At 60.9% G+C, this 111524-nt stretch carries 112 protein-coding genes (1 of these 112 running past the window's edge); 55 read left to right on the top strand and 57 right to left on the bottom strand.

The features are described from left to right. From norR to HU762_RS14805, 6 genes are all read left to right on the top strand, one after another. Positions 1–794, top strand: partial view of a nitric oxide reductase transcriptional regulator NorR gene (gene norR / locus HU762_RS14830; protein WP_186638203.1) — the 3' portion only. The gene continues 760 nt to the left of window position 1, outside the view; only the last 794 of its 1554 coding nucleotides appear in the window; the start codon falls outside the window, past its left edge; the stop codon is at positions 792–794. Positions 795–952: 158 nt separating this feature from the next. Continuing rightward, positions 953–1855: a chemotaxis protein gene (locus HU762_RS14825; protein ID WP_039591605.1), complete on the top strand. Its 903-nt coding sequence runs from the start codon at positions 953–955 to the stop codon at positions 1853–1855. Positions 1856–1952: 97 nt separating this feature from the next. Then, positions 1953–2279, top strand: coding sequence for a hypothetical protein (locus HU762_RS14820; protein WP_186638202.1), 327 nt, complete (start codon positions 1953–1955; stop codon positions 2277–2279). Positions 2280–2361: 82 nt separating this feature from the next. Continuing rightward, positions 2362–3111, top strand: a complete 750-nt coding sequence (locus HU762_RS14815) for a YkgJ family cysteine cluster protein (protein WP_186638200.1) — start codon at positions 2362–2364, stop codon at positions 3109–3111. Between the two features lie 102 nt (positions 3112–3213). Further along, the gene (locus tag HU762_RS14810; protein ID WP_186638197.1) at positions 3214–4191 is read left to right on the top strand and encodes a D-glycerate dehydrogenase; all 978 of its coding nucleotides are present in this window, start codon (positions 3214–3216) and stop codon (positions 4189–4191) included. 108 nt (positions 4192–4299) lie between these two features. Next, a complete protein-coding gene (locus HU762_RS14805; RefSeq protein WP_186638195.1) occupies positions 4300–4809 on the top strand; it encodes a DUF2165 domain-containing protein in 510 nt (169 codons plus the stop codon). Here HU762_RS14805 and HU762_RS14800 read toward each other — a convergent pair. Continuing rightward, positions 4806–5711: a DMT family transporter gene (locus HU762_RS14800; protein WP_186638193.1), complete on the bottom strand. Its 906-nt coding sequence runs from the start codon at positions 5709–5711 to the stop codon at positions 4806–4808. The two genes, HU762_RS14805 and HU762_RS14800, sit on opposite strands and share 4 nt — an antisense overlap. Before the next feature lie 138 nt (positions 5712–5849). Here HU762_RS14800 and HU762_RS14795 point away from each other — a divergent pair, with 138 nt between their 5' ends. The 4 genes from HU762_RS14795 (at position 5850) to fecA (ending at position 10786) form a co-directional block, all read left to right on the top strand. Continuing rightward, the gene (locus tag HU762_RS14795) at positions 5850–6725 is read left to right on the top strand and encodes an AraC family transcriptional regulator (RefSeq protein WP_186638190.1); all 876 of its coding nucleotides are present in this window, start codon (positions 5850–5852) and stop codon (positions 6723–6725) included. A 127-nt stretch (positions 6726–6852) separates the two neighbouring features. Further along, positions 6853–7341 carry a sigma-70 family RNA polymerase sigma factor gene (locus HU762_RS14790; RefSeq protein ID WP_186638187.1) on the top strand — a complete coding sequence of 163 codons (489 nt, stop codon included), beginning with the start codon at positions 6853–6855 and terminating at the stop codon, positions 7339–7341. A gap of 7 nt (positions 7342–7348) precedes the next feature. Then, positions 7349–8296, top strand: coding sequence for a FecR domain-containing protein (locus tag HU762_RS14785; RefSeq protein WP_186638185.1), 948 nt, complete (start codon positions 7349–7351; stop codon positions 8294–8296). A gap of 150 nt (positions 8297–8446) precedes the next feature. Further along, entirely contained in the window at positions 8447–10786 is a 2340-nt protein-coding gene (gene fecA / locus HU762_RS14780; RefSeq protein WP_186638183.1) for a TonB-dependent Fe(3+) dicitrate receptor FecA, read from the top strand. Positions 10787–10868: 82 nt separating this feature from the next. On the opposite strand, the gene HU762_RS14775 is transcribed toward fecA, so the two are convergent. Then, positions 10869–11279 (bottom strand): HPF/RaiA family ribosome-associated protein, encoded by a 411-nt coding sequence (locus tag HU762_RS14775; protein ID WP_186611033.1) that lies wholly within the window; start codon positions 11277–11279, stop codon positions 10869–10871. A gap of 503 nt (positions 11280–11782) precedes the next feature. Here HU762_RS14775 and HU762_RS14770 point away from each other — a divergent pair. Next, on the top strand, positions 11783–12100 hold the full coding sequence (locus HU762_RS14770; RefSeq protein ID WP_186638181.1) for a DUF3509 domain-containing protein: 318 nt from the start codon (positions 11783–11785) through the stop codon (positions 12098–12100). Here the strand turns inward: HU762_RS14770 and HU762_RS14765 are convergent. Then, complete coding sequence (locus tag HU762_RS14765) at positions 12097–12597, bottom strand: phosphate-starvation-inducible PsiE family protein (protein ID WP_186611035.1); 501 nt, start codon at positions 12595–12597, stop codon at positions 12097–12099. The genes HU762_RS14770 and HU762_RS14765 overlap by 4 nt on opposite strands. A gap of 292 nt (positions 12598–12889) precedes the next feature. Here HU762_RS14765 and HU762_RS14760 point away from each other — a divergent pair, with 292 nt between their 5' ends. Beyond that, the gene (locus tag HU762_RS14760; RefSeq protein ID WP_014340121.1) at positions 12890–13150 is read left to right on the top strand and encodes a YebG family protein; all 261 of its coding nucleotides are present in this window, start codon (positions 12890–12892) and stop codon (positions 13148–13150) included. Positions 13151–13226: 76 nt separating this feature from the next. On the opposite strand, the gene HU762_RS14755 is transcribed toward HU762_RS14760, so the two are convergent. Then, entirely contained in the window at positions 13227–14246 is a 1020-nt protein-coding gene (locus HU762_RS14755) for a Glu/Leu/Phe/Val dehydrogenase (RefSeq protein ID WP_186638179.1), read from the bottom strand. Positions 14247–14431: 185 nt separating this feature from the next. On the opposite strand from HU762_RS14755, the gene HU762_RS14750 reads away from it, so the two are divergent. Then, on the top strand, positions 14432–15235 hold the full coding sequence (locus HU762_RS14750; RefSeq protein WP_186638177.1) for a transglutaminase family protein: 804 nt from the start codon (positions 14432–14434) through the stop codon (positions 15233–15235). 24 nt (positions 15236–15259) lie between these two features. Here HU762_RS14750 and maiA read toward each other — a convergent pair whose 3' ends face one another. Genes maiA through hmgA form a run of 3 tightly spaced genes read right to left on the bottom strand, consistent with a single transcriptional unit; the run spans position 15260 to position 18517 of the window. Next, positions 15260–15895 carry a maleylacetoacetate isomerase gene (maiA, locus tag HU762_RS14745; protein ID WP_186638173.1) on the bottom strand — a complete coding sequence of 212 codons (636 nt, stop codon included), beginning with the start codon at positions 15893–15895 and terminating at the stop codon, positions 15260–15262. A gap of 9 nt (positions 15896–15904) precedes the next feature. Then, positions 15905–17209: a fumarylacetoacetase gene (fahA, locus tag HU762_RS14740; protein WP_186638170.1), complete on the bottom strand. Its 1305-nt coding sequence runs from the start codon at positions 17207–17209 to the stop codon at positions 15905–15907. A 3-nt stretch (positions 17210–17212) separates the two neighbouring features. After that, positions 17213–18517, bottom strand: a complete 1305-nt coding sequence (gene hmgA, locus HU762_RS14735; protein ID WP_186638167.1) for a homogentisate 1,2-dioxygenase — start codon at positions 18515–18517, stop codon at positions 17213–17215. Between the two features lie 151 nt (positions 18518–18668). Between hmgA and HU762_RS14730 the strand changes: the two genes are divergently transcribed. Further along, complete coding sequence (locus tag HU762_RS14730) at positions 18669–19490, top strand: IclR family transcriptional regulator (protein ID WP_186638164.1); 822 nt, start codon at positions 18669–18671, stop codon at positions 19488–19490. Here HU762_RS14730 and HU762_RS14725 read toward each other — a convergent pair. The 4 genes from HU762_RS14725 to HU762_RS14710 all read right to left on the bottom strand — a co-directional run bounded on the left by HU762_RS14725 (position 19455) and on the right by HU762_RS14710 (position 26191). Next, positions 19455–20156: a hypothetical protein gene (locus tag HU762_RS14725; protein WP_186638157.1), complete on the bottom strand. Its 702-nt coding sequence runs from the start codon at positions 20154–20156 to the stop codon at positions 19455–19457. The two genes, HU762_RS14730 and HU762_RS14725, sit on opposite strands and share 36 nt — an antisense overlap. Before the next feature lie 124 nt (positions 20157–20280). Continuing rightward, positions 20281–22836, bottom strand: coding sequence for a LuxR C-terminal-related transcriptional regulator (locus HU762_RS14720; protein WP_186638154.1), 2556 nt, complete (start codon positions 22834–22836; stop codon positions 20281–20283). A gap of 171 nt (positions 22837–23007) precedes the next feature. Next, a complete protein-coding gene (locus HU762_RS14715; RefSeq protein ID WP_186638141.1) occupies positions 23008–24375 on the bottom strand; it encodes a DUF1329 domain-containing protein in 1368 nt (455 codons plus the stop codon). Positions 24376–24397: 22 nt separating this feature from the next. After that, positions 24398–26191 carry a DUF1302 domain-containing protein gene (locus HU762_RS14710; protein ID WP_186638138.1) on the bottom strand — a complete coding sequence of 598 codons (1794 nt, stop codon included), beginning with the start codon at positions 26189–26191 and terminating at the stop codon, positions 24398–24400. Positions 26192–26839: 648 nt separating this feature from the next. Here HU762_RS14710 and HU762_RS14705 point away from each other — a divergent pair. Then, on the top strand, positions 26840–27604 hold the full coding sequence (locus tag HU762_RS14705; RefSeq protein WP_186638416.1) for an N-acetylmuramoyl-L-alanine amidase: 765 nt from the start codon (positions 26840–26842) through the stop codon (positions 27602–27604). 40 nt (positions 27605–27644) lie between these two features. On the opposite strand, the gene HU762_RS14700 is transcribed toward HU762_RS14705, so the two are convergent. The 4 genes from HU762_RS14700 to HU762_RS14685 form a co-directional block, all read right to left on the bottom strand. Beyond that, a complete protein-coding gene (locus tag HU762_RS14700) occupies positions 27645–28556 on the bottom strand; it encodes an SDR family oxidoreductase (protein WP_186638134.1) in 912 nt (303 codons plus the stop codon). 125 nt (positions 28557–28681) lie between these two features. Then, positions 28682–29584: an alpha/beta hydrolase gene (locus HU762_RS14695; protein ID WP_186638131.1), complete on the bottom strand. Its 903-nt coding sequence runs from the start codon at positions 29582–29584 to the stop codon at positions 28682–28684. Continuing rightward, positions 29584–30366 carry a class II aldolase/adducin family protein gene (locus HU762_RS14690; protein ID WP_186638129.1) on the bottom strand — a complete coding sequence of 261 codons (783 nt, stop codon included), beginning with the start codon at positions 30364–30366 and terminating at the stop codon, positions 29584–29586. The genes HU762_RS14695 and HU762_RS14690 overlap by 1 nt, the downstream gene beginning before the upstream one ends. Before the next feature lie 164 nt (positions 30367–30530). Beyond that, positions 30531–30986 (bottom strand): flavodoxin, encoded by a 456-nt coding sequence (locus HU762_RS14685; protein ID WP_186638126.1) that lies wholly within the window; start codon positions 30984–30986, stop codon positions 30531–30533. 154 nt (positions 30987–31140) lie between these two features. On the opposite strand from HU762_RS14685, the gene HU762_RS14680 reads away from it, so the two are divergent. Both HU762_RS14680 and HU762_RS14675 read left to right on the top strand, forming a co-directional pair. Continuing rightward, on the top strand, positions 31141–31617 hold the full coding sequence (locus HU762_RS14680) for a PAS domain-containing protein (protein ID WP_186638123.1): 477 nt from the start codon (positions 31141–31143) through the stop codon (positions 31615–31617). A gap of 48 nt (positions 31618–31665) precedes the next feature. Continuing rightward, positions 31666–32271, top strand: a complete 606-nt coding sequence (locus HU762_RS14675; RefSeq protein WP_186638121.1) for a hypothetical protein — start codon at positions 31666–31668, stop codon at positions 32269–32271. A gap of 7 nt (positions 32272–32278) precedes the next feature. Here the strand turns inward: HU762_RS14675 and HU762_RS14670 are convergent, their stop codons facing one another. Then, positions 32279–33238 carry a MerR family transcriptional regulator gene (locus HU762_RS14670; protein ID WP_186638119.1) on the bottom strand — a complete coding sequence of 320 codons (960 nt, stop codon included), beginning with the start codon at positions 33236–33238 and terminating at the stop codon, positions 32279–32281. 220 nt (positions 33239–33458) lie between these two features. Between HU762_RS14670 and HU762_RS14665 the strand changes: the two genes are divergently transcribed. The 11 genes from HU762_RS14665 to HU762_RS14615 all read left to right on the top strand — a co-directional run bounded on the left by HU762_RS14665 (position 33459) and on the right by HU762_RS14615 (position 42174). After that, positions 33459–34028, top strand: coding sequence for an antibiotic biosynthesis monooxygenase (locus HU762_RS14665; RefSeq protein ID WP_186638117.1), 570 nt, complete (start codon positions 33459–33461; stop codon positions 34026–34028). 96 nt (positions 34029–34124) lie between these two features. Then, positions 34125–34838, top strand: coding sequence for a dihydromonapterin reductase (gene folM / locus HU762_RS14660; protein WP_186638115.1), 714 nt, complete (start codon positions 34125–34127; stop codon positions 34836–34838). Positions 34839–34858: 20 nt separating this feature from the next. Then, positions 34859–35416, top strand: coding sequence for a GTP cyclohydrolase I FolE (gene folE / locus HU762_RS14655; protein ID WP_186638113.1), 558 nt, complete (start codon positions 34859–34861; stop codon positions 35414–35416). Continuing rightward, a complete protein-coding gene (gene folX / locus HU762_RS14650) occupies positions 35417–35797 on the top strand; it encodes a dihydroneopterin triphosphate 2'-epimerase (protein ID WP_186638111.1) in 381 nt (126 codons plus the stop codon). It abuts the gene before it with no gap. 94 nt (positions 35798–35891) lie between these two features. After that, complete coding sequence (locus HU762_RS14645) at positions 35892–36188, top strand: DUF1244 domain-containing protein (RefSeq protein ID WP_181287618.1); 297 nt, start codon at positions 35892–35894, stop codon at positions 36186–36188. After that, positions 36181–36519 carry a HopJ type III effector protein gene (locus HU762_RS14640; RefSeq protein ID WP_186638109.1) on the top strand — a complete coding sequence of 113 codons (339 nt, stop codon included), beginning with the start codon at positions 36181–36183 and terminating at the stop codon, positions 36517–36519. Before HU762_RS14645 ends, HU762_RS14640 begins: the two co-directional genes overlap by 8 nt. A 280-nt stretch (positions 36520–36799) precedes the next feature. After that, on the top strand, positions 36800–38050 hold the full coding sequence (locus HU762_RS14635; protein ID WP_186638106.1) for an aspartate aminotransferase family protein: 1251 nt from the start codon (positions 36800–36802) through the stop codon (positions 38048–38050). Between the two features lie 132 nt (positions 38051–38182). Further along, complete coding sequence (locus tag HU762_RS14630; protein WP_186638103.1) at positions 38183–39157, top strand: amino acid ABC transporter permease; 975 nt, start codon at positions 38183–38185, stop codon at positions 39155–39157. A 69-nt stretch (positions 39158–39226) separates the two neighbouring features. Further along, on the top strand, positions 39227–39955 hold the full coding sequence (locus HU762_RS14625; RefSeq protein ID WP_186638415.1) for an amino acid ABC transporter ATP-binding protein: 729 nt from the start codon (positions 39227–39229) through the stop codon (positions 39953–39955). Positions 39956–40000: 45 nt separating this feature from the next. Next, positions 40001–40834 carry a transporter substrate-binding domain-containing protein gene (locus HU762_RS14620; protein ID WP_186638101.1) on the top strand — a complete coding sequence of 278 codons (834 nt, stop codon included), beginning with the start codon at positions 40001–40003 and terminating at the stop codon, positions 40832–40834. A gap of 56 nt (positions 40835–40890) precedes the next feature. Further along, on the top strand, positions 40891–42174 hold the full coding sequence (locus HU762_RS14615) for an FAD-binding oxidoreductase (RefSeq protein ID WP_186638100.1): 1284 nt from the start codon (positions 40891–40893) through the stop codon (positions 42172–42174). A gap of 69 nt (positions 42175–42243) precedes the next feature. Here HU762_RS14615 and trxB read toward each other — a convergent pair whose 3' ends face one another. Next, positions 42244–43206 carry a thioredoxin-disulfide reductase gene (gene trxB, locus HU762_RS14610; protein WP_186638099.1) on the bottom strand — a complete coding sequence of 321 codons (963 nt, stop codon included), beginning with the start codon at positions 43204–43206 and terminating at the stop codon, positions 42244–42246. 311 nt (positions 43207–43517) lie between these two features. Between trxB and cysZ the strand changes: the two genes are divergently transcribed. Together cysZ and HU762_RS14600 are read left to right on the top strand one after the other, a co-directional pair. Then, positions 43518–44273, top strand: coding sequence for a sulfate transporter CysZ (gene cysZ / locus HU762_RS14605; RefSeq protein WP_186638098.1), 756 nt, complete (start codon positions 43518–43520; stop codon positions 44271–44273). Between the two features lie 40 nt (positions 44274–44313). Then, complete coding sequence (locus HU762_RS14600; RefSeq protein WP_186638097.1) at positions 44314–45513, top strand: glycosyltransferase family 1 protein; 1200 nt, start codon at positions 44314–44316, stop codon at positions 45511–45513. A gap of 28 nt (positions 45514–45541) precedes the next feature. Here the strand turns inward: HU762_RS14600 and HU762_RS14595 are convergent, their stop codons facing one another. The 3 genes from HU762_RS14595 to HU762_RS14585 all read right to left on the bottom strand — a co-directional run bounded on the left by HU762_RS14595 (position 45542) and on the right by HU762_RS14585 (position 47895). Further along, a complete protein-coding gene (locus tag HU762_RS14595; protein WP_186638096.1) occupies positions 45542–46645 on the bottom strand; it encodes an NADH:flavin oxidoreductase in 1104 nt (367 codons plus the stop codon). A 168-nt stretch (positions 46646–46813) separates the two neighbouring features. After that, positions 46814–47296 (bottom strand): glutathione peroxidase, encoded by a 483-nt coding sequence (locus tag HU762_RS14590; protein ID WP_186638095.1) that lies wholly within the window; start codon positions 47294–47296, stop codon positions 46814–46816. A gap of 113 nt (positions 47297–47409) precedes the next feature. After that, complete coding sequence (locus HU762_RS14585; RefSeq protein ID WP_186638093.1) at positions 47410–47895, bottom strand: peptidylprolyl isomerase; 486 nt, start codon at positions 47893–47895, stop codon at positions 47410–47412. Between HU762_RS14585 and HU762_RS14580 the strand changes: the two genes are divergently transcribed. The 3 genes from HU762_RS14580 to HU762_RS14570 are packed head-to-tail and all read left to right on the top strand — an operon-like array spanning position 47864 to position 51260. Then, positions 47864–48202 carry a DUF3565 domain-containing protein gene (locus HU762_RS14580; RefSeq protein WP_186638091.1) on the top strand — a complete coding sequence of 113 codons (339 nt, stop codon included), beginning with the start codon at positions 47864–47866 and terminating at the stop codon, positions 48200–48202. The genes HU762_RS14585 and HU762_RS14580 overlap by 32 nt on opposite strands. Before the next feature lie 49 nt (positions 48203–48251). Beyond that, positions 48252–50351 (top strand): phosphate acetyltransferase, encoded by a 2100-nt coding sequence (gene pta, locus HU762_RS14575; RefSeq protein WP_186638089.1) that lies wholly within the window; start codon positions 48252–48254, stop codon positions 50349–50351. Next, complete coding sequence (locus HU762_RS14570) at positions 50352–51260, top strand: acyltransferase (protein WP_186638088.1); 909 nt, start codon at positions 50352–50354, stop codon at positions 51258–51260. A gap of 81 nt (positions 51261–51341) precedes the next feature. On the opposite strand, the gene cysN is transcribed toward HU762_RS14570, so the two are convergent. The 3 genes from cysN to HU762_RS14555 all read right to left on the bottom strand — a co-directional run bounded on the left by cysN (position 51342) and on the right by HU762_RS14555 (position 55071). Beyond that, entirely contained in the window at positions 51342–53240 is a 1899-nt protein-coding gene (cysN, locus tag HU762_RS14565; protein WP_186638086.1) for a sulfate adenylyltransferase subunit CysN, read from the bottom strand. A 9-nt stretch (positions 53241–53249) separates the two neighbouring features. Continuing rightward, positions 53250–54167, bottom strand: coding sequence for a sulfate adenylyltransferase subunit CysD (gene cysD / locus HU762_RS14560; RefSeq protein ID WP_030139871.1), 918 nt, complete (start codon positions 54165–54167; stop codon positions 53250–53252). Between the two features lie 145 nt (positions 54168–54312). Then, a complete protein-coding gene (locus tag HU762_RS14555; protein ID WP_186638085.1) occupies positions 54313–55071 on the bottom strand; it encodes a Nif3-like dinuclear metal center hexameric protein in 759 nt (252 codons plus the stop codon). Positions 55072–55176: 105 nt separating this feature from the next. Between HU762_RS14555 and algW the strand changes: the two genes are divergently transcribed. The 3 genes from algW (at position 55177) to HU762_RS14540 (ending at position 59319) form a co-directional block, all read left to right on the top strand. Further along, positions 55177–56337 (top strand): Do family serine endopeptidase AlgW, encoded by a 1161-nt coding sequence (algW, locus tag HU762_RS14550; protein WP_186638075.1) that lies wholly within the window; start codon positions 55177–55179, stop codon positions 56335–56337. Between the two features lie 147 nt (positions 56338–56484). After that, the gene (locus HU762_RS14545) at positions 56485–58587 is read left to right on the top strand and encodes a TonB-dependent siderophore receptor (protein ID WP_186638067.1); all 2103 of its coding nucleotides are present in this window, start codon (positions 56485–56487) and stop codon (positions 58585–58587) included. A 12-nt stretch (positions 58588–58599) separates the two neighbouring features. Continuing rightward, positions 58600–59319 carry a DUF4198 domain-containing protein gene (locus HU762_RS14540; protein WP_186638065.1) on the top strand — a complete coding sequence of 240 codons (720 nt, stop codon included), beginning with the start codon at positions 58600–58602 and terminating at the stop codon, positions 59317–59319. A 50-nt stretch (positions 59320–59369) separates the two neighbouring features. Here the strand turns inward: HU762_RS14540 and hisC are convergent, their stop codons facing one another. The 10 genes from hisC to HU762_RS14490 form a co-directional block, all read right to left on the bottom strand. Further along, positions 59370–60422: a histidinol-phosphate transaminase gene (gene hisC / locus HU762_RS14535; protein WP_186638063.1), complete on the bottom strand. Its 1053-nt coding sequence runs from the start codon at positions 60420–60422 to the stop codon at positions 59370–59372. A gap of 1 nt (position 60423) precedes the next feature. After that, entirely contained in the window at positions 60424–61761 is a 1338-nt protein-coding gene (gene hisD, locus HU762_RS14530; RefSeq protein ID WP_186638061.1) for a histidinol dehydrogenase, read from the bottom strand. A 124-nt stretch (positions 61762–61885) separates the two neighbouring features. Next, on the bottom strand, positions 61886–62521 hold the full coding sequence (gene hisG / locus HU762_RS14525) for an ATP phosphoribosyltransferase (protein ID WP_053178222.1): 636 nt from the start codon (positions 62519–62521) through the stop codon (positions 61886–61888). Positions 62522–62648: 127 nt separating this feature from the next. After that, positions 62649–63914 carry a UDP-N-acetylglucosamine 1-carboxyvinyltransferase gene (gene murA / locus HU762_RS14520; protein ID WP_186613432.1) on the bottom strand — a complete coding sequence of 422 codons (1266 nt, stop codon included), beginning with the start codon at positions 63912–63914 and terminating at the stop codon, positions 62649–62651. Between the two features lie 22 nt (positions 63915–63936). Next, positions 63937–64176 (bottom strand): BolA family protein, encoded by a 240-nt coding sequence (locus HU762_RS14515; protein WP_007953556.1) that lies wholly within the window; start codon positions 64174–64176, stop codon positions 63937–63939. A gap of 115 nt (positions 64177–64291) precedes the next feature. Then, positions 64292–64597 carry an STAS domain-containing protein gene (locus tag HU762_RS14510; RefSeq protein ID WP_186638059.1) on the bottom strand — a complete coding sequence of 102 codons (306 nt, stop codon included), beginning with the start codon at positions 64595–64597 and terminating at the stop codon, positions 64292–64294. An 8-nt stretch (positions 64598–64605) separates the two neighbouring features. Continuing rightward, positions 64606–65259 (bottom strand): ABC transporter substrate-binding protein, encoded by a 654-nt coding sequence (locus HU762_RS14505; protein WP_186613431.1) that lies wholly within the window; start codon positions 65257–65259, stop codon positions 64606–64608. An 11-nt stretch (positions 65260–65270) separates the two neighbouring features. Beyond that, positions 65271–65738 carry an outer membrane lipid asymmetry maintenance protein MlaD gene (gene mlaD / locus HU762_RS14500; RefSeq protein ID WP_186613429.1) on the bottom strand — a complete coding sequence of 156 codons (468 nt, stop codon included), beginning with the start codon at positions 65736–65738 and terminating at the stop codon, positions 65271–65273. Further along, positions 65738–66535, bottom strand: a complete 798-nt coding sequence (gene mlaE, locus HU762_RS14495; RefSeq protein ID WP_186638057.1) for a lipid asymmetry maintenance ABC transporter permease subunit MlaE — start codon at positions 66533–66535, stop codon at positions 65738–65740. Before mlaE ends, mlaD begins: the two co-directional genes overlap by 1 nt. After that, on the bottom strand, positions 66535–67344 hold the full coding sequence (locus HU762_RS14490) for an ATP-binding cassette domain-containing protein (RefSeq protein ID WP_186613426.1): 810 nt from the start codon (positions 67342–67344) through the stop codon (positions 66535–66537). The genes mlaE and HU762_RS14490 overlap by 1 nt, the downstream gene beginning before the upstream one ends. Before the next feature lie 273 nt (positions 67345–67617). On the opposite strand from HU762_RS14490, the gene HU762_RS14485 reads away from it, so the two are divergent. From HU762_RS14485 to HU762_RS14440, 10 genes are all read left to right on the top strand, one after another. Next, positions 67618–68592, top strand: coding sequence for a KpsF/GutQ family sugar-phosphate isomerase (locus HU762_RS14485; RefSeq protein ID WP_186638055.1), 975 nt, complete (start codon positions 67618–67620; stop codon positions 68590–68592). Then, positions 68592–69116, top strand: a complete 525-nt coding sequence (locus tag HU762_RS14480; protein WP_186638053.1) for an HAD family hydrolase — start codon at positions 68592–68594, stop codon at positions 69114–69116. Before HU762_RS14485 ends, HU762_RS14480 begins: the two co-directional genes overlap by 1 nt. 7 nt (positions 69117–69123) lie before the next feature. Next, positions 69124–69693: an LPS export ABC transporter periplasmic protein LptC gene (gene lptC / locus HU762_RS14475; RefSeq protein WP_186613420.1), complete on the top strand. Its 570-nt coding sequence runs from the start codon at positions 69124–69126 to the stop codon at positions 69691–69693. Continuing rightward, positions 69680–70228, top strand: coding sequence for a lipopolysaccharide transport periplasmic protein LptA (lptA, locus tag HU762_RS14470; RefSeq protein WP_186638051.1), 549 nt, complete (start codon positions 69680–69682; stop codon positions 70226–70228). The genes lptC and lptA overlap by 14 nt, the downstream gene beginning before the upstream one ends. Next, entirely contained in the window at positions 70228–70953 is a 726-nt protein-coding gene (gene lptB / locus HU762_RS14465) for an LPS export ABC transporter ATP-binding protein (RefSeq protein WP_047228667.1), read from the top strand. The genes lptA and lptB overlap by 1 nt, the downstream gene beginning before the upstream one ends. 196 nt (positions 70954–71149) lie before the next feature. Next, positions 71150–72643, top strand: a complete 1494-nt coding sequence (locus HU762_RS14460; protein ID WP_186638042.1) for an RNA polymerase factor sigma-54 — start codon at positions 71150–71152, stop codon at positions 72641–72643. A 76-nt stretch (positions 72644–72719) separates the two neighbouring features. After that, positions 72720–73028 carry a ribosome-associated translation inhibitor RaiA gene (gene raiA, locus HU762_RS14455; RefSeq protein ID WP_039592236.1) on the top strand — a complete coding sequence of 103 codons (309 nt, stop codon included), beginning with the start codon at positions 72720–72722 and terminating at the stop codon, positions 73026–73028. A gap of 12 nt (positions 73029–73040) precedes the next feature. Continuing rightward, the gene (gene ptsN, locus HU762_RS14450; RefSeq protein ID WP_186638040.1) at positions 73041–73505 is read left to right on the top strand and encodes a PTS IIA-like nitrogen regulatory protein PtsN; all 465 of its coding nucleotides are present in this window, start codon (positions 73041–73043) and stop codon (positions 73503–73505) included. 2 nt (positions 73506–73507) lie between these two features. After that, positions 73508–74365, top strand: coding sequence for an RNase adapter RapZ (rapZ, locus tag HU762_RS14445; protein WP_186638038.1), 858 nt, complete (start codon positions 73508–73510; stop codon positions 74363–74365). 15 nt (positions 74366–74380) lie between these two features. Further along, complete coding sequence (locus tag HU762_RS14440; protein WP_186638036.1) at positions 74381–74656, top strand: HPr family phosphocarrier protein; 276 nt, start codon at positions 74381–74383, stop codon at positions 74654–74656. A 36-nt stretch (positions 74657–74692) separates the two neighbouring features. On the opposite strand, the gene HU762_RS14435 is transcribed toward HU762_RS14440, so the two are convergent. From HU762_RS14435 to pmbA, 6 genes are all read right to left on the bottom strand, one after another. Next, complete coding sequence (locus HU762_RS14435) at positions 74693–75583, bottom strand: ZIP family metal transporter (RefSeq protein ID WP_186638033.1); 891 nt, start codon at positions 75581–75583, stop codon at positions 74693–74695. Positions 75584–75612: 29 nt separating this feature from the next. Further along, positions 75613–76224, bottom strand: a complete 612-nt coding sequence (locus HU762_RS14430; RefSeq protein ID WP_186638030.1) for a superoxide dismutase — start codon at positions 76222–76224, stop codon at positions 75613–75615. A 2-nt stretch (positions 76225–76226) separates the two neighbouring features. Beyond that, on the bottom strand, positions 76227–76667 hold the full coding sequence (locus tag HU762_RS14425; RefSeq protein ID WP_186638027.1) for a hypothetical protein: 441 nt from the start codon (positions 76665–76667) through the stop codon (positions 76227–76229). A gap of 27 nt (positions 76668–76694) precedes the next feature. Then, positions 76695–78071 carry a class II fumarate hydratase gene (locus HU762_RS14420; RefSeq protein ID WP_186638024.1) on the bottom strand — a complete coding sequence of 459 codons (1377 nt, stop codon included), beginning with the start codon at positions 78069–78071 and terminating at the stop codon, positions 76695–76697. After that, on the bottom strand, positions 78064–78459 hold the full coding sequence (locus HU762_RS14415) for a FagA protein (protein WP_186638021.1): 396 nt from the start codon (positions 78457–78459) through the stop codon (positions 78064–78066). Before HU762_RS14415 ends, HU762_RS14420 begins: the two co-directional genes overlap by 8 nt. A gap of 276 nt (positions 78460–78735) precedes the next feature. Beyond that, positions 78736–80082: a metalloprotease PmbA gene (gene pmbA, locus HU762_RS14410; protein WP_186638018.1), complete on the bottom strand. Its 1347-nt coding sequence runs from the start codon at positions 80080–80082 to the stop codon at positions 78736–78738. A gap of 108 nt (positions 80083–80190) precedes the next feature. On the opposite strand from pmbA, the gene yjgA reads away from it, so the two are divergent. Beyond that, a complete protein-coding gene (gene yjgA, locus HU762_RS14405; protein WP_186613398.1) occupies positions 80191–80715 on the top strand; it encodes a ribosome biogenesis factor YjgA in 525 nt (174 codons plus the stop codon). Positions 80716–80761: 46 nt separating this feature from the next. Here the strand turns inward: yjgA and tldD are convergent, their stop codons facing one another. The 8 genes from tldD to mreB all read right to left on the bottom strand — a co-directional run bounded on the left by tldD (position 80762) and on the right by mreB (position 91923). Then, the gene (gene tldD / locus HU762_RS14400) at positions 80762–82204 is read right to left on the bottom strand and encodes a metalloprotease TldD (RefSeq protein WP_003197828.1); all 1443 of its coding nucleotides are present in this window, start codon (positions 82202–82204) and stop codon (positions 80762–80764) included. A gap of 5 nt (positions 82205–82209) precedes the next feature. Then, a complete protein-coding gene (locus tag HU762_RS14395) occupies positions 82210–83073 on the bottom strand; it encodes a carbon-nitrogen hydrolase family protein (RefSeq protein WP_186638015.1) in 864 nt (287 codons plus the stop codon). Positions 83074–83121: 48 nt separating this feature from the next. Beyond that, the gene (locus HU762_RS14390; RefSeq protein WP_186638012.1) at positions 83122–86925 is read right to left on the bottom strand and encodes a YhdP family protein; all 3804 of its coding nucleotides are present in this window, start codon (positions 86923–86925) and stop codon (positions 83122–83124) included. 58 nt (positions 86926–86983) lie between these two features. Then, the gene (rng, locus tag HU762_RS14385) at positions 86984–88441 is read right to left on the bottom strand and encodes a ribonuclease G (protein ID WP_186613392.1); all 1458 of its coding nucleotides are present in this window, start codon (positions 88439–88441) and stop codon (positions 86984–86986) included. Positions 88442–88497: 56 nt separating this feature from the next. Next, a complete protein-coding gene (locus HU762_RS14380; protein WP_186638008.1) occupies positions 88498–89094 on the bottom strand; it encodes a Maf family protein in 597 nt (198 codons plus the stop codon). Positions 89095–89137: 43 nt separating this feature from the next. Next, positions 89138–89626 carry a rod shape-determining protein MreD gene (mreD, locus tag HU762_RS14375; RefSeq protein WP_186638006.1) on the bottom strand — a complete coding sequence of 163 codons (489 nt, stop codon included), beginning with the start codon at positions 89624–89626 and terminating at the stop codon, positions 89138–89140. Then, a complete protein-coding gene (gene mreC / locus HU762_RS14370) occupies positions 89623–90744 on the bottom strand; it encodes a rod shape-determining protein MreC (RefSeq protein WP_186638414.1) in 1122 nt (373 codons plus the stop codon). The genes mreD and mreC overlap by 4 nt, the downstream gene beginning before the upstream one ends. Before the next feature lie 141 nt (positions 90745–90885). Next, complete coding sequence (mreB, locus tag HU762_RS14365; RefSeq protein WP_002555108.1) at positions 90886–91923, bottom strand: rod shape-determining protein MreB; 1038 nt, start codon at positions 91921–91923, stop codon at positions 90886–90888. 214 nt (positions 91924–92137) lie between these two features. On the opposite strand from mreB, the gene gatC reads away from it, so the two are divergent. The 6 genes from gatC (at position 92138) to HU762_RS14335 (ending at position 97349) form a co-directional block, all read left to right on the top strand. Next, positions 92138–92425 carry an Asp-tRNA(Asn)/Glu-tRNA(Gln) amidotransferase subunit GatC gene (gene gatC / locus HU762_RS14360; protein ID WP_186613387.1) on the top strand — a complete coding sequence of 96 codons (288 nt, stop codon included), beginning with the start codon at positions 92138–92140 and terminating at the stop codon, positions 92423–92425. A 16-nt stretch (positions 92426–92441) separates the two neighbouring features. Next, a complete protein-coding gene (gene gatA, locus HU762_RS14355; protein WP_186638003.1) occupies positions 92442–93893 on the top strand; it encodes an Asp-tRNA(Asn)/Glu-tRNA(Gln) amidotransferase subunit GatA in 1452 nt (483 codons plus the stop codon). 10 nt (positions 93894–93903) lie between these two features. Then, positions 93904–95349, top strand: coding sequence for an Asp-tRNA(Asn)/Glu-tRNA(Gln) amidotransferase subunit GatB (gene gatB / locus HU762_RS14350; RefSeq protein ID WP_186638000.1), 1446 nt, complete (start codon positions 93904–93906; stop codon positions 95347–95349). Between the two features lie 134 nt (positions 95350–95483). Then, a complete protein-coding gene (locus HU762_RS14345; protein WP_186637997.1) occupies positions 95484–95861 on the top strand; it encodes a septal ring lytic transglycosylase RlpA family protein in 378 nt (125 codons plus the stop codon). A 49-nt stretch (positions 95862–95910) separates the two neighbouring features. Continuing rightward, a complete protein-coding gene (locus tag HU762_RS14340; RefSeq protein WP_186638412.1) occupies positions 95911–96972 on the top strand; it encodes a calcium/sodium antiporter in 1062 nt (353 codons plus the stop codon). Then, positions 96969–97349 carry a carboxymuconolactone decarboxylase family protein gene (locus HU762_RS14335; protein WP_003177973.1) on the top strand — a complete coding sequence of 127 codons (381 nt, stop codon included), beginning with the start codon at positions 96969–96971 and terminating at the stop codon, positions 97347–97349. The genes HU762_RS14340 and HU762_RS14335 overlap by 4 nt, the downstream gene beginning before the upstream one ends. 14 nt (positions 97350–97363) lie before the next feature. On the opposite strand, the gene HU762_RS14330 is transcribed toward HU762_RS14335, so the two are convergent. The 5 genes from HU762_RS14330 to kdgD form a co-directional block, all read right to left on the bottom strand. Next, the gene (locus tag HU762_RS14330; protein ID WP_186637995.1) at positions 97364–98305 is read right to left on the bottom strand and encodes an AEC family transporter; all 942 of its coding nucleotides are present in this window, start codon (positions 98303–98305) and stop codon (positions 97364–97366) included. A 148-nt stretch (positions 98306–98453) separates the two neighbouring features. Beyond that, a complete protein-coding gene (gene garD, locus HU762_RS14325; protein WP_186637993.1) occupies positions 98454–100007 on the bottom strand; it encodes a galactarate dehydratase in 1554 nt (517 codons plus the stop codon). A gap of 12 nt (positions 100008–100019) precedes the next feature. After that, positions 100020–101384, bottom strand: coding sequence for an MFS transporter (locus HU762_RS14320; RefSeq protein WP_186637990.1), 1365 nt, complete (start codon positions 101382–101384; stop codon positions 100020–100022). Positions 101385–101469: 85 nt separating this feature from the next. Beyond that, positions 101470–102915 (bottom strand): aldehyde dehydrogenase family protein, encoded by a 1446-nt coding sequence (locus tag HU762_RS14315; protein WP_186637987.1) that lies wholly within the window; start codon positions 102913–102915, stop codon positions 101470–101472. Between the two features lie 129 nt (positions 102916–103044). Beyond that, positions 103045–103956: a 5-dehydro-4-deoxyglucarate dehydratase gene (kdgD, locus tag HU762_RS14310; protein ID WP_186637984.1), complete on the bottom strand. Its 912-nt coding sequence runs from the start codon at positions 103954–103956 to the stop codon at positions 103045–103047. 368 nt (positions 103957–104324) lie between these two features. Here kdgD and HU762_RS14305 point away from each other — a divergent pair, with 368 nt between their 5' ends. Then, positions 104325–104705, top strand: coding sequence for a hypothetical protein (locus HU762_RS14305; protein ID WP_189664395.1), 381 nt, complete (start codon positions 104325–104327; stop codon positions 104703–104705). 222 nt (positions 104706–104927) lie between these two features. Here HU762_RS14305 and HU762_RS14300 read toward each other — a convergent pair whose 3' ends face one another. The 4 genes from HU762_RS14300 to HU762_RS14285 all read right to left on the bottom strand — a co-directional run bounded on the left by HU762_RS14300 (position 104928) and on the right by HU762_RS14285 (position 109429). Next, positions 104928–105674 carry a FadR/GntR family transcriptional regulator gene (locus HU762_RS14300; RefSeq protein ID WP_186613367.1) on the bottom strand — a complete coding sequence of 249 codons (747 nt, stop codon included), beginning with the start codon at positions 105672–105674 and terminating at the stop codon, positions 104928–104930. A 119-nt stretch (positions 105675–105793) separates the two neighbouring features. Beyond that, positions 105794–107521, bottom strand: coding sequence for an ABC transporter ATP-binding protein/permease (locus tag HU762_RS14295; protein WP_186637983.1), 1728 nt, complete (start codon positions 107519–107521; stop codon positions 105794–105796). Positions 107522–107613: 92 nt separating this feature from the next. Then, on the bottom strand, positions 107614–108174 hold the full coding sequence (locus HU762_RS14290; RefSeq protein WP_003177957.1) for a response regulator transcription factor: 561 nt from the start codon (positions 108172–108174) through the stop codon (positions 107614–107616). Next, positions 108167–109429: an ATP-binding protein gene (locus HU762_RS14285; protein ID WP_186613364.1), complete on the bottom strand. Its 1263-nt coding sequence runs from the start codon at positions 109427–109429 to the stop codon at positions 108167–108169. Before HU762_RS14285 ends, HU762_RS14290 begins: the two co-directional genes overlap by 8 nt. Before the next feature lie 240 nt (positions 109430–109669). Between HU762_RS14285 and HU762_RS14280 the strand changes: the two genes are divergently transcribed. Next, entirely contained in the window at positions 109670–110386 is a 717-nt protein-coding gene (locus tag HU762_RS14280; RefSeq protein WP_186637981.1) for an SIMPL domain-containing protein, read from the top strand. Between the two features lie 144 nt (positions 110387–110530). Here the strand turns inward: HU762_RS14280 and HU762_RS14275 are convergent, their stop codons facing one another. Continuing rightward, on the bottom strand, positions 110531–110917 hold the full coding sequence (locus tag HU762_RS14275; RefSeq protein WP_186637975.1) for a DUF6124 family protein: 387 nt from the start codon (positions 110915–110917) through the stop codon (positions 110531–110533). Positions 110918–111524 lie beyond the last annotated feature (607 nt).

Genomic DNA, 111524 nt, shown 5'->3' with positions numbered 1-111524 from the left:
TGCCGGACACTCTGGTGGAAAGCGAGCTGTTCGGCCACGTACGCGGCGCCTTCACCGGGGCCACCAACGACCGACGCGGAAAGTTCGAACTGGCCGATGGCGGCACGTTGTTTCTCGATGAAGTCGGTGAACTGTCCCTGACCGTCCAGGCCAAGCTGTTGCGTGTGCTGCAGAGCGGGCAGTTGCAGCGGCTCGGCTCGGACAAGGAACACCGCGTCGATGTGCGCCTGATCGCGGCGACCAATCGCGACCTCGCCGAGGAGGTGCGCAATGGCCGTTATCGGGCCGATTTCTACCATCGGCTGAGCGTGTACCCGTTGCAGGTGCCACCGCTGCGTGAGCGCGGACGCGATGTGCTGTTACTCGCCGGGTTCTTCCTCGAACAGAATCGTTCGCGCATGGGCCTGGGCAGCCTTCGCCTGACCAGCGATGCCCAGGCCGCATTGCTGGCCTACGATTGGCCGGGCAACGTGCGTGAGCTGGAACACCTGATCGGTCGCAGCGCCTTGAAAGCACTGGGTAATTGCAAGGTACGACCGAAGATTCTCAGCTTGAGCGCCGGGGATCTCGACTTGCCCCATGCAGCGGCGGAAAAGCTCCCAACGATCAGCCTTGCGCCGGAGTCCATGGTGACGGTGTCCGGTGACTTGCGCCAGGCCACGGAAAATTATCAGCGACAAATGATCGGCGCCTGCTTGGAACGCCACCAGCACAACTGGGCCAGTGCCGCCCGGGAGCTGGGCCTGGACCGGGCGAACCTGGGGCGGATGGCGAAGCGGTTGGGCCTCAAGTAGTGGCCGAGGGCACCACCTTTCACCAGTGCCCGTTATAGCGGTCCTCGTTATTGACGGGTTTTCGTCCTAAAGCCTGCCCCCGACAAGTCGATAACCCATTATCAAAGCTGTCTTGGCGATGTTCACGCTCGCCTTACCTTTTTCCACAGAAGGTTTTTATGTCTTCAAACAAAGCCCGCGCAGATTCACTTTCGCTTCTGCTGTTTACCTTGCGCAGCGGCAAGCTGATGGCGATCAACCTGCTCAAGGTCAGTGAGATCATCCCCTGCCCGCCGCTGACCAAGCTGCCGGAGTCGCATCCGCACGTCAAAGGCATCGCCACGCTGCGCGGGGCATCGCTGTCGGTGATCGACCTGAGCCGCGCCATCGGCGAGCGGCCGCTGGAAGATCCGGACGGCGGCTGCCTGATCGTCACCGATGTCAGTCGCTCCAAGCAGGGCCTGCACGTACAGGCCGTGAGCAAGATTGTCCATTGCCTGACCACTGACATCAAACCGCCGCCCTACGGCTCCGGCGGTGTACGCGCGTTCATTACCGGCGTGACCTCGGTGGACGGTACGCTGGTGCAAGTGCTGGACATCGAGAAAGTGATCCACGGCATCGCCCCGGCGCAGATCGAGACAGCGCCGACCGAACTGAGCATGGAAGACGCCGAAGTGCTGGGCAACGCACGCATCCTCGTGGTCGATGACAGCCAGGTGGCGCTGCAACAATCGGTGCATACCCTGCGTAACCTCGGCCTGCAATGCCACACCGCCCGCAGCGCCAAGGAAGCCATCGACTGCCTGTTAGAGCTGCAGGGCACTGCACAAGAGATCAACCTGATCGTCTCCGATATCGAGATGTCGGAGATGGACGGCTACGCCCTCACCCGCACGCTGCGCGAGACGCCGGACTTCGCTCACCTCTACGTGCTGCTGCATACCTCGCTCGACAGCGCCATGAACAGCGAAAAGGCCAGGCTGGCCGGCGCCAACGGGGTACTCACCAAGTTCTCTTCCCCGGAATTGACCAAGTGCCTGATCACGGCGGCCAAGGCGGTTGCCGAACAGGGCCGCTGACCGCTGCCCGCCTCGAGGCTGCGGTGTTTGCAGCCTTCGAGCCGGGCCATCCTCAGGCATACTCCAGTCCTTGCCTTCGCGAACAAGGACTTCACTGATGAAAACCCCGGCCCTGATGCTCTTCGGCCTGACCGCCGCCCTGACTCTCCAGGCTCACGCTTCCAGCCCCGACGCCTGGGCTGCCTACGACAAAAAAGTGCTCGCCAGTTGCCTCAAGGCCAGCGGCCTGAAAAAACCCGAACCGATTGGCACCGCCGCGCAATTCGACGACCGGGTGGGCTACACCGCGCTGTTGCTGCAAGGCCAATACCCGCAGGCCCACATGAAAGGCGCGAGCGGCACAGAGCTGTGCCTCTACCGCAAGAAAACCAAGACCGCGTTCGTGACCGAATGGGACTCGATCCGCCCGGCTGGCAATCCATGACGACTGGCGCATAACTTGCTTCGCACGGCTCATCGCGGCGCTTTTCTGTCGCCGCTTTCAGCCTATTGCTTTCGGTCGATCAATGAACACAACGTTTTCCTGTGTAGGGTGCGGTAAATGCTGTACCGGCCATCACGTCCCCCTGACCCTCGACGAAGCCAGGATGTGGGCCAATGATGGCGGGCAGGTGATCGTCCTGGTCGAGGCCTTCCTGCCCAATGGCCTCGGCCTCCCAGTGGCGCAACGCGAGCACGCCGAACGGCGTTCGGCGGTGGTGCGCAGCGGCACGAGCGAAGCGCTCGTGGCGATCACGTTTGCCGCCTACAACACCGGCCGTTGCCATAATCTGGACGCCGACAACCTGTGCCGCATCTATGAGCGCCGCCCCTTGGTGTGCCGCATCTACCCGATGGAAATCAACCCGCACATCCCGCTCAACACCGCCACCAAGGATTGCCCGCCGGAGTCGTGGGAAACGGGGCCGCAATTGATTGTCGGCGGTGAATTGGTCGACCAGGAGCTCGCTCGGCTGATTGAGCGCTCACGCCAGGCCGATCGTCAGGAGATCGGCATGAAGGAACGCATTTGCGTGGCCCTGGGCATCCACACCACTGCGCTGAAAGGTGATGGGTTCACCGCGTACCTGCCGGACATGAGCGCGTTTGCCGCTGCCATCGATCAGGCCCGCTCGCAGCCGCTTGAGCAAGCGGCAGGAGAATGGCGGTTCCATCTGTCCGGCGATGACATCGCCAGCCAGGTCACTGCCGCCGGCGCATGCGTCGTCACTGAAGCGCCGGTGAACTACGCCTTTATTTCGCTGCGGGCGGCATAGCTTCCATAGGGACTTGCGGTGCACCAAAACACCGCCCCCTCTCGCCTAACCCGCGCCAGGAATGTTAGCGTGCTTGGTATTCCCTGCAGAGAGCCTTGCACGATGAAAAAAACCGTACTTGCCTTCAGCCGTATCACGCCGCCTATGATCGAGCGCCTGCGACAGGACTTCGACGTGATTGTGCCCAACCCATCGAACGGCGACATCAACGCGCAGTTCAATGAAGCCTTGCCCCACGTCCACGGGCTGATCGGTGTCGGCCGCAAGCTCGGCCGCGAGCAGCTGCAAAACGCCGCGAAGCTGCAAGTGGTGTCCAGCGTGTCGGTGGGCTACGACAACTATGACCTGGCGTACTTCAATGAACGCGGGATCATGCTCACCAACACCCCCGACGTGCTCACCGAAAGCACCGCCGACCTGGCATTCGCGCTGCTGATGAGCAGTGCCCGTCGCGTCGCTGAACTGGACGCCTGGACCAAGGCCGGACAGTGGCAAGCGACGGTCGGGCCACAGCTGTTCGGCAGCGATGTGCATGGCAAGACCCTGGGTATCGTCGGCATGGGTAATATCGGCGCAGCGATTGCCCGACGCGGCCGGCTGGGGTTCAACATGCCGATCCTGTACAGCGGCAACAGCCGCAAGACCGAACTGGAAACCCAGCTGGGTGCGCAATTTCGCGAACTGGACCAGTTGCTGGCCGAAGCCGACTTCGTCTGCCTCGTGGTGCCGTTGAGCGAGAAGACCCGTCATCTGATCGGCCAACGCGAGCTGGGCCTGATGAAACCCAGCGCCATCCTGGTCAACATCTCCCGTGGCCCGGTGGTGGACGAGCCGGCGCTGATCGAAGCACTACAAAACAACCGCATCCGCGGCGCCGGGCTGGATGTCTATGAGAAAGAGCCGCTGGCCGAGTCACCGCTGTTCCAGCTGAAAAACGCCGTGACCTTGCCGCACATCGGTTCCGCCACCCATGAGACTCGGGAAGCAATGGCCAACCTTGCCGTGGAGAATTTGCGAAGCGCCTTGGTGGGCGAACGACCGAAGAACCTGGTCAACCCGCAAGTATTCCCCGCCAAGTAAAAGCGTTGGCAGGGACATAACTTGATAATCAGTTTCCCTGCCAACTTAACCGGCAAACTATAACCTCCAGTGCAACTGTACTAAACCTACATCACTGGAGTTTTATATATGCACAGCCTCACCACAGCCCAACTTATTCGCAAGAGCAAGGCAATCCTCGTTTTAATAGCCGGCCTGTTTGGCGTTCTGGTCATGATCAGCAACCTGACCGATTACGCTAATAACTATGAGTATGTTGGCCACATCCTGAGCATGGATACGACCGTTGGAAATGAACGACTTATGTATCGTGCGGTGACGTCGCCAATTGCCCACCACCGGATTTATTGGATGATCATCACATTGGAGTCCATCTTTACAACCTGCTGCCTGTTGGGCGCCTATCAGATGTTGAGAAACTTGCATGCGCCACACAACGCCTTTCATGAAGCCAAAAAGTACGCGATTATTGGCTTAACCACAGCGTTGTTCGTTTATTACTTTTGTCTTCAAGTCATTGCCAACGAATGGTTTGAGATGGACACTTCCGAACAATGGAACATGATTCCGTGGACGAAAGTTGCTACCGATTTTCTCTTGCCGGCACTGATCTTCGTCAGCATCAAGAATGACCACTAACGGACTGTATCGATCATCGGTGCCAATACAACCGGCTTCGGCTTGCGGAACACCAGCACGTTGCCCAGCATCACCAGCACCAGCCCGACCAACGCTGGCGCGGTCCATTGATAACCCTCGGCAAACGCCGAGACGTTCAATGCCACCACCGGGAACAGGACCGTGCAATACGCTGCCCGCTCCGGGCCCATGCGTCCGACGAGCGTCAGGTAGGCGGTAAAGCCGATGACCGAACCCGGAATGACCAAGTACAACAGCGAGCCGACGTAACGCGTGTTCCATTCCATGTCGAACGGGATGCCCTGCAACAGACACCACACGGACAGCATCGCGGCCCCGTAGGCCATGCCCCAAGCGTTGGTCGTCAGCGGCTTGAGGCCGGCTTTCTGTTGCAGGCTCGACAACATATTGCCTGCCGAGAAACACAACGTTCCCAAGAGCGCCAATGCCAATCCGAGCAACGTTTGCGGGCTTGCGCTGTGACCGGCCAGCTCCGGCCAGAACAACAGCGCCAGCCCGAACAGCCCCAGCGCACCGCCCAGCAACACGTTACGGGCAATTCGCTGACCGAAGAAAACCCGCGCATTCAGGGCGTTCCAGAGGGTAGCCGTGGAGAACACCACGGCAATCAGGCCGCTGGGAATCCACTGACTGGCGGTCAGGAAACACATGAAGTTGATGCAGAACAGGCACAAGCCCTGGGCGACGCAAATCAGATGGCCGCGCCGATTCATCACCTGCAAGCGCCGGCTGAGCAAAAGCATCACGAACAGAATCAGCGCCGCGAGGCCAAAGCGATAAACGATCGACACCGGGATGGCGACCACGCCCAATTGCAGTTTCAGCGCAATCCACGTGGTGCCCCAGATGATCACGGTAAGCAGGTACAGCGAGAGGTTCATGACGGCGACTCCTGATAATGGTCCCAGTGTCACGCCGCCATTGACCTGGCGCTTGCGTAAACTTGCGGTTTTGTCGGCTGGCAGGCTGGCGCGGATAGGCCGAGGGAGTAGGATGCAAGGCGTTGGAGAGAGCCGATCATGTCCACACTGCAAACCTTGCAAGTCTTTCAAGCCCTCAACAGCTCGCCCAACGCTCGCCTTGAGCACAGCGCCGAGCTCGGGGACGGCTTGGCGGCCGCTTTGTGGAGCAATCACCACGACGCCCGTGACTACGAGGCGCCGACTCACCATACGCTGTCGTGCTACATCGCTGGCGGCACCGGCACGTTTCGCCGCGAACGACCCGACGCCACCGGGGCACCAGACAAACTCTGCGTGCTGCCGGCCGAGCATGAGTCGGCCTGGGTCATCAATGGTGATATTCGCCTCGCCCACCTGTATTTCAGCCCCGAACAGTTCGCTCTCGGTTGCGTCACGTTGCTGGATCGTGAACCCCGGCAAGTCCAATTGCACGAGGCAACGTTCCTTGACGACCCGCAACAGGCCCAGCGCTTTCGCCAGTTGATCGCGCTGAACTGGAACGAACCCGCCGAACGCCTGCTCTGCACCAGCCTGGCCCATGACCTGCTCAGTCATTTGCTGCTGAGTCAGGTCGGCCTGCGCCAGGGGCTTCGCCTCAAGGGCGGCCTGGCTGCCCATCAACGGCGGATGCTGGTGGACTACATCGACAGTCACCTGGCCGAGGCCATCAGCCTTGGGCAACTGGCGGCGCTTTGCGCCTTGTCCGAATACCACTTCGCCCGAATGTTCCGCGAGAGCTTCGGGCTGCCTCCCCACCAGTATGTGCTGGCACGACGCTTGTCACAGGCGCGACACTTGCTGCGCAGCACTTCGCAAGCGCTGGGCGATGTTGCGTTGGCCTGCGGGTTCGCCAGCGCCAGTCATTTCGCCAACCGTTTTCGCCAAATCGTGGGCGCCACGCCCGGGGAATATCGACAGGCGTTTCTGTGCTAGACGCCGTCGCGCTCCGACCCGACAAAGAAGCGGACACTCATCCCGATTGCCGTAGCCCCGGCCGCACCTCTACAATGCGAACAATTCTTGTTCTCTAGCGCAGCCGATCGCTGTCGGAGTGTTCCTGTTGCCGTCCGCCCCTACCGTCGAAGTGCTTTATATCGCCCATCACAACTGGCTCAACGGCTGGTTGCGACGCCGGCTCGGTTGCCCCGAAAGCGCCGCAGACCTGGCGCAAGACACGTTCATACGAGTAATGGCGGCACGCGATCCCCAGCCGATTCTCGAACCGCGGGCGTTCCTCACCACCATCGCCAAGCGTGTGTTGTTCAACCATTACCGCCGTCAGGACCTGGAGCGCGCCTACCTTGACGCGCTGGCCCAACTGCCCGGGCAGGTGGCGCCTTCGGAAGAGGAACGCGCGATCATCCTGCAAACGCTGCTGGAGCTCGATCAACTGCTCGATGGTCTGCCGCATGCGGTCAAGCGGGCATTTTTACTGGCCCAGGTCGACGGTTTGACCTACAACGAAATCGCTCGCGAATTGGGTATCTCGCTGGCAACGGTCAAGCGCCATTTGAACAAAGCGGCGATGCGCTGCTATTTCGCGCTGTAACCTGCCGATGAACACCGCACCGAATGTCAGCGCGCATGTTGCCGAGCAGGCTGTCCGCTGGCTGCTGGAAATGCAGCAAGGGCCGCTCGACCCACGCCAGCAACAGGCGTGGGAGCAATGGCTCAATGCCCACAGCGAACATCGCCGGGCATGGGAACACATCCAGCGGGTCAATCAACGGCTGCGCAATGTTTCTTCGCCCCTGGCCCACGCCGCACTCAACGCACCCAAACGCACCACGCGGCGCCAGGCACTCAAACTGCTGTTGATCCTGGGCGCCGGTTCCAGCCTGGCGTGGGGACTGCGCGAACGGCAATTATTGCCGCCGTTGATGGCCGACTATCGCAGCCCGGTGGGCGAGCGGCGTCGCCTGACACTCGATGACGGCAGTCAATTGCAGCTCAATACCGGCAGCGCCGTGGACGTTCGTTTTGACGCCCAACGTCGCTTGATCCGCCTGCTGGAAGGAGAACTGCAGATAACCGGCGCGCGGGATCCACGCCCCTTGCAAGTGGCGACCGCCCACGGGCTGCTGGAGAGTCAGTCTGCGCGGTTCAACGTGCGTGAATTTCCTGGTCACACCCAAGTGGCCGTGTTCGAAGGCCAGGTGCAAGGTCACGGGCATCAAGGCGCGCCATTTGTTCTGACAGCCTCGCGACAACTGGGCCTGGGCATCAACGGCGCCGGTCCACCCACGGCGCTGGATGCCAACAGCGGCGCCTGGACTGAGGGAATGCTGGTGGCGGCGCACATGCGCCTGACGGATTTCCTCGACGAACTCAGCCGCTACCGACGTGGCCAGTTGCACTGCGATGAAGCCGTCGCCAACCTGCTGATCTCAGGAAGCTACCCGCTGGACAACAGCGAACGGATCCTCGACCTGCTGGAAGTCAGCCTGCCGGTTACAGTGCGACGGTTCACCCGGTATTGGGTCAGCGTCGAGGCCCGTGCCTGAAACACGACCGTAGCGAGGACCGCAAGCGCCCACTTCAAACGGCAAGACACGACCTTCGCCAAAAAATTGCTTTTCCAGTGAGCTGTTTTCGACACCTCGGGTGACAGAGAAGGAAAGCCACTTTGATGCAACCTTCTCAGGACCCTCATCATGCTGCAATCCCCTACTCGCCTCACCCCGATCACCCGAGCCCTGCGCCAACTCCTGCTGGGCGCCAGCCTGAGTTGGGTTGCGTTACCGTCGGTGCAGGCAGCCGAGACCAGGGCTTACCACATCGCGCCGTCGTCGCTGGAGAACGCCCTCAATCAGTTCGGCCGTGAAGCCGGGGTGCTGATCTCCTTTGGTTCGCAAATGACCGGTGGCCTGCAAAGCCGTGGCCTGGAAGGCAACTACAGCTTGGAGCAGGGCCTTGGCGCGCTGCTCGAAGGCACCGGCCTGCAAGCCCGGTCCGAAGGTGATAACGCCTACAGCCTGCAACCGGCCGACAGCGCCTCACTGGATTTGAGCACCACCACCGTGGTCGGCGACTGGCTCGGCGACGCCGCGCAGACCAATGTGTTCGAACACCCGGGCGCCCGCGACGTCATCCGCCGTGAAGAATTCGAGCGCCAGGGCGCGACGCAGGCACGGGATGTGCTCAATCGCATTCCCGGCGTCAACGCCCCCGACAACAACGGAACTGGTAGCCATGACATGGCGCTGAATTTTGGCATTCGCGGCCTCAATCCGCGCCTGGCCTCGCGCTCCACGGTGCTGATGGACGGCATCCCGGTGCCCTTCGCCCCTTATGGCCAACCACAGCTGTCGTTCGCCCCGGTCAGCATGGGCAATATGGACGCGGTAGACGTCGTGCGCGGTGGTGGCGCGGTGCGCTACGGCCCGCAAAACGTCGGCGGCGTGGTGAACTTCGTGACCCGGGCGATTCCCGATGCGCCGACGGTCAAGGGCGGCTTGCAGACCGAGACGAGCCCGTCATCCAGCCACGACGGCTTCAAGACGACTTCCAATCTGCTGGCCGGTGGCACCGCCGACAACGGCTTGGGCGGTGCGCTGCTGTATTCCGGCACCCGTGGCGGGGATTGGCGCGAACACAGCGACACGCAAATCGACGACCTGATCCTGAAGGGCAATTACCAACTGGACGAAGCCAACAGTTTCAACGCAATGGCCCAATATTACGAAGGTGAGGCCGATATGCCCGGCGGCCTGAATGTCGCCGACTACGACGCCGACCCGTACCAGTCCACCCGTCCGAATGATCGGTTCTGGGGGCGTCGCACCCTGGTCAATTTCGGCTACCGCTACCAGCAGGACCGTCGGGAATTCACCGCCAGCACGTTCTTCACCAAGACCTTGCGCAGCGGTTATCTGGACCAGGGCTCTTTCCTGTCCCTGTCGCCTCGCGAATATTGGGTACGAGGCCTGGAGACCCGCTTCGCCCAAGGCTTCGACCTCGGCCCGACCCGCCACGAAGTCGGCGTCGGCTACCGTTACATCAACGAAGCCGGCCACGAGCTGCGTTATCGTACGCCCGTCGCCAGCAACGAACTGCCAACGACCTCCAGCCGCAACGACCGCGATACGCGTGGCGGCACTGAAGCCAACGCGTTTTTCATTGATGACCGGATCGACATTGGCAAATGGACCATCACGCCTGGCATTCGCTACGAAATGATCGAATCGCAGCAGACCAACAACCTGACGAATGTGAAGTACAAGGGCGACTACAACACCGCCCTGCCGGCGCTGAACGTGCTGTATCACCTGACCGACGAATGGAACCTGTACGCCAACACCGAAGGTTCATTCGGCAGCGTGCAGTACAGCCAGATGCCCAACCGCGTCAGCAGCGGTGAAGTGAAACCGGAGAAGGCCCGCACCTGGGAGCTTGGCACTCGCTACGACAATGGCGACCTTCGGGCGGAAATCGGCGCGTTCCTGATCAATTTCGATAACCAGTATGAAAGCAACCAGACCAATGACTCGGTGATCGCCCGGGGCGAGACCCGCCATCAAGGCATTGAAACCAGCATCAACTATGCCCTCGACGGCCTGAGCCCGGCGCTGGCTGGTTTCGACGTCTACGCCACCTACGCTTTCGTCGATGCCACCATCCGCGAGGACGGCCCGAACAAGGGCAACCGCGTGCCATTCTCCTCGAAACACAAAGGTACGCTGGGGATCGGTTATACCGAAGGCCCCTGGAAGCTCAACCTGGACAGCACCTACCAGAGCGCGCAGTTCGCCGACAACGCCAACACCCGCGCCGAAAGTGTGGACGGCAGCACCGGAAATATCCCTGGCTACATGCTATTCAGCAGCCGCGCCGCCTATGACTTCGGCCCGCAGTTGTCGGACCTGAACGTTGCGGTGGGTGTGAAGAACATTTTCAACACTCAGTATTTCACGCGCTCCTTCGACGACAACAATCGAGGCAAGTACGTCGGTGAACCTCGCACGGTGTATGTGCAGACCTCCGTAGCCTTCTGATTTCGGCGCTCGTGGATCGCTAAAACAGAACGGGCCTGCAATTGCAGGCCCGTTTTTTTGGGGTGAAAAAAGTGAGCCGGACTCAGCCGTTGAGTGCAGCCCGTTCGTTCTCCAGGAATTCTTCTTCCAGCATCGCATCGGCGAGGGCAATCGATTCGGTCGGGCCGTTGGTGGCGGCACGCTTGCCGCGCAGTTTGCCGAACAGATGCTCCAATGCATGCTCCAGCTTGGTGGCCGCGCCTTCGATCGCAAGTTCCAGCGATTCGGCCTTGTGGGTCACGGAAATGGGCTGGTGGCCCTTTGGCCGCGCTTCCAACTGGCACCGCAAATCATGGGGACCAGGCTTGTCGCCGTTCTCATCACCCAGATGAACTTCGATCCGTGTCAGGTCTTCTTCGTAGCGTTCGAGCGTGCTCTCAATGGTCGTACGTACCCACTCCTCCAGTCGGATGCTGCTTTGAATATGGTTATCGCTATTGACTTGGATTTGCATAGTTCATCCCTTATTTCGGCTAGCTCGCCAGGGGCCAATCGACGGTAGCGCAACGGCCCCTTGAATACAGAGTCGGGCTGGCGACAGAACAATTCAAGCCCTCAAAAAAGATAAATATTGATTTGCAAATAAAGCCGGACAACCGACAAAAGCGCTGTTAATGTCGGGAGTTGCCTCGCCTCGCTCCTCTCGCCAATTCCCCCCCAATCTTGCACCGCCAGCGAACATTCATCCGTTCCTGCCCCGAAACGGGCAGCGCCCAGACCTGCATCCCAGAGCCCCTGGTATCAAGGCGCCGCGATCATTGTCCGACAGTTTTTCCGGCATGCCCCTTGCAAAAGCCTTGGTAGAGCTGCCAAGGGCTGCGCCCCCCGGTCCGTCGCCCGCCAGCCCGCAATTTGATGGATGAATACGATCATGGAACAGCCGATGGTCCGGTGTTGCGAACTAATCCCGATCATGGCCGGTCAACAACTGCACGTTCAATCAGGCGGTGACGCATCATGGACAACCCTTTTCAGATCATTACGGACGCCTTCGCGCCGCAGTACCAAATCAACCTGAGCATCCAAGGCCTGGATGGCAGCATCATGCTGACCCTTTCCAAGAGCGGGCGCGTCGTCGCCAAGCGCATGATCAGTGCCCAGCAGCGCAACGACCCGGACCGGCTGCGGCGCCTGGTACAAAGCATTCAATTCGGGATTGCCATCGAACAAGGCCACAGCGCCGTGGCAATCCTCGAAGCCATGACCGGCGGCGACACCATCAAGGTGCCGCCACCGCAGGTCCAAGGCCAGGCCTGCAGCGCCGCCGGTCTCTAGATTTCGCCCTTCTCCACTTCGGCATGCTCGCTCGAACCCGCGCCGACCTTGCGGTGCGGGTGTTCGATCTTCACCGAGGGAAACTGCGACGAGGCATAGCGCACTACCAGGATCGCGAACGCCAGCAGCAGGATGCCGCCACACAAGTAGATAATTCCCAGGTCCGGCGGGCTGTGGTGGGAAACATTGGAAATCAGCAGGCGCGTCAGCGCGGTGATTGCCACGTAGATCAGGAACCGCACCGGCATGTGGTTGGTCTTGAAGTAAATCCCGACCATCGCCCCCAGCTCCAGGTAGATGAACAGCAGGAGGATGTCATCGATCTTGATGTGCCCCTCCTCGATCATCTGCAAAAACTCCATCACCGCCGCCCACGCGGTCACCGCTCCGATGGCGAACAGTGCCAGGTAATGGAACGTCTCGACGAACAGGTTGCCTAGGGATTCAGCCAGCTGGTGTACGTTCTGGCGCAGGTTCTCGGCCCAGTTGATTTTCACGATGTAGTTTCCTTAGGTCGGCTCGACCGGATGATGCGGGTTGGACGTGACGGTTGTTCTGCATGCAGAAAAAAGGCCAGCCACTGGGGTGAGATGGCGATGGGCTGGTACACGACACGTTGCGACATGAACCGGCCTCGCCGCAGACGCGATTTACCTGCGGGACAAACCTTGAAATCGGTCTACATTAAAAAGCCACTATCCAAAGCATCAGGATTCGCTTATTCTTTTGCCTGTATATAAATACAGTAGTCGAAAAGACAAACCAATGTGAAGGCATGTGAGGTGGTGAATGGCCGTCGAAGTGGTATACCGCAGCAGCCGAGATCTGGAGCGCTTGTTCATGGATAAAGCCGAAGCTGACCGTCATGACAAAATGCTGGAACTCGCCGAATTGCTGGCCGAGGTGTTGCAAAAAGCCGTCCCATCGCTGAGCGAGAAACAGGTGGAAGAAGCAGGGATCTACATGGCGAAGAACCGCGATGTATTCGCCAAGGCCTTCAAGAGCCAGCCGGACGCCTTGTCCGAACTGCTCAATCCGTCGGACGAATGAGCAAAAAGACCGCAGCCTGCGACAGCTGATACACGAGATGTAACGTGTATCAGCTGTCGCAGGCTGCGGTCTTTTTTTATCGGTACAACAAACGCTCCGCCAGCTCATCGGCTACCCGGGCTGGTGAACGCTTCTCCGCCTGGGCGTGGGCGAAGACTTCAGTGAGCCGGGCACCGATCTTCGACAGATGCGCGGTGATGGTCGGCAGTTCCTCACCCTGATGTTTCAGGGCGACGTAGATCAGCCCGCCCGAGTTGATCACGTAATCTGGCGCATAGAGTATCCCGCGTCTCTCCAACTGATCGGCTACTTGCAGATTGCTCAACTGGTTGTGGGCCGAGCCGGCAACCGCCGAGCAGCGCAATTGCGCCACGCTGTGGCTGTTGAGCACGCCGCCGAGGCCACAAGGCGCAAGAATGTCGCATGGAGTGCTTAGCAGCGCGTCGTTGGCGATCGGATGGGCGCCCAATTGCTCCATCGCCAGTTGCACCTTGCCAGGGTCGATGTCGCTGACCAGCAATTCCGCGCCCGCGGCGTGCAGCTGTTCGGCCAAGGCATAACCCACATTGCCCAGGCCCTGGATCGCCACCCGCAGGCTTTCCAGATTATCGCTGCCCAGGCGGGCCATGGCCGTTGCACGAATGCCGGCGAAGACGCCCATCGCCGCGTGAGGCGCCGGGTCTCCCGCGGCGGTGGTACTGGTGACATGACGGGTTTGCTGGGCGATGCAGTCCATGTCCGCCACCGATGTACCGCTGTCGATGGCGGTGATGTAGCGCCCGTCCAATTGTTCGATGCAACGACCAAAGGCTTCGAACAGCGCGGCCCGGCTGTCGACGTGCGCCGGGCGCATGATGACAGCCACGCCTCCGCCCACTGGCAAGCCGGCCAGGGCGGCCTTGTAGCTCATGCCCTGGGCCAGGCGCACGGCGTCGGCCACGGCAGTTTCATCGTCGGGGTAGGAAAGATAACGACAGCCACCCAGGGCAGGCCCAGGACGGCTGCAATGAATGGCAATCACCGCCTTCAACCCGGTCGCCGGGTCCACGCTCAAGTGCAGCGATTCAAGGCGGGAGCTTTGCATGAGAGCGAACATCGACAGGCTCCCGAATCACTTTTGTCTGTTTCGCCAGTATAGGCGTGCGGCCGAAAATTGCTGGAGCACGCCGGAATAAGCCTGGGCAGTTGTCAGCTTTTTAGGCATAACCTGTCACGGCGTATTAGTGAGACTGGACGAAAGCCCATGGCAGCGCTAAAACGAGACATAGTCTGGAGACTGTGATGAAGCCGCGCCAAGCCTTTTTTGAATGTCTGCACCGCTCGCCACCGGCGCTGTTCGAAGCCGCGCTGTGGATCGCCGCCGAACATGATCCTGAGGCGGACATACCGGCGTTGCTCAAGGATTTCAAGGATCTGCAGCAGTTGGTCAGCCATGGCCTGCCGATGTTACCCGTCAGCGAACTGGGCCAACCTCTGCTTCGACGCCTTAATGACCTGGGTTTCGCCCAGGACGACTTCACACCCCTACGCCCCCGCGCGGCATTGCTGGACAAAGTCCTGGCCCGTAAACGCGGCCAACCCCTGGCCCTTGGCCTGATTGCGCTGGAACTGGCCCGAGGGCTGGAAATCCCGATGGCCGGCGTCAATTTCCCCGGTCATTTTCTGCTGCGCGTGCCCGGCGCCGATCATCTGCTCGACCCATGCGGTGGCCGTCGGCTTTACCCCAATGACTGCCGGGAGCTACTGCAACGCCAATATGGCTCGAACGTGCCGCTCAAGGCCGAGCACCTGGTCAACGCCGAGCCGATGCAAATGCTGCAACGGCTGTCGCGCAACCTGCGGCAATTGCACCTGGCGAACGATGATTACATTGCGGCGCTGATCGACGCCGAACGGGTGCTGGAAATGGGCAACGCCAATGCCGCCGATTATCTGGCCCGCGCCAGCCTTTACCAGCGGCTGGACTGCCCCAACGCCGAACGTTTCGATCTTGAGCACGCCTTGATGCTCAGCGACGATCCGATCCAGCGAATCCGCTTGACCGAGCGACTGGGCCATCTGCCGCCGAACTCCATCGTGCATTGAGCTCCATGCCGTCGGCAGGCAACTCTAAGGCGTGTCAGGCTGATTCGCCGGATGCGCCTGCTGGAACGCAACATGCCCAGCCGCCAACGCCGCAACCCGACGGATCCGCGGGTACGCTTGCAACGAAACATTGAACCGCTCGGCGGCGTACAGCTGCGGGATCAGGTAAACATCAGCCACCCCTGGCGTAGCGCCGAAGCAATAGCCTTCGTTGCCAATCAACTGCTCCACCGCTGCCAGTCCTTGGCCGATCCAATGCCCGATCCACTCCGTCACCTGCGTTTCATCGTGACCCCACTGCCGCAGCTTGTTGAGCACGCTGACGTTATGCAGGGGATGAATGTCGCAACCGATCAGCGCGGCGACGCCACGTTCGTGAGCACGAAGCGCCAGGTCGCCGCTGAGTAGCGGCGTCTGGGGGTAACGCTCCTCCAGATATTCGATGATGGCCGGTGATTGCACCAGCAACGCCCCCTCCTCGGTGCGCAACGCCGGCACCCGCCCCTGGGGGTTGATTCCCAAGTAGGCCGGCTTGCGATGTTCGCCCCCCGGCGGTGCGATCAGGTTAACCGGCAGGGCCTGGTAATCCAGGCCCTTGAGTGCCAGGGCAATACGCACCCGGTAGGACGAGGTGGAACGGTAGTAGGTGTAGAGTTCCATGCCCGTTCCTCAACGCGCCGGCAGAATCTTGCCGCGGCACTCGCCGAAGCCTATGGACGCGCCAGCCTCGCCTCTGCAACGGGCGCGCAGGATGATTTCGTCGCCATCCTCCAGGAACTTGCGAACTTCACCGGAGGCCAATTCGATCGCTTTTTTGCCGCCCTCGGTGATCTCCAGCAAGCTCCCGAACTGACCGCTCTCAGGCCCCGACAACGTGCCCGAACCAAACAAGTCGCCGGCCTGCAATTGGCAGCCGTTGACGCTGTGGTGCGCAACCATCTGCGCCACGGTCCAATACATGTATTGGGTATTGCTCAACGTCAATCGATGGGCCGGCAGGTTCTGCTCGCGCATGGCCTCGGTCAGCAGCAGCACTTCCAGTTCGATGTCGAATGCACCGCCAGCCTGGTCGCGTTTGTCCAGCAGATACGGCAACGGTTGCGGATCGCCCTCGGGACGCGCCGGTTGAGGGCGTCGGAACGGTTCAAGGGCCTCGGCCGTCACTACCCATGGCGAGACGCTGGTCAGGAAGCTCTTCGACAGAAACGGCCCCAGCGGTTGGTATTCCCAGGCTTGGATATCCCGGGCCGACCAGTCATTGAGCAGGCAGAAACCGGCTATGTGTTCGGCGGCGTCGCCAACAGCGATGGGCTCGCCCAGTGCATTGCCTTTTCCGATCCAGATACCCAGCTCCAGCTCATAGTCCAGGCGCGCACAGGGGCCGAACGTCGGCTCGGTCTGGCCGGCCGGCAAGGTTTGGCCGTTCGGGCGACGCACATCGGTGCCAGACGGACGAACCGTCGAGGCACGACCGTGGTAGCCAATGGGGACGTATTTGTAGTTCGGAAGCAGCGGATTGTCAGGCCGGAACAATTTGCCGACATTTTGCGCGTGCTCGATACCCACATAGAAATCGGTGTAGTCGTTAATCTTCGCCGGCAGATGCATCTGGCAATCGGCCGCCAAGGGCAGCAGCGTTTCGCCCTGGGCCTGGATCTTGTCCTGCTGTGCACTGCCCTCGCGCAGCAGTTCCAGCAGCCGCTCACGCAAGGCAACCCGGGCGTTGCGGCCCAGGTCGAAGAACGCGTTCAACTGGCCGTTCTCCATCGCCGTGACGGCTTCGCCTGCGGCGCCATCGAACAAGCCGGCTTGCAGCGCCGCCTGTAAATCGAAAACCCGGTCGCCAATGGCAACACCGCTGCGTGGAGCGCCGCCAGCCATACTGAAAATGCCCAGCGGCAGATTCTGCAAGGGGAAGTCGGTATGGCCGTTGGCCGATTCGACCCAGCTACGGGTGAAGGAAACTTGGGACATGGGTTATCTCCGGGTCGGATCAAAATTGACCGGCAGCGAGGCCCAGCAGGCGTCGTAGTCAGTTTGCAATTGCGGGCAGTCCAAGGCGAAACGGCTCGGACGCAGCACTTGGCTGGTCTCGAACATGAAGGCCATGGTGTTGTCGATTTTTGCCGGCTTGAGCTCGGCATTGATCGCCTTGGTGCAGGTTTCGCCATCAGGACCATGGGCACTCATGCAACTGTGCAACGACGCGCCTCCCGGCAGGAAGCCCTCGGCCTTGGCATCGTAGGCGCCCTGGATCAGTCCCATGAACTCGTTCATCAGGTTGCGATGGAACCAAGGCGGACGGAAGGTGTTTTCCGCCACCATCCAGCGTGGTGGGAAGATCACGAAATCGAGATTCGCCAGGCCGTGAACACTGGTAGGCGATGTCAACACAGTGAAAATCGACGGGTCCGGGTGGTCGAAACTGACCGTGCCGATGGTGTTGAAACGGCGCAGGTCGTACTTGTAGGGGACGTTGTTGCCGTGCCAGGCCACGACGTCGAATGGCGAATGATCCAGCTCGCAGGCCCATAACTCCCCCAAGAACTTCTGCACAAGCGTGGTCGGTTGTGTGAGGTTTTCGTAATGGGCGACCGGCGTCAGGAAGTCGCGTGGATTGGCCAAGCCATTGCTTCCGATAGGCCCTAGGTCCGGCAGCCGCAATGGCGCACCGTGATTCTCGGCGATATAGCCGCGGGCTTGCGAGTCGAGCAATTCGACGCGAACTTTCAAACCCCGGGGCAACACGGCGATTTCCAGCGGCGCCACTTCCAGCACGCCCAATTCGGTGGTGATCCTCAGCCGCCCCAACTGAGGGACGATCAGCCATTCGCCATCGGCATTGAAGAACACCCGCTCCATGGAACGGTTGGCCCGGTAATGATAAATGCTGATGCCAGCCGGTTTGTCAGAGTTGGCATTGGCCGCCATGCGAACCAGCCCATCGATGAAATCGGTGGGCTCGGAAGGGATCTCCAAGGGGTTCCAGCGCAGGCGATTAGGCGTGACGTCACCCAGCGGACCACCCGCCAACTGAGCGCCGAGCTTGGCAAACGCCGGATGATGAGCCGATGGCCGGATGCGGTACATCCAGGTCCGGCGCGCTTCGCCGCGGGCCATGGTAAACGCAGTGCCGGAAAACAGTTCGGCATAAAGGCCATACGGTGCTTTTTGCGGGGAGTTCTGGCCGACAGGCAATGCGCCGGGCAGCGCTTCGCTGGCGAACTCATTACCAAAGCCGGACAGATAAGCCAGTTCCGACGCGGTGGAGTCGAGGTTCATGGAGCCTCCTGGGATGCGGCCCGTCATTCAACGAAAAGCTTGAGGCGCACCGGGTTATTTTTATCGTAATCAGATTACGCATAACGTAATTTGCTCGGCAGCGACCGTCAAGCTATAAAGACGCCCATTCGCCTCTCCGGACCTGCCTTCCATGGAAAACCCGCCCAGCAACGGTAAACAGAAAGTCCGCTCCGCTGAGGTCGGCACCGACATCCTTAAAGCGTTGGCCGAGCTGTCTCCCTCAACGTCGCTGTCGCGCTTGGCCGAACATGTGCAAATGCCGGCCAGCAAGGTCCACCGCTATTTGCAAGCGCTGATCGCCAGCGGATTTGCTGAACAAAACACAGCCACCAATCACTACGGCCTGGGCCGCGAAGCATTGCGGGTGGGCCTGGCGGCGTTGAATGGCATGGACGTACTGCAAGTGGCCGCCCTGCCCTTGGCCGAACTGCGCGATGACTTGAACGAAACCTGTTTTCTGGCGGTATGGGGTAATCACGGCGCAACGGTGGTGCGTATCGAACCTGCGGTGCGAGCCGTGACCGTGGTGACGCAACTGGGCTCGGTGCTGCCGTTGCTCAGCTCTTCCACGGGGCTGGTTTTCGCGGCTTATCTGCCAGAACGGGAAACCATCGGGCTGCGTGTGGATGAAGTAAAAAGTACCAGCGACCATGCACTGGCCGACGACCAGGCCTATACGCTCTTGTGCGAGCAGATTCGCAGCCGTGGCCTGCACCATGTGCATGGCTTGCTGATGCCCGGTGTGGATGCCCTGTCCGCCCCGGTATTCAACGCCGTCGGCCAGGTGACGGCGGTGATGACCATCGTCGGTCCGACTTCGCTGTTCCACGCCGACGAAAACGGCCCGGCGGCGCAGCGTCTGTTGGCAGCGACCCGGGCCGTGAGTTGGCGGATGGGGTATGAGGCAGCGCCCGGATCAGTCCAGGAAGTCCGGGACGATGCGTATCACTAGATCATTCAGATGATGGGTGCCCAACCGCGGATGCAGGTCGCGGTCTTCCCCACTGAAGGCAGCCGTATAAATACCTTGGTGATTGCCTTTGACGTGGTAGGGAATATCGTCGTTAATGAAATGGTCCAGTAAATATTCAACCAACGATTTAGATGAAGATATCACCTGTGTGTCGACGTCATGCGGCACAAAATCGGTGACATAAACTTCATTCAGATCAACCCCGGGCAAGTGAGCTTTCAATGCACCATGAACCTCCTCAGCGGATAAAGACCTGATAGGGCGCAGCGATAACTCCATGGATGGCTTTTCGGTAAGTTCCAGGACGATATCAGTAACGATCTTTTCAAACGCTATTATATCCAGCGCTTTGACACGGTCTTCATCGGCAAAGGAATAGCGCTTGTTGAAAATATTGCTGGTGCCTTGCGTGTAATGGGGAGGCAGCTGTTTTTCCACGCAAGCCAGCGTTTCATCGAACAGTGTCCTGGAAGTCGCCGAGCTGACGTCCGCCAAGTCGGTCATCGTGTTCAGATAAGTACTATGAGGGCTGAGATCCAGAACCTCCAAGCGATCACCCAACAACACCTGCACGGCAAAGTCCACGCGAGTGTTTTTTAGCGCTACAAGCCTTTCGGAATAAGAAGAAAATAATGGGGTATTCATAAGCGTCCTTGTCATGTTCATGATCTCGAACTTCCTGTTCGGTCGGTCACTTATACATAGTTCAACCTGCCATTGCAGGAAAACAAATGTAAGAATGCGTAAGGAGATCAGCGACCGCTTGTATTCAATTCATGACCCCCATGAGCTTTGCCTTCGCCACCGCTTGGGTACGCCGTTGTACACCCAACTTGCTGTGGATTCGACGCGAGTGTGTTTTTACAGTGTGCAATGAGATGAACAGTTGTTCGGCAATCTGCTGATTCGAATACCCCTGCGCAATCAGCTCGAGTACTTCCAGCTCGCGCTGGCTGAGCACGGTTTCTTCAGCCATGGTTATGGGGGGCGCGACCTGCTCTGGGGATTGGATCGCGCCGCGCACCAGATCAGGTTGGCGCAGACACAGTTCGCGCAGCGCTTGTTGCGCCCGCCAGCAGGCGACACGCTCGATACCTTCTTGCAGGAGCGCGCGCGCCTGGGGACGGTCAGCGGACAACCAGACCACTTCCGCCAACACCAGATGCAGTTCGGTTTCCAGGGCATGCATCTCACAGCGTTGCGCCTGGGCAATCATTTCCCTGAGGCGAGCCTGTGGGTCTTGTGCCCGACCCAGGTAGACCTCGGTCAGCACCAACAAGTATTCAAGACGCGGGATCAGTTCCAGGGTTGCAGGTGGCGCCTGCTTGGCCTGCGGCCCGCTAAAATGCCGCAACACACGGGTCAAGACTTCATGGGCCAATTCCGGTCGCCCCTGCTGCAACCAGAATTGACAGCTGGTTTGCAGCAATACGCCTCGATATACCGTGTCGGGAATATGCCGTTGCTGCATGATCCGCTCGGCATCACGTAGCTGCATGAACGCCTCGCCGTAGTCACCCTGGTTGGCTGCCAGGCAGGCCTTGCCGAGGAAGCCATAGAGCACTTGTTTGTCATGATTGCGCAGGCCCGCTTCGAGGCCCGCCTGGAAATGTTCGGCGGCCTGCTCGTCAAAGCCCATGCGTAACGCCAAGCGCCCTCGTCGCAAGGCAATCCGCCCCAGCAGCGCGGAAAAATCCTGCCCCGGCTTATCGAGCAATGCCTGGACGGCATCCAGCAAGTGGTCGGCCCGGTGGGGGGCACCGCGCTGCTCGAGAATCTGGGCGTGATCCAACTCCAGCAGCCCTTCAAACACCAGTGAACCTTGCGCGCGGGCCACGCATAACGCTTGGCGGTTGATCCATTGCGCAGACGTCAAGTCACCTGCCAGCAGCGCCTGTTGCGTCTGTCCGATCAGGCACAGCACTTTCAGGGCCCAGGCCTGCGGATCCAAGCCGATTTGGGCCTGGAGGAAATGTTCACGTGCAGGCAAGCCATCGCCGCGCAGGTGCAACAACCAACCGCGCAAGACCTGCCATCGGGCGACCAGTTGGCGCTGCTGGCAAGCCAAGGGTTGCGGCACGAACCGGGCCAGCTGTTCGATGCAAGCCTGCGCCTGGTCGAAGCGTCCGGCAAACAGCAAGGCGGTGGTGACCAATCCCACCGACTGTGGCGTCCCGAGTGACAGCGCTTCACCCTGCTGGTCATGCAAGGCCAGCAATAGCTGGGCGTTACTGCCCTGTAGCACATGTTCGAAGTTCAGGTGCTGCAACGAACTGACGGCGGCCTCGAACTCACCGGCCTGCATGGCCTGCGCGAACGCCATTGGCCAATCCTGCTCGGCGGCGAACCACTGGCAGGCCCGTCGATGCCAGGAACGGCCCTGCGGCCAGGGCTCGTCCCGCACCAGCCGGGCCAGGGGCGGAAAAATCTGCAGCCAGTCCGAGGATTGCTCCCAGGGCTCGATAAAACACCCCAGGTCCAGCAGCAATGGCAGGCATTCAGCGCCCACCGTGTCGCCGAACAAATGCGCGCAGAGGCGAGCGTTGAAGCGCGGCAGATGCGCCAGCACGCGCCAGGCTTGAGCCAGCTCTGGAGTCAACGTGCCAAACAGTTCGTATTCGAGGTAATCGAGCAATGTGCCGGCCCGCCCCGGCGCAGCATGCCGACGCGCCCATTCACAGCGTTCAAGCAATGTGATGCGTACCCCGGCACACCAGCCACCGCTGCGCTGGATCACTTCACGGGCCGTACGCGCCGCCAACGGATCGGGCAAGTGACTGAGCAATTGCCGGACATCAATATCGGTAAACACCAGGGCCTGGGCATCGAACTCGTACAATTCGTCATCGAGCAACAAGCGCGGCCAATTGCAGTGAGGACGACGGCGGCCATTCAACCACAAGTGCAGCAACGGACTGCTGGCGTTCAACAAACGGTCGAGCAGTTGGTCGAGTTCCGGATTGGGCACCCGGCAATAGTCATCCAGGAACAGCCAGGTAGGCGTCTGCAAACGCGCCAGGTGGGCCAACAGGCTCGACTCATCCGTGACCGGTAATCCGAGGGCCTGCGCGAGGCATTCACACAGTTGCGCCGTATCCATGGCGGCACCCGCCAACGGCAGCCAATGCAACCGGCACTCCGCTGGCGCCTGCAGGAAACATTCGGCGAACAAGGCGCTCTTGCCACTGCCAGCCGGTGCGCAAAGCAGCTTTACGCGGGCCTCGGAAGCCAGCAAAGGTTCGCTCAACGACTTGCGCGGCACATGCGTCGAAGACAGCCGCGGCAGCAGCCCAGGACGGTCCGGACACGGGGTCATGGCAGTCATTGTGCGAGGTCCCTTTTATTGTTGTTCCTTCACCCTAGCCTGTGTCGACCACCTTAGGAGAAGTATTCAGCGCGCTGATTGGCGCCCATAAAAAAATGACCGGCAGGAGGCGCTGCCGGTCATTCACAACTATCTCAAGTCAGCCACAGTTATCTTTCCAACAGTCGGACCTTAGCGCACGCCACTCGAACGCAACGCCGCCGGGGTGTAGTCGGCTGCCCGTGCCTCGAAACCGTACTCGTAGGCGTGTTTCTCTTCGTTCTTCATGCCCAGCGCGATGTAGCGACCGGCAATGATGTCGTAGAGCGCCTCGAGCGTGTAGCCCGGGTTCTGGTGGTCGTAGTAGAACTGGGCATGACCTTCCGCCACGCGCCACAACTGGCCGCGACCGTCATAGTGGTCCACCAGCGCCGCTTGCCAGCTGTCTTCGTCGAAGTACATGTGGCGCTTGGCATAGATGTGCCGTTCGCTGGGCTTGACCGTACCCACCACTTCCCAGACCCGGTGCAATTCGTAGCGGGTCAGGTCCTGGTTGATGTGGCCGGCCTTGATCACGTCATCGTACTTGAGGCTCGGGGAATCAAGTTTGTAGCTGTTGTACGGGATGTACATTTCCTTCTTGCCGACCAGTTTCCAGTCGTAGCGATCCGGCGCGCCGGAGAACAGGTCGAAGTTGTCGGAAGTGCGCAAGCCGTCCGCAGCGGTGCCTGGGCCGTCGTACGCCACTTGTGGGGCGCGACGCACGCGGCGCTGGCCGGCGTTGTAGATCCACGCCAGGCGCGGTTCCTTCACCTGGTCGAGGGTTTCATGCACCAGCAACACGTTACCGGCCAGTCGCGCCGGGGCCGTTACCGACTGTTTGAAATAGGTCAGCACGTTGCTGGCCTTTTCCGGGTCGGCGTCCTTGATCAGGAACGGCACGGCGATTTCTTCTTCGAAGCGGATCGGCGTGAAGCTGCCGTTGGTCTGCGGCGTGGCCTGGGTGATGATGCGCCGCACGTTGCCGCCGTGATAACGGGTGACGTGGTTCCAGAGCACTTCCACGCCGTTCTTGGGAATCGGGAACGCGTAGTAACGGTTGCCAGTGAAATTGGCCAGGCCGTTGCCCTCGTTGATGGCGTTCACATTGAGCGCACTGCGCTTGGCCGACTCGTAGATTTGCGGCGGCAGGCCAACGCTGCGATGGGTCGGGTAGACCGGAATTTTGTAGGTTTGCGGATAGCGCTTGAACATCGCGATCTGGCCTTCGGACAGCTTGTCCTTGTATTTGTCCACGGTCGCGGCAGTGATGGTAAACAGCGGCTTTTCATTGGCGAACGGGTCGGCCAAGAAACCTTTGCCGTCCACGGCACCGGCGTTTTTCGGGATGCCGCCGGTCCAGGCCGGAATCGAGCCATCGGCGTTGCCAGCCTTCTCGGCGCCCAGCGGCGTGAGGCTGGTGCCCAGTTTGTTCGCTTCCTCCGGCGAAACCGCCGCCATCACATTCGCTGCCAGCAGGCTCAGGGCCAGGGCACCGCATTGCAGGATCATCTTGCGCATTGGGTTTTCCTTGTCAGCCAGATCAGAAGTTCACGCCGAAGCTCAGCGCGAGGAAGTCGCGGTCTTCGAGAACGTTGTAATCGCCGCCGAAGAAATCGGTGTAGCTCAGGCTGGCGGTGTAGGTGTTGCGGTAATCGGCATCGACACCCACGCTGACCGCCTTGGCGCCTTCGTTGAACAAGCCGTTGGGGCCATAGCCGGCCACGTCGTGGGACCAGGACACGTTGGGCTTGAAGTTCACCCCGCCGATGACGTTGGAGTAATCGAGAATCGCCCGGGCGCGATAACCCCAGGACGTAGAAGTGACGAAACCGTCGGTGTCGCCTTGGAAGCCATATTGGCCATAGACCGAATCACGGCCATAACGCAGCGTGTCCTTGGACTCCAGGCCACCGACATGCACCACCGCAGCTTCGCCGACCAGGGTCAGGCGATCAGCCCCCAGTACCTGATCGAAGAAGTGGGTCAGGGTGCTCTGGACCTGGGTGACTTCCTTGCGGCGGTAGCCGGTGTTATCGGCACCCGGCGAAGTGGCAATGGGTGACGCGGCGCCACCGGCAATCGGATTCACCAATGCGAGGGTCAGGTCGTTGGTGCTGAGCTGCACCGGTGCGTTGGGGCGATAGCTGATTTCGCCGGTCCACGCGGTACCGGTGGGCAGCGTGGTGGAGAAACTGGCGCCGTAGAGGCGGATGTCTTCAGGGTATTCAAGATAATACCCACCGCGCCCCAGCATCACGCTTTGGGCCAAGCCCGCGCCGCTGCCGGGCGCAATCCCCTCGGCAATCGCAATCATGCCAGGCAACGCGGACAGCGTGGACAGTCCCGCCGTGGTGGTGCCAACGGTCGGCGTGCGGCTGTGATAGTTCATGAAGTACAGGCCGTACTCGGTGTCATCGCCGAGCCAACGCAACGCCGTGCCCCACTGGCCGGAATCCCGTGCATCGCGGTCACCGCCGCGAGGAATGACAACCCCTTCGCTGGTCACCTGGATGCCCTGCCCGAATGCCTCGGTCAACGGCACGAATGGCGCAATCGCCGGGCTGCCCACGGTGTAGCCGCTGGTGCAACCGTCCGCCACTACGTCGTTACCAAAGAACGTGCCGCAGTTGTCGACAACCGTCTGGTCCCACTCCAACTGGTAGAAGCCTTCGATGGTCAGTTTGTCAGTCAAGCCCTGGGAGGCGAACAGCATGTTCACCGGGATCAGGCCTTCCTTGATCTCCGCGCCCGGACGACGGAACGCCGACACGTCCACCGGATTGATGCTGTTGATGGAGTTGCCGATGAAAGTACTCTCACCCCAACTGACCACCTGCCTGCCGGCGCGCACCGTGCCTGGCAAATCGGCAATGGAATAGTTGTGATAGACGAAGGCATCGAGAATCTGTGCCCCCGAGGACTTGGCGCCTTCCTTGCGATTGCTGTCGCTGATGTCCTTGAACTCGCGGCCTTCATCCTTGAGTTCGAAGTCGTACCAGTACTTGCCCCGCACGAAGACGCCAGTGTCGCCGTACTTGAGTTCGAGGTCATGCAGGCCCTTGAAGATTTTCGAAAAGGTCTCGCCTTTCTTGAAGTTCAGTCGCCCATCGTCACCGGTGGAGGACTGGCCCCGACCGCCATTGACCGTGCCGACAAGGTCACTGTCGGCATCGCGCATGCCCCAGCTCGCGCCCACGGACAGCGATGAATCGAACTGACCCTCGATCTCGCCAATGTTGAATGAAACGGCCTGCGCCTGGGCACAGCAGCCCAAAGCCACCGCGGCGGCCAGCGCCTGCGGCTTGAAGATGGCGCGCATTGTTATTGTTGTCATGCGTCTTCCCCGGTGAGTGACAGAGGCTTCACCCTACTGCTGCACGCCATGGGCGATAAGCGCACCAAGGAGGTATTCGCGCTGTACCTAAAAAGGATGACAGCCCATGCGGGACCGGCGTCTGCGCGGCGCATGAACGGAACGGATGATGGGTTATCAGCGCTGCGCATAACTGTCGTGGTGCTTGCTACTGTTGCGCGCACTGCAACAGTGCATGTCAGGATCCGAGCTGTTTCCCCAGGCGCCCGATCCTTATGCTGGCCGGGCTTGCAGGACAACGGGCCAGCAAGCACCAAGTCGTCGTGGCGTCCCTCGCGCCCGGCGCACCGTCATTCGGATGGATTGCGCATCAATCCATCAGCCCCGTGTTCACTGACGTTGATTTGTAGCTCCTTTACAACGTCATGCTTAGGCCGCTGCTTATTTGCAGCGGCTTTTTTTATGTGCGGGTTATTTAACGCGGGGAACTCTTCTTTCCTACACCATCGCCGGAAACGTCCACCGCGTCTGCTACAGCGAAACCTATAGCCTGTTGTATCTTCCTACAACAAAGCCGGAAGCCAACTACGTATGCTTTTAAAACCCACTGTTACGCTGAAATCGTTCGCAGCACTTCGCTTCGATTTACTTACCAGTGAGTTATTACCAATGCAGATAAACAGCCAAAGCTATCGTTCAAAAAAAGGTTATAACAATCGCGTTCGTTTTTTGGTCTTTCATTACACTGCAGGCAACTTCGCGTCGTCCATCAATGCATTAACCGGCCCTTCCGTCAGTGCCCATTACCTCATCCCGGACTTTGCCGATCCCACTTATCTGAAGGCCTGCTTCAAAGAACCACAAATCTTCAACCTGGTAGACGAGAACCAGCGAGCCTGGCACGCCGGCGTGAGCAGTTGGGGTAATCGCAACAATCTGAACGACACCTCGATCGGCGTGGAGATTGTGAACCTGGCAACCGATAACCAAGGTCAATTTACTTTTCCGCCCTACAAGGCACAGCAAATAGAGGCGATCGAATACTTGGCGGCGGACATTCTCAAGCGATATCCGGATATCGGTCCGGTCAATGTGGTGGGCCACTCCGACATCGCCGCCGGGCGAAAGAGTGACCCTGGCCCGATGTTTCCGTGGCACGCACTGTATCTCAAGGGTATCGGCGCTTGGTTCGATGACACGACTCAGAAGTCTTTTGAGCAGGCGTACCTGGCCAACGGAATCCCCCTCCGGGAACAATTGCTCGGCCTATTCAAGAGGTATGGCTATGACACTTCGGCTGCCACGACAGGTGTCGGCTTCCAGCGTTTGGTACGAGCTTTCCAGCTGCACTTTCGCCCGGCCAAGTATGACGGTGTGATGGACATCGAGACGGCCGCGAACCTGGCAGCCCTGGTGAAAAAGTACTTTCCATGAGCCGGTTGCCGCTGACAGCAACCGTCCCGGGCGATAAGACTTAGAGGGCGTGACGCTGCAGGTTCGCCATCATCTCTTTCAAGGCTTCCAGATTGTCGTTCGGGTGTACCGCATCCTGGAAATCGCAAATCTGCTGCCAATGGGCGGCGACGTCTTCAGGGGAAAAACCTTCGCGCGGATCGAACCCCGCGCCCAGGCTGCGCTCCCAGCGCACCTTGCCCATCCAGCCGCCGCCCACTTCGAATAGCCCGGACGTTTCCTGGCAGGCCTCACTGGCGAGGTACACCACCAGCGGACTGACAAGTTCAGGCTTGAGTTGCTCGAACACCTGCGGCGGGATCAAGCCTTCGGTCATGCGCGTGCCGCCCGTTGGCGCGATGGCGTTGACGAGGATGTTGTTCTTGCGGCCTTCGATGGCCAGGGTACGGGTCAGGCCATAAAGGCCAAGCTTGGCCATGCCGTAGTTGGACTGGCCGAAGTTGCCGTAGATGCCGGAGGTGGACGCGGTGAAAATCACTCGTCCGTAGTTCTGCTCGCGCAAATGTGGCCAGGCGGCACGGGTGACTTTATAGGCCCCTTCGACATGAACGCGGTAAACCAGGTCCCAGTCGGCATCGTCCATCTTGTGGAAAGTCTTGTCCCGCAGGATACCAGCGTTGTTGACGACCACATCAACCCGACCGAACGCATCCAGCGCGTTCTGCACAAGCTTGTCACCGTCGGTGACGGAGTCGTGGTTGGCCTCGGCGATGCCGCCGGCCTCGCGGATTTCTGAAACCACGCGATCGGCTGCCGAAGCGTTGGCGCCCTCCCCTTGAGCCGAGCCGCCAAGGTCGTTTACCAGCACTTTTGCGCCATGCCTTGCGAACAGCAACGCGTGGGCACGCCCCAGGCCACCACCGGCTCCCGTAACGATTACGACTTTATCCTCGAAGCGCACAGACTCATTCATGGAAGAACTCCAGCAGGCCAGTAAGACGATGAACAGGAGTGTCCGGTACAAACCCGCCGGTCACAATCAACTCGGCTGAGAGTGAATAGCGCGCGATAAGGTGAGGGGATGATGCAGGCGATACGTCACGAGCAAGCCATTTGCCTGCAAGACGCGGCAATGACTTCGCGAAACGCCAGGTAATGCTTGAGGACCTGTACCGGTGCCTCGGTGTGCGGATAGTGACCGATGTCGGGCAGCAGCACCGTGTCGGCATTCGGGATCAGGGCGCGGTAGCGCTCGACCATATGCGCGCCGGAAATCGGGTCGAACGCGCCATCGATGACCCGCATGGGCACACCGCTTCTCTGCATCGCTTGGACCCAGCGATCACGCTGCACGCGACGTTCCGGAATATACGTGATGAGCCTGTGCATGATCCGCGGTCCGCGATGGGTTTCGACCAGGCTCCAGTAATCATCCAACTCGCTTTCGGAGGGGCCGGTCCTGGGGCCGAAGATCTGCCGGAAGCTTTTAACCAGGCCGTCCCGTGAGAACGCCCGGCCAATCAGCCAACCCAAAGGGCTGAGCAACAGTCTTTGCATCAGCACGGGACGATGGGTCTCCGGGAACAGGCCACCGTTGAGAAACACACAACTGGCGACATCGATGCGCGCCTCGTCATGTCGGGCGATCAACTCTTGGGCCACGCTGTCGCCATAATCATGGGCCAGCACGTGGACCCCTTGTGTCACCTTCAGGTGCGCGAGCAAAGCCTGCTGCAAATCTGCCTGTTCCAGCAGGCTGTAGGCGTGACCTGCCGGTTTGGCGGAATCACCAAAACCGAGCATGTCGCAGGCAATCACCTGGTAACGCTGTGCCAGCGGCTGCCACAGGTAATGCCAATCCCAACTGGCGGTGGGAAAGCCGTGAATCAGCAATAGCGGCTCGCCGTGCCCCGCCGTCCAGTAACGGATGGCGTGGCCGCGAAACATGAACGTCTGGCCGCGCTGACGCCAGATACGCAGGGGAATCTGGACCATGGGCATCAGCTTTTATAACCCGTGTCTTGCTGATCGAGCTTACGCAGCAACGCCGGCCAGGCCAGCGCGCCGCCCATTCCCTGCGCGCTTTTGGTCACCCCGGCGACCATCGCTCGGGCCCCGGCCAGCACCTGTGGCTCGATGGCGATCAACTCGGTACCGCCCGTCTGGGCCAGGACCTGGATATCGCAGGCTCGCTGAAAAATGAACATCATCAGAAAAGTATCGGCGATGGTGCCGCCGCAGGTCAGCAGGCCATGGTTATGCAGCATGAGGAAGTTCTTGTCGCCCAGGTCTGCTTGCAGACGAACCTTTTCTTCAGGATCAAGGGCAACCCCTTCATAGGGGTGATACGCCAGGCTCGACAGCACGAACAGCGACTGTTGGCTGATCGGCAGCACCCCTTGCTTCTGTGCCGAGACCGCGACGCCGGCTGCGGTGTGGGTATGCAGCACGCACACCACATCGTGCCGCACCTCGTGCACCGCGCTGTGGATGGTAAAACCGGCAGGGTTGATCTCGTAGGGACTGTCCAGCAGCTTGTTGCCGGCCTGGTCGATCTTGACCAGGCTCGACGCAGTGATTTCATGGAACATCAAGCCGTACGGGTTGATCAGGAATTCTTCCGTGCCAGGAACTTTGGCGGAGATATGGGTGAAGATCAGATCGTCCCAGCCGTGCATCGCGACCAGCCGATAACACGCGGCCAGATCGACCCGTGTTTGCCACTCCGCCGCACTGACCTGATCCTTGATGCCGGGTGTCGATTGAATGGGGGTTACGCTCACGACTGTGACCTCTGGCTTCTTTTTATGGAAAAGATATCCACGATTTTCATGAACAAGAAAATCAGTCTAGTCAGCTCCAGCCAGGTCGGTAGTTGCATTTGCAGCCAGCTTACTGGCCGAGCGAGTCAGCCCGAGCCTCTTTCAGAGGCGCAGGCCATGTCCTTTCAACCGCGCAACGCATCGACCAACTCGCCCAGCCAGGGCTCGGCATCGGTTTCCGGCGTGACGCTTTCGCTGGCATCCAGGCGCAACATTGGCAGCACTTCGCGTACCCCCAACTCGGCGAACAATTCGCTCATCTGCTCGCCACCACCGCAAAACGTATCGCCATAACTGGCGTCTCCCAGGCCGATGACGGCGCCGGGCAGATCGCGAAACGAAGCGGGCAATTGGTCGCGAATCGTCGAATACAGTGGCATCAGGTTGTCAGGCAGTTCACCCATGCCCGTCGTCGATGTCACCGCCAACAGGGCTTGCGGTTCGAACGCCTGAATATCCGCCAGTGTCGCCCGAGGGTTGTGGAATGTTTCGAAACCGGCATCACCCAGCATTTTGGCAGCATGCCGGGCAACTTCTTCGGCCGTGCCGTATACGGAGCCGGAAAGGATGGCGACTTTCATCAATGTGATCCTGAAGCAGAATATATAGAGCCGGAATAGTAACAGGGCGGCGTGCTTAAGTTGCGATTGGCTCTCAACAACCAATAATGGCAAGTGGATATCACACAGGATTCTTCTAGAATGCAACGCACACGGATGTTTTAAGGGGAATTCCATGATTAACGCGCACCTGATGCAACTCGTGATCAACGCTTCCAATGACGGCATTGTCATTGCCGAAAAGGAAGGCGATGAAGACAACATCCTGATTTACGTCAATCCGGCATTCGAGCGGCTGACGGGCTACTGCCGCGACGAAATTCTCTATCAGGACTGCCGCTTCCTGCAGTCGGGCGACCGCGACCAGCCTTCCTTGGAACAGATCCGCAGGGTTCTGAAGCAAGGAGGCTCATGCCGGCACATACTGCGAAACTACCGTAAGGACGGCACGCCGTTCTGGAATGATTTGTCGCTGTCCACTGTCAAAAACGAGGCGGATGGCCACACGTATTTCGTTGGCGTACAGAAAGACGTAACGGCCCAAGTAAAGGCTCAACAGCGCGTCGCACAGCTGGAAGCAGAGTTGGCCGAAGCCCGGGAGACCATCGCACGACTCCATGCGACGAATGGTGCAAACAAAACGGCGAATTAACGGTCAGTCACTACAATCACCCGTGAAAGTATAATTTTCGAGCCCCTTATGCAGCGCGACGCCCTTCTGACCAAGGATGAGCTGGACTTCATCCGGACCATGCAGCACAACCCGCAGCTCAACGAGCGGGATGTCACGTCGAGCTTGCTGGTGAACGGCGGGGCGCAGATACGTGATCTATTGACGCGCCTGGCGGCGAATGAACAAGTCACTTTGCAGGCGAATTTCGAAAACCAGCAGATGACCTTTCCGTTGCATCTGGTTGAAGATGAATTCCACGCCATGCACCTTCGCCTGGGTGTGCCGAGCATCTACGAGGACGGACCGAAAATCCGCCCATGGCGCCTCACGCTCGACGAGCCGGTGGCCTTGGAAAATGCCAAGGGGCAGACGGGGCCTTTATGGGTGCACGAAGTGTCTTGCAAGGGCGTACTGCTGGAAATTCGCAACCGTACCAAACCACCCAGACAATTCGTCTCGTGGTTCAGCCCGTCAGGCTACGAGAGGATTTCACTGCGCGGTACGTTCGAGCGAGAAACAGACCAAGGAATGTTTGCCTACCATCTGAGCCAGCATGACCAGGACGAAACCGAGCGCCTGCGTCAGTACATACTCCAGCAGCACCGCCTGACTCATCCGGCGATGCACCTCTAGCGACGGTTCAAGTGTCCAGGTTGCCGGCCAGAAATTGGCGCAAACGCTGGCGCATCACCGTACCTTCATTTCCCAGACAAGCGATTGCTGACCCCGCCAGGCTTTCCTGCGCCAGGTCGGACGCATCGCCGGCCAGCATGACGGGGCAATCCAGGCTCATCGCCAAGCGGTTAAGGCGTTTGGGCAGCTCGGCAACGGGCGCATGGTTGGAAACCAGTACCAGCGCCAAAGGCTGCATTTTCTGACAAACCAGGGTCAGCTCGTCAAAAGGTTGGCCGACCGTCATGACCCTGACGCCGACCTCAGCCTTGGACACATACAGCGCCGTTACCAGCAGCTCCAACTCACGACATTGGCCCGCAATGGCGCTGACCAGCACACGTCTCGATGAGAAATCTCGCTTGAGCAGCAATCGCTGCGTTACGCGCGAACGCAGGAAGCCATCGAAAAACAACCATTCGCTGGTCTGCCCGAACTCATGCTGACGTTGCAGCAGTTCTCGCCAAAGGGGCATCAGGATATCTTGGAAAACGATGGGAACGGCGTAGCCGGAAAACACCTGTCCGTAGACGCGATCGAGTTCCACGTCGTCAAAGTTACCGACTGCGTGCAACACCTGTTGCTGCCACTGGCTGTAATCGGCACGTACCAGATCGGAGGAAATAAGATTGGAAACCGGCTGCACCGATTCCGCCTTGGCTAGAATCTTTCCCACCTTGCTCACGGCTACCCCACGCTCGATCCAGGCGAGAATGCTGCGCACCTTTTCGATATCGCTCAGGGCATACAGACGGTGTCCGCTTTCGGTGCGAGTGGGTTGAATCAGACCGTAGCGCCGCTCCCATGCACGCAAGGTCACTGGATTAACACCAGTCAACCGCGCCACCTCACGGATAGGAACCAGATCTTCGCGCGTCAAGGCGTCGGACACCTGGAACGCAATGTTATCCTCGGTGTTTACGCTCATTCGCATGCTTTCCCGACTGGAAAATTGGATCCCATTTTATCTCCTCCCAAGCATGTCATGACAAGGGCATAACGCGATCAACGCGCGCAATTGTTGTTTTTTACTCGACAAGGAATAATCCTTGCCGACGTATTGCAACCAGACGCTGCCCATTACCCATGGGGCGTTTCCCCGCGAACCTCTTATCCGGAGCGCCGCGCTTGTAACATGGAGATACAAAATGTCTACCTCTCCCGTCACGCTAATGGTCGCCCGTCGCGTTGCCAAGGGGCGCTACCAGGATTTGATTGCATGGTTGCGTGAAGGCGAGCAATTGGCCACCGATTTCGCCGGTTACTTGGGTTCGGGCGTGCTCGCTCCACCGCCCGACGGCGACGAATTCCAGATCATTTTCCGTTTCGCCGACGAGCAGACTCTGCATGCCTGGGAGTACTCTGCCTCGCGCACGGCCTGGCTGGAACGAGGGAGCGAGCTGTTTGCCCAGCCGTCCGAACATAGGGTGCGAGGCATGGATGGCTGGTTCGGCGCGATCGGCCAACGTCCGCCACGCTGGAAACAAGCAGTAGCTATCTGGCTCGCGTTCTTTCCTGTTTCGTTATTGTTCAATTTCCTCTTGGGACCATTGCTCAACGAACTGGGTTTGCCGAGCCGTGTCTTCATCAGCACCCTTATACTGACGCCGCTGATGGTCTATCTGTTTATTCCCATGTCGACTCATATATTGGCGAGCTGGCTCACTGGCGCACCGCAACGGCCCTTGCCAGCGAAGCCCTCCACGCAGAATCATTGAAGCGACACTAAACCGGTGGGAGCCACCGTGCTCCCGCGGACTCGTCGCGGCGCCTTGCGTGAAGACTCCAGCCGCTCGTCATAAAGGAACGTATTCGTGAAACAGGGCACAACCGCTCCGATCCTGATCACCGGCGCAGCCCAGCGCGTCGGCCTGCATTGTGCCCGGCGGCTGCTGGAAGACGGGCACCCGGTGATCGCGACGTATCGCACCGAACGTTCAGGCATACAGGCGCTGCGAGATTTGGGCGCCACGGTTCTGTTTGCCGATTTCGCCAGTGAATCGGGGATTCTCGCCTTTATCGATCAGCTCAAGCAGCATACCAACCAACTGCGCGCCATTGTGCACAACGCCTCGGCCTGGCTGGCCGAAGCCCCGGGCAGTGAAGCGGACGCCTTCCACACCATGTTCAGCGTGCACATGCTCGCGCCTTACTTGATCAATCTGCATTGCGCCCAGTTGTTGGAACGTTCGGTACCGGCGGACATCGTGCACATCAGTGACGACGTGACGCGCAAGGGTAGCAGCAAGCACATCGCCTATTGCGCCACCAAGGCCGGCCTCGAAAGCCTGACCCTGTCCTTTGCAGCCAAGTACGCGCCTGCAATCAAGGTCAACGGTATCGCCCCGGCCCTGCTACTGTTCAATCCCGACGATGATGCGGCCTACCGTGCCAAGGCGTTGGCCAAGTCCGCGCTGGGCTTCGAACCCGGCAGCGAAGTGGTTTACCAGAGCCTGCGTTATCTGCTGGATAACCCTTACGTTACCGGCACGACGCTCACCGTGAACGGCGGGCGGCACATCAAATAGTCCTGTTTCGAGGAAGCACCATGGCGTTATCGCCCCAGCATTACCGTGAGATCCTGATCGGTCTGGGCGAAGACCCGGAGCGCGAAGGCCTGCTGGACACACCGGTGCGCGCAGCCAAGGCCATGCAGTATCTTTGCCACGGCTATGAACAGAGCGTCGAGCAGGTGGTCAATGGCGCTTTGTTTGCCTCCGACAACGATGAAATGGTGATCGTTGCCAATATCGAGCTCTACTCATTGTGCGAACATCACCTGCTGCCCTTCATCGGCAAGGCCCATGTGGCTTATATTCCTACGGGCAAGGTCCTGGGATTGTCGAAGATCGCCCGGCTGGTGGACATGTTCGCCCGCCGCCTGCAGATCCAGGAAAACCTCACCCGGCAAATCGCTGACGCGGTGCAACACGTCACCCAGGCGGCCGGTGTGGCGGTGGTGATCGAAGCCCAGCACATGTGCATGATGATGCGCGGTGTCGAAAAACAGAATTCGACCATGAACACCTCAGTGATGCTCGGCGCCTTTCGCGAGTCCAGCAACAGCCGCCAGGAGTTCCTGCAATTGATTCGACGGAGCCAATAAATGCCACAACTTCAGCCCGCCATGGCGCGCATCAAGGTCAAGGACCTGCGCCTGCGTACGTTCATCGGCATCAATGAGGACGAGATCCTCAACAAGCAGGATGTGTTGATCAACCTGACCATTCTCTACGCCGCCCAGGATGCGGTGCGCGACAACGATATCGAGCATGCGCTGAACTACCGAACCATCACCAAGGCGATCATTGCTCACGTGGAAGGCAACCGTTTCGCCCTGCTCGAACGCCTCACCCAGGAGCTGCTTGACCTGGTCATGGCCAACGAGTCGGTGCTGTACGCCGAAGTCGAAGTGGACAAGCCGCATGCCTTGCGATTTGCCGAGTCGGTGTCGATTACCCTTGCGGCAAGCCGGGCTGCTTCGTAGCAGCCAAAAGCTCCAGGCTGTAAGCTTCAAGCCTGACCGCAAACCAACTTGTAGCTTGAAGCTTGCCGCTTGAAGCCAACTCGCAGAGACCTCCATGAACGACCAACAACGCCTCGAACTCGAAGCCGCCGCTTTCCGTCGGCTGGTTGCCCATCTGGACAGCCGCAAGGATGTGCAGAACATCGACCTGATGAACCTCGCTGGCTTCTGCCGCAACTGCTTGTCCAAGTGGTACAAGGCCGCTGCCGACGAGCGTCAGATCGAGGTCAGCCTCGACGATGCGCGTGAAGTCGTCTACGGCATGCCATACGCCGAGTGGAAAGCCCAATACCAGAAAGAAGCCAGCGCCGAACAGCAGGCGGCGTTTGCCAAAGGAAACCCCAATGCCTGACCTGAATACCTTCCGCGCCAGCCTCAAAAGTGGCGAACATGTTTTTGCCAATACCCTGGCCTTTGTCGCCGAAGGCTACGAGTACCAGCCCCAAGCTTTCAACAACGGTGGCGTCGAGAACGCCGCCGGGCAGAACGAAGGTTCCTGCAAGACCTTGGGCCTGGCGCTGCTGGAAGGCTTGAGCGATGAAGAGGCGCTCCTGGCGTTTGGCGAACATTACCGCTCGGTGCTGGCCACGCCCGAAGGCAGTGACCATGGCAATATCCGCGCGCTGATGGTCCACGGATTGGCCGGCGTGACGTTCGAGGCGCAGCCACTGCAACGGCGCTGATCGACCCGCTTTTTGTGGCAAGGAGCTTGCTCCCGCTGGGCTGCGCAGCAGACCCAAGCAGTCAGATTCAATTTGCCTGACACACCGGGTTGTGAGGTTTCGGGGCCGCTTCGCGCCCCAGCGGGAGCAAGCTCCCTCGCCAGAGAAGCGGTTCTGGCAAGCTTCGCACTTATCCACATCCCGACTTTTAAGATTGACCCGGCAACTTTATTTCGTTTGCCGGTTCTCTCTGCTCACGGCTTAGATAAAGGACATCTTTCCTTCCTCCGAGCCGTCCTCCATGAGCAGCGAAACCATCAGCCAATCGATTTCCTTCGTCCACCCCGTCAGCCTCAGCCACGGCAGGAACGCCGAAGTCTGGGACGTTGAAGGCAAGCGCTACATCGATTTCGTGGGTGGCATCGGCGTGTTGAACCTCGGCCATTGCCACCCACGCATCGTCGAGGCCATTCGCGAGCAAGCCACCCGCCTGACCCACTACGCCTTTAACGCCGCGCCTCATGTGCCTTACGTGCAGTTGATGGAACGCTTGGCCGCATTCATCCCGGTGGATTACCCGATCAGCGGCATGCTCACCAACAGCGGGGCGGAGGCTGCGGAAAACGCCTTGAAAATCGTCCGCGGCGCCACGGGGCGCACCGCAGTGATCGCTTTTGACGGCGGTTTCCACGGCCGAACCCTCGCCACGCTGAACCTCAATGGCAAGGTCGCTCCGTACAAACAAAAAGTCGGCGTACTGCCCGGGCCGGTTTATCACCTGCCCTACCCCAGCCAGGACAACGGCGTGACTTGCGCCGAGGCGTTGAAAGCCATGGACAGGCTGTTCAGCGTCGAGATCGACGTGAACGACGTGGCCTGCTTCATCGTTGAACCGGTGCAGGGCGAAGCCGGGTTCCTGGCGATGGACGTGAGCTTCGCCCAGGCGCTGCGGCAGTTCTGCGATGACAAGGGCATCGTGCTGATCGTCGATGAGATCCAGTCCGGCTTCGGCCGCACCGGCCAGCGCTTTGCATTCCCTCGACTGGGCATCGAGCCTGACCTGATCCTGCTCGGTAAAAGCATTGCCGGTGGCGTCCCGCTGGGGGCGGTGGTGGGACGTAAATCACTGCTGGACACCTTGCCCAAGGGCGGGCTCGGCGGCACTTATTCGGGCAACCCCATCGCCTGCGCCGCAGCCCTGGCGACCCTGGACGAAATGACCGATGCGAACCTGCGGGCTTGGGGCGCCCAGCAGGAAGAAGCGATTGTCAGCCGTTACCAGTCATGGCGCGACCGTAGCCTGTCACCGTACCTGGGCCGATTGACCGGCGTCGGCGCGATGCGCGGCATCGAGCTGGCCAACGCCGACGGCACGCCGGCCACAGCACAACTGACCCAACTGCTGGCCCTGGCCCGGGCCTCGGGTTTGCTATTGATGCCCAGCGGTAAATCACGGCACATCATTCGTCTTCTGGCGCCATTGACGACTGAGCCGACGGTGATGAAAGAGGGGTTGGATATTCTGGAAGCCTGCCTGGCGAAGCTGTCCTGAAATCCAGGATGCGCTGAGGGACTGACATAACGAATTATGTTCGCTTGTGGTAGCCGATTGCGGCTGGCAATACTGGCCGACTGTCCTTTTTGCCTGAAGAGATCGCTGCCACCCCACACGCCCGAGGCATCCATGTATCACGACAATATAATTTATAAGAAAAAGTCAAATGATCCTCGATTCCTGCTGGGTGTAGCCGTGGTGCTGTTCCTGGGTTCATACGTGATGAACCTTGGCAACAGCGCCCTCAGCCACTTTCTGCAACCGCTGCTGGGGAGCGCACCGGACAGCCTCGGCGCGCGCAACATAGCCATCGGCCTGGGGATCGCCCTGCTGGGCACGCTGAATTTCCATGTCCTCGGTCGGCTGAAGTTCAAGGTGCAGACCACCGTGGTCTGGGTCGAGTTGCTGGTACTGTTCCTGGCGTTCTTCGACACCTTCAACCTCTCCTACAGTTTCATCCTCGACAAGGTCGGTTTCCTGATCATTCAGGGCGCGGCCACCACGCTCTATATCTCGGCCATCGCCATTGTGATTGCCTTTGTCCTGGCCCTGGTCGGCGCAGTCGCCAAGCTGTCCAACAACGGTCTGGCCAATGCCTTGGCCTCGTTCTATACCTCATTCTTTCGTGGCGTGCCGCTGCTGATCCAGATCTACCTGATCTACCTGGGCCTGCCGCAACTGGGTTATGTGGTCGATGCGGTGCCCGCCGGCATCCTGGCCCTGGCCCTGTGCTACGGCGCCTACATGACGGAGATTTTCCGCGCCGGTATCCAGAGCATCCCGGTGGGCCAATGGGAGGCTTCGCGGGCACTGGGCATCAGCCCGTTCAAGACGCTGAGCCGGGTGATCATGCCCCAGGCCCTGCGCGTCATCATCCCGCCTACCGGCAACCAGTTCATCGCGATGCTCAAGGACAGCTCCCTGGTGTCGGTGATTGGCGTCTGGGAACTGATGTACCTGGCCAAGACCCAGGGTCGCGCGGACTTCCGCCACCTGGAAATGCTGATCACCGCCGCGATGATCTACTGGGCCCTGTCGTTCATCCTGGAACGGGTGCAGGCGCGGATTGAAAAACGGGTCAATCGATCCACTGCAAGGGGTTGATGCGTGATGACTCGAACCGATACCGCCCGGCATCTCGACCCGACAACCACTGCCCAGGCCGGCGCACCGATGATTGCCATCAAAGGGCTGAACAAGTGGTATGGCAACTTCCATGCGTTGCGTGACGTCGACCTGAATGTCGCACCTGGCGAAATCCTGGTGGTCTGCGGCCCGTCGGGCTCGGGCAAGTCGACGATGATCCGCTGCATCAATCACCTGGAAAATTTCCAGAAAGGCCAGATCCAGGTCAACGGCATCGTCCTCACCAGCGAGGCCGAGAGCGTCAGCGCCGTGCGCCGCGAAATCGGCATGGTGTTCCAGAGCTTCAATCTTTTCCCGCACCTGAGCGTCATCGACAACCTGACCCTGGCCCCGCAACTGGTCCAGGGCGTGTCCAGCGCCGAAGCGAAAAAACGCGCCCGGGTCTACCTGGAGCGGGTGCGCATCGCCGAGCACGCCGACAAATACCCCTCGCAACTGTCCGGCGGCCAGCAGCAGCGCGTGGCGATTGCCCGGGCGTTGTGCATGAACCCGAAAGTCATGCTCTTCGACGAGCCCACCTCGGCCCTCGACCCGGAAATGGTCCACGAAGTGCTGGACGTCATGGGCGAGCTGGCCGGCGATGGCATGACCATGATCTGCGTGACCCACGAAATGGGCTTCGCCAGCAAGGTTGCCGACCGGGTGCTGTTCATGGACCAGGGCCAGGTGATCGAACAAGCCACGCCCGCCGATTTTTTCAACAACCCGCAGACCGAACGCGCGCAAAAATTCCTGTCGCAGATCATCGGTCACTGAGAACCGCTTTACCCCGCATAACAATAACGAAAAGTGGAGATGCACATGCTCAGTCAAAAACGCGCGATCACCCTGGCAGCCGCCCTGTCCCTGCTGTTCGTCGGCGCCGCCAACGCCGGGGCGGTCCTGGACAAGATCCAGAGCAGCAAGCAAATGACCGTCGCCACCTCGGCAACATGGCCGCCCCAAGGCTTTATCAACGACAAGAACGAAATCGACGGTTTCGACATCGACGTGTCCAAAGAAATCGCCAAGCGCCTGGGCGTCGCGGTCAAGTTCGTCACGCCGGATTGGGACGTCATCACCGCCGGCAAGTGGAACGGGCGCTGGGACATGTCCGTGGGGTCGATGACCGCCACCACCAGCCGTGCGCGCATCCTCGACTTCCCCGCCACGTACTACTACGTGCCCTATGTGTTCGCGGTCCACAACGACTCGACCTTGACCAACCGCCAGGCGCTCAACGGCAAGACCATCGGTGTCGAGGGCGGCACAACGTCCGAAGACTACCTGAACCAGCAACTGGCAATCGAAGCGACCGATATGCCGCCGGTCGACTATGACGTGAAGGCCGGAAAGATGAAGACCTACGCCGGCTCCCTTGGCCCGCTGGATGACCTGCGCCTGGGTAACGGCGTGCGCCTGGACGCAATCCTTACCCAGCGCAGCACCCTGGAAGCGGCCATCAAGAAGAACTACCCGTTGCGGGCCGTCGATGCGACGGCGGTGTTCTACGAACCGCTGGCCATCGCGACCGACAAGGGCGACCCGGAGCTGAAAGCCAAGCTTGCCGAAATCATTGGGCAGATGCACAAGGACGGCACGCTGACCCAGTTGTCGACCAAGTGGTACGGCGTCGATTATTCGGTCGTCAAATAACACCTCGTGCGGGAGCGGGTGTGCTCGCTCCCACTCAATGACTTCAAGGATCGATCATGTCCTTTCCCGCCACCTGGTACTCCCAAACCTCGCTGCCCCGTACAGCCAGGCCCGGACTCGGCAGCGCCGAAGCCTGCGACGTCTGCATCATCGGCGCCGGCATCGCCGGCCTCACGGCGGCGCTGGAACTGACGCAGCGCGGCAAACGCGTGATGCTGCTGGAAACCCATCAAGTCGGCTGGGGCGCGTCGGGGCGCAACGGGGGCGTGGTGTCGCCGGGCTGGGCCGAAGGCTCGGCGGCCATTCGTAAAAAAGTCGGGCTGGAGCAGGCCAAGGCACTGTTTCAAATGTCGGTGGAAGGCGTGGAGATCGTGCGCCATAACATGACTAGCCTGGCATTGACCGGCTGCGATCCGTCCGCCGGCACGATCCGGGTCAAGCGCTACGATGACAGCGCCGGTGTAAAAGCCCATATCGAAAACATGCGCCGGGATTTCGGTTACGAACTCAATTTTCTCGACGTCGCCCAAGTGCGTGAACGGGCCCACACCCGACGCTACTTCCAAGGCATCGAAGACCCCAACGCCCTGCACTTCCATCCCCTCAACTATTGCCTGGGGCTGGCTTCGGTCATCGAGGCGGCTGGCGGGCGGATCTATGAGAATACCAAGATGCTCGCCTGGCACCGCGAGGGGGCCGACAAGGTCATCCGCACCGCCCACGGCTCTGTGCGCTGCCAGGACCTGGTGTTCTGCGCAGGCGGCTACGGTGGCCCGGAACTGCAAAAGCTCAGCCGCGCCTACTTGCCTATCGCGACCTATGTGGTACTGACCGAGCCGCTGGGCGGATTGATCAAACAAGTCCTCAATTCCAGCGCCGCCTTTTCCGACGACCGTCGCGCCTCGGACTACTATCGCGTCGTCGACGGTGATCGCCTGCTCTGGGGCGGACGCATCACCACCCGCAACGAACAGAACGAAACGGCCCTGGCGACCATGCTCAAGGCCGACATGGTCTCGGTTTATCCGCAATTGGCGTCGGCAAAGATCGAGTTGGCCTGGTCCGGATTGATGGGCTATTCCACCAACAAGATGCCCAACCTGGGCATGCTGGAACCGGGCGTGTGGGCCTGCACATCATTTGGTGGACACGGCCTGAACACCGGCTCCATCGGCGCCCGGATCATCGCCGAAGCCGTGTGCGGGGAGAGCGAACGCTACAAGGCCTTCAGCCCTTACTGGCTCGACTGGAACGGCGGGCCGTTCGGGCGCGTCGCGGCGAACGCCATCTATCAATCGTTGAAGGTGATGGATTTTGTTCAGGAGCGGTTGCACGGGTGACGGGCCTCGCTCGGTTAACCACCGCCCATGAAAAAACCGGCCGAAGCCGGTTTTTTTGTGCCTGACGGATCAGAACGAAACGTTCTGCAGGCCGTCCAGGTAACGCTCGGTGTCCAGGGCCGCCATGCAACCGGCGCCGGCCGAGGTAATGGCCTGGCGATAGACGTGGTCGGCCACATCGCCGGCGGCGAAGATGCCTTCGACGCTGGTGGCGGTGGCGTTGCCGTCGCGGCCGCCCTTGACCACCAGGTAGCCATCCTTGAGTTCCAGCTGGCCTTCGAACAACGACGTGTTCGGGGTGTGGCCGATGGCGATGAACACGCCGTCGACTTTGATCTCGGCAAAGCTGCCGTCGTTGTTCTTCAGGCGAGCACCGGTCACGCCCATGTTGTCGCCCAGCACTTCGTCCAGGGTGGCGTTGAGCTTGAGGATGATCTTGCCTTCGGCGACGCGCGCGTTCAGCTTGTCGATCAGGATCTTCTCGGCGCGGAAGGTTTCGCGACGGTGGACCAGGGTCACGGTGCTGGCGATGTTGGCCAGGTACAGGGCTTCCTCGACCGCGGTGTTGCCGCCACCGACCACCGCCACGGGCTTGTTGCGGTAGAAGAAACCGTCGCAGGTGGCGCAGGCCGAAACGCCTTTACCCATGAACGTTTCTTCCGATGGCAGGCCCAGGTAGCGAGCGCTGGCGCCGGTGGCGATGATCAGGGCATCGCAGGTGTAGGTCGCGCTGTCACCGGTCAGTGTGTACGGCTTGGCGGCGAAATCGACGGCATTGATGTGATCGAAAACGATCTCTGTCTCGAAGCGCTCGGCGTGTTCTTTCATGCGCTCCATCAAGGCTGGGCCGGTCAAGCCGTGAACATCGCCCGGCCAGTTGTCGACTTCGGTGGTGGTGGTCAATTGACCGCCGGCCTGCATGCCGGTGATGAGCAACGGCTTGAGGTTGGCACGGGCCGCATAGACCGCGGCGCTGTAACCGGCAGGGCCGGAACCGAGAATAATCACTCGCGAATGACGGACTTCAGACATGACCTGCTCCTGTTGACCGGACCTTGCGGGCCGGAACGCCGGGTGAGCGGCGTGAATAAAAAAGGACCGTTGACGCACTTGGGGAAGGCTTGGGTTCGACAGTCCTGGAAAAGAATGGGTGCAGCGTATCGAGGGAGCGAAGATTAAGGAAATACGGTTTAACAATCCAGCTCATAGGTGAGCTCTATCTGCGGCAAGCCCCTCGATAGGCGTGTTCGCCTCGGGAAACGTTGTTACACGTCATGTCGCCGCTTTCCCGGGCGGGGCAAAGCCGGTAAGGTCGGCGCGTTCATCTTCGCTCGGAGTCACCTATGCCCGCCCCCGTCCTGTCCGGCCCGCAATATTTGCGAGAGGGCCTCAAGCTGGTCTTGAGCCCGGGCCTGCGCCTGTTCGTACTCCTGCCCTTGGCGATCAACCTGGTGCTGTTTGTCGGATTGATCTACCTGGCCGGCCATCAGTTCAGCCTGTGGGTCGATACGCTGATGCCGTCGCTGCCAGAGTGGCTGAGTTTCCTCAGCTATGTGCTCTGGCCACTGTTCGTGGTGCTCGTCGGGCTGATGGTGTTTTTCACCTTCACCATGCTCGCCAACATCATCGCCGCGCCGTTCAATGGTTTTCTCGCGGAAAAAGTCGAGGTGGTCATCCGCGGCACCGATGACTTCCCGGCTTTCAGTTGGGCCGAATTGATCGCCATGGTCCCCCGGACCCTCGGCCGGGAAGCGCGCAAGCTTGGCTATTTCCTGCCCCGCGCCCTGGGGCTGTTCGTGCTGTCGTTCATTCCCGTGGTCAATCTGGTGGCGGCGCCGCTGTGGCTGCTGTTCGGCGTGTGGATGATGGCGATCCAGTACATCGACTACCCGGCGGACAACCACAAGCTGGGCTGGAACGAAATGCTCGCCTGGCTGCGGGAAAAACGCTGGCAGAGCCTGGGCTTTGGCGGCAGCGTGTACCTGGTGCTGCTGATCCCGGTGGTCAACGTCCTGATGATGCCGGCGGCGGTCGCCGGGGCGACGTTGTTCTGGGTGCGCGAGCAAGGTGCCGAGACGGCGTTGGCCCGGCAGGGTTGAGTCCGTCACAAATCCGTCATCATGGCGTCACAACGACGAAATGGCCTCGGTCGACACTGGGGCCATGACCACACTCTTGCATGTCACCCTCGTCACTGAAACCTTTGCGCCGGAAATCAATGGCGTCGCCAATACCCTGGGGCGCCTTTACGACGGCTTGCGAGCCCGTGGGCACCGCGTGGAGCTGATCCGCCCCCGCCAGGCCGGAGATCAAGGCCACGCCAGCGACGAACAACTGCTGCTGTGCCGAGGCTGGCCTTTGCCGGGATATCCGGGTTTGCAGTGGGGGCAGGCTTCGATGCACAAGCTGCTCAGACGCTGGAAACGTCATCGCCCAGACGTCTTGTATATTGCCACCGAAGGCCCCTTGGGCTTGTCGGCGTTGCGGGCAGCGCGGCGCCTGGGTATCTCGGTGGTCAGCGGCTTCCACACCAACTTCCAGCAATACACCCAGCAATATGGCCTCGGCTTGTTGAGTCGGCTGTTGACCCATTACCTGCGCTGGTTTCACAACCGCTCGAGCCTGACCCTGGTGCCCAGTGTCAGCCAGCGCCTGGAGCTGGAACGCCGGCATTTTGAGCGCGTGGCCTTGTTGTCCCGCGGCGTGGACAGCCAACTGTTTCATCCGGCCAAACGCTCGGCCGCCCTGCGCGAAGCCTGGGGCCTGGACGAAGGTGATATCGCAGTGATCCATGTCGGACGCCTGGCGCCGGAGAAAAATTTGGGGCTGCTCAAGCGCAGTTTCGACACCCTGTGTAACGCTTTTGCGACACAGCGAATCAAACTGGTGATCATTGGTGACGGTCCGCAGCGGCCTGCCCTCGAACAGCAATTGCCCGGGGCGATCTTCTGTGGAGCCCAGCGTGGCGAAGCGTTGGCCGCCCATTACGCGTCTGGGGATGTATTCGTTTTTCCGAGCCTGACCGAAACCTTCGGTAACGTCGTGCTTGAAGCGCTGGCATCCGGGCTGGGCGTGGTGGCCTACGATCAGGCCGCGGCGGCGCAACACATCCGTCACGGTTACAACGGGGTGCTGGCGATGCCAGGGGATGAAGATGCATTCTGCGACGCGGCCCGCTGGCTGCTGGAAGAACGCGAGGCCTTGCGTTGCGTGAGGCTCAATGCGCGCCAGCATGCCAGTCGCCAGGGTTGGGCCTCGATCATCGAGCAGTTCGAGACGCTGCTGCGCGGCGTGTGTGTCGGCGAGCAGGGCCTGCCCGCTGCGCCGACGGTGCGCTAAGAATCGATGAGGTCGCTTCAGACGCTATTCAAACCAGCGTCATCAATGCCTCGCGGCTGAACGGCAGGATCTCTTGCTCGCGCCCTTCCCGGACTTTTTGCGCCCAGTCCGGATCCACCAGCAATGCGCGTCCCACTGCCACGAGGTCGAACTCTTCATTGTTCAAACGCTCCAGCAGGTTTTCCAGGCTGGCCGGCTGGGCAATTTTATCGGTGTTGACCATGAACTGGAGGAACTCGCCATCCAGGCCGACGCTGCCGACGGTGATGGTCGGTTTGCCGGTGAGCTTGCGGGTCCAGCCAGCCAGGTTCAGCTCCGAGCCTTCGAACTCCGGCTCCCAGAACCGGCGTGTCGAACAGTGGAAAATATCCACGCCTGCGTCAGCCAATGGCTTGAGGAATTCTCCCAGCGCATCGGGCGTCAGTACCAGACGCGCTGCGTAATCCTGCTGCTTCCATTGGGAGAAGCGGAAAATGATCGGGAAGCCCTCGCCCACCGCGGCGCGCACCGCACGAATCAGCTCGATCGCAAAGCGGGAACGGTTGGCCAGGCTGCCGCCGTAGCCGTCGGTGCGCTGGTTACTGCCTTCCCAGAAGAACTGGTCCACCAGGTAGCCATGGGCACCGTGGATTTCCACGCCGTCCATGCCGATGCTCTGGGCGTCTTTTGCCGCTTGGGCAAAGGCGGCGATGACTTCATCGATGTCCGCCTGGGTCATGCCGTGGACCACGACTTGGCCGTCCTTGAGTTTTTCAGTTGGACCATAGCCCGGCACGGCGCCATCCGGCTCGGTACCGAGGCGGCGTACGTTACCCACATGCCACAGCTGGGGGACGATCTTGCCGCCTTCGGCGTGCACCGCATCGACTACTTTTTTCCAGCCGGCCAGCGCGGCATCGCCGTAGAAGTGCGGTACGTTCGGATAGCCGTTGGACGCCTTGTGGCCGACCGTGGTGCCCTCGGTGATGATCAGGCCGACCCCGGCCGCCGCACGGCGACGGTAGTATTCGATAACCTTGGAGTTCGGCACGCCACCCGGTGAAAACGAACGGGTCATCGGCGCCATCACCACCCGGGTCGGCAATTCGAGCGCGCCGAGATGGAAGGGTTTGAACAGGGCTTTTGCTGGCATGAGGCACTCCACGGAACGAGGTCACAGGTCGGATATGACGACGATAATATGGAGCAAGCCGTGAGCTGGGTAGCACTATTGATTTGAATGATTAAGGATAAGAAGGAAACGGGCTGACACAGCCTTTATGGCGAGGGAGCTTGCTCCCCTCGCCATAAAGGCTACGTGCTAGGACAGCGCTTTTTCGATCGCCTGGATCACCGCCGGATCATCCGGCGCGGTGCGCGGGGAAAACCGCGCCAGCACGCGGCCGTCCTTGCCGAGCAGGAATTTTTCGAAGTTCCAGGTGATGTCCCCGGGGAACTCCGCGCCTTCGCCCGCCAGCAGGCGATAAAGCTGGTGACGGTCGTGGCCGTTCACTTCCAGCTTGCTGGACAATGGAAACGTCACGCCATAGTTGAGGCTGCAGAAGTCCTGGATTTCCTGTTCGGTCCCAGGCTCTTGCCCGGCGAACTGGTTGCAGGGTAGACCCAGCACGCTGAAGCCCTTGTCCTTGTATTGCTGATAGAGATTTTCCAACGCCGCGTATTGAGGCGTCAGGCCACATTTGGAGGCAACATTGACCACCAGCACGACTTGCCCTTTGAAGGGCGCCAGAGGAAGCTCCTGACCATCCAGCGCTGTCAGTTTAAGGTCGTGGAAAGCACTCATGACGAACTCCAGGTTTGCGGATCTTTTCGAAACAGCCATGGCGATGCTAACAGCAAGCGACTAAAAAGGCGCCATAGGGCGCCTCTCCAGTCAATCTGAGCGTAGCGCAGAAATCAGTGGTGATGGCCGCCTTCGCCATGGACGTGGCCATGGGCGATTTCTTCCTGGCTGGCGTCACGGATGTCGATGATCTTGACTTGGAAGTTCAAGCGCTGGCCGGCCAATGGGTGGTTGCCGTCAACGGTGACGTCGTCGCCTTCCAGGTCGCGGATGGTCACGATCTGCATCTGGCCGTCCGGCGCCGATGCGTGGAACTGCATGCCCACTTCCAGCTCATCCACGCCTTCGAACATGCTGCGGCTGAGGGTGCTGACCAGTTCGGCGGAATATTCGCCATAGGCGTCTTCCGGCTCGACGGAGACGTTCAATTCGTCACCGGTGGTTTTGCCTTCCAGGGCTTTTTCCAAGCCCTGGATGATGTTGCCTGCGCCATGCAGGTAGACCAGCGGAGCGCCGCCGGCAGAGCTGTCGATGACCTCACCAGCGTCGTTGGTCAGGGTATAGTCGATGGAGACAGCCTTATTGGCGGCGATCAGCATGGGGCGAGACCTTTTGCATAAGAATGAAGAACGGACAAGTCTAAACAAGGATTTGCCCGAAAGCGAACGGAACCCGGACAAACGGGCTAGCTCGAACAGACCAACGGTCACAGGTTTTCATCAGGATGAGGACGGGCACTGGGTGGCCGAGCTGTCCTGTGGCCACACGCAGCACCTGCGCCATCAGCCACCCTGGCAATCCCGGGCCTGGGTGCTGGACCCTGCGCAACGTATTGAAAAAATAGGCCAGCCCTTTGATTGCGGCTGGTGCGCCCAAGGCCCGGTTAGCGATAACCTTGACGACTGAATTGATGGTAGACGGCCAGTCATAGGCCGCGCCTTGCTAGGGAAACCGCATGCAAACTTTTTTTATCGCGCCCACCGATTTTGGTGTGGGTCTGACCTCCATCAGCCTCGGGCTGGTGCGTACCCTCGAACGGGCCGGGCTGAAAGTCGGCTTTTTCAAACCCATCGCCCAGCCTCACCCCGGCGATACCGGGCCGGAACGCTCCACCGAACTGGTGGCCCGTACCCACGGCCTCAAGCCGCCACAACCCTTGGGCCTGGCCCATGTGGAGCGCATGCTGGGCGACGGCCAGCTCGATGAACTGCTGGAGGAAATCATCACCCTCTACCAGCAAGCCGCCATCGGCAAGGACGTGCTGGTCGTCGAAGGCATGGTCCCGACCCGCAGCGCCAGCTACGCCGCCCGGGTCAACCTGCACTTGGCCAAGAGCCTGGACGCCGAGGTCATCCTCGTGTCAGCCCCGGAAAACGAAGTGCTGACCGAGCTGTCCGGCCGCGTCGAGTTGCAGGCGCAACTGTTCGGCGGGCCGAAAGACCCGAAGGTGCTTGGCGTAATCCTTAACAAGGTCCGCACTGACGAAAGCATGGAAGCGTTCTCCGCGCGCCTCAAGGAGCACTCGCCCTTGCTGCGCAGCGGCGACTTCCGTCTGCTCGGTTGCATCCCGTTTCGCCCCGAACTCAACGCCCCGCGCACCCGCGACGTGGCCGACCTGATGGGCGCACAGGTGCTCAACGCCGGTGATTACGAGAGCCGGCGCATGAGCAACATCATTATCTGCGCTCGCACCATGCGCAACACCGTGGAACTGCTCAAGCCAGGCGTCCTGGTCGTCACGCCTGGCGACCGCGACGACATCATCCTCGCCGTGAGCCTCGCGGCGATCAACGGCGTGCCACTGGCCGGCCTGCTGCTGACCAGCGACACCCTGCCCGACCCACGCATCATGGATTTATGCCGGGGTGCGCTGCAGGCCGGGCTGCCGGTGCTGTCGGTGAGCACCGGCTCCTACGACACCGCCAACTTGCTTAACAACCTGAACAAGGAAATCCCGATCGACGACCGCGAGCGAGCGGAAATCATCACCGATTTCGTCGCCAGCCACCTGGACGCCAAATGGCTGCACCAGCGCTGCGGCACGCCTCGGGAAATGCGCCTGTCGCCGGCGGTGTTCCGCTATCAACTGATCCAGCGCGCTCAGGCGGCGAACAAACGCATCGTGCTGCCTGAAGGCAGCGAACCGCTGACCGTCCAGGCCGCCGCCATTTGCCAGGCCCGGGGCATCGCCCGTTGCGTGCTGCTGGCCAAGCCGGCCGACGTCGAGGCGGTGGCGCGCGCCCAGGGCATCGAACTGCCGCCGGGGCTGGAGATCCTCGACCCGGATGTGATTCGCGAGCGTTACGTCGAACCCATGGTGCAACTGCGCAAAAGCAAAAGCCTGAACGCGCCGATGGCCGAGCAACAGCTGGAAGACACCGTGGTGATCGGCACCATGATGCTGGCGCTGGACGAAGTGGACGGACTTGTCTCGGGTGTCATCCACTCCACCGCCAACACCATCCGCCCGGCGCTGCAACTGATCAAGACCGCACCAGGGTGCTCGCTGGTGTCCTCGGTATTCTTCATGCTGTTTCCGGAAGAAGTCCTGGTGTACGGCGACTGCGTGATGAACCCACACCCGAGCGCGACGGAACTGGCGGAAATTGCCCTGCAAAGCGCTGATTCCGCCGCGGCGTTCGGCATCACGCCACGGGTGGCGATGCTCAGCTATTCCAGCGGCGAGTCGGCCAGCGGCGAAGAAGTGGAGAAAGTCCGCGAGGCCACGCTGCTGGCCCACGAGGCGCAACATGGCCTGTTGATCGACGGCCCGCTGCAATACGACGCCGCCGCCAACGAAGCCGTGGCGCGGCAACTGGCGCCCAACAGCCAAGTCGCGGGTCGGGCGACGGTGTTTATCTTCCCGGACCTGAACACCGGCAATACCACCCACAAGGCCGTACAGCGCAGCGCCGACTGCGTCAGCCTCGGGCCGATGCTGCAAGGCTTGCGCAAACCGGTGAACGACTTGCCGCGCGGCGCCCAGGTCGACGACATCGTGTACACCATCGCCCTCACCGCGATCCAAGCCGCCAACCGACCTCTGGATATTTAAATGCTGGATTTCCTGCCTGCCCACCTGCGTGGCGTCATCGCTTCATTGCTGTTGGGGCTGAACACCATCGCCTGCTGCACACCGCTATTCGTCGTAGCGATTTTCAAGCTGTTGCTGCCCTTCCCCGCCGCCCAGCGCTTCACCGACTGGCTGATGAGCCACATCCACGAAGCCTGGATCAGCAACAACAAGGCCTGGATGAATCTGCTGCGCCGCACGCGCTGGCACCTCAGCGGCCTGGAGGGCCTCGACTACCAGCACTCATACCTGATCACCAGCAACCACCAGAGCTGGGTCGACATCATGGTATTGCAGTACGTGCTGAACCGGCGCATCCGACCGTTGAAGTTTTTTCTCAAGCAAGAGCTGATCTGGGTGCCGGTGATCGGCCTGGCCTGGTGGGCGTTGGGCTTTCCATTCATGAAGCGCTATTCCAAGGCGTACCTGGAAAAGCATCCGGAAAAGAAAGGCAAGGACTTGGAGACCACGCGCAAGACCTGCGCGAAATTTCGCAACAACCCGGTCGGCATCTTCAATTTCGTCGAAGGCACGCGCTTCACCGAAGGCAAGCATGCCCAGCAACAATCGCCGTTTCGCTACCTGCTCAAGCCCAAGGCCGGCGGCATCGCGTTTGTGCTCGACGCAATGGGCGAACAACTGGAATCGATCATCAACGTGACGATTCATTATCCCGGCGGGCGTCCCGGCTATTGGGACTTGCTCTGCGGCAAGGTCGATGAGGTGGTGGTGCATTTCCAGGAGCTGAAAATCCCAGCGCAATTCATCGGTAAGAACTACGACCAGGATGGCGCCTATCGCCTGGAATTCCAGGGCTGGATCAACCAGTTGTGGCAGGACAAGGACGCGCTGCTTGCGCAGATGCATCGCGAGTATCCAGACCGCCACTGATGCCCGTTGACGATTCTGTAGAAACAAAAAAGCCCGCCGATGATCACTCATCGGCGGGCTTTTGATTTGCAGCGGCTTTCTTTAGATCGCCCCGTGCTTGCGTAGCAGCTCCAGCACCTGCTTGACGCTTTCCTCCAACGTCAGCGACTGGGTGTCGATCACCAGGTCGGCGTCCAGCGGCACGTCGTACGGGAAGGACTCGCCCGGGATGTTATCGCCGGCAGCGGCGTACAGCCCTTGCGGATCGCGTTGGGCGCACACCGCTGGCGACGCCTGGACGTAGACCGTCAGCAGACGCTCCCTGCCGATCAGGTCCTTGGCCTGCTCACGCCCTTCGGCACTCGGCGCAACGAACGCGGCGAGGGTCAGCAGGCCGGCTTCGTTGAACTGACGTGCGACGTGAGCCGCACGACGCCAGTTCTCGGTACGCCCGGTACGATCCTGCGGCAGGCCTTTGTTCAGGTCATGACGCAGGTTCTGGCCATCGAGCACGAACACCGCACGGCCCAGGTCGAACAGCTTGCGCTCCACGGCGTAGGCCAGCGTGCTCTTGCCCGCGCCGGACAAGCCGCTGAACAACACCGTGGCCGGTTGCTGGCCGAAGCGCTGGGCGCGCTCTTCCACCGACACATGGGCCAGTTTGCCGTGATGCGTGCTGCTGCCATGGGCCAGTGGCTGGGCGACGATCATGCCCGCGCCAACGGTGCCGTTGGTCAGGCGATCGATGATGATGAAGGCGCCGGTGGTGCGGTTGCTCTCGTAGCCGTCCAGGGCAATCGGCGCGTCCAAGGCGATCTTCACCTTGCCGATTTCGTTGAGTTGCAGCGCGCTGGCCGGGCCTTCCTCGAGCGTGTTCACATCGACCTTGTTGACGATGCTGGCAATCGAGCCCGGCACATAACTGGTGGCGCGCTTGATGTCGTATTTCTTGCCGGGGAGCATTGGCTCTTCGGCCATCCACACGAGCATCGCTTCGAAGCTGTCGGTGACCGGCGGCACGTTATCGGCGTGCACCAGCAAGTCGCCACGGGAGATGTCGATCTCGTCTTCCATGGTCAGGGTTACGGCCTGACCTGGGCCTGCGTGCTCCAGTTCGCCTTCGAAAGTAACGATGGATTTCACGCGGCTGCTCTTGCCGGACGGCAGCACCACCACTTCGTCGCCCTTGTGCACGACGCCGCTGGCGAGGGTGCCGGCGAAACCGCGAAAGTTCAGGTTCGGACGGTTGACGTACTGCACGGGGAAACGCAGGTCGGTGAAGTTACGGTCGCCCGCCACTTCCACGGTCTCGAGGATTTCCATCAGCGACTGGCCGGTGTACCACGGCGAGCGCTCGGACTTGTTCACCACGTTGTCGCCCTTGAGGGCCGACATCGGCACGAAGTGCATGCTGGTGGGCTTCAACTTCAAGCCTTCGGCGAACTTCAGGTAGTCGGCCTTGATCGACTCGAACACGCCTTGGTCGAAGTCCTTGAGGTCCATCTTGTTGATGGCGACAACGATGTGCTTGATGCCCAGCAACGAGGCGATGAAGCTGTGGCGACGGGTCTGGGTCTGCACACCGTAGCGGGCGTCCACCAGGATGATCGCCAGGTCACAGGTGGAGGCACCGGTGGCCATGTTGCGGGTGTACTGCTCATGGCCGGGGGTATCGGCGATGATGAATTTGCGCTTGGCGGTGGAGAAATAGCGGTAGGCGACATCGATGGTGATGCCTTGCTCGCGCTCGGCCTGCAGGCCGTCGACCAGCAATGCCAGGTCGATGTCGTCACCGGTGGTGCCGACTTTCTTCGAATCGCGGGTGATTGCTTCCAGGTGATCTTCGTAGATCATCTTGGAGTCGTGCAGCAGGCGCCCGATCAGGGTGCTCTTGCCGTCATCGACGTTACCGCAGGTCAAGAAGCGCAGCAGTTCTTTACGCTCGTGCTGGCCCAGGTAAGCGAGGATGTCCTCGCTGATCAAATCAGATGCGTGCGACATGACAACCCCTTAGAAATAACCCTGACGTTTCTTATCTTCCATCGAGCCTGCGCCATCGTGGTCGATGACCCGGCCCTGGCGCTCGGAAGTTCGCGTCAGGAGCATTTCCTGAATGATGTCCGTGAGGCTTTCGGCCTCGGACTCCACCGCGCCCGTCAACGGGTAGCAGCCAAGGGTACGGAAACGCACTTTCTTCTTGACGATGCGGGCTTTGTCTTCGTCGGACAGGTGCTCGAGGATGCGCTCGTCGTCGATCATGATCAGTGTGCCGTTCTTCTCGATCACTTCGCGCTCGGCGGCGAAATACAGCGGCACGATCGGGATGCCTTCGAGGTAGATGTACTGCCAGATGTCCAGTTCGGTCCAGTTCGACAGCGGGAATACACGAATGGATTCGCCCTTGTTGACCTTGCCGTTGTAGACGTTCCACAGCTCCGGGCGCTGGTTCTTCGGGTCCCAGCGGTGCTTGCTGTCGCGAAACGAGTAGACGCGCTCCTTGGCGCGGGACTTCTCTTCATCGCGACGGGCGCCGCCGAAAGCTGCGTCGAAACCATGCTTGTCGAGCGCCTGTTTCAGGCCCTCGGTCTTCATGATGTCGGTGTGCTTGGCGCTGCCGTGGGTGAACGGGTTGATATTCTGCGCCACACCGTCCGGGTTGATATGGGTGATCAAGTCCAGGCCAAGCTCTTCAACCATGCGGTCGCGGAACTTGTACATTTCCTGGAATTTCCAGCGGGTGTCGACGTGCATCACCGGAAACGGCAGCTTGCCGGGGAAAAACGCCTTGCGTGCCAGGTGCAGCATCACGGCGGAGTCTTTACCGATGGAGTACAGCATCACCGGGTTGTCGAACTCGGCGGCCACCTCGCGGATGATGTGGATGCTTTCCGCCTCCAGCTGTTTCAGATGCGTCAGTTTGTCGACCATGGCTACTCACGAAAACATTCTTATGAACGGCCAGCGGGCCGTGTTCGAGCGGGGAATCCTAGCACAGCGACCTCTTCTAATCAGGGCGCCGGCTAGATCGAAACAGCATATGGATATGCCTGCGGGTTCGGGCGCCGAAGGCGTCTCAAATGGGGTTCGGGCAGTCGATAAAGATGTGTTCCAGTGCAAAACGTCGCGCCAGATAGTCGCCCAATGCCTGGACGCCGTAGCGTTCGGTCGCATGGTGACCGGCGGCGATGAAGCTGATGCCGTTTTCCCGGGCGCTGTGAAAAGTCTGCTCGGACGCCTCGCCACTGAGGTACAGATCAACTCCGGCCAGCACTGCCTGATCGATATAGCCCTGCCCCCCGCCAGTGCACCAGCCGACGCGACGGATCATTTGCTCGCTTTCGACCAACAACGGCTCGCGGCCCATGACCTCTTGGACCTTGCGGGCGAAATCCCGCGGCGTCATCGGCTCGGACAAGGAGCCGACCAAGCCGACGATTTTCGGATTATCCGGATCCAGCGGCCCTTCGACGGTGATATCCAACTGCCGGGCCAGTTGCACGTTATTGCCGACCTCGGGGTGCAAATCGAGTGGCAAGTGATAGGCCAGCAGGCTGATATCGTGCTTGAGCAACGTCTTGAGGCGACGCTGCTTCATGCCGGTAATACACGGATTTTCGCCCTTCCAGAAATAACCATGATGCACCAGCACCAAGTCGGCATCGGCCTCCACGGCGGCGTCGAGCAAGGCCTGGCTGGCGGTCACGCCGCTGACGATGCGCATCACCTGGGGCGCGCCTTCGACTTGCAATCCATTGGGGCAGTAATCGGCAATTCGGCTGCTTGCCAGGTAACGGTCCGCTTCTTCAACCAGGGTGTTCAGGGCGACGGCCATCAAAAAGACTCCTAAATATCCCGTTCAGAGGCGCGCGCGGCCTCGTATAATGCGCGACATTATGGGCGGTCTCATCCCGCCTGCAACCATCGTAGGACGTGCTTAATGCTCAAGGCGCTGCGTTTTTCCGGCTGGCCGCTATTGGCCGGCGTGCTTGTCGCTCTATTGATTATCCAGCGCTACCCGGAATGGGTCGGGCTGCCAAGCCTGGACGTCAACCTGCAACAGGCGCCGCAAACCAAGGCGCCGCAGCAGGGGCCGGTGTCCTATGCCGACGCAGTCACCCTGGCCGCGCCGGCGGTGGTCAACCTCTACACCACCAAGGTCATCAACAAACCCAACCACCCGCTCTTCGAAGATCCGCAATTCCGGCGTTTTTTCGGCGACAACTCGCCCAAGCAGAAACGCATGGAGTCGAGCCTGGGTTCGGGTGTGATCATGAGTCCGGAAGGCTATATCCTGACCAACAACCATGTCACCAGCGGTGCCGACCAGATCGTCGTGGCGCTCAAGGATGGCCGTGAGACCCTGGCGCGGGTGATCGGCAGCGATCCGGAAACCGACCTCGCCGTGCTCAAGATCGATCTGAAAAACCTGCCGGCGATCACCATCGGCCGTTCCGACAGTATCCGCATCGGCGACGTGACCCTGGCGATCGGTAACCCGTTCGGCGTCGGCCAGACAGTGACCATGGGCATCATCAGCGCCACCGGCCGTAACCAGTTGGGCCTGAACAACTACGAAGACTTCATCCAGACCGACGCCGCGATCAACCCCGGCAACTCCGGCGGCGCACTGGTGGATGCCAACGGCAACCTCACCGGGATCAACACCGCGATTTTCTCCAAGTCCGGCGGCAGCCAGGGCATCGGCTTCGCCATTCCGGTGAAACTGGCGATGGAGGTGATGAAGTCGATCATCGAACACGGCCAGGTGATTCGTGGCTGGCTGGGTATCGAAGTGCAACCGCTGACCCAGGAACTGGCGGAGTCTTTCGGCTTGTCCGGGCGCCCCGGGATCGTAGTGGCAGGGATCTTCCGCGACGGCCCGGCGCAGAAGGCCGGCTTGCAGCTGGGCGATGTGATCCTGAGCATCGATGGCGAACCGGCGGGCGATGGCCGCCGCTCGATGAACCAAGTGGCGCGGATCAAGCCCACCGACAAGGTGACTGTCCAGGTGATGCGCAACGGCAAGGAGCTCAAGCTCACGGCTGAAATCGGCCTGCGTCCACCGCCGGCACCGGTGGCGCTCAAGGAAGAACAGTAAGCGCCCTCCCTCCTTTGACCTGAATCCCCTGTGGCGAGGGGATTTAGCGAAACGTCGCACCGCCCGTTGGGATTGCAAATCAGGAATAGCATAAATTCTCATTAGTAGTGTTATGTTGTTTCAATACTAAAATTGGAACAACATAACATGTCATCTTTAAAACGGATTTCCCTCGCCAGCCTGGCCCTGGGCCTGCTGGGCGATCCGGTCTTCGCCGAAGAAACCCAGCCCCTGGAGCTGGACGCCATCAACGTCACGTCCAATTACCAATCCCCCACTGGCCCCGTCTCGGGCTACCGCGCCACCCGTTCCGCCAGCGCGACCAAAACCGACACGGCCCTGCGCGACGTCCCGCAATCCATCAGCGTGATCCCCGCCAGCGTTCTCAAGGATCTGGGCAGCACCAGCGTCGAGCGAGCGTTGGAATATGCCGGCGGCGTATCGAAACAGAACAGCTTCGGCGGGCTGACGCTGTACGAATACAGCGTGCGCGGCTTCACCACTTCAGAATTCTACAAGGATGGCTTCAGCGCCAACCGCGGCTATCCCAGCACGCCGGACGCCGCCAATATCGAGCGCATCGAGGTGCTCAAGGGGCCTGCGGCCAGCCTCTATGGGCGAGGCGATCCCGGTGGCACGGTGAACATTGTCACCAAGAAACCCCAGCCCGAAGCCTTCACCACGTTGCAGACCAGCGCCGGCAGTTGGGATCGCTACCGCACCGCGTTGGACGTCAACACGCCACTGGACGCTGAAGGCAACCTCCTGTCGCGGGTCAACCTGGCGGTGGAGGACAACCACAGCTTCCGCGATCACGTCGACAGCAAGCGCGTCTTCGTGGCGCCCTCGATCAGTTGGCAACTGAGCCCCGACACCCGACTGCTGGTGGAAAGCGAAATCGTGCGCCACAGCTCGACTTTCGACCGTGGCATCGTCGCGCCAAACAATCGCTGGAGCGGCGTCTCCCGTTCGACCTTCCTGGGCGAACCCAACGACGGCGACATCGATAACCACAACAACATGCTTCAGGCCGCCCTTGAGCATCAGCTCAACGATGACTGGCAACTGCGCCTCGCCAGCCACTACAAGCAGGGCGAACTCTGGGGATTCGCCTCCGAAGCGCGCCCGCTGAACGCCGACGGCCACACCGTGAACCGCCGCTACCGCGAGCGCGACAACAACTGGCACGACAGCATTACCCAGCTGGAACTGCGTGGCCGATTCGACCTCGGGCCTTGGCAGCATGAGCTGCTGATCGGCACGGAATACGAGGACTACCGCAAGAACGAGCGTGTGACCACCATCGCTGGCGCTTACCCCATCGACATCTACAACCCGATCTACGGCCAGCCAAAACCCAACGGCGTGCGCTCCGGCACGGACTTCTTCGAGCATGTCAAAAGCCGGGCCCTGAACCTTCAGGACCAGATCATCTTCACCGACAAGCTGCGTGGCCTGCTTGGTGTGCGCTATGAGCATTTCGAGCAGAGCGTCGACAACCACGTCAACGACGTGACCAGCCGCCAGCGCCACGACGCCCTGACCCAGCGCGCCGGGTTGCTGTATCAACTGACGCCTGAAGTCGGGCTGTTCGCCAACGCCTCTACCTCGTTCAAGCCCAACAACGGCCTGGACGCCAACGACAAGACCTTCGACCCCGAGGAAGGTGTCGGCTATGAAATCGGGGTCAAGAGCGAGCTGTTCGATGACCGGTTGAGCGCCACCCTGGCGGCGTTCCACATAGAAAAGGAAAACGTCCTGACTCAGGTTGCCGGAACCGATTTCAGCCGCGCCGTGGGCGAGGCCCGCAGCCAGGGCATCGATTTGCAGATCACCGGCCAGGTGACCGACGCGGTGCGCATCATCGGCGCCTTCGCCTACATCGATGCCGAAGTGACCCAAGGTGACGAGGAAATTCCCACGGGCAGCCGGATCCTCGGTGTCGCCAAGCGCAGCGGCAGCCTGCTGGGCGTCTACGAATTCCAGGACGGGCATCTGCGCGGTTCGGACCTCGGTGCAGCGTTCACTTATGTCGGTGATCGCTCGGGCGAAGCCGGCAAGGATTTCGAACTGCCGGCCTACCACACCGTGGACCTGCTGGCCCATTACAAGGCCAGCGATAACGTCACCGTCGGCCTGAACCTGAACAACGTGTTCGACGAAAAGTACTACGAACGCTCCTACAGCAATTACTGGGTCACACCCGGCGACCCGCGCAACTTCACTGTCAGCCTCACCCTCGATCTGTAAAAGGAAGTCAGCATGAAATACCCCAAGACCTTCGCCCTGCTCGGCCTGTTTCTCGCCACCCAGGCCTCGGCCCATGGCCTGTGGACCGAACAACGCCGCGGCAACATTGAAGTGATCTACGGCCACGGCGCCGAAGACAATGCCTTCAAGGCGAAGAAAATCAGCGGCGCCTGGGCCTACGACCTGGGCGGCAAGATGATCCCCGTCACGGTGGAGCGTCTGCCGGACCACGCGCGCCTGCAACCGCTCAAGCCACCGGCCGTGCTGGCCGTCGCCCTGGACAACGGGATGTGGTCGCAGACGGCTGACAAAAAGTGGATCAACGAAGGCCGCAGCAAAGTGCCCGGCGCGATTGAGTCGACGCAGACGTTCAAATACAGCCTGGCGATCTATGAGCCGGGGGCGAAACTGCCGAAGCTGGATCCGATCAAGTTCGTGATCGTGCCGGAAGTCGACCCGCTGACCGTCGGCCCCGGCCAGTCACTGCCGGTGCGGGTGCTGCTCGATGGCAAACCGGCGGCTGGGGTGAAACTGGTGGGGGACTATCGCAGCGCGCCGAATACCGTGAGCACTGAGACCGATGCGCAAGGTCGGGCCAAAGTGCTGGTGCGCAATGAAGGTTTGAACGTGATCGCCGCGAGCATGGAAATCCCGCTCAAGGACAACAAGGACGTGGCGACGCGCGGCGTGTTCACCTCGCTGACATTCCTTGGCGAACCGCACCACGAATAGGACACCAAGAGCTGTGGGAGCAGATACGCTCCCACAGCGACCGCAGGTGTTTAGAGTTCGCCCAAGGCTTCGATCAGGGCCTGGTTCTGCTCCGGCGTACCGATGCTGATCCGCAGGAACTGCGCAATGCGCTCTTGCTTGAAGTGCCGAACAATCACGCCTTGCTCGCGCAATTTCGCCGCCAGCCCCGCCGCGTCGTGCCGGGGATGACGGGCGAAGATGAAGTTCGCCGACGACGGTAGCACTTCAAAACCCTTGGCTGCCAATTGCGCCACCACCCATTCACGGTGCTCGATGACCAACCGACAGGTCTGGTCAAAGTACTCACGGTCGTCGAACGCTGCCGCGCCGCCGACATTTGCCAGGCGATCCAGGGGATAGGAGTTGAAGCTGTTCTTGATTCGCTCCAGCGCTTCGATCAGCTCCGGATGGCCCACCGCCAGCCCCACCCGCAGCCCCGCCAGCGAACGAGACTTGGAAAGCGTCTGGGTGACCAGCAGGTTCGGATAACGATCCACCAGGCTGATGGCCGTCTCGCCGCCAAAGTCGATGTAGGCCTCGTCGACCACCACCACCGAATCCGGGTTCGCCTTGAGGATCTGCTCGATCGCTTCCAGCGCCAACAGGCAGCCGGTCGGCGCGTTGGGGTTGGGGAAAATGATCCCGCCATTGGGTTTGGTGTAGTCCGCCGGGTCGATCTGGAATTGTTCGTCCAGTGGCACCGCCTCGAACTTGATGCCGTAGAGCCCGCAATACACCGGATAAAAACTGTAGCTGATGTCCGGGAACAGTAGCGGCCCCTCGTGTTGCAGCAGGCCGTGGAAAATGTGCGCCAACACCTCGTCCGAGCCATTGCCCAGGAATACCTGGTTGGCCTGCACGCCGTAATAGCGGGCCACGGCATTCTTCAAGAGATCGCTGTTAGGGTCAGGGTACAGGCGCAGGTTGTCGTTCAACTCGGTCTGCATCGCCGCCAGGGCCTTGGGCGATGGGCCGTACGGATTCTCGTTGGTATTGAGCTTGACCAGGCGGGTCAACTTCGGCTGTTCGCCCGGCACGTAGGGCACCAGGTTCTTGACGAACGGGCTCCAGAATTTACTCATTTCAGTTCCCCTGCCCTTCAGTGGATGGCTCGTCAAGAATGCGGTACTCGGCGCTACGGGCATGGGCGCTCAGGGATTCGCCGCGGGCCAGCACGGAAGCGGTCTTGCCCAGCTCGGACGCGCCCTGCTCCGAGCAAAAAATGATCGACGAGCGCTTCTGGAAGTCGTAAACCCCCAGCGGCGACGAAAAGCGTGCGGTGCCGGAGGTCGGCAGCACGTGGTTGGGGCCGGCGCAATAGTCGCCCAGCGCCTCGGACGTGTGACGGCCCATGAAGATCGCACCGGCATGGCGGATCTTCGGCAGCCAGGCCTGCGGGTCGGCGACCGACAATTCCAGGTGTTCCGGCGCAATGCGGTTGGCGACCTCGATGGCCTGCTCCATGTCCTCGACCTTGATCAGCGCTCCACGCCCATTGATCGAGGTGTTGATGATCTCGGCGCGATCCATGGTCGGCAGCAGCTTGTCGATGCTGGCAGCGACCTTGTCGAGGAACTCGGCGTCCGGGCTGACCAGGATCGCCTGGGCATCTTCGTCATGCTCCGCCTGGGAAAACAGGTCCATGGCAATCCAGTCCGGATCGGTCTGGCCGTCGCACACCACGAGGATTTCCGAAGGGCCGGCGATCATGTCTATACCCACTTGGCCAAACACGTGGCGCTTGGCGGTGGCGACATAGATATTGCCCGGCCCGACCACTTTGTCGACCCTCGGCACGCTTTCGGTGCCATAGGCCAACGCAGCCACGGCTTGGGCACCACCGATGGTGAACACCCGGTCGACGCCGGCAATGCAGGCGGCGGCCAACACCAGTTCGTTGATTTCACCGCGCGGGGTCGGTACGACCATGACCACCTCGGTCACTCCGGCAACCTTGGCCGGGATGGCGTTCATCAATACCGAGGACGGATAGGAAGCCTTGCCGCCCGGGACGTAAAGCCCCGCACGGTCCAGCGGCGTGACCTTCTGGCCCAGCACCGTGCCGTCGGCTTCGGTGTAGCTCCAGGAGTCCTGTTTCTGCCTTTCGTGGTAGCTGCGCACCCGGGACGCGGCTTTTTCCAAGGCCTCGCGCTGAGGCACGGTGATCCGAGTCAGTGCCAGCTCCAGACGCTCGCGCGGCAGGATCAGGTCGGCCATCGAGGCGACTTGCAAGCCGTCGAACTTCTGCGTGAACTCCACCAACGCGGCATCGCCACGCTCGCGAACGGCCTTGATGATGCCCAGCACCCGCTCATTGACCGAGTCGTCAGACACACTCTCCCAGCTCAGCAGATGATCCAGATGATGAGCGAAATCCGGGTCGGCAGCGTTGAGTCGGCGAATCGAAGTGGGAGCGGTCATAGCGAGGGCCTCATTAATGGCAAATGCTCAGGCGCCCTAAGCTACCAGTCCATTCGCGTGGGCACCTGAGAAAATTGGCTATGACGCGGATAGACGGGCGCGACGCTAAGGTCGCGCAGGTGAATCAGCCGCGGTGTCGCGATTCCACTGCCTTGCGCAGGGTATCGATCAAAGCCTGGATACGGGCGTGCTGCATTTTCATCGAAGCCTTGTTGACGATCAGCCGGGAGGTGACGTCCGCGATGAAATCCTGGGGCTCCAGGCCATTGGCCCGCAAGGTATTGCCGGTGTCGACGACGTCGATGATCTTGTCCGCCAGGCCGATCAGCGGCGCCAGCTCCATCGAACCGTACAACTTGATGATATCGACCTGACGGCCCTGCTCGGCGTAGTAACGCTTGGCAATGTTGACGAACTTGGTCGCCACCCGCAGGCGCCCCTTGGGCTCAGGTGCGCCGACTTTACCGGCGGTCATCAGCTTGCAGCGAGCGATCTGCAGGTCCAGCGGCTCGTACAAGCCCTGGCCACCGTATTCCATCAACACGTCCTTACCGGCCACCCCAAGATCAGCGGCGCCATGTTCAACGTAGGTTGGCACATCGGTGGCGCGCACGATCAGCAAGCGCACATCGGCCTGGGTCGTGGGGATGATCAGCTTGCGGCTCTTGTCCGGATTCTCGGTCGGCACGATGCCCGCTTCAGCCAGAAGCGGCAGGGTGTCGTCGAGGATACGGCCCTTGGACAGTGCGATGGTCAACATGGGAAGCGTCAGTCCTTATCAAGGTACTCATGCCCGGTCGCAAGCGGCGCCGGACACACATCGAGGGTGCAAACACCCTCGACTGAAACGAAATCAACGGCACATCCTTGTGCCCATGCAGCCGGAACTAGCCCGGTACGCGACGGATCTTGGCGCCGAGCATCTGCAGTTTCTCTTCGATGCACTCGTAGCCACGGTCAATGTGGTAGATGCGGTCGATGAGGGTATCGCCTTCGGCCACCAGGGCCGAGATCACCAGGCTGGCCGAGGCCCGCAGGTCGGTGGCCATGACTGGCGCGCCCTTGAGCTTCTCGGTCCCGGTGACGATGGCGGTGTTGCCTTCGACCTGAATCTTGGCGCCCATGCGGTGCAACTCATAGACGTGCATGAAGCGGTTTTCGAAGATCGTCTCGATCACCGCACCGGTGCCTTCGGCAATGGCGTTGAGGGAGATGAACTGCGCCTGCATGTCGGTCGGGAACGCCGGATAAGGCGCGGTCCGCACGTTGACGGCTTTAGGCCGCTTGCCGTGCATGTTCACTTCGATCCAGTCTTCGCCGCAGGTGACTTCGGCACCGGCTTCCTTGAGTTTTTCGAGGACGGCTTCGAGAATGGTCGGATCAGTGTCCTTGACCTTGACGCGGCCACCGGTGACAGCAGCGGCCACCAGGTAGGTACCGGTTTCGATCCGGTCCGGCATCACTTTGTAGGTGGCCGAATGCAGGCGCTCGACGCCATCGATAGTGATGGTATCAGTGCCGGCGCCAGTGATCTTGGCCCCCATGGCGATCAGGAAGTTCGCCAGGTCGACGACTTCCGGCTCACGGGCGGCGTTTTGCAGCACGCTGCGGCCCTTGGCCAAGGCGGCGGCCATCATGATGTTTTCGGTACCGGTCACGCTAACGGTGTCGAAGAAAAAATTCGCCCCGCGCAGGCCGCCTTCAGGGGCCTTGGCCTTGATGTAGCCGCCCTCGACATCGATGATCGCGCCCATGGCTTCCAGGCCACGGATATGCAGGTCCACCGGACGCGAACCGATGGCGCAACCGCCAGGCAACGCGACTTCGGCTTCACCGAAACGAGCGACCATCGGGCCCAGCACCAGGATCGACGCACGCATGGTCTTCACCAGTTCGTACGGGGCGATCAGGGTCTTGATGGTACGCGGGTCGATTTCGACGCTGAGCTTCTCGTCGATCACCGGCTCGATGCCCATGCGCCCGAACAGCTCGATCATCGTGGTGATGTCGTGCAGGTGCGGCAGGTTGGCCACGGTCACGGGACCGTCGCACAGCAGGGTCGCGGCCAGGATCGGCAGGGCGGAGTTCTTTGCCCCGGAAATACGGATTTCGCCATCAAGACGAACGCCGCCGGTAATAATCAGTTTATCCATAAGAATCTCGAGGCCCTTGGGCTCAGGTGCGCTCGGCCCAGGCCGCGCTGCTGAAAAATTTCATCGTGACCGCGTGGATGCTGCCATCGGCGATCCATGGGTTCAAATGGGCATAGATGCTCTGCTGACGCTTCACTGGGCTCAACGCCGCCAGTTCATCGCTGATTACATTCAGCTGGAAGTTGCAGCCTTCGCCTTCAACTTCCACCTGCGTACCAGGCAGCTTTCCTTCAAGGAAGCTCTTCACTTCTACAGCCTGCATGCTCAACCTCAATCGGCGCCCTGTGCGCACGGGTCGCACATCATACAAAAAAGCCCCGCGCCTGCGAACCCCGCGAAGCAGGACTCTGACAGAGGGGCCTTTCCAACAATGTGGGTCAGGGGTGCGCCAACAGCTCGGTCAGCTCGCTGACCTGGGCTATTTCGCGCATGTCTTCGGGCATCCCACGGATGCTCCACGTTTTGCCGGCTTCCTTGGCGTCTCGCATGAAGCACAGCAGCAGCGACAGGCCGACGCTGCTGGACTTCTGCACGCCTGAGCAATCGATCACCAACTCGGCGGTCTTGGCGGACTTGATCAGCGCCTGGCCCTGCTTGCGCAAGCCCGGGCCGGTACGGTAATCCAGCACGCCGCTGAGCAGCAGCTCGCCGGACTCGCCCAGGCGCACGGCTGACTCACTCACCGACTCGTTCATTGTTGCTGCTTCTCTTGGGCATCTTCGGCAACTTCCTTTGCCTTGGCGACCTCACCGGCCCAACCATTGATGGTCTTTTCCAGGTCATTACCATTGCGCTGCATCGCATCGGCGAATTGATCGCGGAACAGCTTGCCGATGTTGATGCCATTAATGATCACGTTACGTACCTTCCACTCGCCATTGATCTTCTCGAGTGTGTAGGACACAGGGTAGACGGCGCCGTTGTTGCCCTTGACCGTCATGCCGACGCTGGTGCGTTCGCCTGACTCATCCTTGGCCGGGTCGACGGTGATGCCCTGATTGTTGTACTCAAGCAAGGCGTTGCCATAGAACTGGAACAGGCTGCGCTTGAAGTTTTCCTGGAAGCGGGTCATCTGCGCAGGCGTAGCCTTGCGCGAGTACTTGACGGTCATGATGCTCTTGGAAATGCCGTCAGCGTCCACAACCGGCCCGACAATCCGGTTCAAGGACTCATAGAACGCGCTCGGGTCCTGCTTGTACTTTTCCTTGTTGGCCGAAAGATCCGCCAACAACTGGTCAGTCGTCGTCTTGATGATGTCGTGCGCCGAAGGCGCCGCCACGGCATTGCCCATCAGCGGCAGTGCCGCCAACAGGACCAGCAGGCTGCGTCGTAGGATAGAGATCATTCAAAAGCTCCTCATTTGGCGTCTTTGCTAACGGTATTGAGCAGGAATTTACCGATCAGGTCCTCAAGCACCAGCGACGACTGCGTATCGTGGATGGTCCCGCCGTCCTTGAGCAGGGAATCTTCCCCGCCCACGCTGATACCGATGTATTTCTCGCCCAGCAGCCCAGCCGTGAGGATAGATGCAGTGGAGTCGGTCGGCAGATTATCCACGCGTTTTTCCAACTGCAGCGTTACCCGGCCAGTGAAACTGTCGCGGTCCAGATCGATTGCCGTGACCTTGCCGATGGTCACACCGGCCATGGTCACCTTGGCTCTGACCGTCAAACCGGCGATATTGTCAAAATAAGCATAAAGTTTATAAGTATCGGTGCTCGCGGTCGGCGCCAGTCCACTGACCCGCAGGGCCAGCAGCAGCAAAGCCAGGATGCCAGCCAGCAAGAAAAGGCCGACACCGATTTCCAGGGTGCGGTTTTGCATCAGAAATCTCCAAACATCAAGGCGGTCAGAATAAAGTCAAGGCCCAGGACGGCCAACGAGGCGTAGACCACGGTCTTGGTTGTGGCACGGCTGATCCCCTCTGACGTGGGCTCACAGTCATAACCTTGAAACACGGCAATCCAGGTCACCACGAAAGCGAATACGGCACTCTTGATCACACCGTTGAGCACATCGTCGAGAAAATCGACGCTGTTCTGCATGTTGGCCCAATAGGAGCCTTCATAGACCCCCAGCCAATCGACGGCCACCCATGAGCCGCCCCAGATCCCCACGACGCTGAAGATCATCGCCAGCACCGGCAGGGAAATGAAGCCGGCCCACAGGCGCGGGGCAATAATGTACTTGAGCGGGTCGACGCCAATCATTTCCAGGCTGGACAACTGCTCGGTGGACTTCATGTTACCGATTTCGGCCGTCAGCGCCGAACCGGCACGCCCGGCGAACAGCAACGCCGTCACCACCGGCCCGAGTTCCCGCAGCAATGTCAGCGCAACCATCTGCCCGACCGCCTGCTCCGACCCGTAGCTGGACAATATGCTGAAGCCCTGGAGTGCCAGCACCATGCCGATGAAGATCCCGGAGACCACGATGATCACGAGGGACATCACCCCCACCGAATGCAGCTGCTTGACCAACAGGCCAAAACCACCACCGGTCGAACTGCGCCCCAGCAAGGCATGCATGAGGAACAGCGAGGAACGCCCCAGCACCGCCACTACGTCGATACCTGAGCGGCCGAACAGGCGGACTCTTTCTATTAATGATGTCTTGCGCATCAGCGCTTCCCCAGCAGATCGGTACGGTAATCCGTGGCCGGAAAATGGAACGCCACCGGGCCGTCCGGATCACCTTTCATGAATTGGCGAATGCGCGGATTGTCCGAATCCAGCAACTCCTGGGGCGTGCCCTGCCCCAGCACCTGACCATCGCCTACAACATAGATGTAGTCGGCGATGCTCGCGGTTTCGGCCAGGTCATGGGAGACCACGATACTGGTGATGCCCAACGCATCGTTGAGCAGGCGGATCAGGCGCACGAGCACGCCCATGGCAATGGGGTCCTGCCCAACGAAGGGTTCGTCGTACATCAGGATTTTCGGGTCGAGGGCGATCGCCCGGGCCAAGGCCACCCGCCGCTTCATGCCGCCAGACAACTCGTCCGGCATCAGTTCCAGGGCACCCCGCAGCCCGACGGCCTGCAATTTGAGCAGGACGATGTCGCGAATCATCTCTTCCGGCAGCTCCGTATGGACCCGCAGGGGAAACGCCACGTTCTCGAATACATCAAGGTCAGTGAACAGGGCACCGCTCTGGAACAGCACGCCCATATGCTTGCGCGCATCGAACAGGTCGCCGCGCGATAACTGCGGAAGGTTCTGGCCGTTGACCCAGACTTCGCCGGCGCTGGGGCGCAGTTGTGCGCCCATCAGCCGCAGCAGCGTGGTCTTTCCGCAGCCGGAAGGACCCATGATGCCGGTCACCTTGCCGCGCGGGATACGAATATCGATGTCATTGAAAATGCTGCGCGTCCCTCGCTTGAAGGACAGTCCCTTCAGCTCGACCGCGTAGGCGTTGTCGGCACTCATCTAAACTCCTTGCGATGCAGCCTCATATTCGAATGCCCCGGCCAGCCGACAAACGCCGGCACCACCGGGCACACGAACCGGCGGCGAACTATATCACTGCAACCGCCAGGCGCCCAAGGCCAACCCCTTGCCCGTTAAGCCAGACCAGAGATAAAACGCCACATTTTATGTCCGACCTTACAACCGTTCGAATAAAGCATGACGAACTAACGTGAGGGAATCGTTCATTGTCGCTATAATCGCCGCCTTTTCATCGGGCTATACGATTCTGACATGAGCCAATCCAGCGACCTGATTCAATCGGCACAACGTACCATCCGCCTCGAGCTCGAAGCCGTGCAAGGCTTGCTGCCTCATATCGACGCTGATTTCGTACGCGCCTGCGAGATGATTCTGGCCAGCAAGGGGCGCGTGGTCGTGGTCGGCATGGGCAAGTCCGGGCATATCGGCAACAAGATCGCCGCCACCCTGGCCAGCACTGGCACCACGGCATTTTTCGTCCACCCGGCCGAAGCCAGTCACGGCGACATGGGCATGATCACCCGGGACGATGTCATCCTGGCCCTGTCCAACTCCGGCTCGACCAATGAAATCCTCACGTTGCTGCCATTGATCAAGCGCCTGGGCATCCAGATGATCAGCATCACTGGCAATCCGGACTCTCCCTTGGCCAAGGCCGCCGAAGTGAACCTCAACGTTCATGTCGAACACGAAGCCTGCCCGCTGAACCTGGCCCCGACCTCATCCACCACCGCAGCCCTGGTCATGGGCGATGCCCTGGCCGTGGCGCTGCTGGAAGCCAGGGGCTTCACCGCCGAGGACTTCGCTTTTTCCCACCCCGGTGGCGCTTTGGGCCGTCGCCTGTTGCTGAAAGTCGAAAACGTGATGCACGCCGGCGAGGAGTTGCCGCAAGTACAACGCGGCACGCTGCTCAAGGACGCGCTCATGGAGATGACCCGCAAGGGGCTGGGCATGACGGTGATCCTCGAAGCCGACGGCAAGCTCGCCGGGATCTTCACGGACGGCGACCTGCGCCGTACCCTCGATCGCGCCATCGATATCCGCAATGCGACCATCGACGAAGTCATGACCCTTCACGGCAAGACCGCTCGCGCCGACATGCTCGCCGCCGAAGCCCTGAAAATCATGGAAGACCACAGGATCAACGCACTGGTGGTCGTGGACGACGAGGACCGCCCGGTTGGCGCCTTCAATCTGTCCGACCTGCTGCGTGCTGGAGTAATGTAATGACGACCGACCTGCTGCTACGGGGCAAGAATATCAAGCTCGCCGTGTTCGACGTTGACGGCGTGCTCACCGATGGCCGCCTGTACTTCCTTGAAGACGGCAGCGAATTCAAGACTTTCAATACACTCGACGGCCAAGGCATCAAGATGCTGATGGCGACTGGCGTGCAGACCGCTATCATCAGTGGTCGCAAGACCCCGGTGGTCGAGCGGCGGGCGAAGAACCTCGGTATCGCGCATCTTTATCAGGGCCGCGAAGACAAACTGGTGGTACTGGACGAACTCCTTGGCCAACTCAATCTAAGCTATGAACAGGTCGCCTACCTCGGTGACGACCTGCCTGACCTGCCGGTGATCCGCCGGGTCGGCCTGGGCATGGCCGTGGCCAACGCCGCCGCCTTCGTACGCGAGCACGCCCATGGGGTTACCACGGCGAGGGGCGGCGAAGGCGCGGCCCGTGAATTCTGTGAACTGATCCTGCGTGCCCAGGGCAACCTCGAAGCGGCCCACGCCGCATACCTGTGAGCCATTTATGCTAAGCAAGAAGATTCGCACCATCCTGGTGTTCGGCTGTATCGCAGCGATTTTCGCGGCGGTCGGCTACTGGAACATCAGCCCGGAACGCTTCCTTGACCAGCCGGCGGCCAAGGTCGAGGAAAATATCGACTGGTACGCAACCAATACGCATACGCTGCAATACCTGCCCGACGGCAAGCTGCAGTACGAAATGACCTCCGACAAGGTCGATCACGTAAAGGCCAGCGATATCACGCTGGTCACCAAACCGGACCTGAACATGTTCCGGGGCACTGAATTTCCGTGGCACGTCCAGAGCGAGCGCGCCGAGGTCAATCCCGGTGGCACCGAAGTCGAGCTGATCGACTCGGTACGCATCGCCCGAACCGATGAAAAGAACCGTACGACCATCATTACCAGCAGCCGCATGACGGTCTTTCCGCAGCGAGAATATGCGCAGACCGAGCAACCCGTTAGAATCGACGGCGCCGGCGGCGTGTCGACTGGCGTAGGAATGAAGGCGTATTTGAAGGAAAGCAGGATACACCTGCTATCGAAAGTAAGAGGACAGTATGAAGCTCGCTAAAACCCTCCCTATTTTGCTCAGTCTGGGCGCAGCACTGGGAAGCGCGAGCGCCTGGGCCCTCCCCAACGACCGCGACCAGCCTATCCGCATCCAGGCCGACGACGCGCAACTGGACGACAAGAACGGTGTCGCCACCTATAAAGGTGACGTGATCATCACCCAGGGCTCGATGAAGGTGACCGGCAATACCGTGACCATCACCCGCACCCAGTCCGGCGACATCGACGTGGTGACCTCGGTGGGTAACCTGGCCTACTTCGAACAGCTGCAAACCGCAGGCGACACCAAGCCGGTGCAAGGCTACGGGGTGACCATCCAGTATCACGCATCCCAGGATCGCGTCGTGCTGATCGACCGCGCCAAGGTCATCGACAAGGACAACAACGTGACCCAAGGCGAGAAAATCGTCTACGACACCAACAAGAAACTGGCCAGCGCCGGTCGCGCCACTGGCAGCAAGGTCACCGAATCGCGTCCGCGCATCGACATGGTGATCCAGCCGAAAAAGAAAACCGACGAGCAGAAGGCCCAGTAATGGCAACTCTGAAAGCCCAGCACTTGGCCAAGAGCTACAAGAGCCGCCAGGTCGTGCGCGATGTCAGCCTGTCCATCGACAGCGGCCAGATCGTCGGCCTGCTCGGCCCCAACGGCGCGGGCAAGACGACCTGCTTCTACATGATCGTGGGCCTGGTCCAGGCCGACCAGGGTCGCGTCCTGATCGATGACCTGGACGTCAGCCACCAGCCGATGCATGGCCGGGCAAAAGCCGGTATCGGCTACCTGCCCCAGGAAGCGTCGATCTTTCGCAAGCTGTCGGTGGCCGACAACATCATGGCAATCCTCGAGACCCGCAAGGAGCTCGACAAGGCCGGCCGTCGCCAGGAACTGGAAAGCCTGCTGCAAGAGTTCCACATCAGTCACATTCGCGACAACCTGGGCATGAGCCTGTCCGGTGGCGAACGCCGCCGTGTGGAAATCGCCCGCGCCCTGGCCACCGCGCCGAAATTCATCCTGCTCGACGAACCGTTCGCTGGCGTGGACCCGATTTCCGTGGGCGACATCAAGCAGATCATCCACCACCTCAAGGCCAAGGGGATCGGCGTATTGATCACCGACCACAACGTGCGCGAGACCCTGGATATCTGCGAAACCGCCTATATCGTCAATGACGGCCAGTTGATTGCCGAAGGCGACTCCGCCACCATCCTGGCCAACGAACTGGTCAAGGAAGTGTATCTGGGCCATGAATTCCGCCTTTAAGCACTATGTGCCTGGCGAATGCCCGAGCGGCGCCGGCGCTTCAATGCCGACGTCGCGGGGACGCGTTCAATTAATTGAGAGCGCCCCCTAGGCAAACACTTCAGTTTCAGGCATATAATTTGCTTAAGTTTGGCGCTCCGGCGCCCTGTAGTGGATGGCGCATGTGCGCCGGCGAATAAGGTGTTAAGCCCCTGCCATGAAACCATCGCTAGTCTTGAGAATGGGCCAGCAGCTGACGATGACACCGCAGCTGCAACAGGCCATCCGCCTGCTCCAATTGTCGACCCTGGACCTGCAACAGGAAATCCAGGAGGCGCTGGAGTCCAATCCGATGCTCGAACGCCAGGAAGAAGGCGAAGACTTCGACAATACCGATCCGCTGGCCGATAGCGTCGAGCAGAAAACTCCCGCCGAAATCCCGGAACCGTCCTACCAGGAAGCCGCCCCGACGGTGGACAACCTCGAGGACGGTGAATGGAACGAGCGTATTCCCAACGAGTTGCCCGTGGATACGGCCTGGGACGACGTGTACCAGACCAGCGCCAGCAGCCTGCCGAGCGGCGATGACGACGAGTGGGATTTCACCACCCGCACCTCCGCCGGCGAGAGCCTGCAAAGTCATCTGCTGTGGCAACTGAACCTGGCGCCGATGTCCGATACCGATCGCCTGATCGCCGTGACGTTGATCGATTGCATCAACAACCAGGGCTACCTGGACGAGACCCTCGAAGAAATCCTGGAAGCCTTCGACCCCGAGCTCGACATCGAGCTGGACGAGATCGAAGCCGTCCTCCATCGCATCCAGCAGTTCGAACCCGCCGGCATCGGTGCTCGCAACCTGGGTGAGTGCCTGTTGCTGCAACTGCGCCAGCTGCCTGCCAAGACCCCGTGGCTGGCCGAAGCCAAACGGTTGGTGACGGATTTCATCGACCTGCTGGGCGGCCGCGACTATAGCCAACTGATGCGTCGCATGAAGCTCAAGGAAGATGAGCTGCGCCAGGTCATCGAGCTGGTACAAAGCCTCAATCCGCGCCCTGGCTCGCAGATCGAATCCACCGAACCCGAATACGTGGTACCTGACGTGATCGTGCGCAAGCACAACGACCGCTGGCTGGTGGAACTGAACCAGGAATCGGTGCCCAAGCTGCGAGTCAACGCCCAATACGCCGGTTTCGTGAAGCGCGCCGACACCAGCGCCGACAACACCTTCATGCGCAACCAGTTGCAGGAAGCGCGCTGGTTCATCAAGAGCCTGCAAAGCCGCAACGAAACCCTGATGAAAGTTGCCACCCAGATCGTCGAGCATCAGCGCGGCTTCCTGGAGTACGGCGACGAAGCGATGAAACCGTTGGTCCTGCACGACATCGCCGAGGCGGTGGGCATGCATGAGTCGACGATTTCCCGGGTGACTACCCAGAAATTCATGCATACCCCACGGGGCATCTATGAATTGAAATACTTTTTCTCCAGCCACGTCAGCACCTCCGAAGGCGGCGAATGCTCGTCCACGGCCATCCGCGCGATCATCAAAAAATTGGTCGCGGCGGAAAATCAGAAAAAGCCGTTGAGTGACAGCAAGATCGCTGGTTTACTGGAGGCACAAGGCATTCAGGTGGCCCGCCGTACCGTCGCCAAATACCGTGAATCCCTCGGGATCGCGCCTTCGAGCGAACGCAAGCGGTTGATGTAACAGGCCACGCCACAGCGTTCCAGTGGCAGGTATTTCTGCCTGCCGCTTTATGCACTGGCAACGAAGGAGAAGCTGTATGCAAGTCAACATCAGTGGACACCAACTGGAAGTGACCGAACCCCTGCGCACCTACATCGGCGAGAAACTCGACCGATTGGAAAGGCATTTCGACAAGATCACCAACGTGCAGGTCACGATGAACGTCGAGAAGCTGCTGCAGAAAATCGAAGCCACGCTGCATATTCCCGGCGGAGAAGTGGTTGCCAACGCAGAGCATTCAGACATGTATGCCGCGATTGACCTGCTGACTGACAAGCTGGATCGCCAACTCAAAAAGCATAAGGAAAAGACCCAGAGCCTCCTCCAGGGCGCAACCGGTCGTTAACCCCCCCAATCCATGATCCGACTAGAAACCATCCTGACCCCCGGCCGTTCCCAAGTGAACGCGCCGGGCGGCAGCAAAAAGAAAGCCCTCGAACAAATTGCCAACCTGATCCACCGCGAGGTACCGGATCTGGAAATGCAAGACGTCTTCGAGGCATTGGTCGCCCGTGAAAAACTCGGCTCCACCGGTTTTGGCAACGGCATCGCCATTCCTCACTGTCGCCTCAAGGGCTGCTCCGCGCCAATCAGCGCGTTGTTGCACTTGGAAGCGCCTATCGATTTCGACGCCATCGACGGCGCCCCGGTCGACCTGCTGTTCGTATTGCTGGTCCCGGAAGCGGCGACCGATGCGCACCTGGAGCTGCTGCGCCAGATCGCCAGCATGCTGGACCGCAAGGAAGTACGCGAAAAACTGCGCAGCGCCCCGAGCAACGAAGCCTTGTATCAGGTAGTCCTGGACGAGCAGAACGGCCATTAAACATGCGCATGATCATCGTCAGCGGCCGCTCCGGCTCCGGTAAAAGCACGGCCCTCAACGTGCTTGAGGACAGCGGCTACTATTGCATCGACAATTTGCCAGCAGGCCTTCTTCCAGAATTGGCCGAGCGAGCGCTGATCCACACCGAGCTGGCGCAACCACTGGTCGCTGTGTCCATTGATGCCCGCAACCTGCCCAGCCATTTGTCGCGATTCCCCGAATTGCTCGAAGAAGTGCGCAGCCGGCATATCCAATGCGATGTGCTCTACCTGGACGCCGACGAGGAGACGCTGCTCAAACGCTTCTCTGAAACCCGTCGACGCCATCCGCTGAGCAACGCCAGCCGCTCCCTGGCGGAAGCCATCCATGACGAAAGCCAGCTGCTCGGCCCGATCGCCGACTTGGCGGACCTGAAGGTCAACACCACCAACCTGAACCTGTATCAGCTGCGTGACACCATCAAGCTGCGCCTGCTGAACCAGCCGGAGCCGGGCACGGCTTTCCTCGTGGAGTCGTTCGGCTTCAAGCGTGGCATGCCGGTTGATGCCGACCTGGTGTTCGATGTCCGGTGCCTGCCCAATCCCTACTGGAAGCCGGAACTGCGCGAACAGTCCGGGCTCGACCAGCCGGTAATCGATTACCTGGCGGCCCAACCGGATGTCGAGGAAATGTACCAGGACATTTCTGGCTACCTGCTGAAATGGCTGCCCCGTTTCGCCGCCAGCAACCGCGCCTACGTCACGATCGCGATCGGCTGTACCGGTGGGCATCACCGCTCCGTCTACCTGACCGAGCGCCTGGGTCAGCTCTTGCAACAATCCCTGAAGAACGTCCAGGTTCGCCACCGCGACCTCAGCTAAAGGATTCACATCGCGATGCCTGCTCGGGAAATTGAAATCATCAACAAGCTGGGCCTGCATGCCCGTGCCTCGGCCAAATTCGTGGGTGTGGCGGGCAAGTTTCCTGATACCACGATCCGGGTCGGGCGGACGCCTGAATCAACGGTCGACGGCAAGAGCATCATGGCGATGATGATGCTTGCAGCGGGCAAAGGCACCAAGATCCACCTGAACACGGAAGGTGAACAGGCTCAGGAAGCGATGGATGCACTGGTGGGACTCATCAATAACTACTTTGATGAAGGCGAATAGCCGCCCCTCGCCCAAACACGACCTTTACGGGGAGCGTCACGCCAACGCCGTATCCATCACCATCATCAAGCAAAACCCCACCAGCAGCCCCAGGCTCGCCAGCTTCTCGTGACCATTACGGCGCGATTCAGGGATGACTTCATGGGTGACAACCAGCAACATCGCGCCTGCGGCCAACGCCAATCCCAGGGGCAGCAGCGCCTCGGCCAGGCTGACCAGCCAGGCGCACAGCAGCGCGAACACCGGCTCGACCAGCCCTGACGCGGCGCCGATCAAAAATGCTCTGGCCCGGGACATCCCGGCGGCGGCCAGTACCAGCGCGATGACCAGCCCTTCCGGCACGTCCTGCAAGGCGATGCCCATCGCCAGGCTATCGGCATCCGGCATGCCGCCGCCCGCCGAGACACCGACGGCCATGCCTTCGGGAATGTTATGGGCGATGATTGCGAATACGAACAGCCAGATTCGCGGCGCAATGATCGGATGGCCCGGCGTTACCAACAGCTTTTCGGGGCTGGCAGATACCTTGCGGTCCACCAGATACAACCCGAACGCCCCGAGCAAAATGCCGAAACTGATGAAACCGCTGGCTGCCCACGGCGTGAATCCCAGCTGCTCGGCCGCGGCAATGCCGGGCACGATCAACGAAAACGCTGTGGCAGCGAGCATCACCCCGGCGCCGAAACCCAGCAGCGAATCGCTCACAGCTTGGGGCATGCGCCGGATCACCAGCACCGGCACGGCACCCAACGCGGTGCCCAGAGCGCAAAGCCCGCCGCCCTGCAATGCACGCAGCAGTTTCGGCTCCAGGTCCAGCCAGGCCAATCCCTGGACCGCCAATAATGCCATTCCGGCTAATACCAACAACGATCCCAAGGCGTAGCGGAACATCCGCCCGCCGCCTACCGCCAGCGCTTCAGTGTCCATAGTCAGCCTTGGATTGTTTCAGGAAGGACTCAAGCAAGCGCAGCCTCGTAACGTCGTGCGACTTCCGGCCAATTGATCACGTTATAGAAGGCGTTGATGTATTCGGGACGACGGTTCTGGTACAGCAGGTAATAAGCATGTTCCCAGACATCCAGGCCAAGGATGGGCGTATTCCCGCTCATCAACGGACTGTCCTGGTTGCCACTGCTTTCCACCACCAGGGTCTTTTGCGGGGTCACGCTCAACCAGGCCCAACCGCTGCCGAAACGGGTCAGCGCAGCCTTGGTGAAAGCCTCCTTGAAGCGCTCGATGCCGCCCAGTTGGGCCTCGATCGCCGTCGCGAGCGCCCCGTTCGGCTGACCGCCACCGCGGGGCGTCATCACGTCCCAGAACAGTGAATGGTTGGCATGGCCACCGCCCTGATTGACCACCGCGGCGCGCAGGTTCTGCGGCAATTGTCCAACGCTGGCCACCAGTTTCTCGATAGGCCAATCGGCATATTCGGTGCCATCTACGGCCGCGTTGAGGTTATTGATGTAGGTCTGGTGGTGCTTGGTGTAGTGGATCTCCATGGTTTGCGCATCGATGTGCGGTTCCAGGGCATCGTAGGCGTAAGGCAAAGCGGGCAAGGTAAAAGCCATGTTCAATGAACTCCGTGATGAAGAGTGGCGTTGCGCTGACGAGGTGCGGCGGCATTGCAGTGCAACAGGCGCTGGGTGCGTGGGTATTCGCCGTGATCGCTGATGAAATTCAGCAGTTCGACATAGGTCTTGTGGCTTTGGCGCATCGCGGCTTCACGCAACGCCGGCGCCATGCGTTCGTCCTGCATGGTCTGCAGCAGGCGCTGGTGGATGGCGCATAGGTACTCGGCGCTCTCCTCCGGCTGGTTCAAGCGCAGGTGCAAGTCCGCAAGGTTGTGATGGGACACGACGCAGGCCGCCACGGCCTCATCAGCGTCAGCCCAGCGCTCGAACAACACCTGCGCCAAGGCCAAGGCTTGCAGGTAGGCTTCGCGGGCGTCCACCAGCTCGCCTTGCATGAAACAGCGATTGGCCCGCTCGATCGTACGTTTCCAGTGTTCCATGATGAGTCCTCCACACAGGTGTCGGGGTTACACGCCGCCGGCGGTGAGCTTCTCCGGGTCCAGCAGGACTTCCAGCTCGCTGCGAGTCAGATCGGTGTGTTCCAGCGCGACATCGATGACCGGACGACCTTGCTGATACGCCTGCTTGGCGATTTCAGCGGCCTTCTGGTAACCGATGATCGGGTTCAGTGCCGTGACCAGGATCGGATTGCGCGACAGCGCCTCCTTGAGCCTGGCTTCGTTGACCTTGAACGTAGCGATGGCCTTATCCGCCAGCAAACGGCTGGAAGTGGACATCAGGGCCATACTGCTCAGCAGATTCTGGGCAATGATCGGCAGCATCACATTGAGTTCGAAATTGCCTGATTGACCGGCGAGGGTGATCACCGTGTCGTTGCCGATCACCTGGGCCGCGACCATTGCGGTGGCTTCGGGGATGACCGGATTGACCTTGCCAGGCATGATCGAGGAGCCCGGCTGCAAGCCCTCGAGTTCGATTTCCCCCAAGCCTGCCAGCGGCCCGGAGTTCATCCAGCGCAGGTCATTGGCGATTTTCATCAACGACACCGCCGTGGTCTTCAATTGCCCGGAAACCGCCACGGCGGTGTCCTGGGAACCGATCAACGCGAACAGGTTTTCGCCCGGAGTGAATTGCACTTGGGTCAGTTGCGTCAGTTGTTGGCTGAACAGCTCGGCAAACCGCGGGTGGGCATTGATCCCAGTCCCGACCGCCGTACCACCTTGGGCCAGCGATTGCAGGCTCGGCTGCAAATCTCGCAGATGGCCGATATTGGCCTTGAGCTGCTGCGCCCAACCGTCGAGCACTTGGCTCAGGCGCACCGGCATCGCGTCCATGAGGTGGGTGCGACCGGTCTTGATGAACGGATGGACCTCCAGGGCCTTGCGCTCGATCACCTGCACCAGATGCTCCAACGCCGGCAGCAACTGCTCGTGCAATGCCAGGGAAGCACTGACGTGAATGCTGGTGGGAATGATGTCGTTGCTGCTCTGGCCGCAGTTCACATGGTCATTCGGATTGACCGTCTCCCCCAGCAGACGACTGGCCAGGGTGGCGATCACTTCGTTGGCGTTCATGTTGGAGCTGGTGCCGGACCCGGTCTGGAAAATATCCACCGGAAAATGCGTCATGAAATCGCCTTCGAGCAGGCCTTGGGCCGCATCGACGATGGCCTTGCCTTGGGCCGCACTGATTTGCTCCAACTCCACATTAGCCCGGGCGGCGGCAGCTTTCGCCAGAATCAGGGCACGAATGAATTGCGCCGGCATGCGTTGGCCACTGATGGGGAAATTGTCCACGGCGCGCTGGGTCTGTGCGCCGTAGAGCGCAGCCGCCGGGACTTGGAGCTCGCCCATGCTGTCACGTTCGATACGGGTATTACTCATCGGGAAATCCTTGCTCCAGTTCAATAAGGGAAATCGACGGCGCCAGCGCGCACGTCGCCAGCGCCCAGGCATGACTCTGCCAGCGCTGGAGGCGACAGCGGCAAAGCGACTGCCGCTCCAGATCGCGCAAAGGGCGCCAGGCTTGATCGAGACAGAGGTTGCGCCAATGCCAGGGCAGTGCGACATCCGAGGCGGTGTCGAGCAACAGCCGGAAGGCGGTTTCAGAAATCATCCACGAGGAAGTGGCCGTGCAGCACGCCAGATAGCGCCCTTCGGCCAGGTAATGATCGATCAGCCGCGGCTCGTCCGGGCTCATCGCGCAACGGATCTGGCGGCTCATCCAGCGCCAGCTTTCAAGGTAGGGTTGTTCGTGCAGGGCGAAACTCATGACCGGGGCTCACTCGGCTAATGAGATTCATTATTAGATGATAATAAGAAGCAACACAACCGTAGCACGATACAAATTCATCGTGGCGAGGGAGCTTGCTCCCGCTCGGTTGCGCAGCGACCGCAAAATGCTGGGGCCGCTGCGCGCTGGAGCGCCAGCCCGGCCCAGCGGGAGCAAGCTCCCTCGCCACAAAAGCTCTCTGCCGCGGGTTTCTGCGGGTACAAAAAAGGCGCGTCACCCCAGTGGATGACGCGCCTTTTTTGATGCGATGAGGCGTTAGCTACCCGCCACCATCATCCGTTCGATCAGCACCGAGCCGGTGCGAATGTTGCTGCGCAGCTCCAGGTCATTCCCCACGGCAACGATCTGCTTGAACATGTCGCGCATATTGCCCGCGATGGTCACTTCCTGGACCGGGAACTGGATCTCGCCATTCTCGACCCAGAACCCCGCCGCGCCACGGGAGTAATCGCCGGTGACCATGTTCAGGCCATGCCCCATCAGTTCAGTCACCAGCAGGCCGCGGCCCATGCGTCGCAGCAAGGCCGCCTGGTCTTCTTCGCCGTGGGTCACGAACAGGTTGTGCACGCCTCCGGCATTGGCGGTACTCGGCATGCCGAGCTTGCGACCCGAGTAGGTGCCGAGGATATAGGAGACCAGCTCGCCGGTTTCCACGAACGGCTTGGCGTAGGTGGCCAGGCCGTCACCGTCGAACGCCGAGCTGCCCATGGCTTGCATCAGGTGCGGGCGCTCGTCGATGGTCATCCATTCCGGAAACAGTTTCTGGCCCAGCGAGCCTTCGAGGAACGACGATTTACGGTACAGATTGCCGCCGGACACCGCCGACAGGAAGCTGCCGAACAGCCCACCGGCCAGTTCGGCTGAGAACAGCACCGGCACTTCACAAGTCGGTACGGGCCGCGCGCCCAGGCGACTGGCTGCACGTTGCGCGGCTTTCTGGCCGATGCTCACCGGGTCCGTCAGCAAGGTGCCTTGGCGGCTCACGTCATACCAGTAGTCACGCTGCATCTGGCCGTCGGCCTCAGCGATCATCACGCAGCTGAGGCTGTGGCGGGTCGATGCATAACCGCCGATGAAACCGTGGCTGTTGCCGTAGACCCGGCAGCCCTGGTGGGTATTGAGCGTCGTGCCATCGGCATTCTTGATCCGGCTGTCGGCATCGAATGCTGCCGCTTCGCAACGCAGCGCCTGTTCAATGGCCTGCTCCGGTGTGATGTCCCAGGCATGGAACAGGTCGAAATCCTTCAGTTCCTTGCACATCAGCGCGGCATCGGCCAAGCCCGAGGCTTCGTCTTCAGAGGTGTGCTTGGCGATTGCCAGCGCAGCGGCGACGGTTTCGCGAATGGCCTCCGGACCGCTGGCCGAGGTGCTGGCCGAACCCTTGCGCTGCCCCACATACAGGGTAATGCCGAAACCCTGGTCGCGATTGAACTCAACGGTTTCCACTTCACGCTGGCGCACCGACGTCGACAGCCCCTGCTCCAGGGATACCGCCACTTCGCACGCGCTGGCGCCCTGTCGCTTGGCCTCGGCGATGATCTGCTCGACTTGTTCTTGCAGTGCCGGCAATGCTTGCGGGCCGACGCTCTGGACTGCACTCATGGGGTTCTCCACTCAAATTCTATTTTCGGTGGTCGCCATCGAGCGACCGGGCCGGACAAGCGGCCCCCGACTGGTTATCATGGCGGCGTTTCTTTGCGGACTGCCACCATGGTTGATTCTTACGACGACTCCCTCTACGAGGGTGAAAAAAGCAAATCCCAGGTCAAACGCGAGCTGCATGCTCTGGTTGACCTCGGCGAGCGCCTGACAACACTCAAGCCTGACTTGCTGGCCAAACTGCCACTGACCGACGCTTTGCGCCGGGCCCTGGCCGATGCGCCCAAGCACACCGCGAATATCGCGCGTAAACGGCACCTGCAATTCATCGGCAAACTGATGCGCGACCAGGACACTGACGCCATCCTGGTTCTGCTCGATCAACTCGATGCCTCCACCCGGCAGTACAACGAACGCTTCCACGGCCTGGAACGCTGGCGCGATCGCTTGATCGCGGGCGATGACGGCGTGCTGGAAAAATTCGTCATCGACTATCCGGAGGCTGACCGCCAACAATTGCGCTCCCTGATCCGTCAGGCCCAGCACGAATTGGCGCAGAACAAGCCGCCGGCCTCGAGCCGCAAAATCTTCAAATACATCCGTGAGCTGGACGAGACTCAACGCGGCCTGCGCTGAGTAACGCCCTCGGGTGGAGGGCTTGGCACTCCACCCGGCGCTCCCATCATGCGCCCGTGCCACCCACGGTAATCGCATCGATCTTCAGGGTCGGCTGGCCAACGCCCACCGGCACCGATTGCCCATCCTTGCCACACGTCCCGACACCGCTGTCCAGCGCCAGGTCGTTGCCGACCATCGACACCTTGCTCATCGCCTCCGGCCCGTTGCCGATCAGGGTCGCGCCCTTGACCGGTGCGGTGATCTTGCCGTCTTCGATCAGGTAGGCCTCGCTCGTGGAAAACACGAACTTGCCACTGGTGATGTCCACTTGGCCACCACCGAGATTGGCGCAGTAAATGCCCTTCTTCACCGACGCGATGATTTCGGCCGGATCGCTCTGGCCGCCCAGCATGTAAGTATTGGTCATGCGCGGCATCGGCAGGTGCGCGTAGGATTCGCGGCGACCGTTGCCGGTGCGGGCCACGCCCATCAGGCGAGCGTTGAGCTTGTCTTGCATGTAGCCCTTGAGCACGCCGTTTTCGATCAACGTGGTGCACTCGGTCGGCGTACCTTCGTCGTCGACGCTCAGGGAGCCACGACGTCCGGCGAGGGTGCCATCGTCGACGATGGTGCAGAGTTTCGAGGCGACCATTTCACCCATGCGTCCGCTGTAGGCCGAGCTGCCCTTGCGGTTGAAATCGCCTTCCAGGCCGTGGCCGACGGCTTCGTGCAACAGCACGCCTGACCAGCCCGACCCGAGCACCACCGGCAAGGTGCCAGCCGGGGCCGGGATGGCCTCCAGGTTGACCAGGGCCTGGCGCAGCGCTTCGCGGGCGTAGCCCATGGCGCGGTCTTCGCTGAGGAAATAGCGGTAGTCGGTACGTCCGCCACCGCCGTGGCCGCCGCGCTCACGACGGCCGTTCTGCTCGACGATCACGCTGACGTTGAAACGCACCAGCGGCCGTACGTCGGCGGCCAGGCCGCCATCGGTGGACGCTACCAGGATCCGTTCCCAGACCCCGGCCATGCTCACCGAGACCTGCTGGATACGCGGGTCGAGCGCGCGGGTGGCGACGTCGATGCGCTTGAGCAATTCGACTTTTTCGGCGCGGCTCATGACTTCCAGCGGATTATCCGGCGCATACAGTTGGGCCACGTCCTGGCTGCTGAACGCCTGGACCGTGCCGTTCTGCCCTGCGCGGGAGATCGAACGGGCGGCACGGGCCGCAGCGCCGAGGGCTTCGAGGGTGATGGCGTTGCTGTAGGCAAACCCGGTTTTTTCGCCGGACTGGGCACGCACACCCACGCCTTGGTCGAGGTTGAAACTGCCTTCCTTGACGATGCCGTCTTCCAGCGACCACGACTCGGAAATCTGCCCCTGGAAATACAGGTCGGCCGCATCGATGCCCGGGCCGGCCAGGTCGCCCAGCACGCCCTGCAGGCTTTCGAGGGTCACGCCACCGGGGGCTAAAAGATGTTCACTGACTGAGGACAACAACCCGCTCATAAGTTCTACGCCTTGAATTCGTCGTCTTGGACAGGCCGCCGTCGGGCGCCCTGCGAGAAAAAGCGCCGATGGCTCGCCACCGGCATGCGCGCCCGGATGGACGCTTGTTCATTGCTGTCGCGCTCGGCCAACAGCACGGCCTCCCCCTGATCCTGTTGTGCCAGCACGCGGCCCCAAGGGTCGACAATCGCGGCATGGCCAAAGGTTTCCCGTGGCCCCGGATGCATACCGCCTTGGGCGGCCGCCAGCATGTAGCACTGGGTCTCTATGGCTCGGGCGCGTATCAGCACGTCCCAATGGGCGGCGCCGGTCACCGCGGTAAAGGCCGAAGGCGCGGTGATCAATTCGGCCCCGGCCGCCCGCAACTCGCTGTAGAGTTCCGGGAAACGCAAGTCGTAGCAAACCGTCAAGCCAACCCGGCCCACCGGTGTATCGGCGACCACCACGTTGGCGCCGTAAGCATAGTCATCGGATTCGCGGTAGCGCCCGCGATTGTCCGCCACGTCCACATCAAACAGGTGCAGCTTGTCATAGCGCGCCACGACCTGGCCTTGGTCATCCACCAACAAAGAGCACGCGTGGGCCCTGGCCTCAGGCTGGTCTACCGGCGGCAACGGCAACGTCCCGGCCACAATCCATAACTTGAGGTCGCGGGCGACCTGTTTCAACCAGGGCAGGATCGGTCCCTGACCAAAGGCTTCGGCGCGCGCGATGTCGGCGACGTCCCGCCGACCCATGGCGGCGAAGTTTTCAGGCAGCACCGCCAGCCTTGCGCCACCGGCGGCAGCCTGTTCCAGCAACACGCGGGCACGGGCCAGGTTAGCGAGTACATCACTTTGGCTCACCATTTGAATCACGGCGACTGGCATGACTCCTCCCGCTATTTCGTTTGTCCGGTGTGGTAGGGCATCGATCGATCAGAACGGTTTGTCGAAGGTGATCTTCGGCTCTTTCCACGGCCCCTTGACGTCGTATCTTACGCTGGCAAAACGCGCCACGCGGTCACCGATCAGTTTGTCGATCAAAAATAACGCCCCACCCACTGCCGGTGCGCCGACGATCAGCGCGGCGATTGGCAAGTTGTTGGTCACCGGCAAGGTCACCAACAATTTGGCGTCGACCCGGTCGGCCACCATGTCCAGCGTTCCGTTGAGTTCCAGGTTGCTCGACGGCCCCGTCAGGGTGATGGGTTCGCGGGTCACATAAACCCCGTTACTCGCCACCAGCAGTCCCTTGACCCGGTCGTAACTCAGCCCCTTGCCGAACAGGTCGGAGAAATCCAGGCGCAAGCGGCGGCCAATGGAGTTGAAATTCAATAGCCCGAATACCCGTAGCGCCTGGGCACTTCCCTCGACTTCAACGAACTGCCCTTTATTGAGGGACGCATCGAGGCTACCGGAAAAACGCTTGGTGGCCACCCAGGCGGGCGAACCGGGCCAGCGGCCGTCGACATCCAGGTGAAATTCCTGGCTGGTCACGCTCGGCGCGAAGCCCCAGCCTTTGAGCACGTCGGCCAGATTCTTGCCCTTGATACGACCCTTGTACCAACTGCTGGTGGAACCGGGCAGGCCTTCCCAGGCGCCATTGCCGTTCAAGACCATGCCCTTCAGGCCCATGTCCAGATCGTTCAGCGCAATGCCCTTGCCGGTCGGGCGTACCTTCAGCGACCACGCACCGATGAGATCGGGGCCTTGGAACAACTGGTCGATGGCGATATCCATGGCCGGTATCTTGCTGGGATCGACCGAGGCCAGTGGATCCGGGGCGTTTTCGTCGGCCTGGACCGTCGGGTCGGCGGCGGGTAGCCGGACGTAATCGAGCTTGATGGCGATGGGAGCAGCTTTGGCATCCGGCAAATTGACGCTGCCCTTGGCCTGCTGGCTGTCAAGCCGCATGGCCCAAGCGTCCGGCTTACGGTCCAGTTGCACCGACGCCTGGTCCAGCGTCGTGCCCATGGCAGTAAGCTTGCCCACTTTCAGGTCGGCGCTGCTGAGTACTTGCCGGGCGCTACCGCCCGGATCCTGACCGGCGTATTTGCCAACCAGTTCCTGCCAAGGACTCACGTCCAGTTCCGACAGCGTGCCGCGCAATCGCAGCCCCTTGGCGCCAGGCAAGACCGCATCGCCCACGCCCAGCAACAATTCGCCGCGACCGTCAGCGAAGTTCCCACTCGGCGCCGCGTAAGTAAAACTGGCCAAATCGCCGTAATTGAGCCAATACCGCCGCTCCGGCCCTTGCAAGGTCATGCGAAACACTGTGTCGCGGCCAACATCCGCAGCCATGCCGAAAGGTGTCGGCAGGTCTACGGCCACGCCCTTGAGGCTGGAGCTGACCGACAACTGGCTGTCGGCACCGTCCAGGATCACTTGCAACTGGTAGGGCACGACACCGGATACCGGCAACGGCTGGGTGACATTCAGCCAATTGGTGAGTTTCTTGATTTCCACCTGCCCGGACGCGGCGACCCGGGTGTTGAGCGCACCGGCACGGCCCTCGGCGAAAATCTGCGCGGTCACGGGGCGGTCGAACGCCCGGGCCGCGATGTTCTTGCCACTCAGCCCCTTGCTGCTGTCGAAACGGAAATCGCCTTTGAGCTGGGTCAATTCCAGCGCTGGTTCGCTGAGCTTGAGCCGGGCCTTGTCGGTGGAGAAGTCCACCAGGATCTTCGGTTCCTCGCCCTTGACCAGCGGGATATCGAGTTTCACGTTGCCTTGCAGGTCGCCCTCGCCTTCCCAGCCAGCGAACGTCTCGGCCGTGCCAATCGGCGCGGTCTGGAGGATTTTCAGGCCGTCGCCCAATCCGCCGGCGAAACCGCCGTCCAACAGCAGATGAGAACTCTGCCCGCTGGGTACATGAGGGATATTCACCGCGATGTCCTTGACCTGCGTGTTCAGCAGTTGCCCTTCGCTGGCGAAGATGCGTACGCCGCTGTCTTCGACGAACACATCACCGCTGACCTTGCTGACCGAAGGCCAGCCCGGCTGGAACGCCAGCTCGGCGTCATGCACCTTGAAAAACAGGCTGATGCTGCGGTCCGCGTCCCCGGCACTTTTATTCAGCGAGCCTTGGTACTGGAAAAAACCCTCGTCCACCGCACCCTTGACGATGGCCGTGCGCAACCATTCGTCCAGCGCCGGGCTGAGGACGGCCGGCAGGTACTTGGCGGTGTAGCGCCCGTCACCGTCCACCAGGCCGACCCGCAGGTCCATGTAGTCTTCCTGGCTGTGGTCCAGATGCAGGCGGATCAGGAAATCGCCAGCAATTCGGCCTTCCTCGCCCAGCACCTTCAGATACGGCGCGATCAGGGTGAACGTCTGCTTGTCGAGCTTCCAGGTCAGCCGGGCGTTGGCCTGCTGATATTGCCAAGGTTTGGCAAAGATCGGGTCCAGGTGCAGGGAGAAATCCTTGCTGTCCATGCGCAACTCGCCACCGCCGAGGTCGCCACTGAGGCTGCCCGACACGTTGCGCGCCGCTGGGGCACCGCGATAGGCGTCAAAGCCCACGGTGTCCAGGTTGGTCGCAAAGCTGATTTTCTGGTCGCCGGTGTTTTGTGGTCGAAAGTCCACCAGGACGTTGCGCAGGCCACCGGTTACCTTGAGCCGGTCAATTGTCGTGGCAAGGCCTTCGGGCAACGGCGCCAGGGCATTGAGCAGTGGCGTGAGCGGTGTCAGGTCGAGGCGATCGGCCTGCAAATGCCAGCGTTCCTCGGTCTTGTCGGTGGCGTCACTCTGCTGCAAATGGAGACGCGATTCCCAACGGGTCTCGCCCAGGTTCATTGCCAGCGTGTCGAAGGTCGCGGTGAATCCCTGGCTGCTGCGCTGGAAATATGCGTTGAGCGCCAGGTTGTGGATTTGCACCGGTTTGCGGTCGGCATAAGCACCCTGGAGCTGCGGCGCATTCAAGCGCATGGCCGCGCTTTGCACCGTGCCCTGGCCCCAACTGAGCCAGAACTCGCCGCCGGCCTTGATCTCGGAAAAATTCCATTGTCGGGTCAGGCGCTTCGGCAGCCATTTGGACCAGTCGCTTTGCGGCAGGCTCAAATAGGCATCCGCCTCGCCATTCTTCCAGTCGCTGGCGCGAATGCGGGTACGCAGGTTGATCGCCACGGGCTGGCCGTCCGGCAACGTCAGGCGCGCGTCCAAGCGCTGGCGGGCGCCGCCGGTGCGCAAGCTCAGGCCGACGTAGGTCAGGCTCAACGGAGGATGATCCACCGGCTGCAAAGTGACCTGGCTGTCGAGCACCGACAGCTTCGAAACCATCTGCATCCGATCCAACAACTGCTGTGGATCGAATGGCTGGTCGTCCCGCACCGGCAGGCCTTCCAGCGCCCATTTGCCGTCGGTGCCTTCCTTGAGGCTGATCTTCAGGCCACTGACTTCCAGATGAGCGATGCGCACCTGGCGCGTCAGCAGGCTGTCCCAGAGGTTCGGCACGGCCCTGACCTGATCGAGGTGCAAGGCATTCGGCCCCTCCCCGACCACCACGTCGCGCGCGGCCAATATCGGCGCCAGGGCACTCCAAGTGCCTTCGAGGCTACCGACATGCACGGGTATGCCCAACGCTTCGCTGGCCCGAGTCTCGACTTCGCTGCGGTATTCGGCCACCAGCGGGACCAACTCCCGGCCGAGGCTGACGTATAACGCGAGCACCACCAGCAGCAGCGCGCACAGGCCCAGCCCCCAGCGTGTCAGCGTCGCCAAAAGGCGTGTCAGACGCTCCATGTCAGCAGTCCCCCCTGGCAAAGGCATTCAATTGCGCGGCCTTGCCATCCATGCGACTTCAGAGCAACACCACGTCGTATTGTTCCTGGGAATACATGGTTTCCACCTGGAAGCGAATCGTGCGGCCGATAAAGGCTTCCAGTTCCGCGACGTTGCCGGACTCTTCATCGAGCAGGCGGTCCACCACTTTCTGGTTAGCCAACACTCTATAGCCCGTCGCCTGGTAGGCGCGTGCCTCGCGGAGAATTTCCCGGAAGATTTCGTAACACACGGTTTCCGGAGTCTTCAGCTTGCCTCGCCCCTGGCAGCTGCTGCAGGGCTCGCAGAGCACCTGCTCAAGGCTTTCGCGGGTGCGCTTGCGGGTCATCTGCACCAGGCCCAGCTCAGTGATGCCGATGATGTTGGTCTTGGCGTGATCGCGCTCGAGTTGCTTTTCCAGGGTACGCAGCACTTGGCGCTGATGCTCTTCATCTTCCATGTCGATGAAATCGATGATGATGATTCCGCCCAGGTTGCGCAGGCGCAGTTGCCGGGCGATGGCCGTGGCCGCCTCAAGATTGGTCTTGAAGATAGTTTCTTCGAGGTTGCGATGGCCGACAAACGCCCCGGTATTGACGTCGATGGTGCTCATCGCCTCGGCCGGGTCGACCACCAGGTAACCGCCAGACTTGAGCGGCACCTTGCGTTCAAGGGCGCGCTGGATTTCGTCTTCTACGCCGTACAGGTCGAAAATCGGCCGTTCGCCAGGATAATGCTCGAGACGGTCGGCGATTTCAGGCATCAGCTCGGCGACGAATTGCGTGGTCTTCTGGAACGTTTCCCGGGAATCGATGCGGATTTTCTCGATCTTGGGGCTGACCAGGTCCCGCAGGGTCCGTAGCGCCAGGCCAAGGTCCTCGTAAATCACGCTGGGCGTGGCGATGGTCTTGATCTGCACGGCGATCTGGTCCCAAAGCCTTCGCAAGTAGCGGATATCCATCAGGATCTCGTCGGCTCCGGCGCCCTCGGCGGCGGTGCGCAGGATGAAGCCACCGGCCTCCTTGATCCCTTCTTTTTCCACGCAGTCGCTGACGACCTTCTTCAGACGCTCACGCTCGCCTTCGTCTTCGATCTTCAGCGAAATGCCGACGTGGGCAGTGCGTGGCATGTACACAAGGTAACGCGACGGAATGGACAACTGGGTGGTCAGCCGCGCGCCCTTGGAGCCGATAGGATCCTTGGTGACCTGCACCACCAGGCTCTGGCCTTCATGCACCAGCGCGCTGATGCTTTCCACCGCCGGCCCTTCGCGCATGGAAATTTCCGACGCATGGATGAACGCTGCGCGGTCCAGGCCGATGTCGACGAACGCTGCCTGCATGCCCGGCAACACCCGCACCACCTTGCCCTTGTAGATGTTGCCGACAATGCCACGCTTTTGCGTGCGCTCGACGTGAACCTCTTGCAGGACACCGTTTTCAACCACCGCTACGCGCGATTCCATCGGCGTGATGTTGATCAGGATCTCTTCACTCATGGCAGGGTCTCGTTCAGGCGTATTCACGATTATGGCCGCATCAAGTCAGACGGCGCTCAGCGCGCGCTCAAGGTTTGCCAACAGGGTATGCCGAAATGGCCGAGTAGTTCTGCGGTTTCGCACAGTGGCAGGCCGACCACGGCTGAATAACTGCCTTCCAGTCCGGCGACGAACACCGCGCCCAGGCCCTGGATACCATAGCCGCCCGCCTTGTCCCGAGGTTCGCCGCTGGCCCAATAGGCGAGCGCTTCCTGTTCGGTGATGAGGCGAAAGCACACCCGGCTGCGAACCACCCGGGTTTCGCAGTGCTGGCCGTCCACAACGGCAATGGCGGTCAGCACTTCATGGTCGCGACCGGACAGGCTCAGGAGCATCGACAGGGCGTCAGCCTGATCCACTGGTTTACCGAGAATTCGTCCCTGCAACACCACGGCGGTGTCGGCCCCGAGCACGCAGCCCTCGACGTCAGACGCCAAGGCGTGTCGCCCGGCCTCGGCCTTGCCACGCGCCAGGCGTTCGACATAGGCCGATGGGGTTTCTTGATCGAGGGGAGTTTCGTCGATGTCCGCGCTGATGGCGGTGAACGGCACGCCGATCTGCGCAAGCAGCTCACGCCGACGCGGCGAACCTGAGGCGAGGTAAAGCGGTTTCATCAAGACATCTCCCTTCCAAGGTGCGGGCCAATGCCTGACCGAATCAGTTGATTTTGAAACGCAGGCGCAAGCCACGCAAACCGAAGCTTATCCACGGCCAGAGCAAGGCACTGACCAAGGCCGGCAGCACCAGCGCCAGGGTAGGCTGACGATTGCCGGTCAGCGCGCTGAGCCATAGCTGTACCAGCTGCGCCAGGCCAAAGATCACCAGGATCACCAGGCACTGTTGCCACATCGGGAACATCCGCAGGCGTTGTTGCAGCGACAGCACCAGGAAAGTGATCAGCGTCAGGATCAATGCGTTTTGCCCCAGCAACGTGCCGTAAAGCACGTCTTCGGCCAAGCCAAGGCACCAGGCGGTGACCATGCCAACCTTGTGCGGCAAGGCCAACGCCCAGAAGGCCAGCAACAGGGCCAGCCACAGTGGCCGGAGGATTTCCATGAACTGCGGCAGCGGTGAAATGCTGAGCAGCAGGCCGATGGCGAAAGTCAGCCAGACCATCCAGCCGTTACCGGATCGAGTACTGCTCATTCTTCTCGTGCTCCCCTAGTGGCAGGCGCGGTGGCGGGCGTCGAGGCCGGCGGTTTGGCTGCAGGTCTTGCAGGCTGGGTCGCCGGCTGATGGGCGGCTGGACGGGCGGGGGTCGCGGCAGGTGCGGCCGGGGGCGTCGTGGCCGGGGGCGTGGCAGCGGGTGTTGCTGCTTGGGGCTTGGGCACCGTGGTCGGAACAGGCACAGGCGCTGGCGCGGCCGGAGCGGCCGATTCGCCACCCTGCCGGTCCTGGACTTCCTGGGCCACCGCCGCATCGTTGGCGCGTTCTTCAGGCGTGCGATTGTCGCTGAAAACCAGCAGCAGGTAGCGACTGCGGTTCAACGCGGCCGTCGGCACTGCCCGCACGATCGCGAACGGCTGGCCGGAGTCGTGGATGACTTCCTTGACCGTTGCCACCGGATAACCGGCCGGGAACCGCTGGCCGAGGCCGGAACTGACCAGCAAGTCGCCTTCCTTGATGTCGGCAGTGTCCGCCACGTGGCGCAGCTCCAGGCGTTCCGGGTTGCCGGTGCCGCTGGCAATCGCCCGCAAGCCGTTGCGATTGACCTGCACGGGAATACTGTGGGTGGTATCGGTCAGTAGCAGGACACGGGACGTATAGGGCATCAACTCCACCACCTGGCCCATCAGGCCACGGGCGTCGAGCACCGGCTGGCCGAGGACCACGCCGTCGCGCTCACCCTTGTTGATGATGATGCGGTGGGTGAAGGGGTTGGGGTCCATGCCGATCAACTCGGCCACTTCGACCTTCTCGTTGACCAGCGCGGAGGAGTTGAGCAACTCGCGCAACCGCACGTTCTGCTCGGTGAGGGCCGCCAGCTTCTGCATGCGCCCCTGCAACAGCAGGTTTTCGGTCTTGAGTTTTTCGTTTTCGGCGACCAGTTCGGTCCGGCTGCCAAACTGACTGGCCACACCTTGCCACAACCGTTGCGGCAGGTCGGTGATCCAGTAGGACTCCATCAACACCAGCGACATCTGGCTGCGCACTGGCTTGAGCAGCGTGAAACGGGCGTCGACCACCATCAGCGCGACCGACAGCACGGTCAACACCAGAAGGCGCACACCCAGTGAGGGGCCTTTGGCGAAAAGCGGTTTAATAGGCCGCTCCTCCCAGGCAAATGTTTTCTTTATTCATACGGCATCAAACCGGCCTGGATACGAATGACAGAAGATAAACGCCAACGGGCAGCACTGCAAAGTGCTGCCCGGGCGCAAACAACATAGACCACTCAGCCAGACTTATTCGCTGGAGAGCAGGTCCATGGTGTGCTTGTCCATCATTTCCAGCGCACGGCCACCGCCGCGGGCAACGCAGGTCAAAGGGTCTTCGGCAACGATCACCGGCAGGCCGGTTTCCTGGGCCAGCAGTTTGTCGAGGTCACGCAACAGCGCGCCACCACCGGTCAGCACCAGGCCGCGCTCGGCGATGTCCGAGGCCAGTTCCGGCGGCGACTGCTCCAGGGCGCTCTTGACGGCCTGGACGATGGTCGCCAGTGACTCTTGCAGCGCTTCGAGCACCTCGTTGGAATTGAGGGTGAACGCCCGTGGAACGCCTTCGGCCAGGTTGCGACCGCGTACGTCGACTTCGCGCACTTCACCGCCCGGGTAGGCCGTGCCGATTTCCTGCTTGATGCGCTCGGCGGTGGATTCGCCGATCAGGCTGCCGTAGTTGCGGCGCACGTAGGTGATGATCGCTTCGTCGAAACGGTCGCCGCCCACACGCACGGACTCGGCGTAGACCACACCGTTGAGGGAGATCAAGGCGATCTCGGTGGTACCACCACCGATGTCGACGACCATCGAACCGCGCGCTTCTTCCACCGGCAGGCCGGCACCGATGGCTGCGGCCATTGGTTCTTCGATCAGGAACACTTCGCGGGCACCGGCACCGAGGGCCGATTCACGGATGGCGCGACGCTCCACCTGGGTGGATTTGCACGGCACGCAGATCAGCACGCGAGGGCTGGGCTGCAGGAAACTGTTTTCGTGAACCTTGTTGATGAAGTACTGCAGCATCTTTTCGCAGACGCTGAAGTCGGCGATCACGCCGTCTTTCATAGGGCGAATGGCTGCAATGTTGCCCGGCGTACGGCCCAGCATGCGCTTGGCTTCCGTACCGACAGCCACGACACTCTTCTGGTTACCGTGGGTGCGGATAGCCACGACCGAGGGTTCATTCAGGACGATACCGCGCTCGCGCACGTAAATAAGGGTGTTGGCAGTGCCCAGGTCGATGGAAAGATCGCTGGAAAACATGCCACGCAGTTTCTTGAACATGGGAAAGGGACCCTAGGCAACGCGTGGGTAAAAAAGTGCGGCAAACTCTAACAACGACAGGGATTTTGGGCAAGGCGCCAATATGTTAAATTGGCCGCTTTTCTGTGCACCAAACCCCACAATCGCGGGTATAGACCCGTAGAAATGCGGTAGTGTTCCGACAATCTAACACACGGACAGACTGCGTCCGTTTTGTTTTCCACTGGAGAATCCCATGGCGCTTGAACGCTCCGACGTGGAAAAAATCGCTCATCTGGCCTGCTTGGGCCTCAATGAAGCCGATCTTCCACACATTACTGCTGCCCTGAACAGCATTCTAGGGCTGGTCGACGAGATGCAAGCGGTCGATACCGACGGTATCGAACCGCTGGCCCACCCACTGGAAGCCAGCCAGCGCCTGCGCGCCGACGTCGTCACCGAGTCGAATAATCGCGAGGCCTACCAGTCCATCGCACCTGCGGTCGAAAACGGCCTGTACCTGGTTCCGAAAGTCATCGACTAAAGGGAAAGAGCCTCTCATGCATCACATGACCCTGGCCGAGATCGCCCGCGGACTCGCCGATAAAAAGTTTTCTTCCGAAGAGCTGACCAAGACCCTGCTGGCGCGCATCGCCCAGCTCGACCCGCAGCTCAACAGTTTCATCAGCCTCACCGAAGAACTGGCCCTGAGCCAGGCCAAGGCCGCCGACGCCCGTCGCGCCAACGGTGAGAGCGGCGCCCTGCTCGGTGCGCCGATTGCCCACAAAGACCTGTTCTGCACCCAGGGCATCCGCACCAGTTGCGGCTCGAAGATGCTCGATAACTTCAAGGCGCCGTACGACGCCACCGTCGTCGCCAAGTTGGCCGCCGCCGGCACCGTGACCCTGGGCAAGACCAACATGGACGAATTCGCCATGGGTTCTGCCAACGAGTCGAGCTACTACGGCGCGGTGAAAAACCCGTGGAACCTGGAACATGTCCCGGGCGGTTCGTCCGGCGGTTCCGCCGCCGCCGTGGCCGCGCGCCTGTTGCCCGCTGCCACCGCGACCGACACCGGCGGCTCGATCCGCCAGCCAGCCGCGTTCACCAACCTCACCGGGCTCAAGCCGACCTACGGTCGCGTCTCGCGCTGGGGCATGATCGCCTACGCCTCCAGCCTCGACCAGGGCGGCCCGCTGGCGCGCACCGCCGAAGACTGCGCGATCCTGCTGCAAGGCATGGCCGGCTTCGACCCGAACGATTCCACCAGCATCGATGAGCCGGTGCCGGACTACAGCGCCGGCCTCAACGGCTCGCTGCAAGGCCTGCGCATCGGCGTACCGAAGGAATACTTCGGCGCCGGCCTCGACCCGCGCATCGCCGAGCTGATCCAAGACAGCATCAAGGCGCTGGAAAAGCTCGGCGCCGTGATCAAGGAAATCAGCCTGCCGAACATGCAGCACGCCATCCCGGCGTACTATGTGATCGCCCCGGCGGAAGCGTCCTCGAACCTCTCGCGCTTCGACGGCGTGCGCTTCGGCCATCGCTGCGAGAACCCGCAAAACCTCATCGATCTGTACAAGCGCTCCCGTGGCGAAGGCTTCGGCGCCGAAGTGCAACGCCGGATCATGGTCGGCGCCTACGCGCTGTCCGCTGGCTACTACGATGCCTACTACCTCAAGGCGCAAAAAATCCGCCGCCTGGTAAAAAACGACTTCATGGCCGCCTTCAACGAGGTCGACATCATCCTCGGCCCAACCACGCCGAACCCGGCCTGGAAACTCGGCGCCAAGAACAGCGACCCGGTCGCTGCCTACCTGGAAGACGTCTACACCATCACCGCCAACCTCGCCGGCTTGCCAGGCTTGTCCATGCCGGCCGGTTTCGTCGATGGCCTGCCGGTGGGCGTGCAGCTGCTCGCGCCGTATTTCCAGGAAGGCCGCCTGCTCAATGTCGCTCATCAGTACCAGCTGAACACTGATTGGCACACCCGCACCCCAACCGGCTTCTGAGGAGAAACACATGCAATGGGAAGTCGTGATCGGGCTGGAGATACATACCCAGCTCACCACCCGATCGAAAATCTTTTCCGGTAGCTCGACCACGTTCGGCTCCGAGCCCAACACCCAGGCCAGCCTCGTCGACCTGGGCATGCCCGGCGTACTGCCTGTGCTCAACGCCGAAGCGGTGCGCATGGCGGTAATGTTCGGCTTGGCGATCGACGCCGAGATTGGCCAGCACAACGTGTTCGCCCGCAAGAACTACTTCTACCCGGACCTGCCCAAGGGCTACCAGATCAGCCAGATGGAATTGCCGATCGTCGGCAAGGGCCACCTGGACATCGCCCTGGAAGACGGCACCGTCAAACGCGTCGGCATCACCCGTGCGCATCTGGAAGAAGACGCTGGCAAGAGCCTGCACGAAGAATTCAACGGCGCCACCGGCATCGACCTGAACCGTGCCGGCACGCCGCTGCTGGAAATCGTCTCCGAGCCGGACATGCGCAGCGCCAAGGAAGCCGTGGCCTACGTCAAGGCGATCCATGCACTGGTGCGCTACCTGGGCATCTGCGACGGCAACATGGCCGAAGGCTCGCTGCGCTGCGACTGCAACGTGTCGATCCGGCCCAAGGGCCAGGTCGAGTTCGGCACCCGCTGCGAGATCAAGAACGTCAACTCGTTCCGCTTCATCGAGAAGGCGATCAACACCGAGATCCAGCGCCAGATCGAACTGATCGAGGACGGCGGCAAGGTCATCCAGCAGACCCGCCTGTACGACCCGAACAAGGACGAGACCCGTCCGATGCGCAGCAAGGAGGAAGCCAACGACTACCGTTACTTCCCCGATCCGGACCTGCTGCCGGTGATCATCGAGGACTCGTTCCTCAATGACGTACGCGCCACCCTGCCGGAACTGCCGCCGCAGAAACGCGAGCGCTTCCAGGCGCAGTTCGGCCTGTCGAGCTATGACGCCAACGTCCTGGCCACGAGCCGCGAACAAGCCGACTACTTCGAAAAAGTCGTGAGCATCGGCGGCGATGCCAAGCTGGCGGCCAACTGGGTGATGGTCGAGTTGGGCAGCCTGTTGAACAAGCAGGGCCTGGAAATCGATGAGTCGCCGGTCTCGGCCGAGCAACTGGGCAGCATGCTGCTGCGGATCAAGGACAACACCATTTCCGGCAAGATCGCCAAGATGGTGTTCGAAGCCATGGCCAATGGTAAAGGCAGCGCCGACGAGATCATCGAGAAGCGCGGCTTGAAGCAGGTCACCGACACGGGGGCGATCAGCGCCGTGCTCGATGAAATGCTCGCGGCCAACGCCGAACAGGTCGAGCAATACCGCGCGGCGGACGAAGCCAAGCGTGGCAAGATGTTCGGCTTCTTCGTCGGTCAGGCCATGAAAGCCTCCAAGGGCAAGGCCAACCCGCAACAGGTCAACGAACTGCTCAAAAGCAAGCTCGAAGGCTGACTTAATGGATGGTGATCGTTCCCGCGCTCTGCGTGGGAACGCCTCACTGGACGCTCCGCGTCCGCTTTTTGTGACGCAGAGCGTCACGGGCTGCATTCCCACGCAGAGCATGGGAACGATCATGGGGTCATCGAATGAAGCGTCTCCTCGGCGCCTGCGCCCTGCTGTCCTTGCTGGCCGGTTGCGCCAGCCAGAGCGGGACGGTCGATCCACACGGCTACGACCAGACCGGCGTCGCCTCTTATTACGGTGCCAGGCATCATGGCAAGCGCACCGCCAGCGGCGAGCGTTTCGACCAGCACGGCCTGACCGCCGCCCATCGCCAGTTGCCGTTCGGCACGCGGGTGAAAATCACCAACCTGAAAAACAACGACAGCGTCGTGGTGCGCATCAACGATCGCGGCCCGTATACCCGCGGTCGCTTGATCGACGTTTCACGCGCCGCCGCCGAACAATTGGGCATGCTGCGCAGCGGCACCGCGCGGGTGCGCGTGCAAGCCCTCGACGATTGATAGACGGAGCCCGGCCATTTCCCTACTCACCGCCCTACCGCTGCTCAGCCTGATCGAATTGTTCGGCGCCCTGCTGTTGCTGATCGCCGGCGCCGAGCTGCTCGTGCGCGCCGCCGTCGGCCTGGCGGCCCGCTTGCAGGTGCGGCCGTTGATCATCGGCCTGACCGTCGTCGCCTTCGGCAGCAGCGCGCCGCAGATGGCCGTCAGCCTGCAGGCGACCCTCGCCCAGAACGCCGACATCGCCGTGGGCAGTGTGATCGGCAGCGGTATCTTCAACATCCTGGTAACTCTCGGCCTGTCGGCACTGATCATCCCGTTGCGCGTCTCGCGTCAGTTGGTGCGGCTGGATATTCCACTGATGATCGGCGCCAGCCTGCTGGTGTTCGTGCTGGCCTGGAACGAAGAGCTGACCCGCTTGGACGGCGCACTGCTGCTGATGGCCCTGGCGGTGTACCTGGGCCTGCTGCTGCGCCAGTCCCGACATTCGGGACGACCGCATCCGGTGGGCGTGGACGTGGCCCGCATGTCGTGGCTCAAGAGCTTGATGATGATCGTGTCGGGCCTGACGATGCTGGTTTTCGCCGGGAACCTGCTATTGGGCGCCGCCGTGGAAGTGGCGAGCGACCTGGGACTGTCGGAGCGCATCATCGGCCTGACCATTGTCGCCGTCAGCACTTCGCTGCCGGAACTTGCCACCTCGCTGATCGCCGCCCTGCGCGGCCAGCGGGACATCGCGGTAGGCAACGTGATCGGCAGCAACCTGTTCAACCTGCTCGGCGTGCTGGGCGTGACCGCCCTCGCCGCCCCGTCGCCGCTGTCGGTCTCGCCCAATGCCCTGGACTTCGACTTGCCGGTGATGCTCGGCGTGGCGGTGTTGTGCCTGCCGGTGTTCTATTCCGGCTATCGCGTCACCCGCGCCGAGGGCCTGCTGTTCCTGGGGCTGTACCTCGCCTACGGGCTGCACGTGGTGTCGTTCACCACCGGCATGCCATTGGCCGGCCAGCTGGAACGGCTGATGCTGTTCTACGTGCTGCCCGCCCTGTTCGCGTTCCTGCTGTTCACGTCCTCGCGCGCCTGGCGCCGCCAACACCACAAGAGGGATTTACCATGACCGACACGCCAAAGACCGGCCTCGACATGCGTCGCCAAGTCATGGGCGACGCCTTCGTCGACCGAGCCCTGGGCAACGCCACCGAATTCACCCAGCCGTTGCAGGACTTCGTCAACGAGCATGCCTGGGGCAGCGTCTGGAGCCGCGAAGGCCTGCCGCTGAAAACCCGCAGCCTGATCACCCTCGCCGCCCTCACCGCGCTCAAATGCCCGCAGGAACTCAAAGGCCACGTGCGTGGCGCGCTGAACAATGGCTGCACGGTGGAAGAGATTCGCGAGGCGTTGCTGCACTGCGCGGTGTACGCGGGCGTGCCGGCGGCGATCGATGCGTTCCGGGCGGCGCAGGAAGTGATCGATAGTTATCAGAAGCCTGAGTGACCGGCGATTGAAGGCTAGATCCACCCACCCCACTGCAACACAAAAATCCCCAGGTTAGTGGTAATCGCCGCCATCAACGTGGTGATGACGATGATCGCCGCCGCCAGTTCATGGTTGCCATTCGCCGCCCGGGCCATGACGAAGCTGGCGGCGGCGGTGGGGCTGCCGAAGTAGAGGAACAGGATCCCCAGTTCCGCCCCACGAAAGCCCCAGAGCCAGGCGCCCAAGGTCGTCACCAGCGGCAGGCCGACCATTTTCACCAGGCTCGAACTCAGGGCCATCTTGCCGCTCTTGCGCAAGGCCGCCAGCGACAACGTGCCACCGATGCAGATCAGCGCCAGGGGCAAGGTCATTTGCGCCAGGTACTTGGTCGAGGTCTCGAACCAGTTTGGCAGGCCGATCTGCCAATAGGCGAACGGCGCGGCGACGATCACGCTGATGATCAACGGGTTGCTGACCACACTTTTGCAGATGCTCCACGGATCGGACTTGATCACCGGGCTGTAGACCGCCAGCACAATGGTCGACAGCGTGTTGTAGAACAGGATCACCAACGCAGCGAGGATCGCGCCCAGGGAAATCCCGTAGTCACCGTACATGCTCGCCGCCAGCGCCAGGCCGATGACCCCGTTGTTGCCGCGAAACGCACCTTGGGTGTAGATGCCGCGATCTTCCCGCGGGCAGCGCCAGATCGCCCAGCCCCACGCCATGGCGAAACTCACCAGGGTAGCAATCGAGAAATAGATCAGCAGGTCGGGTTGCAGTGCTGCGTGCAGATCGGCGTGCAAGATGCCGAGGAACAACAACGCCGGCATGGTGACGTTGAACACCAGGGACGAGGCGATGTGAATGAAGTTGTCGTTGATCCAGTAGATGCGTTTGAGCAACGTCCCCAAAAACAGCATGGCAAACACCGGCGCGGTGATGTTCAGGGTTTCGAGGAAAATTGCCAGCATGCCGGGGACCTTGAGAGGCGTGTCGTTAGGTGGCTAATAATAGGCCACTTTCCACCAATCGTTCCCACGCTCTGCGTGGAAATGCAGCCAGGGACGCATTCCCACGCGGAGCGTGGGAACGATCAATCGCTACCCCCCAAGGCCAGGATCAGGTAATCGGCGCTGGGTTGAACAACGTGATGTCGTTGTACAGCTTGTGCCGCTCGGCCCAGGTTTGCTTCTTTCCGCTGGCCACGTCCAGGTAGTAGTGGAACAGCTCCCAGCCCAACTCTTCGATGCTCGCGCGTCCAGTGGCGATCCGGCCGGCGTCGATGTCGATCAGGTCGGGCCAGCGCTGGGCCAGTTCAGTACGGGTCGAGACCTTCACCACGGGCGCCATCGCCAGGCCATACGGCGTTCCGCGACCGGTGGTGAACACATGCAGGTTCATGCCCGCCGCCAATTGCAGCGTGCCGCAGACAAAATCGCTGGCCGGCGTGGCACAGAAGATCAGGCCCTTTTGCTTGAACCGCTCGCCCGGGCCGAGCACGCCGTTGATCGCGCTGCTGCCGGACTTGACGATCGAGCCCAAGGACTTCTCGACGATGTTCGACAACCCGCCCTTCTTGTTGCCCGGCGTGGTGTTGGCACTGCGATCGGCTTCGCCTTTGGCCAGGTAACGGTCGTACCAGTCCATTTCGCGCACCAGCTCCTCGGCGACTTCGCGGGTTTGCGCCCGGGAGGTCAGCAGGTAGATCGCATCGCGTACTTCGGTGACTTCGGAGAACATCACCGTCGCACCGGCCCGCAACAACAGGTCCGAGGCATAGCCCAGGGCCGGGTTGGCGGTGATGCCGGAAAACGCATCGCTGCCGCCGCACTGCATGCCCAAGATCAGTTCCGAAGCGGGCACGGTTTCGCGGCGACGCTGGTCGAGCTTCTTCAGGCGCGTCTCGGCCAGCTCCATGATCTGCTCGATCATTTCGGTGAAACCGTGACTGGAATCCTGCAAGCGATATAGCCATGGCTCGCTGAGATCCACCGAACTGTCGCCCTCATGCATCACCTGCCCGGCCTGCAATTTCTCGCAGCCCAGGCTGATCACCAGCGCCTCGCCACCCAGGTTCGGGTTGCGCGCCAGGTTGCGCACGGTGCGGATCGGGATGTACGCGTCGGTGGCGGTGATCGCCACGCCGCAGCCGTAGCTGTGGGTCAGCGCCACCACGTCATCGACGTTCGGGTACTTGGGCAGCAACTCGTCCTTGATGCGCTTGACCGCATGGTCCAGCACGCCGGTCACGCACTGCACCGTGGTGGTGATGCCCAGGATATTGCGCGTGCCGACAGTGCCGTCGGCGTTGCGATAACCCTCGAAGGTGTAGCCCTCCAGCGGCGCATCGGCCACCGGCACATCGGTGGACAGCGGCAAGCTGTCCAGCGGTGGCGCGGTGGGCATGCGCAGCTGGTCTTCCTTGACCCAGCTGCCACGGGGGATCGGTTGCAGCGCATAGCCAATGACCTGGCCGTAGCGAATCACCTCGCCACCCTCGGGAATGTCCTCCAGGGTAACTTTGTGGCTTTGTGGCACGAAGTCGACGGTGACCAGGCCGTCCGGGAATTCAGTCCCGGCCGGTACGCCTTGGTCGTTGACGACGATCACCACGTTGTCCCGCTCGTTCAGGCGGATGTAACGGGGCGAATCGGCATGTTCAATCAGATTCATCGACGCCGCTCCTCAGGATTTGGCTTCAGACAGGCTGGAGAGATCGGCATCCTTGGCCGCTGGTTCCTTGAGCACCACGCGCTTGATCGGGCCCACGATGACCAGATAGCTGAACACCGCCATCAGCGCGTTGCAACCGACAAACACCAACGCCCATTTGAACGAGCCAGTGGAACTGATGATGTAGCCGATGACGATTGGCGTGGTAATCGACGCCAGGTTGCCAAAGGTGTTGAACAGGCCACCGCTCAAACCGGCGATCTGTTTTGGCGACGTATCGGAGACCACGGCCCAGCCCAGTGCGCCGACGCCTTTACCGAAGAAGGCCAAGGCCATGAAGCCCACCACCATCCATTCGATGTCGACGTAGTTGCACGCCACGATGCTGCTGGACACCAGCAGGCCGGCGATGATCGGCGCCTTGCGAGCGAAGGTCAGCGAATGGCCCTTGCGCAGCAGGTAATCGGAAATCACCCCGCCGAGCACGCCGCCGATGAATCCGCAGATTGCCGGCAAGGACGCGATGAAACCGGCCTTGAGGATGGTCATGCCGCGTTCCTGCACCAGGTACACCGGGAACCACGTCAGGAAGAAGTAGGTGATGCCGTTGATGCAATATTGGCCCAGGTAAACGCCGAGCATCATGCGGTTGGTCAGCAGTTGGCGGATGTAATCCCACTTCGGACCGTCGCTTTTCTTGTCCTTGCCCTTGTCCTGGTCCATATCGACCATCGCGCCGTTGGCGGCGATGTGATTGAACTCGGCTTCGTTGATCATTGGGTGCTGACGCGGACTGTAGATCACTTTCAACCAGACCAGCGAGAATACGATACCGATCACGCCCATCACGATGAACACGTGCTGCCAGCCGAAGCGGTAGACGATCCAACCCATCAGCGGTGCGAACAACACGGTGGCAAAATACTGCGCCGAGTTGAAGATCGCCGAGGCGGTGCCGCGTTCTGCGGTAGGGAACCAGGCGGCGACGATTCGTGCGTTGCCCGGGAACGAAGGCGCTTCGGCCAACCCCACCAGAAAGCGCAGCATGAACAGCGCAACCACGGCCGTGGACATGCCGAATTCACCGACATAGCCCTGCAGCACGGTGAACAGCGACCAGGTGAAAATGCTCAAGGCATAGATTTTTTTCGAGCCGAAACGGTCGAGCAGCCAGCCGCCAGGAATCTGCCCGGCCACGTAGGCCCAGCCGAAAGCGGAGAAGATATAACCGAGGGTGACGGCATCGATGCCGAGGTCTTTTTGCAGGCTGGAGCCTGCGATGGCGATAGTCGCGCGGTCAGCGTAGTTGATCGTCGTCACAAGGAACAACATGAGCAGGATCAAATAGCGGACGCGGGTCGGCTTGGTCTCTTGCATGTAATCTACTTCCACTATTTATTTTTATACGGGAAATCAATTTATGCGGTCGACGCCGTTGCGCGGCGCCGACCGTTGTTGCGTTTTACGAACCGATATAGGAAGTCTTCACCACGGTGTAGAACTCTTGCGCGTAGCGACCTTGCTCACGCGAACCATAGGACGAACCTTTGCGCCCGCCGAACGGCACGTGGTAATCCACGCCAGCGGTCGGCAGGTTGACCATCACCATGCCCGCCTGGGAATGGCGCTTGAAGTGATTGGCGTATTTCAACGAGGTGGTAGCAATACCGGCCGAGAGACCGAACTCGGTGTCGTTGGCCATCGCCAGCGCCGCCTCGTAGTCAGCCACGCGCACGATGTTGGCCACCGGGCCGAAGATTTCTTCGCGGCTGATGCGCATCGAGGCTTCGCTGTCGGCGAACAGGGTCGGCGCCAGGAAGTAACCTTCGGTGTCGCAGGTCACCACGCCGCCACCGCTCACCAGCCGCGCACCTTCGCTCTGGCCGATGTCGATGTACTTCAAGTCCTGGTTGAGCTGGGCTTCGGAAACCACCGGCCCGATATCGGTGCCGGCCTTCAACGCATGACCGACCTTGATCGACTGCATGCGCTCGGCCATGGCCGCGACGAACTTGTCGTGGATGCCGGCGGTGACGATCAGGCGGCTCGACGCCGTGCAACGCTGGCCGGTGGAGTAGAACGCGCTCTGCACCGCCAACTCGACGGCCTGCTTGAGGTCGGCGTCGTCAAGGATGATCTGCGGGTTCTTGCCGCCCATCTCCAACTGGACCTTGGCCTGGCGCGACACGCAATTGACCGCGATCTGCCGACCTACGCCCACGGAACCGGTGAAGCTGATGCCGTCGACTTTCGGGCTGTTGACCAGCACGTCGCCGACCACACGGCCGCTGCCCATCACCAGGTTGAACACACCGGCAGGGAAACCGGCACGGGAGATGATTTCGGCCAACGCCCAGGCACAACCCGGCACCAACTCGGCGGGCTTGATCACCACGCAGTTGCCGTAGGCCAGGGCCGGGGCGATTTTCCACGCGGGAATGGCAATCGGGAAGTTCCATGGGGTGATCAGGCCGATCACACCCAGGGCTTCGCGGGTCACTTCAACGTTGACGCCCGGACGCACCGACGGCACGTAATCGCCCGACAGGCGCAGGCATTCACCGGCAAAGAATTTGAAAATATTGCCGGCGCGGGTCACTTCGCCGATGGCTTCGGGCAGGGTCTTGCCCTCTTCCCGGGCCAGCAGCTGGCCGAGTTCTTCGCGGCGAGCGAGGATTTCGCTGCCGACTTTGTCCAGCGCATCGTGACGCGCCTGGATGCCTGAGGTCGACCAGGCCGGGAACGCGGCGCGGGCGGCGTCGATGGCGGCGTTGACTTGGGCTGCGTCAGCCTTGGCGTATTCGCCGATGACATCGGACAAGTCAGATGGGTTGATGTTGGCGCAATAGTCAGCACCGGCCACCCATTGACCGTTGATGTAGTGATCGAAACGCTTTGAATCTGCCACGGAGCTACTCCTTCTACAAAAACTGTCGAGGAACGCAGGGCGTCCCTGGCTGCATCCCCACGCAGCGCGTGGAAACGATCAAGCCATACGCAAAAAGCCGCTGATTACTCAGCGGCCTTGTCGGGTCTGTTACTGCTTGCCTTGCTTGTCGATCAGCGCGGCCAGTGCTTCGTATTCTTCTGGCAGCAGATCGGTCAGCGGCGTACGCACAGGACCGGCGTCATAGCCCACGATTTTCGCGCCGGCCTTGACGATGCTCACTGCATAACCGGCCTTGCGGTTGCGGATGTCCAGGTATGGCAGGAAGAAGTCGTCGATGATCTTGCCAACGGTTTCGTGATCTTCGCGGGCAATGGCGTGGTAGAAGTCCATCGCGGTTTTCGGGATGAAGTTGAACACCGCCGAGGAGTAGACCGGAACGCCCAGGGCCTTGTAGGCCGCGGCGTAGACTTCAGCGGTCGGCAGGCCGCCCAGGTAGCTGAAGCGATCGCCGAGACGACGACGGATCGACACCATCAGTTCGATATCGCCCAGGCCATCTTTGTAGCCGATCAGGTTCGGGCAACGCTCGGCCAGTTGTTCCAGCTGGGTGGCGTTCAGGCGGCAGACGTTGCGGTTGTAGACCACGACGCCGATCTTCACCGATTTGCACACGGCTTCAACGTGGGCGGCTACGCCGTCCTGGCTGGCTTCGGTCAGGTAGTGCGGCAGCAGCAACAGGCCCTTGGCGCCCAGGCGCTCGGCTTCCTGAGCGTATTCGATGGCCTGGCGGGTCGCACCGCCGACACCGGCAAGGATCGGCACGCTGGTGGCGCAGGTATCGACGGCGGTCTTGACGACTTGCGAATACTCACTGGCGGCCAGGGAGAAGAATTCACCGGTGCCGCCCGCTGCGAACAAAGCAGAGGCGCCATACGGGGCCAGCCACTCGAGGCGCTTGATGTAGCTGTCGCGATTGAAATCGCCATTGGCAGTGAAATCGGTGACCGGGAACGACAGCAGGCCAGACGAGAGGATGGACTTCAGTTCTTGTGGATTCATTATTCGAACACCCTGGACGCAAATGTTGTGTTGTAGGAAACGGTTCAGCTTCGTTGAGAAGTTGTAAGTCATCGTACAACTTAAAATAGGAACGTCAACTGCATTTCGTCTTTTGTCGGGTTCTGGCCCAGGGAAAATCGCCTTGCAGCCTTCCAAACCGGGGCTTTGAAGGAGATTGGAAGACGGATGAAACTTGCCGGACGAGCATCAGGACCGCTCGTCGTCACTGTCAACTCTGCCAGTAGGCGCCGTTACGGCATGGGGGGATAACCCACGTATGGCCGTGCGAGGCCCGGCCGCAGGTCCTTTTTCTCAATCTTGAGTCGCCCGTACGCAGTAATCAGGGCTGCCTCACAGGGAGTGACATCATGACGACGTTTAAGAAGCCCGTGCTCGAGGGTGTGCCAGATGCAGATGCTGAGAAGGTCACGGTGTCCTTGTCAAAGATGAAGACGTTAACCGTGCGGATTCCAAATGCAGAGAACTCACCAGAGTCGACTGTCCATCTCACGGTGTCGGTCCCTAAGCAGGTAGGCGCAGAACAATCCATGCTCGTTGAAAAGACTCCCGAGACTCACCCGGATAACTTCGAGACGCCTGAGTTACGCAAGGACGTGACACTGACATTTTCAAGCGACGAGCTGAAACAGTTCAAAGGCAAATCGGTTGAGCTTCGTTACACATTCGATTACGCAAACGGATGGGACTCCGAAACATCAGCGCCACAAATACTGCAGATCAAGGCGTAGCTCTGCACACCTATTGTTTGTCAGGCAAGCACACAGATATAAAGCCGGATACATTCCCTGTGGCGAGGGGATTTATCCCCGCTGGGTTGCGCAGCAACCCCCAGAGGCGGCGCCTCAATTCGAGCTGACACACAGAGGTGTCAGTTTCGGGGCTGCTTCGCACCCCAGCGGGGATAAATCCCCTCGCCACAGAGTGACTTACTCCATCTCAACTGACAGAAGCTAGCCCTGCGCCTGCGCCTCTTCATGAGCCTGGCGCAGCCGTTCGCGGCTGTTGGTCAGGTGCAAACGCATGGCCGCACGGGCCGCGTCGGAGTCCTGGCGGGCGATGGCTTCGTAGATTTCCTCATGCTCGCGACTCAGGCGATCCATGTAGTGCTGGTGGTCGTCGTGGGCCAGGCGCGCCGAGTTCAGCCGGGTGCGCGGGATGATGCTGGTGCCCAGGTGGGTCATGATGTCGGTGAAGTAGCGGTTGCCGGTGGACAGGGCGATTTCCAAGTGGAAGGCGAAGTCCGAGGCCACCGCGTCACTGGCGTGGGCCGCGCTTTCGTTCAAGGCGTCGAGTGCCGCGCGCATCGCGGCAAGTTGCTCGTCGCTGCGGCGTTGTGCCGCCAGGCCAGCCGACTCCACTTCCAGGCTGATACGCAATTCCAGGATCGCCAGCACATCGCGCAACGTGACCACCGTCGCCGGGTCGATGCGAAAGCCACTCGGGCTGGGCGTGTCCAGCACGAAGGTGCCAATGCCATGGCGGGTTTCCACCTGGCCGGCCGCCTGCAAGCGCGAAATCGCCTCGCGCACCACCGTGCGGCTGACGCCATGGGCTTCCATGATCGCCGACTCGGTCGGCAGTTTATCGCCGCGCTTGAGCAGGCCGTCACGAATCTGCTCGGACAGCACCGTCACCAGCTCCTGCGCCAGGCTGCGGCGCTTACGAGGAAGACGTGGGACGTCGATCGGGTTTTCCATGGTTTCTGTGTCTCGGCAAGCGGCTGAATGGCACCATCATAGCGCAACGTGGTTGTACGATCACCGTACGTGGCGGCCTTATGGAAAATTGCCGCCACAACAGTGTTCGTCAATGACAGTCAGGCAACAACGGCCTGCTCCACCAGTTGGCCATTTTCAATACGCACATGTCGCGCATGGAAACGTTTCAGACTGCTTCGGTGGCCGACGCTGATGATGCTCAAGCCCGGCAACTGGTCGATCAACGCCTGGTACAGCGTCGCCTCGTCCTCTTCATCCATCGCCGACGTCGCTTCGTCCATGTACAACCAGAGCGGTGCATAAAGCAATGCGCGAGCGAAAGCCAAGCGTTGTTGCTCGCCGGGCGAGAGCATGCGCTGCCAGTGGTTGCTTTCGTCCAACCGCGAAACCAGGTGCGGCAGACGGCAGGTTTCGAGCACCTGTGCATAACGTTCGTTGGGGTAGATATCACCGGCCTGTGGATAACTCAACACTTCGCGCAGGCTGCCAATCGGCAGGTAGGGCTTCTGCGGCAAGAACAGGTAACGCGCCGAAGGCAACAGAATGCTGCCATGCCCGGCAGGCCACAGATGCCCCATCGCCCGTAGCAAGGTGGATTTGCCGCTGCCGGAACGACCGCTGAGCATCACTCGCTCGCCCGGCTCTACATTCAGTTCGGCGTGGGTCAGCAGATGGCGACCGTCGGCCAGGTCCAGCCCGAGCTCGCGCACCTTCAATTCGTTGCCCTGGTTCTGCACATCGATCGCCGGTACGCGGTCTTCGTTGTCGCTCATCGCCTGGCGGAAGCTCAGCAAACGGTCGCAAGTGGCGCGCCACGCGGCAAGGTCAGAGTAAGCGCTGATGAACCAGCTGAAATTCTCCTGCACGTTGCCGAACGCCGAGTTGATCTGCATGAGCTCGCCCAGCTGGATCTTGCCGGCGAAGTAGCGTGGCGCAGCAACGATGAACGGGAAGATGATTGCGATCTGGCCATAGCCAGAGGTGAAGAACGTCAGGCGCTTGGACACGCGCATGATGTCCCAGAAGTTATGCCAGACCAGGCCAAAACGACCGCTCAGGCGCCGGTTCTCGTTCGGCTCGCCGTTGTACAGCGCAATGCTCTCGGCGTTTTCACGCACCCGCACCATGGAGAAACGCAGGTCGGCTTCGAAGCGCTGCTGGTTGTTATTGAGGCCGATCAGGCGACGGCCGATCAGGTGCGTCAGCCAACTGCCTACCGCCGCATACACCAGCGCAGCCCAGAACATATAGCCGGGGATGGTGTAGCCGAACACTTCGATGCTGCCGGACACGCCCCACAAGATGATCGAGAACGATACCAGGCTGACCACCGTGCGCAGCAATCCCAGGCCCAGGCCGAGGGTGTTGCTGGTGAAACTGTTGAGGTCTTCGGAAATCCGCTGGTCCGGGTTATCGGTATAGCCGCCCTGCTCCAGCCGGTAATAATTCTTGTCGTTGAGCCAGCGAGCGAAGTGCTGCTCGGTGAGCCAGGCCCGCCAGCGGATCGTGAGCATCTGCGTGAGGTACAAGCGGTACACCGCACCGAGGATCGCCACCGCCGCGATGCCGCAGAAATACAGGATCAACCGCCAGAACGCCACGCTGTCCTTCTCTTGCAGGGCGTTGTAGAAATCCTTGTACCAACTGTTGATCCACACCGAGATCGCCACGCTGAACAACGACAGCGCGATGACAGCGATCAACAGCGTCCAGGCCTTGCCCTTCTCCTCACTGCGCCAGTACGGCGTGGTCATTTGCCAGACACGGCGGAAAAACTGGCCGCGCACCGCGTCATTGACCGCGGAATATTCAGCGTTCTGATTCATGGTTTAAGGCTCGATAAAGGGAAAACTCGGGCCGATCATAAAGCAACGGCCCGATGTGTCGCGAGGGTGGACAGCATTCGTTCAGCGCAGGTTCAGCGACGTACCGGACGCTTCTGCAATTTGCGCTGCAGGGTGCGCCGGTGCATGCCCAGGGCGCGAGCGGTGGCGGAGATGTTGCCTTCGTGCTCGGTCAGCACGCGCTGGATGTGTTCCCACTGCAGGCGGTCCACCGACATGGGGTTTTCCGGCACCAGGGTGTCGAGGTCGGCGTGCTCGGACAGCAACGCGGCCAGTACGTCATCGGCGTCCGCCGGTTTGCACAGGTAATTGCAGGCACCGCGCTTGATGGCTTCGACAGCGGTGGCGATGCTCGAATAACCGGTGAGGATCACCACGCGCATTTCCGGGTCCAGCTCCAGCAGCTTGGGCAGCAGTACCAGGCCCGAATCGCCGTCCATTTTCAGGTCGAGGGCGGCGTAGTCGGGCAAGTCGGCCTGGGCGATGGTCAGGCCCTCTTCGGCGGAACCGGCGGTGCTGACGCGAAAGCCGCGCCGGGACATGGCCCGAGCCATGACGCGGGTGAAGGTGGCGTCGTCATCTACCAGCAGCAGGTGCGGCAGTTCTTCGCCGTCGACTTGGATCTCGTCACTCATATTCGTCTCCTCGGTCGGCATGGGGCAGGCGCAGCTCGGTGAGCGTGCCGCCTTCCTCATGGGGGTAGAGTTTCACCGAGCCGCCAGCGCGTGTCACGCTGGCCTTGCTCAAAAACAGGCCCAGGCCAAAACCTTTGCCCTTGGTGGTGAAAAACGGTTTGCCGATCTGCTCGGCAATCGCCAGCGGCACACCGGCGCCATGGTCGCGGATGCAGATCGTCAGCTCATAGGCATCCCAATCCAACACCACTTCCAAGCCCTCGGGGCAGGCGTCTGCGGCGTTGTTCAGCAGATTCAGCAGCGCCTGGGTCAAGTCGGGCGGCGGTGCCATGCGCGGCACCGTGCCCTTGCCCAGGCACTGGAAGCGATAACTGGCCTCCGGGCGCATCAGGTGCCAGCGGTTCAGGGCATCGTCGAGCCAGAAGGTGACCGCCTGCATGTCGATGTCCAACCGGCGGTTGGCCTCGGCCGCCCGCACCAGGTATTGCAGGGTTTCCTTGCAGAGCTTGACCTGGTCCTGCAACACGCTGAGGTCTTCCTGCAACGCCGGGTCTTTATGGTCCTGGCGCATTTCCTTGAGCAGCACGCTCATGGTCGCCAACGGCGTGCCCAGTTCATGGGCGGCGCCGGCGGCCTGGGTCGCCACGGCCAGCAATTGTTCGTCCCGCAGGCCTTCTTCGCGGCGGATCGCCCGCAACTCTTCCTGACGGCGCAACTCTTCAGCCATGCGCGCGGCAAAAAACGTAATGACCGCTGCGGCCAAGGCGAAACTCAGCCACATGCCGTAGATCTGCAGGTTTTCCCGAGCGATGGGGAAGGTTTCCAGCGGATAGAACCGTGCCAGCAGCAAGGTGTATAGCGCCAGGGCGATGCCGGACAGGATCAGCGAAAAACGCCACGGCAGCGTCACGGCGGCGATAGTCAGCGGCACCAGGTAATACGAGACGAAGGGGTTGGTGGAGCCGCCGGAAAAATACAGCAGCGCGCTGTGGATAAACAGGTCGCAGGCCAGTTGCACGGCATATTCAAGTTCGGTCACCGGCCAGGACGTGCGCAGGCGAATCGCCGTCAACGCGCACAGCACGCTGGAGCACGCCAGGGTGATCGCCAGTTGCAGCCACGGCAGCGGCAGCAGGTCGAACCAATAGGCGAGCCCCACAGAACCGGCCTGCGCCGCGAGGACCAGAATGCGGATAAATGTCAGGCGCCAGAGGTTCTGGCGCGAAGCGGAAGTCATTTGCAAAGGGGCGAGCATGAGCTCTCCTGATGAGCGCTCCAGGCGGATCGCACGGAGTATAACCAAGGCGCGGGTGGCAGCGGCAGCTGTGCGGCAAAGCGCCACAGCCCCGGAGCCTACCTCTCCCTCGGCACAAAAGCCCATCACAAAGCAGTCTGTATAGAAGTTGTAACTGTGCGAACCGGACCATAAACGCTAGAGTCTTATCGTTCACGCAGGCCTGGAACCTACCCCTGCGCATCATCCCAAGGAGCTTTCATGCACACGTTCCGTCGCCCCGCCGCCCTGCTCGCCCTCAGCCTGGGCACCGTCGCCAGCCTGCCGGCCCTGGCCGCCGATGAGCTTCATTACAATCAGATTTCCCTGCGCGCCGAAGCCAGCCAGGAAGTGGCCCGCGACCTGATGATCGTTACCCTCTACACCGAGGAACAGAACACCGACCCGGCCAAATTGGCCGCCGCCGTCAGCACCACGCTGAACAAAGCCATCGGCCAGGCCAAGCAAGTCAAGGACATCAACCTGCGCCAGGGCAGCCGCAACAGCTACCCGATCTACGACAACAAGGGCCAGAAAATCACCGGCTGGCGCGAACGCGCCGAACTGCGCCTGGAAAGCGCCGACTTCGCCGCCCTGTCCAAACTCACCGGCGAATTGCTGGGCGACCTGAAAATGGCCGGCATGGACTTCGCCATCGCCACCGCCACCCGCCAAAGCAGCGAAGACGCCCTGCTCAAAGACGCCGTCAACGCCTTCAAGGCCCGCGCCCAACTCGCCACCGAAGCCCTCGGTGGCAAGGGCTACAAGATCGTCAACCTGAACTTCAACACCAACGGCTATCCGCAACCGTACATGCGCCCGCAAATGATGATGAAAGCGGCGTCCATGGATGCTGAGTCGGTCACGCCGGAAGTGGAAGCAGGCACCAGCAAGGTGACAATGACGGCGGATGGGGTGGTTGAGGTGTTGATGCAGTAAATGATCAGCGGTGGTCCCGATCGTTCCCACGCTCCGCGTGGGTATGCAGCCCGGGACGCTCTGCGTCCCTTCCAAAGCCGAACGCAGAGCGTCCGTAGAGGCATTCCCACGCGGAGCGTGGGAACGATCATAATTTCCCTCCGGCTACACTTCGGCCGGGGTGGCTGGTGCTTCAAGCTGATCCAACGCCTTGTCCACCAGCAACTGACACAACTCCACCAACTGATGAATCCCCAACGCCACACTGCGGCGGGTGCCCTCCACTTCGAAGGCCAGGTCTTCGGCCATGGCTTTTATCGAGGCCAGGGTTTCGGAGGTGCTGGTCAGTAAGGTGTCGGCGTCGGCTTTGGCCGTGACGGAAAACAGGCTGTCGATGCGCGGATCGGTAGCCGGCTCTGCAGGTTTTGGATTGAGATAATGGTTGAGCGCCCGATCGGCAGCGGCGCGGTCTTTTAGCAGGTCTTCGACGGCGTCGAATTCGGCTAGAGGGTTTGTTCGGTTGAAATTTGGCTCATTCTTTCCTTTGTTCATGTGCATGCTCCTGATGAAATTGGAGCCATCACTCGCCGTTACGGTCGTGAGGCTTACGACCCTATTAATTTCAGGTTCCCACTCCTGGTCACTGTTTCGCAGCGACATTCAAAGGTTAGAGAGCCAACTTCCGAGGGACAACCCTAAAAACATGTCGGATATTTCGTTATCCAAGCCCGAACGTTCCTACCCTTTCGAAGGACACAGCCGCCTGACGGCTCGATACAAAACCCGTGGCGAGGGAGCTTGCTCCCGCTGGGCTGACGGGTGTACGAGCGGGAGAGCCAGGTCGGCTATTAGGCCGCCTCGGCCCGGCTTTTGATCTGGGGGCCCCGTTAACCACGATGGCTGAACGCAGGTATTGCGCAGTGGGCAACCCGGCATGGATGCCGGGTTAGCCGCGCTGGGCCATGGATGGCCCTTCGCGGCGGCCCACGGAGCAATGCCTGCGTTCAGGCACACCGAGCCTAGGCGAGGTGCCGAGTGGTGGGGCAAGTGTACGGAACAACCACATGGGTTACAAAAAAGTGCATTCACATAGGTGACACTTTGATTGAAACATAGCCGTTTTTTGCGTCCCGGGCATTGACGTGACCTAGGATCACCG

The sequence above is a fragment of the Pseudomonas sp. SWRI92 genome (genome assembly GCF_014268685.1).
GTDB classification, from domain to species: Bacteria; Pseudomonadota; Gammaproteobacteria; order Pseudomonadales; family Pseudomonadaceae; genus Aquipseudomonas; species Aquipseudomonas marvdashtae.
The sequence above is the reverse complement of the archived record's forward strand: the minus strand, read 5'-3'. Positions and strand labels throughout refer to the sequence as shown.

What these genes read in the sequence shown, in the direction of transcription:
- HU762_RS14620 (WP_186638101.1), top strand. Translation starts at nt 40,001, where the DNA reads ATGCTCAGTCAAAAACGCGCGATCACCCTGGCAGCCGCCCTGTCCCTG.
- hmgA (WP_186638167.1), bottom strand. Translation starts at nt 18,517, where the DNA reads ATGAACCTCGACTCCACCGCGTCGGAACTGGCTTATCTGTCCGGCTTT.
- HU762_RS14425 (WP_186638027.1), bottom strand. Translation starts at nt 76,667, where the DNA reads ATGGAACACTGGAAACGTACGATCGAGCGGGCCAATCGCTGTTTCATG.
- HU762_RS14705 (WP_186638416.1), top strand. Translation starts at nt 26,840, where the DNA reads ATGCAGATAAACAGCCAAAGCTATCGTTCAAAAAAAGGTTATAACAAT.
- HU762_RS14775 (WP_186611033.1), bottom strand. Translation starts at nt 11,279, where the DNA reads ATGCAAATCCAAGTCAATAGCGATAACCATATTCAAAGCAGCATCCGA.
- HU762_RS14480 (WP_186638053.1), top strand. Translation starts at nt 68,592, where the DNA reads ATGACGACCGACCTGCTGCTACGGGGCAAGAATATCAAGCTCGCCGTG.
- kdgD (WP_186637984.1), bottom strand. Translation starts at nt 103,956, where the DNA reads ATGAATCCACAAGAACTGAAGTCCATCCTCTCGTCTGGCCTGCTGTCG.
- HU762_RS14590 (WP_186638095.1), bottom strand. Translation starts at nt 47,296, where the DNA reads ATGAGTGCTTTCCACGACCTTAAACTGACAGCGCTGGATGGTCAGGAG.
- folE (WP_186638113.1), top strand. Translation starts at nt 34,859, where the DNA reads ATGGCGTTATCGCCCCAGCATTACCGTGAGATCCTGATCGGTCTGGGC.
- HU762_RS14345 (WP_186637997.1), top strand. Translation starts at nt 95,484, where the DNA reads ATGAAGCGTCTCCTCGGCGCCTGCGCCCTGCTGTCCTTGCTGGCCGGT.
- fahA (WP_186638170.1), bottom strand. Translation starts at nt 17,209, where the DNA reads ATGTCCCAAGTTTCCTTCACCCGTAGCTGGGTCGAATCGGCCAACGGC.
- lptB (WP_047228667.1), top strand. Translation starts at nt 70,228, where the DNA reads ATGGCAACTCTGAAAGCCCAGCACTTGGCCAAGAGCTACAAGAGCCGC.
- HU762_RS14800 (WP_186638193.1), bottom strand. Translation starts at nt 5,711, where the DNA reads ATGAACCTCTCGCTGTACCTGCTTACCGTGATCATCTGGGGCACCACG.
- HU762_RS14725 (WP_186638157.1), bottom strand. Translation starts at nt 20,156, where the DNA reads ATGAATACCCCATTATTTTCTTCTTATTCCGAAAGGCTTGTAGCGCTA.
- fecA (WP_186638183.1), top strand. Translation starts at nt 8,447, where the DNA reads ATGCTGCAATCCCCTACTCGCCTCACCCCGATCACCCGAGCCCTGCGC.
- HU762_RS14305 (WP_189664395.1), top strand. Translation starts at nt 104,325, where the DNA reads ATGACGACGTTTAAGAAGCCCGTGCTCGAGGGTGTGCCAGATGCAGAT.
- HU762_RS14395 (WP_186638015.1), bottom strand. Translation starts at nt 83,073, where the DNA reads ATGCCAGTCGCCGTGATTCAAATGGTGAGCCAAAGTGATGTACTCGCT.
- HU762_RS14710 (WP_186638138.1), bottom strand. Translation starts at nt 26,191, where the DNA reads ATGACAACAATAACAATGCGCGCCATCTTCAAGCCGCAGGCGCTGGCC.
- yjgA (WP_186613398.1), top strand. Translation starts at nt 80,191, where the DNA reads ATGGTTGATTCTTACGACGACTCCCTCTACGAGGGTGAAAAAAGCAAA.
- folX (WP_186638111.1), top strand. Translation starts at nt 35,417, where the DNA reads ATGCCACAACTTCAGCCCGCCATGGCGCGCATCAAGGTCAAGGACCTG.
- HU762_RS14730 (WP_186638164.1), top strand. Translation starts at nt 18,669, where the DNA reads ATGGAAAACCCGCCCAGCAACGGTAAACAGAAAGTCCGCTCCGCTGAG.
- HU762_RS14810 (WP_186638197.1), top strand. Translation starts at nt 3,214, where the DNA reads ATGAAAAAAACCGTACTTGCCTTCAGCCGTATCACGCCGCCTATGATC.
- HU762_RS14750 (WP_186638177.1), top strand. Translation starts at nt 14,432, where the DNA reads ATGAAGCCGCGCCAAGCCTTTTTTGAATGTCTGCACCGCTCGCCACCG.
- HU762_RS14700 (WP_186638134.1), bottom strand. Translation starts at nt 28,556, where the DNA reads ATGAATGAGTCTGTGCGCTTCGAGGATAAAGTCGTAATCGTTACGGGA.
- maiA (WP_186638173.1), bottom strand. Translation starts at nt 15,895, where the DNA reads ATGGAACTCTACACCTACTACCGTTCCACCTCGTCCTACCGGGTGCGT.
- mreD (WP_186638006.1), bottom strand. Translation starts at nt 89,626, where the DNA reads ATGAGCAGTACTCGATCCGGTAACGGCTGGATGGTCTGGCTGACTTTC.
- cysN (WP_186638086.1), bottom strand. Translation starts at nt 53,240, where the DNA reads ATGTCGCACGCATCTGATTTGATCAGCGAGGACATCCTCGCTTACCTG.
- HU762_RS14630 (WP_186638103.1), top strand. Translation starts at nt 38,183, where the DNA reads ATGTATCACGACAATATAATTTATAAGAAAAAGTCAAATGATCCTCGA.
- HU762_RS14825 (WP_039591605.1), top strand. Translation starts at nt 953, where the DNA reads ATGTCTTCAAACAAAGCCCGCGCAGATTCACTTTCGCTTCTGCTGTTT.
- mlaD (WP_186613429.1), bottom strand. Translation starts at nt 65,738, where the DNA reads ATGCAAAACCGCACCCTGGAAATCGGTGTCGGCCTTTTCTTGCTGGCT.
- HU762_RS14715 (WP_186638141.1), bottom strand. Translation starts at nt 24,375, where the DNA reads ATGCGCAAGATGATCCTGCAATGCGGTGCCCTGGCCCTGAGCCTGCTG.
- HU762_RS14285 (WP_186613364.1), bottom strand. Translation starts at nt 109,429, where the DNA reads ATGCTCGCCCCTTTGCAAATGACTTCCGCTTCGCGCCAGAACCTCTGG.
- pmbA (WP_186638018.1), bottom strand. Translation starts at nt 80,082, where the DNA reads ATGAGTGCAGTCCAGAGCGTCGGCCCGCAAGCATTGCCGGCACTGCAA.
- HU762_RS14505 (WP_186613431.1), bottom strand. Translation starts at nt 65,259, where the DNA reads ATGATCTCTATCCTACGACGCAGCCTGCTGGTCCTGTTGGCGGCACTG.
- garD (WP_186637993.1), bottom strand. Translation starts at nt 100,007, where the DNA reads ATGAATCTGATTGAACATGCCGATTCGCCCCGTTACATCCGCCTGAAC.
- murA (WP_186613432.1), bottom strand. Translation starts at nt 63,914, where the DNA reads ATGGATAAACTGATTATTACCGGCGGCGTTCGTCTTGATGGCGAAATC.
- HU762_RS14295 (WP_186637983.1), bottom strand. Translation starts at nt 107,521, where the DNA reads ATGAATCAGAACGCTGAATATTCCGCGGTCAATGACGCGGTGCGCGGC.
- ptsN (WP_186638040.1), top strand. Translation starts at nt 73,041, where the DNA reads ATGATCCGACTAGAAACCATCCTGACCCCCGGCCGTTCCCAAGTGAAC.
- HU762_RS14695 (WP_186638131.1), bottom strand. Translation starts at nt 29,584, where the DNA reads ATGCCCATGGTCCAGATTCCCCTGCGTATCTGGCGTCAGCGCGGCCAG.
- hisD (WP_186638061.1), bottom strand. Translation starts at nt 61,761, where the DNA reads ATGACCGCTCCCACTTCGATTCGCCGACTCAACGCTGCCGACCCGGAT.
- HU762_RS14760 (WP_014340121.1), top strand. Translation starts at nt 12,890, where the DNA reads ATGGCCGTCGAAGTGGTATACCGCAGCAGCCGAGATCTGGAGCGCTTG.
- HU762_RS14430 (WP_186638030.1), bottom strand. Translation starts at nt 76,224, where the DNA reads ATGGCTTTTACCTTGCCCGCTTTGCCTTACGCCTACGATGCCCTGGAA.
- HU762_RS14595 (WP_186638096.1), bottom strand. Translation starts at nt 46,645, where the DNA reads ATGCCAGCAAAAGCCCTGTTCAAACCCTTCCATCTCGGCGCGCTCGAA.
- HU762_RS14625 (WP_186638415.1), top strand. Translation starts at nt 39,227, where the DNA reads ATGATTGCCATCAAAGGGCTGAACAAGTGGTATGGCAACTTCCATGCG.
- algW (WP_186638075.1), top strand. Translation starts at nt 55,177, where the DNA reads ATGCTCAAGGCGCTGCGTTTTTCCGGCTGGCCGCTATTGGCCGGCGTG.
- HU762_RS14330 (WP_186637995.1), bottom strand. Translation starts at nt 98,305, where the DNA reads ATGCTGGCAATTTTCCTCGAAACCCTGAACATCACCGCGCCGGTGTTT.
- HU762_RS14490 (WP_186613426.1), bottom strand. Translation starts at nt 67,344, where the DNA reads ATGAGTGCCGACAACGCCTACGCGGTCGAGCTGAAGGGACTGTCCTTC.
- HU762_RS14675 (WP_186638121.1), top strand. Translation starts at nt 31,666, where the DNA reads ATGCAGCGCGACGCCCTTCTGACCAAGGATGAGCTGGACTTCATCCGG.
- HU762_RS14440 (WP_186638036.1), top strand. Translation starts at nt 74,381, where the DNA reads ATGCCTGCTCGGGAAATTGAAATCATCAACAAGCTGGGCCTGCATGCC.
- HU762_RS14540 (WP_186638065.1), top strand. Translation starts at nt 58,600, where the DNA reads ATGAAATACCCCAAGACCTTCGCCCTGCTCGGCCTGTTTCTCGCCACC.
- gatA (WP_186638003.1), top strand. Translation starts at nt 92,442, where the DNA reads ATGCATCACATGACCCTGGCCGAGATCGCCCGCGGACTCGCCGATAAA.
- gatC (WP_186613387.1), top strand. Translation starts at nt 92,138, where the DNA reads ATGGCGCTTGAACGCTCCGACGTGGAAAAAATCGCTCATCTGGCCTGC.
- lptA (WP_186638051.1), top strand. Translation starts at nt 69,680, where the DNA reads ATGAAGCTCGCTAAAACCCTCCCTATTTTGCTCAGTCTGGGCGCAGCA.
- hisG (WP_053178222.1), bottom strand. Translation starts at nt 62,521, where the DNA reads ATGTTGACCATCGCACTGTCCAAGGGCCGTATCCTCGACGACACCCTG.
- HU762_RS14615 (WP_186638100.1), top strand. Translation starts at nt 40,891, where the DNA reads ATGTCCTTTCCCGCCACCTGGTACTCCCAAACCTCGCTGCCCCGTACA.
- HU762_RS14320 (WP_186637990.1), bottom strand. Translation starts at nt 101,384, where the DNA reads ATGCAAGAGACCAAGCCGACCCGCGTCCGCTATTTGATCCTGCTCATG.
- HU762_RS14665 (WP_186638117.1), top strand. Translation starts at nt 33,459, where the DNA reads ATGTCTACCTCTCCCGTCACGCTAATGGTCGCCCGTCGCGTTGCCAAG.
- HU762_RS14815 (WP_186638200.1), top strand. Translation starts at nt 2,362, where the DNA reads ATGAACACAACGTTTTCCTGTGTAGGGTGCGGTAAATGCTGTACCGGC.
- HU762_RS14555 (WP_186638085.1), bottom strand. Translation starts at nt 55,071, where the DNA reads ATGGCCGTCGCCCTGAACACCCTGGTTGAAGAAGCGGACCGTTACCTG.
- tldD (WP_003197828.1), bottom strand. Translation starts at nt 82,204, where the DNA reads ATGAGCGGGTTGTTGTCCTCAGTCAGTGAACATCTTTTAGCCCCCGGT.
- HU762_RS14670 (WP_186638119.1), bottom strand. Translation starts at nt 33,238, where the DNA reads ATGAGCGTAAACACCGAGGATAACATTGCGTTCCAGGTGTCCGACGCC.
- HU762_RS14300 (WP_186613367.1), bottom strand. Translation starts at nt 105,674, where the DNA reads ATGGAAAACCCGATCGACGTCCCACGTCTTCCTCGTAAGCGCCGCAGC.
- HU762_RS14585 (WP_186638093.1), bottom strand. Translation starts at nt 47,895, where the DNA reads ATGCTGATCGCCGCCAATAAGGCTGTCTCCATCGACTATACCCTGACC.
- mreB (WP_002555108.1), bottom strand. Translation starts at nt 91,923, where the DNA reads ATGTTCAAGAAACTGCGTGGCATGTTTTCCAGCGATCTTTCCATCGAC.
- HU762_RS14390 (WP_186638012.1), bottom strand. Translation starts at nt 86,925, where the DNA reads ATGGAGCGTCTGACACGCCTTTTGGCGACGCTGACACGCTGGGGGCTG.
- HU762_RS14485 (WP_186638055.1), top strand. Translation starts at nt 67,618, where the DNA reads ATGAGCCAATCCAGCGACCTGATTCAATCGGCACAACGTACCATCCGC.
- HU762_RS14635 (WP_186638106.1), top strand. Translation starts at nt 36,800, where the DNA reads ATGAGCAGCGAAACCATCAGCCAATCGATTTCCTTCGTCCACCCCGTC.
- HU762_RS14755 (WP_186638179.1), bottom strand. Translation starts at nt 14,246, where the DNA reads ATGTTCGCTCTCATGCAAAGCTCCCGCCTTGAATCGCTGCACTTGAGC.
- HU762_RS14275 (WP_186637975.1), bottom strand. Translation starts at nt 110,917, where the DNA reads ATGAACAAAGGAAAGAATGAGCCAAATTTCAACCGAACAAACCCTCTA.
- hisC (WP_186638063.1), bottom strand. Translation starts at nt 60,422, where the DNA reads ATGAGTAAATTCTGGAGCCCGTTCGTCAAGAACCTGGTGCCCTACGTG.
- HU762_RS14290 (WP_003177957.1), bottom strand. Translation starts at nt 108,174, where the DNA reads ATGAGTGACGAGATCCAAGTCGACGGCGAAGAACTGCCGCACCTGCTG.
- HU762_RS14805 (WP_186638195.1), top strand. Translation starts at nt 4,300, where the DNA reads ATGCACAGCCTCACCACAGCCCAACTTATTCGCAAGAGCAAGGCAATC.
- trxB (WP_186638099.1), bottom strand. Translation starts at nt 43,206, where the DNA reads ATGTCTGAAGTCCGTCATTCGCGAGTGATTATTCTCGGTTCCGGCCCT.
- pta (WP_186638089.1), top strand. Translation starts at nt 48,252, where the DNA reads ATGCAAACTTTTTTTATCGCGCCCACCGATTTTGGTGTGGGTCTGACC.
- HU762_RS14335 (WP_003177973.1), top strand. Translation starts at nt 96,969, where the DNA reads ATGACCGACACGCCAAAGACCGGCCTCGACATGCGTCGCCAAGTCATG.
- HU762_RS14280 (WP_186637981.1), top strand. Translation starts at nt 109,670, where the DNA reads ATGCACACGTTCCGTCGCCCCGCCGCCCTGCTCGCCCTCAGCCTGGGC.
- HU762_RS14420 (WP_186638024.1), bottom strand. Translation starts at nt 78,071, where the DNA reads ATGAGTAATACCCGTATCGAACGTGACAGCATGGGCGAGCTCCAAGTC.
- HU762_RS14570 (WP_186638088.1), top strand. Translation starts at nt 50,352, where the DNA reads ATGCTGGATTTCCTGCCTGCCCACCTGCGTGGCGTCATCGCTTCATTG.
- HU762_RS14580 (WP_186638091.1), top strand. Translation starts at nt 47,864, where the DNA reads ATGGAGACAGCCTTATTGGCGGCGATCAGCATGGGGCGAGACCTTTTG.
- HU762_RS14600 (WP_186638097.1), top strand. Translation starts at nt 44,314, where the DNA reads ATGGCCTCGGTCGACACTGGGGCCATGACCACACTCTTGCATGTCACC.
- HU762_RS14795 (WP_186638190.1), top strand. Translation starts at nt 5,850, where the DNA reads ATGTCCACACTGCAAACCTTGCAAGTCTTTCAAGCCCTCAACAGCTCG.
- HU762_RS14820 (WP_186638202.1), top strand. Translation starts at nt 1,953, where the DNA reads ATGAAAACCCCGGCCCTGATGCTCTTCGGCCTGACCGCCGCCCTGACT.
- HU762_RS14460 (WP_186638042.1), top strand. Translation starts at nt 71,150, where the DNA reads ATGAAACCATCGCTAGTCTTGAGAATGGGCCAGCAGCTGACGATGACA.
- raiA (WP_039592236.1), top strand. Translation starts at nt 72,720, where the DNA reads ATGCAAGTCAACATCAGTGGACACCAACTGGAAGTGACCGAACCCCTG.
- rng (WP_186613392.1), bottom strand. Translation starts at nt 88,441, where the DNA reads ATGAGTGAAGAGATCCTGATCAACATCACGCCGATGGAATCGCGCGTA.
- HU762_RS14640 (WP_186638109.1), top strand. Translation starts at nt 36,181, where the DNA reads ATGCCTGACCTGAATACCTTCCGCGCCAGCCTCAAAAGTGGCGAACAT.
- mlaE (WP_186638057.1), bottom strand. Translation starts at nt 66,535, where the DNA reads ATGCGCAAGACATCATTAATAGAAAGAGTCCGCCTGTTCGGCCGCTCA.
- HU762_RS14380 (WP_186638008.1), bottom strand. Translation starts at nt 89,094, where the DNA reads ATGAAACCGCTTTACCTCGCCTCAGGTTCGCCGCGTCGGCGTGAGCTG.
- HU762_RS14770 (WP_186638181.1), top strand. Translation starts at nt 11,783, where the DNA reads ATGGACAACCCTTTTCAGATCATTACGGACGCCTTCGCGCCGCAGTAC.
- HU762_RS14415 (WP_186638021.1), bottom strand. Translation starts at nt 78,459, where the DNA reads ATGAGTTTCGCCCTGCACGAACAACCCTACCTTGAAAGCTGGCGCTGG.
- lptC (WP_186613420.1), top strand. Translation starts at nt 69,124, where the DNA reads ATGCTAAGCAAGAAGATTCGCACCATCCTGGTGTTCGGCTGTATCGCA.
- HU762_RS14720 (WP_186638154.1), bottom strand. Translation starts at nt 22,836, where the DNA reads ATGACTGCCATGACCCCGTGTCCGGACCGTCCTGGGCTGCTGCCGCGG.
- HU762_RS14680 (WP_186638123.1), top strand. Translation starts at nt 31,141, where the DNA reads ATGATTAACGCGCACCTGATGCAACTCGTGATCAACGCTTCCAATGAC.
- HU762_RS14785 (WP_186638185.1), top strand. Translation starts at nt 7,349, where the DNA reads ATGAACACCGCACCGAATGTCAGCGCGCATGTTGCCGAGCAGGCTGTC.
- rapZ (WP_186638038.1), top strand. Translation starts at nt 73,508, where the DNA reads ATGCGCATGATCATCGTCAGCGGCCGCTCCGGCTCCGGTAAAAGCACG.
- HU762_RS14515 (WP_007953556.1), bottom strand. Translation starts at nt 64,176, where the DNA reads ATGCAGGCTGTAGAAGTGAAGAGCTTCCTTGAAGGAAAGCTGCCTGGT.
- HU762_RS14435 (WP_186638033.1), bottom strand. Translation starts at nt 75,583, where the DNA reads ATGGACACTGAAGCGCTGGCGGTAGGCGGCGGGCGGATGTTCCGCTAC.
- cysD (WP_030139871.1), bottom strand. Translation starts at nt 54,167, where the DNA reads ATGGTCGACAAACTGACGCATCTGAAACAGCTGGAGGCGGAAAGCATC.
- HU762_RS14685 (WP_186638126.1), bottom strand. Translation starts at nt 30,986, where the DNA reads ATGAAAGTCGCCATCCTTTCCGGCTCCGTATACGGCACGGCCGAAGAA.
- HU762_RS14545 (WP_186638067.1), top strand. Translation starts at nt 56,485, where the DNA reads ATGTCATCTTTAAAACGGATTTCCCTCGCCAGCCTGGCCCTGGGCCTG.
- cysZ (WP_186638098.1), top strand. Translation starts at nt 43,518, where the DNA reads ATGCCCGCCCCCGTCCTGTCCGGCCCGCAATATTTGCGAGAGGGCCTC.
- HU762_RS14645 (WP_181287618.1), top strand. Translation starts at nt 35,892, where the DNA reads ATGAACGACCAACAACGCCTCGAACTCGAAGCCGCCGCTTTCCGTCGG.
- gatB (WP_186638000.1), top strand. Translation starts at nt 93,904, where the DNA reads ATGCAATGGGAAGTCGTGATCGGGCTGGAGATACATACCCAGCTCACC.